Source organism: Poritiphilus flavus, assembly GCF_009901585.1.
GTDB lineage: Bacteria > Bacteroidota > Bacteroidia > Flavobacteriales > Flavobacteriaceae > Poritiphilus > Poritiphilus flavus.
On the sequence record NZ_WXYO01000007.1, the window covers coordinates 115344 to 230686 of the forward strand.

Here is a 115343-nt window from a genome sequence, read left to right on the forward strand (position 1 = left end):
GAAGAAGCAGCATATGGTAAATTCTGCCATGGCCACTGCAAGCTTCTTTGAATTAAAGCCTGGTCATACAGTGCTTTTGTGCTTACCCGCCAATTATATAGCCGGTAAAATGATGTTAGTGCGGGCAATGATACTTGGCTTGGACATAGATTGCATCCGACCGGAATCAAACCCCCTGGCCCATACTGGCAAATCTTATGAGTTTGTGGCCATGGTTCCTTTGCAATTGACGAATTCCTTAGGTCAACTTAATAGGGTAAAAAAACTACTTGTAGGAGGTGCCCCCCTGGGAGATCGCATAAAGGAGGCCCTGGATAAAGAGGGTACTTTGGTCTATGAGAGTTACGGAATGACTGAGACCATTACGCATATAGCCCTAAAAAAGGTCAATCACAATTTACCGGGTACCGTTGCCGCCTTTGAGACCCTCCCCGGAGTCAAAATATCAAAGGATAACAGAGGTTGTCTGGTCATTGAGGCCCCTGGAATAAGCTCTTCAAGAGTCATCACAAACGATCTTGTAGAATTGACAACAGAATCATCTTTCCAATGGCTAGGACGTTTTGACAATGTGATCAATTCCGGAGGGGTAAAGCTGATCCCGGAACAAATTGAACGAAAGCTCAAGTCCATATTAGAGAATCGTTTCTTCGCCTACGGGGTGCCGGACGATAAACTGGGAACGAAGTTAGTACTCTTTGTTGAAGGTGAAACGGATGTCAAAAAATTGATGTCCGATATTAAGTTGCTCAAAACCCTTTCCAAGTACGAAGTACCGAAGGAGATCCTGCAACTATCTGTTTTTGAAGAGACGCCCGCCGGCAAGCTGGACCGGGCTAAAACCGCGAAACTCAAAACTACCTAAGGTTCCCTTATTTCTATCTACAGTTTTTCTGTGTTTAAATTGTATAAAAGGCGTATTTTCAGCTCATGAAGATCACTATAAAGAATGCCCGCTTACTTTTTGTATTTCTATTGTTTACCATTCCTGTGATATCCCAGGATATCCTCCCTGAGAACGAAAGAGCCGAAGTAGTGGACCAGCTCCTGGCGGAACGCTTTAATGAATTGCTTCCGGATTTGATGGATAGATCGGGAATAGATATGTGGATACTCATCTCACGGGAGTATAACGAAGACCCTGTTCTAAGAACGATGCTTCCGGCAACCTGGCTCAATGCCAGAAGACGTACCATCTTGCTTTTCTACCGAAATAAGGCCGAAAAGACCATTGAGAAATTGGCTGTGGCTCGATATGATGTGGGAAAGAATATAAGCTCAGCCTGGGATAAGGAAAAAGAACCGGACCAATGGAAAAGGTTAATGCAACTGATAGTGGAAAGAGATCCTTCCAAAATAGGGCTTAATTTTTCTAAAGATCACAACATAGCAGACGGGCTGGACAAGACGGATTACGAGGAATTCATGGAAAACCTACCTAAAAAATATCACAAGCGCGTAGTTTCTGCGGAACAACTGGCAGTTCGCTGGATAGAAACCCGTACCGATCGGGAAATGGTCATATATAGGCAGTTGGTCTCCATTACACGTAATATCATTTCCGAAGCTTTTTCGGAGGAAGTGATCACTCCGGGTGTCACCACAACATCCGAGGTAGAATGGTGGATGCGTCAAAAAGTTACTGATCTCGGTCTGGAAACCTGGTTTCATCCTACGGTAGACATTCAAAGGACCAGTGAAGAGCTCGTAAGCCATTTGTATTCCTTTTCCGGTAGGCCTGAAGACATGGTTATACTCCCGGGAGACCTGCTGCATTGCGACTTTGGTATCAGCTATCTCAGATTGAATACCGATTGTCAGCAATTGGCTTACGTATTAAAACCAGAAGAAACTGAAGCTCCTGATTTCCTGAAGAACGCCTTTCTTGACGGGAATAAGGTACAAGACCTTCTGACCAAAAATATGCGAGAGGGGAGAACCGGTAACGAGATTTTGGCCTCCGCCTTGTCCGACGCCAGGGAAGCAGGCCTGCGACCCGCGATCTATACCCACCCCCTCGGTACTTATGGGCATTCCGCAGGTACTACCATAGGCATGTGGGACGCTCAGGGGGGCGTGATGAAGGACGATGGTGAGAATTATCCCCTTAACCCAAATACGGTTTACGCCATTGAATTGAATACTACGGTACATATTCCGGAATGGAAACGGGATATCCGAATTATGCTGGAAGAAGCCGGTTTTTTTGGCAGTGAAGGATTCCGCTACGTGAATGGAAGACAAACGGAATTCCTATTGATCCCCCGGGTAAATGATCGTTTGGGGAATTGACACTTCGATTTGACTTCAATCGTATTATTCCGTAACTTATCGTAGCTAATTCAGAGGTCTAATTGAGCCCTGACAAGGCTGTTCCCTACCAGTTAATAAACAACTATTTCAGTGTAATTGCTTATCTTTAAGTGAGTTATTGAAAAATACATTTAGTTATGAAAAGATTTGTGTTTCTATTGCTTTGTTTCCCACTAGTTGTCTTATCGCAAAATAGCAGAAGTATTTCCGGGAAAATCACGGATGGCCGGAACGCCATTGATAATGTTAATGTATCTGTGGTGGATAAGGATGTCAGCACTGCTACAGGGCAGGACGGAGTTTATAAAATAGATGCTGAGATTGGAGATATATTGCAGTATAGTTATACCGGAATGAAGACTCTTCGGATCCGTGTTGAGGACGTTACTCGCATTCTGAACCCGGTAATGACACCTGATGTGGAAGCTCTGGACGAGGTAGTGGTTTTTGGAAGTAATCGCAAATCCCAGAACGAACTGGCCCAGGAATATACGATCAATAAGCGATTGATCCGGACCGCTTATGGTATTTTAGATGCCGATACCGCACCTGGACGGATCCGCTTCTTACACGAGGAAAACATAAACCCTGTGGGTCTTTGTATTCTGGACATGCTCAAGGCGCGCTTTGCAGGTGTACGTGTTGTAGGTGGTTGTATTGGTGCCACAGGCCCTACTCTGGAGCAAAGCAACACCAATCTCACAGGAAATGACGCAGATAATTCAGGAAACGCGATTGGCAGAACACTTGCATCGGAAAGAAACGAGATTGGCGGCCTCGGCAAAGTATTTATAAGAGGTGCAAATTCAATTACAAATCAGCGTTCAGCAATCTTCGATGTTGATGGGATAATTTTTGAAGATGCCCCCATTTGGCTCGATATTAAGAATATAAAAAGACTGGCTATTCTAAACAATTTTGCCACGACCACCATGTATGGCAGTGCCGCGGCCGGGGGTGTTGTGGTAATTAACACACACAACGGCTCTCCCAATATTGGAAAGATCGTAGATCAGGCCCGTTTGAGGAATAATTATGCCAGCGGACCCTTGCTTACACAAGAACAAGTTCGGGCAAACGGTCCTTCTTATTTGCAGGAACTAAGAGGAAGCGCAAGCAGGGATGCGGCTATGGCCGCCTATGACAAATACAGCAAGGCCTATGCCAGTTCTCCTTATTTCCATATGGATGTCGCGGAATACTTCTCAGATAGATGGAATGACCCGGGTGTTGGTGATGCTCTTATAGAAAAGAAAGCCTATCTGTTTGAAAACAACGCGGTTTTATTAAAAGCTCTGGGGTATCAGTATCAGGAAGAAGGGCGTTTTGAAAAGGCCCATGAGATATTCCAGAAAGTGCTCAAATTAAGACCAAATTATGCGCAGTCCTATATGGATGTAGCCAATAGTTACAGGGATTTGGGTAAGAACAAGCAAGCCGCTTCCATCTACACCAGGTACGAATACCTTGTAAACGAAGGAATGATGCCAAGTGATAGCGCAGGCTTTGGTACCATTATTGAAAGGGAATATAACAATCTGCTCATGTTGAATAAAAGTGAGGTGGTACCGGTTACCAATGTTAAATCCCTATATATTGCCCAGGAGGATTTTCAGGGTACCCGTCTGGTCTTTGAATGGAATGACAGCGAGGCAGAGTTCGAATTACAGTTCGTAAATCCCGGGAACCAGTATTTCGTATGGAAACATACGCTGGCAGACACTGATGAGTTGATCATGAAAGAAAAGGATCTGGGATATGCATGCACGGAATACCTGATAGACGAATCCCTACCAGGAGAATGGCAGATAAATATCAAATATTTGGGGAATAAGAGTCTTACCCCAACCTATTTAAAAGCAACTATTTACGACAATTACGGCAAAAGGTCGCAACGCAAGGAAGTCAGGGTTTTTAAACTTACCCTAAAAGGAACGAATCAGGAACTGTTCACCCTGGCGAAGTCAGCGGCAGTAGTATCCAGATAGCACTGCTATCTACCAAAAACGATCTTAATTTATTAACTATGAAAGAGAAAGTATTGGGGCCAGGCCCCCTGACCAAAGTATGTTTCAGTGTATTTTTTGTGCTTTGTTTCCTACAAAGCTATGGTCAACAGCGCATCATCCGGGGGGTAGTTACTGACGGTATAAATCCATTGCCAGATGTAAATATCAGCCTGGTTGGGGAGGAATCCTCTGTGGTTTCTGGCGCCGATGGCACTTATAGCATTAATGCTAACACCGCAGACCTCATACGCTTTAGCAGGCAGGGACTTAAAAAGATGGATATCGTGGTAGAGGATGTGACCAGATATCTCAATATTACCATGGTTCCAGATGTACAGGAACTTGAAGAAGTTACGGTGGTGGGCAGCAATCGAAAATCCCAACAAGACCTGCAACGGGAGTACGCTACCAACAAAAACCTGATCAAAACGGCATACGGCATTCTTAATGCCGATACTGCCCCTGGAAATATTCGGTTCTTATATGAAAACGAGATCAACGACGTAACTATCTGTATCCTGGATCTGGTGCGAAATCAGTTTCCGGGAATGAGAACAGTGGGCAACTGCAGCCAGGGCGGTTCCATATTTATCAGAGGAATAGGATCGGTTCAAAATCCCAGAAGCGCGATCTACGACGTGGATGGTATGATCTTTACAGACACCCCGCTATGGATAATTCCATCAACCATCCATCGCATTGCAGTACTGGGCAGTCTTAACCTGACCACGACTTACGGTAGCCTGGGTGCCGGAGGTGTTATAGTTATAAATACCAAAGTTGCCGGAACACAAAAGGATCCCGATACCGGTAAGCCTTATGATTTTGCAAAACTTCGCAATAACGTTTATCAAAACGATGCGGTAACCTCTGAATCACTTGCCAAGGACAGGCCGGCATATATTAAGGAACTTCAGGAAGCAAAGAGCCTGGAAGAAGCAAAATCGGCCTATCAACGCATGGAAATGGTTTATGGGAATTCTTTCCACTTTGCACTGGACGCCTATACCTTTTTTGTAGACAAGTGGGACGATTTCGACTATGCGGACCAGATCATTTCGGAAAACACCCAGCTTTTTGAGAGCAATCCTTTGGCGCTAAAAGCCCTGGCTTACAGTTATGAAAGTCAGGAGAGGTATGAAAAAGCCAATGAGACCTATAAAGAGGTCTTCGTTCTGAGACCAAATTACGCCCAGTCTTACCGGGACCTCGCTCAAAGCAGCCTTAATCTGAATGACCCACGTAGGGCGGCTGGACTTCATGCCAGATATTATCATTTGATCACACGTGGATTCATCAGAGCGAGAGATAGTGGATTTACCAAGATCATCGACAGGGAATTTCAGAATGTTTTGTTGAGAAACGGCAAAGAACTGGACCAAAAAAACTCTAATATTAAAAAGATGTCTGCTGAAGCCTTTAAAGGTGTTCGACTAGTGTTCGAATGGAATGACAGTGAGGCGGAGTTTGAACTGGAATTGGTCAACCCTGAAAATCATTATTACTTATGGAAGCATTCTCTGGCCGGAAGTCCTGAACGCATCATGGATGAAAAGCTCAAAGGGTATTCCTGTCAGGAGTACCTGATAGATGATTCCATGAGGGGAATTTGGAAAGTTAACGTGAAGTATCTCGGGAACAAGAGTCTAACACCTACCTACCTTAAGGCTACCATTTATCAAAACTATAATACAAGGGATCAGTCTAAGGAGACCAAGGTATTCAAGCTGCGTATTAAGAATCTTAAACAACAGTTATTTACCTTATCTAATGCGGGCACGAAAATTACTTATTAGCAAACTGTGTGTTCAGCTAATTCTGTTATTAATGACCCTGCCTCTGGCAGCGCAAAAAGACTACAAGGGCTTTTTATATGACACCGCTTCCGGCGAACCTATTCCCTATGCCAATATTGGTGTTTTGAATAGGGGAGTGGGGACTGTAAGTGATGAAGCCGGATTATTCCATCTGCCATTGGATCCAAGTGAATATGCAGCTTCAGACACCCTGCAAATCTCATCCCTGGGATATCGCACGATAAAAAAAGCGGTATCCGACCTGGTCTTCCAATACAATGAGTATCCCAAAATAGCTATGGTACCCGTGGCGGTTGAACTACAGGAAGTGGTCTTAACCAACAGGGTATTGTATGAATTCGAGGATATCATAGGCTACAAAAATGTAGGTGAAAAGATGTTCGGATATTGGAAGGACGACATAGCTCTTGGGGGTGAGCTTGCTACCAAAATTAAGATACGTAAAGAACCGCACCGGCTAGACGAACTCACTTTCGAAATCTGGGATAATCGATCGGACAGCGTATTGATCCGGGTGAATTTCTACAAACCGGACGGGGAAAGGGGTTTCCCAAAGACCAATATTAACGGCTCAGGGAAGAACATATATCATTTGATTAAAGGTAAAAGTAGCGTGGCGTTGATAGACCTCAGACCCTACAAATTGTTTGTAGAAGGCCCATTTATACTAAGCCTGGAGCTGATTAAGGTCTACGGCAATAAACCCATTAGCCTGGTTTTACCAGCCTCTGCCCAGGGGAAGTATACGCATTCCTATAAAAAATATGCCAGCCAGGACGAATGGAAGCTACTTGAGAACACCGCAATGGCATATACCCTGAAATGCACGCGCTATTCAGAAAAGGAAAAGCGCAGAACCAGAATAGGGAAAGTTCAAAATGAAAGAAGAAAGGAAAAGCAGATTAGCGGGATGGTCTTTTTTGCGAATAAACCCTTGGAGGGAGTACTTGTTACTAACCTTGAAACCAGCACTACGGTAACTACTAATGCTCAGGGAAGGTTTAGTATTTCAGGCAAAAAAGGAGACAAGATCTCTTTTGAATCCTCCGGAAAACAAAAACTGTTTATAGAGCTGGATAAAACGTTTACGATCAATATTCAGATGGAGCGCGACCTCGGAAGCAACTAAACTTGCAAAACACCCATATTAAAGGGTTTTTCAATCGGTGCCTGATTGGCCGCTTCAATGCCCATAGAGATCCATTTCCTGGTTTCCAGGGGATCGATTACGGCGTCGGTCCACAAGCGGGCGGCCGCATAGTATGGGGATATTTGAGAGTCGTATCGCTTTTTGATCTTGTCGAATAGCTCCTTTTCTTTCTCCGAAGTGATTTCCTCTCCTTTTTTCTTCAAAGAGGCGGTTTCTATCTGCAGCAACACTTTGGCAGCCGAGTTACCGCTCATCACAGCCAGTTCCGCGCTGGGCCAGGCAACTATCAACCGCGGATCATAAGCTTTGCCACACATCGCATAATTACCGGCGCCATAACTGTTGCCAACCACCACCGTAAATTTGGGAACTACTGAATTGCTAACGGCGTTAACCATTTTAGCCCCGTCCTTAATTATTCCACCGTGTTCACTTTTACTACCAACCATGAATCCGGTAACGTCCTGCAAAAAGACCAGGGGAATTTTCTTCTGATTACAATTGGCGATAAACCTTGTGGCCTTGTCCGCGGAGTCGGAATAAATAACCCCTCCAAATCGCATTTCTCCTTTCTTGGTTTTTACCACTTTACGCTGATTAGCCACAATACCGACAGCCCATCCGTCAATGCGGGCATATCCCGTCAATATTGTTTTTCCATAGCCCTCTTTGTACTGGTCAAACTCAGAATTATCCACCAGTCTTTTGATGATCTCCAGCATATCGTACTGTTCTGTCCTCAAATGCGGAAGTATCCCATAGATATCTTCCGGATTTTCCGAAGGTTTCTTAGCTTCACTGCGATTGAAACCGGCTATATCAGGACTACCCAGTTTGTCTATCAGTCCTTTTATGGTATCCAGTGCATGTTGGTCGTCTTTGGCTTTATAATCGGTAACCCCGCTAATTTCGCAATGAGTTGTCGCTCCCCCAAGGGTCTCATTATCCACATCTTCGCCTATGGCAGCCTTTACCAGATAACTTCCGGCCAAAAATATGCTGCCGGTTTTATCTACGATCAATGCCTCGTCACTCATAATGGGTAAATAGGCCCCTCCGGCCACACAGCTTCCCATAACTGCAGCAATCTGAGGGATACCCATACTACTCATTACGGCGTTATTTCTGAATATCCTTCCAAAGTGTTCCTTATCCGGGAAAATTTCGTCCTGCATAGGCAGATATACCCCGGCACTGTCTACGAGGTAAATGATCGGAAGCCTGTTTTTCATAGCGATCTCCTGCGCCCGCAGGTTTTTCTTCCCGGTTATGGGGAACCAGGCGCCGGCTTTTACCGTAGCGTCATTAGCCACGATCATGCAAAGTCTTCCGGAGACGTACCCCATTTTTACCACCACCCCGCCTGAGGGGCACCCTCCGTGCTCGGCATACATACCATCTCCGGCAAAAGCTCCGATCTCGATAGATTTTTTTGGGTCGTCCAGCAGGTAATCAATACGGTCACGGGCGGTCATTTTACCGCTGGCGATATGTTTTTCTATACGCGACTTTCCACCTCCCAATTTTACCTGGGCCAGCTTCTTTTTAAGATCGGAAAGTTGCAATTTGTTGTGGTCTTCGTTTTTGTTGAAGGTAATATCCATCGCTATGAGGCAGTTTCTTTTGTGATGATAAATATAAGGAGTAATATTGACTAACATTAACAAATTTGAAGCAACAAAAAAATGAGTGAATTAGTACGTTGGGGAATAGCCGGATTAGGAAATATTGCGTCAAAATTCGCCGAGGACCTGGAGTTGGTAAAGGGGGGTGAACTGGCCGGTGTAGCCTCAAGAAGTCTGGAAAAGGCCGAAGAATTCGGGAAGAAATTCAATGCATCTCACTGCTTTGGTAGTTATGAGGAGATGTTTAAGTCGGATAAGGTGGACGCCATTTATATCGCTACTCCTCATACTTCGCATGAAGCCCTTGCCGTACAGGCGATGGAACACGGTAAGCACGTTTTATGCGAAAAACCTTTTGGCATCAATTCAGCTGAAGTTCAGGCCATGATCGCTGCCTCTGAACGAAATAATGTCTTTCTGATGGAAGCCATGTGGAGCAGATTTAATCCCAGCATACGCAAAGTGAAAGCCCTGGTAGACTCAGGGGATCTTGGCGCAATACGTTACCTGCATGCGGATTTTGCATTTTACGCCCTAAACAAGGCAGAAGATGGAAGACTGTTGAATCCCGAACTGGCTGGGGGTTCTTTGCTGGATATCGGGATTTACCCCATCTTTCTGGCCTACCTGATGCTTGGAAGGCCCAAAAGCATACAAGCTGTCTCTCAGTTTTACCACACAGGTGTAGAGATCCAGACTTCCATGATATTTGATTATGAGAAAGCTCAGGCGCTCCTATTTAGCGGACTAAATTCTAAATCCGAAATGAAGGCGGAAATTTCCTGTGAGCAGGGATCAGTCTTTATTCATCCTAGATGGCACGAAACCCAAGGTTTTAGTGTAGAACAAGGCGAAGAAATGAAACATTTCGATCTGCCCACCTTAGGCCGGGGATACAGCCACGAAATCGAAGAGGTGCACTCCTGTCTGGCAAAGGGAGCAACTCAAAGTAGTTTATGGTCACATCAGAACAGCATTGATCTTATGCAACTACTGGATACGGTAAGGCAAAAGTCCGGTATCCGCTTTCCCGCTGAGTCTTAAAGTTTAGATAACATAGGTTTGAATTCTTCCAAAATTTACGATATTTGAGATTCAACCAAACTAAACCAATAAATATGGGAATGAACAAGAATACCGTTCTGGCCTGGGCTACATTCATTATGATCAGTGTTGGATGCGCTCTGATTGCACTTGGGGCCTTCCGCTATGATGATGTAGCGGGTTGGGGTTTCGCCGCAGTAGGGATAGGTTTTTTTGCGATTGCCTGGGTTTTTAACGCCTTAAAAGGACGAGTATAGTATTTAATTCGTTCAGAATTTCACACTTTTATCGAATTTCTCAAGTCAATGTCACCTAAATTTTTAGGCTATTGACGAACTGGAACAACTAACAATTCAACTACCAATGTCGGACGACAAGAAAGTTATTTTCTCCATGTCCGGGGTTAGCAAAACTTACAAAAATGCAAACACCCCGGTATTAAAGAACATCTATCTCAGCTTCTTCTACGGAGCCAAAATAGGAATCCTTGGCCTCAACGGATCAGGTAAATCGACCTTGCTGAGGATCATTGCAGGGCAAGACAAGAATCATCAGGGAGATGTTGTTTTCTCTCCCGGATACGAAGTAGGATACCTGGAACAAGAACCAGTTCTCGACGATTCCAAGACGGTTTTGGAAGTAGTAAAGGAAGGGGTTGCGGAGACCGTGGCAGTCCTGGACGAGTACAATAGTATTAACGATCAGTTTGCATTGCCGGAAGTCTATGAGGATGCGGATAAAATGCAGAAACTCATGGACAGGCAGGCACAATTGCAAGATCAGATCGATGCCTCTAATGCCTGGGAACTCGACACCAAACTGGAGATCGCTATGGATGCCCTTAGAACTCCGGAGGCTGATAAAAAGATCAGCGTTTTGTCCGGAGGTGAGCGCAGGAGGGTAGCGCTTTGCAGGCTACTGCTTCGGGAACCGGAGATACTGCTGCTGGATGAGCCCACTAACCACCTGGATGCCGAGTCCGTCCACTGGCTGGAGCACCATTTGGCTCAATACAAAGGAACTGTCATTGCCGTTACCCACGACCGTTACTTCCTGGATAATGTAGCTGGATGGATACTGGAACTGGACAGGGGAGAGGGCATACCCTGGAAAGGAAATTACAGCAGTTGGCTCGATCAGAAAGCTAAACGTCTGGCACAGGAAAGCAAACAGGCCTCCAAAAGACAAAAGACCCTGGAACGCGAGTTGGAATGGGTAAGGCAGGGTGCCAAAGGAAGGCAGACCAAACAAAAGGCCAGACTAAAGAACTACGACAAATTATTAAGCCAGGATCAGAAACAACTGGAGGAAAAACTTGAGATCTATATCCCGAACGGACCCCGTTTGGGGACGAATGTTATAGAGGCTCAGGATGTGAGCAAGGCCTATGACGATAAATTGCTTTACGAGTCCTTGAATTTCAAACTTCCCCAGGCGGGGATCGTGGGAGTAATTGGACCCAATGGTGCCGGTAAAACCACCATTTTCAGAATGATAATGGGAGAGGAAAACCCGGATAAAGGTGCTTTTGTGGTCGGAGATACCACCAAAGTTGCCTACGTAGATCAGAGTCATTCCAATATTGATCCGGATAAGACAATCTGGGAAAATTTTAGCGACAGTCAGGAATTGATCATGATGGGAGGGAGGCAAGTGAACTCCAGGGCTTATCTGAGCCGCTTTAACTTTTCCGGAAGTGAACAAAATAAAAAGGTTAGCATGCTTTCCGGAGGGGAGCGCAACCGCTTACATTTGGCGATGACCTTAAAGGAAGAGGGGAATGTGCTATTGTTGGATGAACCTACCAACGATCTTGATGTTAATACCTTAAGGGCTTTGGAAGAAGGCCTGGAAAATTTTGCCGGTTGTGCGGTAGTCATTTCGCACGATCGCTGGTTCCTGGATCGTATCTGTACCCACATCTTAGCTTTTGAAGGAGATTCCCAGGTATATTTCTTTGAAGGTTCCTTCTCTGATTACGAGGAGAACAAGAAGAAAAGACTGGGTGCGGATATTATGCCTCAACGTATTAAGTATAAAAAACTTATTAGGTAGTCTAAAACAAAACTCCCGATATGATCGGGAGTTTTTGTTTATAGTCCAAATATCAAGACCTATTGCTTCAACGGCTGATTCAGGGTTTCCTGGATCTGACTTTCAATTTTGGCCTTGTCCCCAACCACAATAAGGGTCATCTTATCCGGCTGAATATACTTCTTGGTCATCTCACTTACCATTCTTGGGGTAACCGCATGCATATTCTTGACCTTGTTTTCGAGGAATTCATCAGGAAGGTCATGAGTATCAAGGAATATAAGTTGCCTTATGATCCCATTAGGGGTAGAATTTTGCAGCACATAAATCCCGGACTCGTAGTTGATAATACCATCCATTTCTTCCTGGGAAGGGGGTTCGTTCTGTAATTTCTCTATTTCTTTCTTTATTTCCGCCAGAGACGCTCCTGTATGTTCTGTGGTCACATCGGCCATCTCATACCAGATCCCTGTTTTGTAATTCTCCGCCAATACACTTCGGGGAGAATAGGTATATCCTTTGTCTTCACGGATGTTACTGGTGATCCGGGAGGCGAAAGAACCGCCCAGTATGGAATTAGTCACATCCAGTGCAATGAAATCCTCATGGGAAGGATCGGCCACAGGCATGCCGTAGTAAATGGTAGATTGCGGAGCTCCCGGTCTGTCTATGATCTTCACCTTATTGGCGGTTACCGGTTGAGCGACCTCGTAATCTGAAGGACTTCCTTCACGCCAATCGCCTAACGTTCTTTCCACGGTGTTCCTTACCTCCGTGGCATTAAAATTGCCTGCAACGTAGATGGTTGTTCTAAGTGCACCGAAATTTGTTTCGTAGAAATCTTTGATATCCTCTACCGAATAAGAATCTATTTGCTCTTCGGAGGGGTAAACGCGTCCATATGGATGGTCCGGATAGATTTCAGCGTAAAAATCCCGGAAGGCCTGAGATCTGGGCCTGGACAGCCGAACGGAAAGGTCCCGCTTCATATCGCTCTTTAAGCGCTCAAGTTCTTCTGCGGGCCACTTGGGATTTTTTAGTACGTCGGCCATAAGCTCTATAGCCTTAGGGGCAAACTCATAAAGTACGGAGCTGCTGATAGAAGAATTGTGAACACCAACGGCAATGTTTAGATTGCCACCCATTCCTGCCATTTCATCAGCTATTTGCTTAGCGGATTTTGTAGTACTTCCTTCCTCAAGGAGGTCAGCTAACAGATCCGCCAGCCAAACCTGGTCTTCTGTTTCATTGATATTGCCTGTTTTGATATTGATTCGGATAGACGCTTTTGGGATGGACCCATAGGGCACCATTATAAGCTTTAGGCCGTTGTCAAAACTGATTATCTCTTTTTCGGGAAGGTTGAAATTTTTGGGTGTTCCGCCCTCCGGTGGGGTTTCTTTTTCCTGTGCCGTCAAAGGAAATGCCATAAGGCCGACAGCTATAAGGGATATGATTACTTTTTTCATGGGTTTAACTCGTTTTTTCATTATCAGCCAGTAATGGATTTACGACCAGAATGGTCCTGTTGCTTTTACGCAGGTATTCTTCAATGGTTCTTTTAACCACCTCCGGGGTGATCTTCTTAAACTCTTCCTCAAGACTATTAATTCTGGCGGGATCATCGTCAAAAAGGGCAAAGCTACAGAGTAAATCAGCCCTCCCCAGACCAAAGGTGCCCCCTATATCGTCGTACAATTGTGAACGGATCTTCACAATTGCGCGGTCTATCATTTCCTGAGAGAGGGTATTGTCCAGATCTGCCATAACCTCGTCTATGGCTGTAAGGATATCTTCCTTGCTGGTCTCCTTGTCGTGGGTGAGGTCGTACATCCACAGCATGGGGCCTTTGTAATTGAACATATTGCCCAGGTAATTGATACCACCGCTTACGTCAGAAGTGAATCCTTTCTCATTTTCCAGTTTTTGAGCCAGTAAACTATTATCTCCCTGAACGAGTATCTGATCCAGGAGACCCATAGCGTAGTATTCCGGGGTATTGCGTTCTGGCATCTGATAAGCAAGTGCTATGGCTGGCTTATTCGCCAGGGAATCGTTCTTTACAAATTCCTTTTCTTCTTCCTGTCTGGGTTCGGAGATGTCTGGTTGTTCAGGAAGTTCGGCGGCCGGAATGTCTCCGAAATACTTTTCTATCCAGGCTTTGGTTTCTTCCATATCAAAGTCGCCAACAACGGAAAGCGCAGCGTTGTTCGGCGAGTAGTAGGTATCAAAGAAACTGGCAACATCCTCCAGGTTGGCCGCATCCAGATCTTTAAGGTCTCCGTAAAAGTTGTGGGCATTGTACCAGTTTGTATTCGCATACTGTGGCATATCCAACCAGGGGAAACCACCGTAGGGCTGGTTCAGAACATTTACTTTCACCTCGTTTTTTACTACTCCCTGCTGATTGGTCAGGTTTTCCTGGCTTATATCAAGGCCTCGCATACGGTCTGCCTCTGCCCATAACATGGTTTCCAGTTTGTGTGAGGGTACAATCTCAAAATAGTTGGTGAAATCAAAGCGGGTTGAACCATTTAAAACCCCACCATTTTGTTGAACCAGCTTTACGAATTCCATTTTTCCGAGGTTCTTGGAACCCTGAAACATCATATGTTCAAACAAATGTGCAAACCCGGTACGGTCTTTAGGCTCAATTCTGAACCCGATGTTATAATAAACGGCCACTATGGCGGTTGGAGAGGTGGCATCCTGGGAAAGGATCACCCGAAGACCGTTATCGAGTTTGTAATATTCCACGGGAACTTTAAACTCAGAGGTCTCCTTTTCTGTACTCTTGTCTTCTATGCATCCTACCAAAAACATGGTGATCATGCCAAGCGACAAGAGCTTTAGCGGTAATTTCATTCTTGAATTTTTAAGTTAATTAATACAATTGTCAGTTCAATATACTATAAAACTATAGGACTGTTTTCGCTGATGATTGTTACAATTTTGTGAAAATTAATAATCCTCCCCGGGATACCAATCCAATTGAATCACTTCGATCTCCTGGTTACCCTGGTTTACCAGCTTTTTAAACTTCTTTACATCACTTACTTCCGGTCTCCCCCTGTAATGGTAAGGATAGACCTGTTTTGGTTTGAAATCCAGGACTGCGTCTGCAGCTTTTTCCACAGTCATGGTATAGGGTAGGTTCATACACACAAAAGCTTTGTCAATATCCCGAAGCGATCTCATTTCGGGAATATCCTCAGTATCCCCGGAAAAGTAGATCCTTTCTCCATTGAGATCCAATACATATCCATTTCCCCGGCCTTTAGAATGGAATTTCAAGGCTTCCTCCCTGAGGTTATACATTGGTATGGCCTCAACTGTAATTCCGTAGCGTTCCTTGCTGTCTCCATTGTTGAGAACATCGATCTGCGGAGTAAATTCTTCGGGAATCTTATCCGCAACTGCCTGGGGCACCATGATCTTGGCCTTCTCAGTATTGAGTTCTGTAAGGGTTTCTACATTTAAATGGTCTCCATGTATATCGGTGATGAGTATAAGATCTGGCTGCTTTTGCCCCTTAAAGGCCACAGCTCCGCCTACGGGATCTATATATATGATGGTTTCACCCCATTCCAAAACCGCGGTGGCGTGTTCAATTGGGATAATTTTCAGGGAGGCAGTGGGTTTTTGGGTTTCGTCAGGCTCTCCGCCCTGAGCTAATGCTTGCTTATCCTGCCCGGAGTCAGGCCTTTCCTTACAACCCAGTAGTGCTAAACAGCAGCTTATCAGAATAAAAACAAAATTTTTCACAGCTCACAGGTATTATGGGTTCAAACATCAACAATCCCCCTAAAATATAGGGCTACAACCACTTACAAGTTACGACAGGAATTCTATTTCACCTCGTCTTATCGATTTTTTTTGCATAAAAAAGTCTAAACCAAATTATAGACCGTATATAGACTGATACAAACAAATACTTTAGCTAAAATTAGAGGTTAATTAATTTTTAAACTATGACTGAAACAAAAAGTAACAACGGATTGAAGGTAATAGCAGGTTTGCTGGGTGTGGTATTGTTAGGTACCATTATCTACACTGTTAGTCTCTATCAGGATAAGAAAAAGACCACTACTGCGTTGATGCAAGAGAAGGATTTGGTGGTAGAAGACCTTAATAGTCTTAAGTCTGAGTACGACAAAGCTATTTTGGAGAGCAATGCCACTAATGAGGAATTGGTTGCAGCAAGAGACAATATCGCAAAGTATATCGATTCTGTAAAATCTATGAAAGCTGATTTGAGCACGCTTAGACGATACAGAAATCAGGTAGCTGTACTTAAGAAGGAAAGAGAGCAATTACTTGCCCAGGTTGATTCACTGCAAAGATCGAATACTTTGATCGCTATGGAGCGTGACAGTACTTTTGTAGAGCTGGAAAAGCAAACTGTTTTCAACGACTCTCTTGTAGTACAGAACACCCAGTTGGCTGATGCGGTTGAGCGTGGTTCTGCCCTTAACCTGTCTAACTTCACAGTTGATGCAGTAAAAGAAAGAGGTAGCGGTAAACTGGTATCTACTTCCAGAGCCAAAGCTACTGATAAGTTCAAGATCTGCTTTACGGTTGCGGACAATGTGATCGCCGAGGCTGGGGATAGAGAGTTCTTGCTTGAAGTTCTTGATCCTCAAGGAAATATCCTTGGTGGTGGTGCCTCTAAGTCCAATGAAGAAGGAGCATCTGTTAGCTACAGTAAAGGAACTAACTTCTACTATGAGAATAAGAACCTGGACGTTTGTGATTACATCAATAAACCAGCAGGTGATTTCCAAAAAGGAAACTACATGGTGAACGTTTATGACGACAAGCTTAAGCTTTTGGGAACTTCCAAGTTCACTTTAAAATAGTAAACACTACCCATTTTAAAAAGGGGACAGTCCTGATGGTCTGTCCCTTTTTTTATGCTTAATTTTTCGGGATGATAATCACTTTAGGCCTCCGACCATATCTTCGGGTTTAACCCACTGGTCGTATTCCTCGGGCGTAACATAGCCCAGATTGATCGCTTCTTCCCGTAAAGTAGTTCCATTTTTGTGAGCCGTATTGGCGATTTCCGCCGCCTTGTAATAACCAATTTTGGTATTTAGGGCGGTTACCAGCATTAAGGAGTTGTTTAGCAGCTTTTCGATCACTTCGTGATTCGGCTCAATCCCGGAAGCGCAATTAACATCAAAACTAACACAGGCATCACCCAGAAGGTTCGCGGACTGCAGTATGTTTGCTGCCATAAGTGGTTTGAACACATTCAATTCATAATGACCCTGAGTGCCTCCTATGGTAATGGCCACGTCATTGCCCATAACCTGGGCACAAACCATGGTAAGGGCCTCGCATTGGGTTGGGTTTACCTTGCCAGGCATGATAGAGCTACCGGGCTCATTAGCCGGAATAATGATCTCGCCTATCCCGGAACGCGGGCCGGAGGCCATCATCCGGATATCGTTTGCGATCTTATTCAGGGATACCGCCAACTGTTTAAGGGCGCCGTGACTTTCCACCAGGGCATCGTGGGCGGCCAGGGCTTCAAATTTGTTTTCCGCGGAAACAAAAGGTAGCCCTGTAAAGTCTGCTATATATTTAGCTACCAGCTCCGCATAGCCTTTTGGGGTATTTAATCCGGTCCCTACTGCCGTGCCACCAAGTGCGAGCTCACCCAGGTGCGACATGGTGTTCTCCAGTGCCTTCAGCCCATGATCCAGCTGGGAGACGTATCCTGAAAATTCCTGACCCAGGGTTAGGGGAGTGGCGTCCATTAGGTGCGTCCTTCCGATTTTCACCACCTCACAGAACTCATTTACCTTATTTTGAAGTGTATCCCTAAGCTGACGAACACCAGGAATGGTAACTTCAACTATCTTTTTATAGGCGGCGATGTGCATTCCTGTTGGGAAAGTATCATTAGAAGACTGCGATTTGTTCACATCGTCATTGGGTTGAATGGTCTTGTCTCCTTCACCAATGGTTTTTCCGGCTATCTCATGCGCCCTGTTCGCGATCACTTCGTTTACATTCATATTACTCTGAGTGCCTGATCCGGTTTGCCAGATGACCAGTGGAAACTGATGATCGTGCTTCCCGTCAAGGATCTCATCGCAGACTTGGGCGATAAGGTCTCTTTTTTCCGTAGTCAACACGCCTAGTTCCTCGTTGGCATAGGCAGCTGCCTTTTTAAGGTAGGCAAATCCGTAAACGACCTCAAGTGGCATGCTGGCCTCCGGGCCGATTTTAAAATTGTTGCGCGAACGTTCTGTCTGAGCGCCCCAGTATTTATCCGCGGGCACCTTTACTTCGCCCATGGTATCTTTTTCTATTCGGTATTCCATTATTAGTTACATTTATACTAACAAATTTACGAGATTTAGAAGGACCTGACCAGTCTCTGCCACGCCTATTTGGTTGAATTTGTCCTTCGCAATAAATTTATCAAAATTCCTTTGACGCTATGAGTTCACAGCCCGGATCCTGTATTGTTTTTGTTTTGCTCCTCGCTGTTTTTTCGTGTACTTCAAAAACCGAAGATGTAGATGTCACTCCCAAAGGACCATTTTTTGGGGTAATCCCTAAAGATTACCCACAATTGCTGGCCCCGGAATTGCTGGCTTCACCCCTGGAAGAGTTTAACGGCACTTTCAATCCAGAAGGAACCGAATTTTACTACACTACTGTGGTACAGGAGAATTTCTCCAAAGGCTTGATCAGCTTTACTAAACTCAGGGAAGACCAAAGCTGGACAGCTCCGGCTGTTGCACATTTTTCCGGAGAGGCAGACGATTACGATCCGTTGTTCAACCCAGATGGTTCCAGGCTGTACTTTAGTTCCAGAAGACCGGCTAAGGATACCCTGTCTCCATACAAAAGCAATATTTGGTTCATCGAAAGGGAGGGTGAAGGTTGGAGTGCTCCAGTGGTATTGCCTTTTACGAAGAATGACGATTATTACAGCTCGTTAACCCGTGATGGGATTATTTATTTCAATGTCTGGTCTACCGGGAATCTTTTCAAGGCAATACCTGATGGAAAGCATTTTGAGGTTAAGGAACTGGATAGCACCATTAACCGGCCTTATGACCAGGGCGATCCTTTTGTATCCCCTGACGAGGACTATCTCATTTTCCGAGGCTATGGCAATGATGCCCTTGGACGGGGGGATCTCTATATCAGCTTTAATATAGACGGAAACTGGACGCTTCCGGAAAACCTTGGAGAGCCTATTAACTCCAGAGCTCATGAAATGTGCCCCTACGTAAGTTCAGACGGCAGTATCTTTATTTTTGCCAGCGGGCGGCTTACCAAAGCATATAATACAAGCCCGTTGACCGAACTGTCCGGGATCCAGGAAAAATTCAGGACTGGAGATAATGGAGAGCTCAACCTGTACTATATGAGTACAGACTTCATAGAACGGCTAAGGCAGAAGCATCTGGATGCGAAATAGCACTTTTTTTGATTAAGGCTTGCAGTTTTTGGCATTTTCAGATTATCTTTGCTTAACAAATTAAAAACGCATGTTTGATTTCGACCAGTATCTTGGATTTTTAGCATTCCTCACCATCCTGACCATAGGATTTTGGCTAATGATGTTCTTATTACTATTTGTAGTACCTTACTGGTTAGGGGGAAACCTCATGGAAATGTGGAAAGAAAGACGTGAAGCCCGCAGGGTAAAGCGCAACGCATAAAAGGAAAGCCGAAAGGCTTTTTTTTATTGCCAAAAATTTGGATTCCGCTTAGGATCCGGGGAAGTCTAGGACTCAGACTTTTTCTTTTTCTTCTTCTTCTTTTTCTTCTTCTCTTTTTTCACTTTCGTATAGCCTTTCTCCTGTAGCTCTACCAGGGCGTTGTACTTGTCTTCCGGAAGGCCTGCTTTTAATTCAGCCATCTGATTTTTTCGGATCTTTTCCATGCCCTCCCTCATTTTATCCGGTTCCAGGTCCAGAATACGAAGTTCTATGGTTTGCTGAATGTACTTAGTTAGTATGGAGGCCACTACGGCCTGTTCAAAGTCATTCAATTCCAAAGCCTCATTGATCTTTGGCATTTCGTTGGCCACGATCTCTTCAGCAGTTAAGGGTTCCGCTTTTCTTTCAGGAGTTGCCGTTTGCGGGATGGCAGACCGCCCTCTCCTCCCGAAATTATTGTTTCCGTATCCGTATTGGGCTTCGGCGATTGGAATAAACAGCAGGGCAAAAAGGATTGACAGGAAATAATTCTTACTCGTACACATCTTATATCAACTTACATGGATTCAGTATAAATTTAAAGCAAATCTTTTATCTTTTCAACTGGCCTTCCGATTACCGCTTTATTGCCTTTTACGACGATCGGCCTTTCTATCAGCTTTGGGTAATCCACCATTGCTTTTATCAGTGCTTTATCGGATAGATCTTTCCCTTTGAACTCTGATTTCCAAATAGGCTCATTTTTACGGATCAGTTCCTCAGGGCTTATATCCAGGTAAGACAACAACTCCTCCAGTTGCTTTTCGTTAAAGGGATCCTTGAGGTAAAGTACGGTTTCAAAATCTTCACCTGAGGATTCAAGTAAAGCCAAACCTTCCCGGGATTTAGCGCACCTTGGATTATGGTAAATTTTTATCATGGTTGTTTATGTTGTAAAACTGTGAAATTGTGAAATTGTAAAGTTGTAAAGTTGTAAAGTTGTAAAACTGTAAAACTGTAAAATTGTACAACTGTTCACTGATTACTGTTTACTGATTACTGCCCACTGCCCACTGCTCACTGATTTCATCCTCCGTAGCTTTAGCGAAGGAGGACTGCAACTAGTCCCCCTTCTGTCCCATAAGCATGAGATATGCCTTTAGGAAGGGATCTATCTGGCCATCCATCACCGCGTCTACATTACCGGTCTCTTCTCCCGTACGTACATCTTTTACCAGTTTATAGGGATGCATGACGTAATTTCGGATCTGCGAACCCCATTCAATCTTCATTTTAGCGGATTCTATCTCATTCCGGGCTTCCTGCTTTTTGCGCAGTTCAATCTCATAGAGTTGCGACTTAAGCATCTTAAGCGCCGTAGCTCTGTTATCGTGCTGCGAACGCGAATCTGAGCATGAGATCTGAATGCCGGTAGGTTTATGGACCAGCTGGACCTTGGTCTCTACTTTATTCACATTTTGGCCACCAGCACCACTGGATCGAGCTGTTGTAATTTCAATATCCGCCGGATTTACTTCTATTTCTATACTGTCATCTACCAGGGGATAAACGTAGACCGAAGCGAAAGAGGTGTGTCTTTTCGCATTACTGTCAAAAGGTGAAATCCGTACAAGGCGGTGTACACCGTTCTCTCCCTTTAACCAGCCGAAAGCGAATTCTCCTTCTATTTCCAGGGTAACGGTCTTAATCCCAGCTACATCGCCCTCCTGCAGGTTAAGCTGCTTCACCTTATAGCCGTTCTTTTCGCTCCACATAAGGTACATGCGCATAAGCATTTCCGCCCAGTCGCAACTTTCCGTACCTCCTGCACCTGCAGTGATTTGCAAAACTGCAGTCATTTCGTCCCCCTCTTCAGAAAGCATATTCCTGAATTCCAGACTTTCAATGGCCTCGAGGGCCATTGAGTGCTGCGCCTGTACTTCCGCTTCTTCTACTTCACCTTCCTTGTGAAACTCAATTAGCACCTCCAGGTCTCCCACCAGGGCAGAGGCCTTTTCAAAATCCGTAACCCATTTTTTCTGGGATTGAATCAGGCGCATTTGGGCCTGTGCTTCTTGAGGATTGTCCCAAAAGTCAGGGGCTAAGGTCTTTTCTTCCTCGTTTTCAATTTCAATAAGCTTGGCATCTATGTCAAAGATACCTCCTCAGCGCACCCAGGCGCTCAATAAGATCTTTTTGCTGATCCGTAGTAACCATTCAACTTAATTTTGGGCAAAAATACAATTCTTTTTCAGGAGGGAATAGTAAGATCCTATTAATGTCTCACTGTTGCTGTGCAGATACCTCAACACTGTATTTTGTTTCATTGGCACCTTCAGAATAAACCACACCCTTTAAAGGGGAGCAGTCTCTATAATCCTTTCCGTGAGACACCTTGATATAGTTGGAATTAACGAGGAGATTGTTGGTAGGGTCAAATCCAATCCATCCGGCGGAAGGCATAAAGGCTTCGGCCCAGGCATGCATTTGTGAGTCTCCAAAATAGCCGTTTCCCTGGTGCAAATATCCGGATACATACCTGACCGGAACACCGTTTTGCCTGGCAAGGGCACAGAACAGGTGGGTAAAATCCTGGCAGACCCCTTTTCGATTACGGATCACTTCATCCAATTCGGTATTGACATCAGTTACCCCTGTTTCAAAATTAAGGAATTTGAAGGTCCACTCGTTGAGTTGCTGAAGGTTTTCAAATAGTGAAATACTCTGATCCAATTGGAAGCCCGGCAGATGGGCCTCAGGAAGACGGGTAAACCTCGTGGTTTTGAGAAAAGGCTCAAAATCCACCTGAAAATCCAGGGTCTTAATATATTGATATTCTTCTTCCACAGCCGGAAAGGCATCAAAATCAAAGGGGTTGATATCCTTTTTTATCAGCTTAAAACTGGCTTCAAAGGAAATCTTACCAAACTTTTTTGTAGCATGAAGGCGAATGGTCCTGAATCCAAATCCATTAATGGAATAGCTTTTCTCCAAACCCAGGGAGTTCCGGAAATCCACACTGAGCAATTGCTGGGTGGAATTTTGCTCCGGAACGATGAGAAATTGCCAGTGGGCCTCATCCACGGAGTTCTGGTAATCATTTTCAGCCTTATAGTTTATGGAATAATCCAGAGCCATTTTCAAAAGTACAGGGGCCTAAGATATAAAATGCGGCAATTAGTAGTTAAAAAATTCGCGTTGCATTTTTTTACTGATCTCTCCCAGGTTGTCCAGAATATCCGAAATGAATGCCTGAATGTCGTTCTCAATTTCCTCAATGTACTTGTATTGGAATTCCGCTCTCACCCGGCCCACCAGAAAGGCAGTGGAAGTTCTGTTATACCTGTAATCAGGATCAAGGACTTTAATGTTATTGTAAACCTGATTCAAACAGTTCATGACAGATCTCGGGCAATTGGGGTTAAGAATTAAAAATTCAAGGGTAGAGATGCTGGTAGGGGTCTTTTTGTAAAAACGCCGCATCATATCATAAGACTCCGCGCATTTGAGCAGTGTAGACCACTCATAACTGTTGCTGAACTTGTCACCATAACTCCCCTGAGCCTTAAGGGCGTCGTGATATTTAGCATTGATTATTCTGATGATCTGAGTGGCTCTTTCAATATTTACGCCCAGCATGATAATGGCATAAACCTCATTGTGCAGCAGGGTCCCACGGATCTTACCCCGAAGAATGGCGGTCATTTCGGTCACATGAGTCGTGAAGTCGTGAAGCCCGTTTTTAACAAAGGCCTCTGCGGAATAGCTGGATACGAAATGATAAAATTTGTTTATCGCCTCGTACAATTCGGTAGATATCAGATCTCTGGCACTGTTGGCATTCTCCCTGGCATTTTTTACGTTGTTAAGTATGGATGAAGGGTACTTAGTGTCGAATCCAATGCGGAACAAAACCTCTTCTTCCTTAAGTTTTTGTTCAGCATCGCTCTCCGGTTCACCTGCCATAAACATAATGGATTTCAGTACAAATTGCCTGGACTGTGATATCTGATTGGGAGCATCCAAAGAGGAAAAGTAGTTGACATTAAGATAGCGTGCCATATGTTCTGAACGTTCGATATATCGACCCATCCAAAAAAGGTTATCGGCAACTCTTGAAAGCATATATTATTGATTTTTAAGTACCCAGGTATCTTTGGAACCACCCCCTTGCGAGGAGTTCACGATAAGATTACCTTTTTGCAATGCCACCCTTGTAAGTCCTCCCTTCAGCACAAATTCTTTGTCTTTTCCGAGGATTGTAAAAGTCCTGAGATCCACGTGCCGCTGCTCAAATGAATGGTTTTCATCGATATAGGTAGGGTGTACGGAGAGCGACATTATTGGCTGGGCGACGTATTTACGCGGATCCTCCTTTACCTGTTTCTTTCGTTCGTTAATTTCTTTTTTAGTAAGCTTGTTACCTATGGAAATACCATAACCTCCGGCCTCGTCTACTGGCTTGATTACCAGTTTATCTACATTTTCCAGCACGTATTTAAGTTCCTGAGGTCTGCTGCAATGATAGGTGTAAACATTACTTAATATGGGATCTTCCCCCAGGTAGTATTTGATAATTTCCGGCATATAGGTATAAACGGCCTTGTCATCAGCTACCCCGGTGCCCGGGGCGTTCGCCAGGGTTACATTTCCTTTTTTATAGGCGGCAAAAAGACCGGGAACCCCAAGTGTGGAATCCTCCCTGAACTCCAGAGGATCCAGAAAGAGATCGTCTATACGCCTGTAAATGATATCGACCCTCTGAGGACCTTTTATGGTTTTCATGTATACGAAGTCGTTCTCCACAAAGAGGTCGCGACCCTCCACCAATTCCACGCCCATAGTCTTGGCCAGGTAAGAATGCTCATAAAACGCGGAATTGTACATGCCCGGTGTGATCACTATGCAGTTGGGCTGGTCTACCCCGTGTGGTTTGACAGTCTCCAGCAGGTCTAGAAGGTTTTCTGCATAGTCAGTAACGGTGTGGGTTTGGTAGTGGTTAAAAACACCGAAAAGCGCCCTTTTCAGTGCGGTCCGGTTACAGATGACATAGCTTACTCCCGAGGGACAGCGAATATTATCCTCCAGCACATACCAGTTGCCATCGTTGTGTTTAATGATATCGGTGCCAGAAATGTGGTTGTATATTCCTCCGGGAGGGTCTATACCCAGCATTTGATGTAAATAGTTGGCAGAAGAACTGATGAGTTCCAGGGGCACCACTCCCTGTTTTATGATCTTTTTTTCATGATACAGGTCTGAAAGGAACAAATTAAGGGCTCTGCTTCTCTGAATTACTCCGGATTCAATAGTCTCCCATTCCTGGGAATCAATAATTCTGGGAAAGAGATCAAAAGGGAAAATTTTCTCCTGGGTCTCTTTCTTTCCGTATACCTGGAAAGTTATGCCCTGGTTAAAGAAGGAGGATTTGGCCTTGTTATTAAGTTGGATGTAGTCTTCAATGGAGTGTTCTCCATAAAGATTAAACAGCTTTTGATAAATTGCTTTTACCTGCCCTTCCTGATCAAAGATCTCATCGTGCAGCAATGGATTTCTTTGATAGGAAGAAAAGATCTGACTTTCAATATTTGGCACTACAAATTCTTTGCAATAAGATAAAGGTTTTTGTTGTGAATTTTGATTAGATATTCTCAATAATCAAGGCATAATTTGGCATTTCATCTAAAAATTATACGGAATTAATATTGAATTCACTATCGCTTCGCGCACCCCATAACCCCCATGCCGGTTTTCAAATGATTTTGTCTAAATTTAAGGCTTAAACCAGCACTAATGGCAAAGCGATATATTCAATTTTTTATGCTTTTCCCCCTTTATTTACTCCAGGGGCAATTTTCCGAAACAAGTAAGGATTACCAAAAATTCCAGGGCTTTTTTGATTTCTATTACGACTCGGCCAAGGACAAGATCTACCTGGAAGTTCCGGAGCTGGAAAAGGAGTTTCTCTATGTTTACTCCCTGAGTAGCGGTATTGGAAGTAATGATATAGGATTGGATAGAGGACAGCTTGGAAATGAGCAAGTTGTATATTTTAAAAAAGCTGGAAATAAACTATTGCTCGTACAGCCAAATCTCCGGTTCCGGGCGTTGACAGAAAACGAATTAGAACGCAGATCCGTAGAGCAGGCATTCGCTAAATCCGTGCTTTTTGGTTTTGAGATTATCGATGACAAGCAGGGGAAATACGTTATAGATATTTCAGGATTTCTAATGCAGGATGCCCATGGGGTCTCCAGGAGGCTAAAAGCGGCAGAGCAGGGTACATACAGCCTGGATACCTCCAGGAGCGCTATGGCTATGGAACGTACCAAAGCCTTTCCTAAAAACGTGGAATTCGATCTTACCCTCACCTTTAAAGGCGAGCCCAAAGGGCAGTATATTCAATCCGTAAGCCCGAACCCGCAGCTGGTGACCGTTGCGCAACATCATTCCTTTATTGAGCTTCCTGATAAGGGTTACGAAAAACGCGTTTTCGACCCCAGAAGCGGCTCTTATCCCTTTTCGTATTACGACTATAGCACACCAGTTCAGGAACCAATAGTCAAACGCTTTATCACCAGGCACCGTCTTGAGAAAAAGGACCCTTCGGCCGCTGTTAGCGAGGCTGTGGAACCCATTATTTATTATTTGGACAACGGAACTCCGGAACCCGTCAGATCCGCACTGCTCGACGGAGGAAGATGGTGGAATCAGGCCTTCGAAGCCATTGGGTATAAAGACGCATTTCAGCTCAAAATACTTCCGGACGACGCCGATCCGCTGGATGTACGCTACAATGTGATCCAGTGGGTACACCGCTCTACAAGAGGCTGGAGTTATGGTACCAGTATAACAGATCCCAGGACTGGTGAGATCATCAAAGGACATGTGAGTTTGGGTAGTTTAAGGATAAGACAGGATTTTATGATCGCTCAGGCGTTAATGAACCGTCCTTTTGCCCAAAACGATGACAATTATGACCCTATGCTGGATCTGGCCCTGGCACGCATACGTCAGCTCTCAGCCCATGAAATAGGTCATACCCTTGGGTTTTCTCACAATTTTGCCGCAAGTACCAATGGGAGGGCATCGGTGATGGATTACCCACATCCTCAATTTTCGATCAAAGATGGGCAGATAGACTTCTCCAATGCCTACGATACCGGAATAGGGGAGTGGGATAAAGTAAGCGTAGCCTATTCCTACACTGATTTTCCCGAAGGAACTGACGAGAAGAAAGCGCTGAACAGCATACTAAACAAGGCCTATACGGATGATCTGCGCTACATTTCGGACCAGGATGCCAGACCTGTAGGTGGGGCACATGCTTACGCACATCTTTGGGATAATGGTAAGGACGCGGTGGCGGAGTTGGAAGATGTGCTTGAGATAAGAGCCAAGGCAATAGCTGATTTTTCACTTGACAATATCAGGCAGGATGAACCGCTGACGGTTTTGGAGGATGTATTTGTTCCGCTGTTCTTCTTCCACAGATATCAGACTGAAGCAGCGGTAAAGCTCATTGGCGGGCTGGATTACAATTACACCGTCAAAGGGGATGGTCAGCTTTCCGTGGCAACTGTAGATGTAAAAAGCCAAAGAAAGGCGCTTGAAAGTGTATTGAAAACTTTGGAACCCTCGGTGCTCGCCATTCCAAAAGCGAAATTGGAACTGTTTCCACCAAGGGCCATGGGCTATTGGCGATCACGGGAATCCTTTAAGGGGAAGACCAGTGTTTCTTTTGATGCGCTTTCTGCATCGGAAACAGCCGCCGACATGACCTTGGGGTTACTGCTCAACCCGCAGCGGGCTTCCAGAATTATCCAACAAAAAGCTCTTGATCCTGGCAACCTGGGATTAAAGGAGGTACTTGAAACTTTGGTAAACCAATCCTTCAAAAAACAGCCCAAAGACCCCTATTTGAAAGAGGTGGGGCAAGGAACTAACTACCGGATACTGTTCCATATCATGAACCTTGCGGCGCACAAGGAGGTACATCCCCAGGTCAATGCCCTGGCTTATGAGGCTTTGAGAAACATCAACCAGATACTTGGTACCGGGCAGGCTGATGCCAATAAGCGGGAAATGGCCCGAAGAATACAGGAATTCACCAAGCGTCCGGAAGAATTTGAGGTGATCCCATCCCCGCAGATCCCTGACGGATCCCCGATCGGGATGTATTGTGCCCATCAATAATAGTGCTTCTGAATAGTATGGAGATCAACCTGATAAGTGATACGGTAACACGGCCTACACCAGACATGCTAAAGGCGATGATGCAGGCCAAAGTAGGCGATGATGTCTTTAAATCAGACCCTTCGGTAAACCTTTTGGAACAAAGGGCAGCAGAAATGTTTGGTCGTGAGGCGGCCTTGTATTTTCCCAGTGGCACCATGACCAACCAAACCGCCATTAAAATACATACCAAGCCCGGAGACCAACTGATCTGCGATAAATATGCCCATGTCTACAATTACGAAGGAGGGGGTGTAAGTTTCAACAGCGGGGTTTCCTGCAAGCTGATAGACGGTCATCGGGGCATGATGACTGCCGCCCAGGTAGAGGCAGGGATCAACCCACCTGATTTTTACCACAGCCCGTTAACCAGTCTGGTATGTATTGAGAATACCACAAACAAAGGGGGAGGGGCCTGTTGGGATTTTGAGGAATTAAAGCGGATCCGGCAGCTATGTGATACCCGTAGCCTGGCCTACCATCTGGACGGGGCCCGCATCTGGAACGCGCTGGTAGAGGGAAGTCAGACTGCCAGTGACTACGGAAGCCTTTTTGATACTATCAGCGTTTGCCTTAGTAAAGGCCTGGGATGTCCGGTAGGTTCTGTTTTAATTGGTGATAAGCAACATATCGATAAAGCGATACGGATAAGAAAGATCCTGGGAGGTGGTATGAGGCAGGCCGGATTTATGGCTGCTGCCGGCATCTATGCTCTGGAACATCATATTGAAAGGCTTTCGGAAGATCATGAAAAAGCCCGGGAGATCGGAAGGCTACTTGAGGGCCTGGTTTGGGTAAAAAAAGTGGAGCCCGTTGAAACCAACATCATTATTTTTGAGATCGACGAGAGTCATATCGCGGAGGCGGAATTTCTGGAAAAGCTTGCCGAAAAAGGGGTGTTGATCATAGGAATGGGACAGGGCAAACTGCGAATTGTTACCCATTTGGATTATACGGATCAGATGCACAAAGCCTTCCTAAAGATCCTCAATGAAATTTGATTCTTCCAGATCCACCAGGGACAAGATGCGGTTCTTGAGATTTTTTATGCCGTTCTCCATGCCCGCTTCGGAACCATAACGTTGGCTTTCACCTATTACCTTACCGCTAATATCCTTAAGATTAAAGAGGAATTTACCACTGTGATCCGTCTTTCGCTCAAAAACGCCATGACGCTCAAGCAATGGGTTTAGGCCTTTAACAGTTTCCACGATCTCTGCCTTACTGCCAAAAGTGACACTGTTTAGCAAAGTGCTTCCCTCACTGCTTTTCAGGAAGAAACGATAACTATTGGCCCCTTCTTTAGTGATCTGGATCATAGGTTCATCTTTCCTTAAAAATATTAAAAATCCACCAATTTCAGGCCTTGAAATTGGTTCAAAGTAACCTCAGTCCGATTTTTATTTCAGGAAGCTGTCCAGGCCGGGAATGTTCGGCATCCCTTCTTTGGCCACCGCTGCCAGTTCCGTTTCATTTACGGAAGTGGCCTTCTCAATGGCCTTGTTAATTGTAAGCAGGAGGTAATCCTCAAGTTGTTCTTTATCCTGAAGAAGACTATCATCTATCTCAACGGATTTCAGCGTTCTGTTGGCGGTAATGCTAACCTTCAGCAAGCCGTCGGACGACTGCTCCTCAATAATTACCGAATTCAGCCGTTCTTTGGTGGCTTTAACCTTTTCCTGGGTCTCCTTCAGTTTCCCCATCATGCCCATAATATCTCCGAACATTGCTTCTTTTTTAAAGTTACTGCCTGACAAAATTACTAAATTGTGGCCTGAAATAGATTTTTTATGAGACAGTTAGAAAAAACGTCAGCCATTGTGTTAATAAGTATTATTTTTGCGCTTTCTTGCCAAAATCAAACAAACGAAATGATTGCTGTGAACGCGCCTGTTGCCAAAAAACTCCCCACGGAATTAAAAAAACACGGAGACGTCAGAGTGGATAACTATTACTGGCTCAACGACAGGGAAAATGAAAACGTCATAGAATATCTCGAGAAAGAGAACGAATACTACCAGGCGCTTACCGCACATACCAAGGATTTTCGGGACCAGCTTTTCGAGGAAATGAAAGGCCGCATCAAAGAAGACGATTCTTCAGTACCCTATAAGAGAAATGGATATTGGTACATAACGCGATATGAAAAAGGCGGTGAGTACCCCATTTTCTCGAGAAAAGAGGGAAACCTTGAGGCTGAGGAGCAGATTATGTTTAACTGCAATCAATTGGCTAAAGGTCACGAATTTTTTAATCTGAGGGGGGTATCCGTAAGTCCGGATAATCGGCTGGCCGCTTTTGGTACGGATACCGTTTCGAGAAGACAATACTATATACAGATCAAGAACCTGGAAACCGGAGAGATCTATCCGGATAAAATTGAGAATACCACGGGTAGTGCGGTTTGGGCGGAAGACAATAAGACCCTGTTCTACACTAAGAAAGATCCTGTAACCTTAAGGTCCGACAAAATTTACAAACACAAGTTGGGTACTTCCGCGGATGAGGATGAACTGGTGTTCCACGAAGAAGATGAGACCTTTTCCGCTTTTGTTTATAAATCCAAGTCCAGAAAATATATCATTATTGGCTCATACAGCACATTAACCTCCGAGTATCAGATCCTGGAAGCCAGCAAGCCCGACGGTACCTTCCGGGTGTTCTCACCGAGAGAAAGAGGAACAGAGTACAATATATATCACTATGAGGATCACTTCTACGTACTGACCAATAAGGATGGGGCAACGAACTTCAAGCTGATGAAAACGACCGAAAGCGACACTGATTCGTCCAATTGGAAAGAGTTCGTGCCGCATCGGGAAAAAGTCCTGTTAGAGGATGTAGAGATCTTTAAGGATTACTATGTGCTTTCAGAACGGGATAATGGCCTCAATAGACTAAAGGTGACCAGATGGGACGGAACAGAAAACTATTATGTGCCTTTTGATAACGAGACCTATGTGGCGTATACCTATGTAAATGTGGATTTTGATACCCAAAAGCTGAGGTATGTCTACAATGCAATGACTTCGCCTTATTCCATTATAGATTTTGATATGGAGAGCAGGACCAGCGAGATCAAGAAAGAACAGGAAGTGCTTGGAGGCAAATTCAACAAATCGAATTATCGCTCGGAACGGGTATGGGCTACTGCCAGGGACGGTGTTAAAGTGCCAATTTCCCTAGTGTATCACAAGGATACAAAAATAGACGGTAACAGTCCGCTATTTCAATACGGTTATGGCTCTTACGGCAGTACAACGGATCCTTATTTCTCCTCAGTGCGACTAAGCCTTCTGGATAGGGGATTTATATACGCTATTGCCCATGTAAGAGGAGGGGAGTACCTGGGAAGACCCTGGTATGAGAACGGTAAGCTGCTTTCCAAAAAGAACACTTTTAATGATTTTATCGATTGTTCTAAGTTTTTAATAGAAAATAACTATACCAATAGCGAGCATTTGTACGCCTATGGAGGCTCTGCAGGAGGTTTATTGATGGGCGCGATTGTAAATATGGAGCCGGAACTATACAATGGTGTGATCGCGGCTGTGCCTTTTGTGGATGTGATAACAACCATGCTGGACGAATCCATTCCGCTTACCACCGGGGAGTATGATGAATGGGGCAACCCCAATGAAAAGGAGTATTACGATTATATGAAATCTTATTCACCCTACGATAACGTACAGTCTCAGGAGTACCCTCATCTGTTGGTAACTACAGGTCTTCACGACTCACAGGTACAATATTGGGAGCCTGCCAAATGGGTGGCTAAACTAAGAGAATATAAAACAGGGAATAATTTGTTATTTCTTGATACGAATATGGACGCGGGTCATGGAGGAGCATCAGGAAGGTTTGAAGCTCTAAAGGAAACCGCCAAGGATTACGCCTTCCTGCTGGATCTGGAGGGCAAAATTCCCTAATTAAAAAAAAAATGTAATTTTGTGCCCAGTAGATGAAAATCACTTGTGGGTTTTAATCTACCTAACCTAGCTTTATGGAAGATAAGATAAATGCTTACAGCGATATCCTTGATCTCATAGGAAACACCCCCTTAATCAGATTAAACAAGATTGCCGCTCCCCTGGAGGGAAATTTCTATGCTAAGGTTGAAGCGTTCAATCCGGGACATTCTTCAAAGGATAGAATAGCCGCCTATATCATAGATGAAGCGGAAAGGCAAGGCATTCTTACCGAGGGTAGTACCATAATTGAAACTACATCGGGGAATACCGGCTTCAGTATCGCCATGGTCAGTATTATCAAGGGATATGAGTGTATCCTGGCAGTGAGTTCAAAGTCTTCCAAAGATAAAATTGACATGCTCCGCTCTATGGGGGCTAAGGTCTACGTATGCCCGGCCCATGTAAGCGCGGACGACCCCAGGTCTTACTACCAGGTGGCAAAAAGACTCCATGAGGAAACCAAGGGTTCCATTTATATCAATCAGTATTTTAACCGGCTTAATATTGAAGCCCACTACCAGAGTACCGGCCCGGAGATCTGGTCTCAGACCAATGGGAATATAACTCATCTAGTGGCCTGTAGCGGTACCGGAGGGACAATTTCCGGAACCGCGCGTTATCTGAAGGAGAAGAATCCTGATATTCGGATCATAGGTGTGGATGCGCATGGTTCTGTGCTAAAAAAATACCATGAGACTGGTGAATTGGATACCAATGAGATATACCCTTATCGCATAGAAGGACTAGGTAAGAACCTGATCCCGGATGCCACGGACTTTGAGGTTATCGATAAGTTTATAAAGGTCACAGATGAGGACAGCGCGCATACAGCCCGTGAGATATCCCGCACAGAAGGGATTTTTGTAGGTTATACCAGTGGCGCCGTAATGCAGGCGGTAAAACAGCTGAACGAAGAAGGAGAATTCTCTGTAGACAGCAAGGTTGTGGTGATCTTTCCGGATCACGGCTCCAGATACATGAGTAAGATCTACAGCGATCAATGGATGAACGATCAGGGTTTCTTTGATAGCAGGAATATTGAAGCTTCCCAAAAAATACAGTTTATAAAGTAAAAACACGGACAGAGAACAAAGAGGGCAGGGATTATAAGAGTCTCTGCCCTTTTTCTTTGGAGGGAAAATAATTTATGAATTCGCTGCAAAAATCCATAATTTTGCAGCATTGTCAAATGGAAAGCAGGGGTAGTCTGATAAGGAGTGAATTTGTCCCCGGAACCAATCTAAACTACATGAGAGACTTATTTGATAGAATCATTGAGAATAAAGGACCCTTGGGTCGATGGGCTTCTCAGGCAGAAGGATATTTTGTTTTTCCAAAACTGGAAGGACCAATTTCTAACCGTATGAAATTTCAGGGTAAGGATGTAATTACCTGGAGTATTAATGACTACCTGGGACTCGCGAATTTACCTGAAATCAAACAAGTGGATGCCGACGCGGCATTGGAACACGGGGCGGCCTTTCCCATGGGAGCCCGTATGATGAGCGGTCATACCGATTATCACGAACAACTGGAACAGGAACTCGCGGCCTTTGTTAATAAAGAGGCCTCTTACCTGCTGAATTTCGGTTATCAGGGTATCATGTCCGCTATAGACGCCCTGGTCTCAAAAGATGATATCATCGTCTACGATGTAGATTCTCATGCCTGTATCATAGATGGTGTCAGACTTCATGTAGGTAAGCGCTTTACCTTTAAACATAACGATATTGACAGCCTGGAGAAAAACCTGGAACGTGCCACGAAATTGGCGGAACAGACAGGCGGTGGAATACTGGTGATTTCGGAAGGTGTCTTCGGAATGCGCGGTGAGCAAGGAAAACTGCGGGAAATTGTTGCCCTTAAGGAAAAATACAGCTTTAGGTTGCTGGTAGACGATGCTCATGGATTCGGTACGCTTGGAAAGACAGGGGCCGGAGCAGGAGAGGAGCAGGGTGTTCAGGACGATATAGATGTCTACTTTGCCACTTTTGCCAAGTCAATGGCCGGAATTGGTGCCTTTTTGGCCGCTGATCAGGAGATTATAGATTATCTCAAATACAACCTGAGATCTCAGATGTTCGCGAAATCCCTCCCGATGATCTACGTTAAAGGTGCCCTTAAGCGCCTGGACATGTTAAGGAGCATGCCGCAATTGAAAGAAAAGCTCTGGGAGAACGTCAATGCATTGCAAAATGGATTGAAGGAACGCGGATTTGATATCGGTACCACCTCCAGCTGCGTAACACCGGTATACCTGAACGGTAGTATTCCTGAGGCGATGGCGTTGGTCAAGGACCTTAGGGAGAACTACGGTATTTTCTGCTCAATTGTAGTCTATCCTGTAATTCCTAAGGGTCTCATTTTACTTCGGATGATTCCGACGGCTACCCATACTATGGAAGATATAGCTGTGACCCTGGATGCTTTCTCATCCATCAGGGAGCGACTGGAAAACGGGACCTATAAGAGGCTTTCGGCAGCCGTTGCGGCAGCTATGGGAGAATAATCCCTTTATAGATTTTTGCGGTAGGTTCTCCTGCGTTTGTGGGTGACCGGGTTGAAGTGTTTCCACATTTGCCTTATGGCCACATTCTCTTCCAGTTCCGGAGTTCGTATGCAGTTTACAATACCCTTTTCCTTGAATGTCTTGTAGTATTCGTTAAAGATGATCGCGGTTACCCCTTTGTTCTGGTATTCCGGACGAATACCTATCAGATAGAAAATCACATCTTTACTGTGTTTTTTAGCCTGCATCAGGTGGTAGATTCCAAATGGGAACAATTTGCCATTGGCTTTCTGCAGGCCTCTTGAAAAAGAAGGCATCACTATGGCAAAGGCTACCAGCTTGTCTTCTTTGTCCACGATAAACTTGATGTATTCCGGATTTACAAACCCCAGGAATTTCTTCTTAAAATAGGCTTTTTGAATATCCGTGATCGGCACGAAGGAAGTGAGCCTGGCATAGGTTTCATTAAAGAGGTCGAACATTTTATCCGCCCAGGGAACGATATCCGCGGTCCTGGTAAAATTGATCTCCCTTAGTCCGTATCGTTTTTTGATCAGTAGCTGCACCTTGGAAAAAAGTTTGGGATCTGCAGCGGACATTTTGAATTTGTTCTCGAGGTATTCCTTTTCTTTAAAGAAGCCCAACCTTTCATAGTGCTCCTTATAATACGGATGATTATACCAGGTGATCATGGTGCCGATATGATCGAATCCCTCGATCAAGACCCCCACCTTATCCAGGTTTGAAAAGCCTACCGGACCTTCCATATATTCCAGCTGATGCTTTTCACCGATTTCCTGAACTTTTTGCAATAGCGCTTCGGAAACTTCATGGTCGTCCTCAAAATCGAACCAACCAAACCGCATCTTCTTCACTTTTTGCTGGTTTACCTCAATCCAGTTAATGATAGCCGCTACCCGACCAACAATTTTGGAACCCCTATACGCCAGAAAGAACCAGACATCAGCATCTTCAAAGGCGGGGTTTACAGAACGGTCAAAAGTCTCCATTTCCTCCCTGATAATAGGAGGGACCCAATAGGAGGACCCTTTGTATAATCCAAAAGGAAATTTTACAAACTTTTTGATATCAGCTTTGGAAGTGGCTTCTTTAAGGGTGATCATGCAGTGTTTTTGAACCCCCAATATTAGGAATAAATGAACTTAGAATAAAATCATTCCGGGAAATTTGGTACTGGCTGTCCTTATTTTTCCAATGATTTAAAAGTCAATAATGCTGTCGTCTTTTTTCTTGCCTTTCTTTAGTTGCCTCTTTTTTTTGCGGAGTTGTTTTTTTGATGGCCCCAAATCAATATCCTCGGCTCCTTTGCCCTTTTTAGCCCTTTTCTTATTCTTCTTTTTGTTCTTCTTCATGCTGTTTTTCTTGATCGGACCAACGCCGTATTGGTTGTTCGGGTCCTTGGCGGGCAGGAGCTCATCCTGATGAAAATCAAAGCGGTAGGAAGCCCCGGCAGTGATAAAAATCCGCGATGGGGTGCTCTTGAAACTAGAACCCAGGTTGATGTCTGCCTGCAGATTCTCACTGATCAGATGGGCTACACCGCTGCGAATTAACAGATCTGAATAGCGGTCGCTGTCTATGCCCTGGTGCTCTACAAATACACTCCACTTTGGATTCCTGAAAGCATGCGAAAGCGAAACCAGATAGCTGAATTCGGGAAAATCAGTACCTATACGGTCGTAAGCGATATTAGAGATAAGCACGAATCTGGGCGTCAGCCTGCTTTGGGTTGCGACCATTACCCTTGGTGATATGGTGGGATCTCCAGCGAAGAAAGGATTATCCCCTAAAAGAAAGTTCGCTCCGGCATACACGGAAACCGAAGGGATAAGGTTTTTCAACTGAAAGAGATTGTTTGCCCTCCAGCTATAAAGATTGGGCTTATTGCGTTGCGGATCCTTGTATCGATCGTAAATGAGGTACTTCAGCCCGATTCGGTTCCGGTAGAAATTCGTTCTGGAATCCTCATATCCAATGAGCGGAACGCTTAGATTTTGATCCTGAAAGCGGCCCTCCCAGTGGATCTCCAGCTGCTCAAAAAACAGTCCGTACCTCAGGGAGAGGTCTGCTCCCCAAATATTGGATTCCGTCTCCGTTTTGCTGTGATCCTGCTGTTCATAAAATAAACCACCTTCGATCTGGAAGACGTTTTTACCTACGGCATAGGCACTTACCGATAGTCCGGGCCTGTTTGAATTTATGACATCCGTGTATTGAGAAAACCCGGTTATGGGTAGCGTGAAAACGAGGAAAAGAAGTACAGTTTTGAGAGTTTTCAATCCAAAGAGCCTGCCCATTCTATTGATTTTATTATTATTTTATGACTTTTGTACTGTTAATACAACGTCGGAATCGTACTTTTGATATAAATTTTTAAAACATTATGGGTTTTTTCAAAGTAGTATTAATCCTCCTTCTGGTCTATTACCTGTTCAAGATCCTGGCCAGATGGTTTGGACCCAGATTGTTCAGTTATGCAGTGAAACGCACCGAAAGGGAATTTCAACAGCAATTTGAACAATTTCAGGGTCAATACAACTCCGATCAATCCAAAGTTGGAGATGTAAGTATTGAAAAAAAACCAACCAGCAATACCAAAACCTCAAAACCGGATATCGGAGAATACATTGATTTTGAGGAAATAGACTAACCAATACCCCAGACGACGCGATGAGGAAAAAGGATGTCAACGCTTTCTTTGTTCATTTTTTTGCGCTTGTTTTTTTTGTTGTGGCCTCCCTGGCCTATTTCTACCCGGTCCTTCAGGGGAAGACGATCCGCCAGTCCGATATTGAGCAATACAACGGTATGGCCAAGGAGCAAAATGATTTCAGAAGGCGGACAAAGACCGAACCCTTTTGGACCAACGGTGCTTTTGGAGGAATGCCGACCTACCAGCTAGGCGCCAGATATCCGCACGATTACGTCAAGAAACTAGATAGGCTGATTCGTTTTTTACCCAGGCCTGCAGACTACCTTTTTCTCTATTTTATAGGGTTTTATATACTACTCTGCTGTATGAAAGTGGATTACAGGCTGGCCATTTTTGGTGCCCTGGCCTTTGGTTTTTCCACCTATTTTATAATTATACTGGGAGTAGGGCATAACGCAAAAGCGCATGCTATCGGATATCTTTCTTTACTCCTCGGCGGCATACTACTGGTTTTCCGTAAGAAATACCTATGGGGCTTTGTACTTACGGCTTTGGCCATGGCCCTGGAGGTACAGGCCAACCATTACCAGATGACCTATTACTTTATGCTTCTTGTACTCGTTTTGGGTGCTGCTTACCTGGTGGATGCTATTCTGAAGAAATATCTAAAGCACTTTTTTATTTCTATAGGTATTCTAATGGTGGCTGTCTTGCTTGGGATTTCCGCAAACGCCACCGCTTTGATGGCGACCAAGGAATATGCGGATTGGAGCACCCGCGGTAAATCAGAGCTCAGCATAAACCCGGATGGTTCTCCAAAAGAGTCTTCAGACGGGCTTGATAAGGAATATATCACTCAATGGAGCTACGGGATCAGTGAGTCCCTGAATCTCTATATACCCAGGCTATTTGGAGGATCAAACTCCGAAAATCTGGGAGAGAACTCCAAAACCTATGACTATCTTGTAGATCAGGGGCTTCCCCGAACCAGAGCTCTTGAATTTTCAAGTGGTTTGCCTTTATACTGGGGAGATCAACCCGGTACTTCAGGTCCGGCTTACGTCGGGGCAATCATTTGCTTTCTGTTTGTATTGGCACTATTTCTGGTAAAAGGCCGGCTTAAATGGTGGCTGGTTGGCGGAACCCTCATGTCTCTGCTTCTTTCCTGGGGTAAGAACTTTGAGCTGCTTACCAATTTTATGATCGATTACTTCCCACTTTACAATAAATTCCGGGCCGTTTCCTCAATACAGATCATTCTGGAATTATGTGTTCCCGTACTGGCAGTGGCCGGACTGGTTCAGCTTTTCAATAAGGAGGTAAGCGCGACTAAAAAATTAAGCGCCTTGAAGTGGAGCACCATTGTAGCCGCAGGCCTCTGTGTATTGTTATTTCTGATCAAGGGAACATTTGATTTTGAAGGACTGAACGATGGGACCTATATCAGGTATTTTGGAGATGAGGTTATGGAATTGATCGTCCGGGATCGTGAAGCGGTGTATACGGCAGATACCATTAGATCCCTGATCTTTGTACTCCTGGCGGCCCTGTGTCTTTGGCTATTCATGAAGGGCAGGCTTAAGCAGCTTCCCGCGATCGTTGTACTAACATTGCTTACTGTGGTAGATCTTGCCGGGGTGGATAAGCGCTATGTAAACGAGGATAATTTTGTACGGAAGCGGCAGATGGATCAACCCTTCCGGGAAACAGCCTTCGACCAGCAGATCAAACAGGATAAATCAGTATTTAGGGTTTATGATCCCGGGGAAGGATTGTTCGGAGCCCGTACTTCATATTTTCATCAATCCATTGGGGGCTATCACGCGGCAAAGCCCGCTGCTATGCAGGATCTGTTCAGCTATCATATCCAGAAAGGGAATACGGAGGTTCTGAATATGCTGAATGTAAAATATGTGATACAGCAGAATGAAAATGGGGAAAACTTCGCGGCCTTAAATCCAGGGGCTAATGGTAACGCCTGGTTTGTGGAAGAGCTCAGGAAGGCCAATAATGCCAATGAAGAGATAAGCATGCTGGATAGCCTGGACCTTTCCAGAATCGCGGTAATTAATACTGCGAAATTCCCCGGAGTCTCCCGATTCGCTTTTAAGAAGGATTCTACAGCGACTATTTCCCTTGAAAAATACGAACCCAATCAACTTACATACAGAGCAACAAACCCTGAATCCGGACTTGCCGTTTTTTCCGAGATGTATTATCCCCATGGCTGGAACGCCTATGTTGATGGCAAACTATCTCCTCATTTCAGGGTAAATTATGCCCTAAGGGCACTGAAATTACCTGCCGGCGATCATACCGTGGAGTTCAGATTTGAACCAGAGCTTGTCCGGAAGGGTTCGAAAATTACCTTGGCCAGTTCTGTACTACTTGCTCTTATAGTTATTGGAGGTATTGGATACTCCTTATGGCGAAGGCGGAAAGAAGCCCCTGAATCTTAGACCTTTATACGATTACATTTGAAAAAGGTATTGATCATTACATATTATTGGCCTCCGGCAGGCGGACCGGGAGTGCAGCGATGGCTCAAATTTACCAAGTATTTGAAGGCATACGATATAGAACCTGTTGTCTACAGCCCTGAGAATCCTTATTATCCTATCACGGATGAAACTTTGCTGGATCAGGTGCCTAAAGGGCTTACCCAATATACACTGCCGATAAAGGAGCCTTATCGCCTGGCAAACCTGCTTTCGAGGGGCAAGACCAAAAAAATAAGTTCCGGGATTATAGATGATAAAAAACAATCTCCCATAGAACAATTACTGCTTTGGATACGAGGAAATTACTTTATCCCGGACGCCCGTAAGAACTGGGTTGAACCTTCCATCCGCTACCTAACGGAAATCGTCCAAAAAGAGCAAATTGAGCAGATCATTACAACCGGCCCCCCTCACAGCATCCATCTTATTGGTCTGGGACTAAAACAAAGCCTCAACCTTCCCTGGATTGCAGATTTTCGGGATCCCTGGACTTCCATCGGCTATCACAAAAAATTGAAACTTCGACAGTCCGCTCAAAAAAAGCACCTGGAAATGGAGCACGAGGTGCTGAATACCGCGGACAAGGTAATTGTGACCAGCGAAACTACACGTAAGGAATTTGGGAATATCACCAAAAAACCCGTGGTCGTGATTACCAATGGTTATGATTCGGAATACACAGGCGGGGCTAACCTCGATGATAAATTTACCCTTACCCATATCGGTTCTTTACTGACTGGCAGAAATCCGGCAAATTTATGGAAGGTATTGTCTGAATTGGCCGGTGAGAATGAGACCTTTCGTGCCGCTCTCCAATTGGAGTTCCTTGGCGTTGTCAGCCAGGAGGTTATCGACAGCCTGTATCGCTATGAACTGGCCCCTTACCTTAAGTTAAGGGGATACGTGTCTCACCATCAGGTGCTGAGAAGACAACGCAGCGCACAGATATTGCTGTTGATTGAGATAGATTCTCATGAAACCAAGGGCATAATACCCGGAAAGTTATTTGAGTATATTGCGGCCAGGAGACCCATTCTGGCTGTGGGTCCGAAAGATTGGGACGCCGGTCAGATAGTCCGTGACACCAAAACCGGAAGGGTCTTTGATTATGCTGAACACACAGAACTAAAGGAAACCGTATACCAATGGTTCCAGAAATTTAGAAAAGGGAAATTAGACTGGAATGGGGAGCAGTTTGAGAAATACAGCCGGCGTGAGCTCACAGCAAGATTAGCAGAAGAACTGGAATGGGAATAGTCTTTAGACAGTCGCTCAACAACACAATTATCACCTATATTGGTTTTGGAATAGGGGCAATTAATACGCTCTTTCTTTATACCCGTTTCCTTACAGAAGAATACTTTGGCCTTGTAGGTGTAATACTGTCTACCTCTGCCATCTTAGCCCCTCTATTGGCCTTTGGTGTGCCGAATACCATCGTTAAATATTACAGCAGCTTTACAGAACAAAAGTCTACCGATGGTTTCCTTAGTCTGATGTTGTTGCTACCGCTGCTATTCATTTTGCCACTTGCACTTATTAGTTATGTTGCCAATACCGCGATAGGGGAGTTCCTTGCCAGGGAGAATACCATTGTAAAAGACTATGTCTGGTACATCTTTCTCATTGGGATGGCCATGGCCTATTTTGAAGTATTTTTTTCCTGGTCCAAGGTTCAGTTGCGATCAGTATTCGGAAATTTTCTGAAGGAGGTCTTTGTCAGGGCAATCGTTAGTATTTTATTGATACTGGTGTACCTGGAGCTCATTACGGTTGATCTCTTTCTTAAAGCCCTGGTAGGGGCCTATCTGCTGAGGACGATAATTATGAAGATCTATGCCTACTTGCTGAGATCTCCGAAACTCCGCCTTGTTTTCCCACAAAATACATCAGCTGTATTAAAATACAGTGGGTTGATGATCCTCGGGGCTTCAGCCGCGGTCCTGGTACTTGAAATAGACCGTTTTATGATCAATCAGTTTATCAGGATAGAGAATGTCGCTTATTACAGTGTGGCGATCTTTATAGCAGCCGTGATCGCGGTCCCGTCCAGAGCTATGCATCAGATCACATACCCCCTGACGGCAGAATTACTGAACAAAAAAGACCTCGCGGGCCTTAAGCAATTGTACAAAAAGAGCTCACTGACCCTTTATATTGCCGCCGGACTGGTATTCCTACTGATCGTCCTGAATCTCACGGACCTTTACGCCTTGCTTCCGGAATCTTACAGGGGCGGATTTACCGTAGTCTTCCTGGTTGGACTAGCCAAAGTTTACGATGCCCTGCTGGGGAATAATAATGCCATACTTTTTAGTTCGGACTATTATAAGACGGTTTTGATCTTTGGCGCGTTTTTGGCCGTGCTTACAGTGCTGTTCAATTTGTGGCTGATTCCCGCTTATGGGCTAAATGGGGCGGCAATTGCCACTTTTCTGGCAATCTTTCTTTACAATACGACCAAGGTGGTTTTTGTAAAGCTAAAGTTCGGATTTCTTCCGCTTAGCCCAGAAACATTCAAAATTACCGGGCTTTTGATTTTCACGGGCTTGTTGTTTTACTTTCTACAATTTCCATTTCACCCCATCATCAATATCGCTATCAAAAGCGCCCTGATGGTTGCCATGTATATTGGGGTATTGTTCCGCTTTAAGATATCCTCCGATGTCTTTGGGGTCCTTTCAAAGTTCCTGAGACGATAGACCTGAATACCAGTCTTATAAAGTCCCTATCTGTTGTTTTTTTTGTAACTTATTAGGAAATTTACTACAACACTTGTAAAACCCGTTAGCTATGAATACAATTCGATTTTTTTATTTTCTGATACCTGCACTTTTGCTGATTTCCTGCGGAAGTGACGATGGAGGATCTTCCAATCCCACACCTGCAACTGCAGGCGACATTAGCGGTTCGGTTAATTTGTACGATTCCGGTACTACCCAATTAAGCGGTGCTGATATGACAATTACTGTTGAAGGGACCAGCCCACTTATAACTACTACCACGGATGCCAACGGAGAATTTACGCTATCAGAGGTACCCTTTGGGACCTATACTATCGCATACTCCAAAACCGGCTATGGAACCTTTAAGCAATTCAATATCGCCCATAATAATGAAAATGGTACCTCAATTACCGTAGCTCCCTCACTAGGCCAATTATCGCCTACAGAGGTTTTATCCGTTGATATCACCATAAACACGAATGAAGTGGAGATCGAGAAAAGCCTGGATCCCCCGGCCAGCAGCAATGATCGGAGATACTTCAGAATATTCTTCGGTAGTGATGACACGGTCAGTAATACAAATTTTGTGGCCGTTGCACCAACGCTTGAAACCGGATCAGAACCAAGTACCACTACCTATTCGGTTTCGGAACTTATGGATCTGGGTTTACAGTCCGGAAGTACTGTTTTTGTCCGGGTGTACGGGGATTCATTCTTTGGCAACTCCTATAACGATCCAGGTCTTGGCAGGGAGGTGTTTCCAAATCTTAACGCCAATTCAGCAAGCCCGGTTTCTTTTGTAGTACCATAGCTTTTTCCTTTCGGCTTTCTGAGGCGGCTAAGTTCAGGTTATACAAGGCATAAGCAAAGAAATTCAATTGTTGATAAGGGCAATTTTTTCGTTTACCTTATCGATAAACCCATGAAGATAGACAGGGACATTATCCTTGGCCTGGTCAATTCTCCAGGTTCTTTTGACACCCATACCGGAATATTGGATCATTAATCCGCCTCCGTCTGCGCAATCCGGGCAACCAAAGAACTGCTCTTCAGAGTTGAGCAGTCGATCGGGGAAAAAGTCTGCCAGATCCCTTACCTGCTCAAATACCGCATTATCCAGCTCTACAAAGTTCGTTTCTCTTCCGGAATAGTCGTCAACGGTGTCTTCATATAGTTTAGAGCCGGTCAGTTTGAAGGTTTCTACGCATCCTTCGCCAATGCACTCACCATAGAAATGACCAAAAATTAAAAAGTTACCCTCATTCAGCGCAATGCCATCATCATCATTATTACAGCTAACTAAAACGGTTAGCGCCAGCAAAAAGAATAAAACTTTTCTCATAGGTTGTTTTAATAGAAGACTTGGAAATCCCGGGATGGTTGCGTTGCTGTTGGATCCTGTTCTCTCCCGTATCCTGGGCATTAAAAAAGCCCCGCGGGGACGAATCCACCGCGGAGCTAAACAACTAACCAACCTAAAAACTATTTTTACTGCACTCTCGTGCTTCTGCTTCTTGTATTACTCTTTCCGCTTCTTGAGCTTCTTGAAACCGATTTATTATTGCTTCTTTTCACTGAGCTTCGGCTTACTGTGCTCTTGTTTGCGGAACTTCTGCTCCCAGATCGGGAGGCAACGCTTCGCTGTGTCCTGTTACTTTTGGTAGCTACCGTTCGCTTACTTGCAGACCTGCTCTCAGGTTTCCTATAAGTAGTACTGGTACTCCTCTTCACTGTGGTGCTCCTTGGCGTCTTGGTAACTGTCCTTTTGGTAACTGTCCTTTTGGTAACAGTCCTATCGGCTCCGTTGCGTACAGAACGAGCTTCTCCTTTTCTAAAGTTACTTCGTTCCGGACCTCTGTTCCTATCTACATTGCTTCGGTTAACAGTTCGTCTTGCGTTTTCAGTCTTAACTGTATTACTTCGGCGTACGTTTCTGTCGTTGGTAACAGCATCTCCTCTTCGTGAAACATTCCTATTGCTTCTTCCAACCTTGTCATATCTCGCTGTTACATCCCTGTTACTTCGCAGACCATCATTTCTTGAACTTCTGAAATCCCTGGCTACTACCCGCTTATCATTGCGATAGATGTTAGACCTTCTGTGGGTTCTGTCGTTCCTGTGATCATACCTGTAGGTTCTTCCAATCCGGGCATACGCTCTTCTTGTGTTAAACCTGTAAGGTCTGTACCAGGTATACCTAATTGGGCTGTAAAACCTTCTGTAGGGCCTGTCATACACCAGGCAGAATCCTACGGCTGGTCTAACGAAAAACCTGTGAAACGGTCTGTATACATAGTAACGATTGAAAGGGTTTATAAAACCGGTGTAGTAATCAAACACACCTCTGTTATTATAGTATACATGTAATCCACCTATTCGTCTTACCCTGTTATTTCTATACCAGACATTCACATCTCCGATCTGGGAAACCCGTCCGTAATAATCGTAAAAAACGGGTACGTTCTCTACCTGGATCACCGCTCCGTAATCGTCGTACTGAACAAAGGGATCGTAGTTGAAACCAGAGTTAAAAGTGATGCTCACGTTCCTGGAGTGAAAACCCGCGTTAAAATTTGCACGGTTATCAATGTAAAAGTCAAATTCCCCATCCGGATATACCGCGAACGTAATGCCGTTCTCAACAAATATGAACGAGTTGTTGTACCTGATAGCATTGCGTAGGGCAACCTTATCTTCAGCTGTAGCAGCAGTGGTACTCAATGTTCCTAATGTCAGGGCCGTTAATAAGAGTACAAATCTTTTCATGATATAAGGCTTTAAATTTCCGAATGCAACTATTTACATTCGATTTGTATATACCAAACAGCGTGCCAAAAAATATTTTTATTTGTAAATGATTGATAAACAGACACATATATTTATGATATCTGAACTACCCTATAAAGCCCCTTATATTGCCTAAAGCTAAATCACCCAATATCACGAACACTGAAAGTGTGCTGTAATGGTCCGGAAGAAATGACTTGATCTGCCTAATTAGGACATTTTTTAAGCAGTTCAACGAAAAACCGGGGATGGAAGTCATATCACTCAAATAATTAAAAGGATCGGGCGTTAGCACAAAGGCCCTGAAGAAAAACGAAAGGGCGAAAATTCATCAAACCTAATAATAAGCAGATATGGAGTGGTATTTAAAAGCATGGCGACTGGCATTTGACTTTAGCGGAAGAGCGAGAAGAAAGGAATACTGGATGTTTATCCTTTTCAATATTATCTTTTTTATCATGGCGTTTATGCTTGATGTAATGCTTACTTTGCTCCTGGATCTGCCCATACAAATAATTTTTCCACTTTATTATATTGCAGCCTTCTTTCCGAGTTTAGCAGTATTGTTCCGCAGGCTGCACGATACCAATCGAAGTGGGTGGTACGTCTTATTACAGTTTATTCCGTTGGTAGGTCCTATCCTGCTTTTCGTGTACCTGGTGGAGGAAGGCCACTATTCGGATAACCGCTATGGGGAAAATCCTAAAAAGAATGAAAATCCTATAGTGGAACCAGCCTATCAAAAGATCGAACCGGCTGCTATAAAAGTAGAGCCGGCCGTGTCTGAAAGGCTTGTAAGCCGCGAGGACAAGGAAGACCACAGCAGGTTTATGCCCAGATCTTAGTAGGAATTCATCCGATTACAGCTGTCCTAATAATCATTTAGTGACCCTATACAATACAGTTGAGTGAAAGTTACCCTAATTTTTCACGCAAATACTTTGCTGTGTGCGAGCTTTTGTTTTGAATCACTTCTTCCGGAGTGCCCATAACCACCAGATTTCCACCCTTGTTGCCCCCGTCCGGGCCCAGGTCAATGATATAATCGGCGCATTTTATGAGTTCAATATTGTGCTCAATGACTACGATAGAGTGGCCGTCTGTCAGTAATGCATCAAAGGATCTCAACAGTTTCTTAATATCGTGAAAGTGCAGACCGGTTGTGGGTTCATCAAAGATAAACAGGGTCTTTTCCTTACTGTGCCCTTTCACCAGGAAGGAGGCCAACTTGATGCGCTGGGCTTCACCTCCGGAAAGGGTGGATGAAGATTGTCCCAGGGTAACATAACCCAGGCCTACATCCTGTAAGGGCTTTAGTTTGTTTACTATACGGGTTTGCTTGTGTTCCGCAAAGAAGTCTATGGCCTCGTCAATGGTCATGTTCAGGATCCCATCAATGTCTTTTCCCTCAAACCTGACTTCCAGCACCTCTTTTTTAAAACGTTTACCCTTGCAGGTATCACATTCGAGATGTACATCTGCCATAAATTGCATTTCCACCGTAATCTCTCCTTCTCCCTTACATTTTTCACATCGACCGCCGTCTACGTTAAAGGAGAAGTGTTTCGCCTGGTAACCCCTGATCTTACTGAGTTTTTGAGAAGCAAAGAGCGAACGGATCTCGTCATAGGCCTTGATATAGGTAACCGGATTGGAGCGAGATGATCGGCCGATTGGATTTTGGTCTACAAACTCCACATTTTTTATGGATTGATATTTACCTTCGAAAGTGCTGAACTGACCTGCTTTCTCACCATATCCACCAACTTCCTTTAGAATTGCCGGATACAATAACTTTCTTACCAAAGTGCTTTTCCCGCTACCGGAAACTCCGGTAACCACAGTAAGCATATTCAGCGGAAAGGTCACATCAATATTCTTTAAGTTGTTTTCCCTTGCCCCTTTTATGGAAATATAGTTCTTGGAACTTCTGCGTTTTTTGGGTATTGAGATCTGTTGTGTTCCGTTTAGATATCCGGCCGTGAGTGAAGCGGATTTCAGGATCTCCCTCATGGTGCCCTGGGCCACTACTTTCCCACCGTGGGTGCCAGCTTCCGGTCCTATGTCTATTACCACATCCGCCGCCTTCATAATATCTTCATCGTGTTCTACCACAATTACAGTATTCCCAAGGTCCCGTAAGGACTGTAGCACTTCTATAAGGTTCTCGGTATCTTTTGGGTGCAGTCCAATGCTCGGTTCATCCAGGATATACATAGAACCTACCAGGCTGCTTCCAAGGGAGGTAGCGAGATTTATCCGTTGGCTTTCGCCACCGGAAAGTGTATTGGATCGTCTGTTTAGCATAAGATAACTGAGCCCAACCTTGTTTAGAAACCCAAGCCTGGTTTTGATCTCCTTCAACAGCCGCTGGGCTATTTTTGTGTCGTGTTCGTTAAGGTTCAGAGATTCAAAAAAGCCCTGCAGATCCTCTATAGGTTCTTCTACCAGGTCTGAAATAGACTTTTCCTGGACCTTGATATTATTCGTTTCCGGCCTTAACCGCTTTCCTTTACATTGGTTACACCTGGTCTTTCCTCTGTAGCGTGATAGCATCACACGATTTTGGATCTTATAGCTCTTTTCTTCAAGCTGCAGGAAAAAGTCGTTCAATCCGGTAAAGTACTCGTTGCCCTCCCAGACGAGTTGTCTTTGCGCTTCGGTAAGCTCAAACCAGGGTTTGTGGATAGGAAAATCGAATTTATAGGCGGTATTGACCAGTTGATCCCGATACCAGCTCATGCTTTCTCCTCGCCAGGGAAAAACCGCGTTTTCATAGACCGAAAGAGAGGTATTTGGAATGACCAGGTCTTCGTCTATTCCAATAACATCTCCATAGCCTTCACATTTCGGGCAGGCTCCATAAGGGTTGTTAAAGCTGAAGAGATGTACGTTAGGTTCCGGAAAACTCAATCCGTCTAACTCAAATTTGTTACTGAAAGCCATTTGGTTGCCGGAATCCAGCTCCTCGATAATGCAACTTCCTTTACCTTCAAAATAGGCATTGTCTACGGCATTGGCCAGACGGTTGTAAAAATCTTCATCGTCTTTTTTAATGATACGGTCCACGACCAGAAAGAATGATCGGCCAATATCTTTAAGTTCAGAATCTATGCGAAGTACTTTGTCCTTGTGTTTTATTCTTGCATAACCCTGTTTGGAGAGTAATTCCAATGTTTTTTGAGTATCGCGGTCCTCAGGGATATTGATTGGAGCGAGTAGCAAAAGTTTAGTTCCTTCCTCAAAAGTGCGCACATGATCAACCACATCCGTCACAGTGTGCTTTTTAACTTCTTTTCCGGAAATAGGGGAGAAGGTCTTCCCGATCCGGGCGTACAGCAGTTTGAGGTAATCGTAAATCTCTGTAGTGGTCCCCACCGTAGATCGCGGGTTGGTAGAGTTCACTTTTTGTTCAATAGCTATAGCCGGGGCAATACCTTTAATATAATCCACTTTTGGCTTATCCAGTTTACCAAGGAACTGTCTGGCGTAGGAAGACAGGCTCTCAACATACCTTCTTTGGCCCTCTGCATAGAGGGTATCGAAGGCCAGGCTGGACTTACCTGAACCGGATAATCCGGTGATTACGACCAGTTTGTTTCTTGGGATTACCACATCAATATTCTTGAGGTTATGCAGTTTTGCACCCTTAATAATGATGTTTTCCTTAGGATCTATTTCTTCAATCGGGATCATTTAAGCGTATAAGTTTGCAAAGATACAACATGAAGATTTCAATAACCAGAACCCTTGTAAAGTTGTATTTCAACCCTCAAATATTAACATAGTTTTTTGAAAGCGGATATTTTTTCTATATTTGATCGAATAATCCATAATCGATTCGCCTATACAGCAATAATTACTTTTTGAAGACTGACCTAGATAACTGAAGCCCTTTCCCTAAAGAAAGGAACCCCTAAGTTGAACCAAAAAGTAATTTGTATGGAACTACAAATCGATGATTCAGTACTAGTAAGAGACTACATGAACGGGGACGAGAGAGCCCTGGAGTTGCTTATAAGCAAACACAACCAAAGAATATCCAGCTTCATTTACTCCAAGGTGATGGATCGTGAGATCACCGAGGATATTTTTCAGGATACCTTTATTAAAGTAATTCGTACCCTTAAACGCGGAACCTATAGTGAAGAGGGCAAATTTTTGCCATGGGTGATGCGTATCGCCCATAACCTAATAATTGACCACTTCAGAAAGAACAGAAGGATGCCCAGGTTTGAGGGTAATGACGACTTTAATATCTTTTCGCTCATTTGCGATGACCGCCTCAACGCGGAAAGGCAGATCATCAAAGATCAGATAGACAGTGATCTTGAATTACTTATTGAAGAGCTTCCGGAAGACCAACGCACTGTACTGATAATGCGGATCTATCGGGATATGAGTTTTAAGGAGATCTCTGAGAACACCGGAGTAAGTATAAATACGGCATTGGGCCGTATGCGATATGCCCTGATCAACCTTAGAAAGATCATTGAGCGTAACAATATTGTTTTAACGAATTAATAGGTTTTAGGTCGAGTAAACCGATTTTTTCCGTAATACTTGCGTTATTTAGGTATAACATTAGTATCTATGGCAAAAATTTACTTCGAAAACCCCGACAAATGTGCATTGATAAAGGCCAGGCCGGAAACCGTCTCGTTTTTACTCAATTACTCAAAATCTTTAGAAATTGTAAAGTTTGATGGTCTTAGTTTTGAGAATAATCTGAACTAATTTCCGATTCTCTTCTTACATTATACTATATAAAGAGCTACCCTCTGGTTTATAAGATCAGAGGGTTTTTTATTAGTATTGCTGTTTCATGCCCGTTTTTAAGGGTTTCAGGAAAAATATACTACTCTGTTGGGCAAGCCGCAACTGATTTTTTTGTGTTTTAGTATAGGTGGAATTATAAAACTGCACTTTTACATCAAAAATAGGGGGTTTGACAACATACTTTTTCACAGCCCTCCTTCTTTGGCTACTTTTAAACTGTGATTAAAACGAATAACCAGTAGAAGTCTTTCAAACGAAAAAGGCCCTTAATCTTAACCAAAAATACTTCCTATGAAACTTGAGATCGATGATTCAGTATTAGTACGCGACTACATCAGCGGAGACGAAAAAGCACTCGAAATTCTCATCAACAGGCACAACCAAAGAATAACCAGTTTTATTTATTCCAAAGTTCTGGACCGGGACATTACCGAAGACATATTTCAGGATACCTTTATTAAGGTCATCAAGACCCTAAAGAGAGGTTCTTATAGTGAGGAAGGAAAGTTTTTACCCTGGGTAATGCGTATAGCGCACAACCTGATCATTGATCATTTCAGGAAAAACAAGCGGATGCCAAAATTTGAAGGCAGTGATGATTTTAACATTTTCGCCGTAATAGGTGATGATAAACTCAATGCTGAGCGACAGATCATTAAAGATCAGATCGATAGCGATCTGGGGGTTCTAATCGAAGAATTACCGGAAGATCAAAAAGAAGTTCTCGTGATGCGGATCTACAGAGATATGAGTTTCAAAGAGATCTCTGAAAACACCGGAGTAAGCATAAATACTGCTCTGGGACGTATGCGCTATGCCCTTATCAACCTTCGAAAAATAATCAACAAACACAATATAGTTCTGACGAGTTAAGAACAGTTTTCAGCTTTAAGCAATATTTCCATTTTAGTTGCGTTATCATAACATAACTATACTATTTACATATGGAAAAAATTTACTCTGAGGAAAAAAACGCTTGTAGGCTGACCAAAGTGAGTTCCGAAACGATCCGATTTTTATTGGATTATTCGAGATCGCTCAGAGTCATAGACTACAAGGGCTTCAAATTTGAAGCCGGATTGAACTGAAAAAACTAAACCCGCTGCTAGCGGGTTTTTTTATTGCGATAATATTCCGCGATAACCGTCTTTCTCCCAATAGTTTTAGTAATTATATCCTTATCCAGGTCCCATCCCCTGGCTGGCGAATACTCTCTTCCATACCAGATGATCTGAAGGTGTAAGGTATTCCATAGTTCCTTCGGAAACAGCCTTTTAGCGTCTTTTTCCGTTTGTACCACATTTTTACCGCTAGAGAAACCCCAGCGATACATTAGTCTGTGTATGTGGGTGTCTACCGGAAACGCGGGTATACCAAATGCCTGCGAAACGACTACACTGGCCGTTTTATGGCCAACTGCCGGTAGTTCTTCCAGCAGATGGATCTCTTTGGGGACCTCCCCATTGTATTTTTCTATCAATATCTTAGATAAGCCATGAATGCCTTTGGATTTCATAGGGGAGAGGCCTACGGGCTTAATGATCTCCCGAATTTCGTCTACAGACAATCGGACCATGGCATATGGGTTATCAGCCTTCGCGAACAATATTGGAGTGATCTGATTTACCCTTACATCTGTACTTTGTGCCGATAAAAGTACCGCTATGAGTAGGGTATAGGGATCCCGATGATCCAGTGGGACAGGAACTCTGGGATAAAGCTGTTGCAAAGTAGAAATTGTATACTGAACCTTCTCAGATTTGGTCATTTTTGTTTAACTTTATGACAAAATTATTAAACATTCAAAAATTGGAAGCACTTATTATGAACACACTTAAAATTGGCGACAAAGTACCCGAATTTTCTGCTAAAGACCAAGACGGGAATGACATAAATCTTTCGGATTATCTTGGAAAAAAATGGATAGTTTTCTTTTATCCCGCCGCTAACACTCCTACCTGTACCACCGAGGCCTGCAACTTGCGCGACCATTACGGCGAATTACAGGCAGAGGGATATCAACTGCTAGGGGTAAGCGCGGATTCCCAGAAGAAGCAGAGTAATTTTAAGAAGAAATTTGAGTTGCCTTTTCCATTATTGGCGGATACGGAGCACGAAGTAATCAACGCCTTTGGTGTATGGGGACCGAAAAAATTTATGGGCAGGGAATTCGACGGAATTCACAGAAAAACCTTTGTTATGGATGAACAAGGGGTTGTTGCTAAGGTCATTGATAAGGTAAAAGCCAAGGAGCACGCTGCTCAGATACTTGAGTAGTTTTATACTTCAGTAAGAACTTAAGGAAATTAATTGTTAGTTCGAGCGCAGTCCCTCGTCACATCGAGCGCAGTCGAGATGTCAGTAAATCAACAAATGTTTATGAGTTCTCGACTGCCCGTCCGACCGAGTCATCCGGGCGCGGCTCTCGAACTGACATTTTATTTTAAAATGCGCTCGAACTGACAATCCGCTTCAAAAAGCGCCAATAAGTCCTTTTGCTACTTTACCACCTCCTGGGCAGGCACTTCTTTCTGGGTGAAAAGGTTCTTTTCCTTGATGATCTCCGCGATACCTTCGGGCAGCATTTCCTCCCATCCTTTTTCGCCATTAGAGATCTTCTTAAGGACATCCCTGGAGAAGATATGCATGATATCGGGATCGTAATCGATAATGTCCATCACCTTTCCATTGTACTTGAAGAATTTGTACAATTCTTTCATCCTGGGATGCACTTTAATATTGTTGCTGGTCATGATCTGACCGGTTTCCGGATTCTTCATGGGGTAGAGGTACACTTTGAGGTCTTTGAAAAACAGTTTTCCGAAGGCCTCCAAAATACCTCCGCTAAGATGCCTGTAATACTTCTCATCAAATACGTCTACCAGGTTGTTAACACCCATGGTCAGCCCGATTCGGGCTTTGGTGTAATTGCTGAAATACTCTACGAGCTTATAGTACTCCTGGAATTTGGAGATCATCACCGTATGCCCCAAAGAGCACAGGGTGTCTGCCCTGTCCAGGAAATCCCTTTCGTCAATTTCTCCGGAAGCCCTTAGGTTGGCCAGCGTGATCTCAAAGATCACAATGGATTTTTCTTCCTCTACCGTCTGTTCCCGGATAAAGATGTCGTGTGATTTCTGGAACATGTCCATATTCACCTTGGTAACCGGTCTGAAACTTCCGCGAAGTGCCAGTATATTCTTTTTATAAAGGATCGCGGCTGGTAGAAGGTTATTCCCGTCAGGTCCGAACATCACCGCGTCGGTCATATCGTTACGGATCAACTGCAGGCTCATTAGCCGGTTGTCCACATCCTTGAAGTTAGGGCCTGAAAAATTGACCATATCGATCTCAAGGGTATCTTTATCGATATGATCGTATAGGTATTTGAGTAATTTTCGCGGTTTGTTGTACTTGTAGAACGCCCCGTAGATAAGATTTACGCCAAGTATGCCAAGGGTTTCCTGCTGCAGGCGCGCCTCATTCTGTTTAAACCTTACATGGAGAATGATCTCATCAAACTCTTTCTGATTCGGATCCAGCTGGAATTTAAGTCCAAGCCAGCCATGACCTTTATATCGTTTGGAAAAATCAATAGTGGCCACGGTATTGGCATAGGTAAAGAACAGCCTTTCCGGGTGTTCTTCCCGGCTGATCCGTTCTTCCATAAGACGCATCTCATGGGAAAGCATCTTCTTTAGTCGGCTTTGCGTTACGTAGCGGCCGTCTGTTTCAACTCCATAGACCGCGTCGCTAAAGGCTTTGTCATAGGCACTCATGGCTTTTGCTATGGTACCGGAGGCTCCTCCGGCCCTAAAGAAATGCCTGGCAGTCTCCTGTCCTGCACCTATCTCTGCAAAAGTTCCGTAAATGTCTGGGTTTAAGTTTATTCTTAGGGTCTTAGCCTTAATGGAAGGAATGTTCTCAAATGCGGGATCCCTTTTTAAAACAGAAGCCATTTTTGTTCGGTTTACATATAAACAAAGTTAAAAAGTTTGCATAATCTATTAAATAAATAAGTTATAAATTTGAAATAAATAGACGAGGGGTTGAAAATCACTTTTTTGGGAACAGGAACATCTCAGGGAATCCCCGTGATCGGGAGCGAACATCCGGTTTGCCTCAGCACAGATCCTAAAGATAAAAGACTTCGTGTTTCCGTTCTTATCTCCTGGGAAAATCACAACTTTGTTATCGATTGCGGTCCTGATTTCAGGCAGCAAATGCTCACGAATAATATCCAAAAGCTGGATGGTATCTTGTTTACCCACGAACATGCTGATCACACTGCGGGCATTGACGATATCAGGCCCTTTTTTTTCCGGCAGGGAGACATCCCTATTTACGCCCACAGGCGTGTAATTGATTCCTTAAAACACCGTTTCGATTATATTTTCGCGGATGAAAACCGGTATCCGGGAGCTCCGGCTGTCAAAGTCCAGGAAGTGAAAAACAACGAGCCTTTTGGCATTGGCGATCTCCTGGCCATTCCCATAGAGGCCCACCATAACAGATTACAGGTTTTTGGTTACCGGGTGGGAGACTTCGCATACCTCACAGATGTAAAAACGATTGAGCAGGCAGAAATTGACAAGCTAAAAGGAGTCAAAGTGCTCTGTGTTAACGCATTGCGTAAAGAACACCATCACTCTCACTTTAATCTCGATGAAGCCCTTGCATTTGTCAAAGAGGTGAAGCCACATAAGGCTTATTTTACCCATATCAGCCATATGTTGGGATTTCACGCGGATGTTGAACGGGATCTACCGAAAGACGTACATTTGGCTTATGATAATCTCAGCATTGAACTCTAGCCATTTAACCCATACCTAAGAACATGAAGAGTAGAATTTATCTTTACCTATTTATTTTTGCAGCCCTGATCGCACTTTACCTCGCAGTAAGCGGTAACAAGCGCGCCAGTGGGAACGAAGGCCGGATACAGGAACTTCAATCCAATGTTGAAGATCTCCGGGATTCCTTGCAAGCTTCACAACTAAAGGTCCTGGATATGCAGTACTTTTCCCTGGAAAATAACGACGATGCCCTGGCGTATTACGATCATCTCAATCTGGATGATCCAAGTCGATATATATCTGATAAACTTCTGGAAACCAATGAAAGGCGTGGAGATAACCCTCTGATTCCATATGAAGGTATGGAGAGTGATTTCAAATTAAACAAGATAAAGATCCTGAATCACAAATGGATAGTGGTAGATTTCTCGGACGGGAAATACTGGGGGGAATTGCTCTTGGGTTACGAGTTGAAAGACGATTTGAGTGTTGATTTTACCTTAAAGGACCACCTGCTTTATACCAGAAGTAATTAGACCCTGGCTTCCAGCCACCGCTTAAATGCCTGAAAATTATGTGGAGATACCCCATGACCTACAGGAAATTCCTCGTAGCGATGTGAGATCCCTATGGACTTCATCAATTCTGGGGCGCGTTGGGCCCATTCCGGAGGTATGACCATGTCTACCTGCCCGTGGGAGGCGTATACATCCAGTTTTGAATGGTCTTTATCCCGGTATCCGTCTACAAGGATCTTCTCATCAATATAGCCGCTAAGGGCTATCAGATATTTGATTTTTTCTGGAAATGACAGGGCCACGGCATAACTGAGAACCGTACCCTGGCTAAATCCCAATAAACTCAGGTTGGCTTTGTCCAGGTCATATGCTTCACAGGCTTCATCCATAAAGCGCAGTATGATGTCCCTGGAGATTATGGCTTGTTCCACATCGGTCCATTTGCCGTATTCCGCATCAAAATTGATGGCGTACCAGGCGTACCCAAAAGGTTGAAGTGAAAATGGCGCCCGGGCTGAGATCACATACAGTTTCTCCGGTAGTTCCGAAGCAAAGGAAAACAAGTCCTCCTCGTTGCTTCCGTATCCGTGAAACAGGAAAATAGCCGGGGCAGGAGTATCCTTTAATGAAGAGGGCCTAACTATATGGTGAAGAGACAATGGGGGTGTTGTCATTTTATTGAATAAAAGTGAACCACTTTTGAAAATAGGGACCAATTACGGGTACGGATTGCTTTTTGTTGTTCAAGGCTCCGAGAAATCCATAGAACCAAAGTACAATATAAAAGATATACAATCCAAACCATGCATATTTGTTGAACGAAACACTGAGGAAAAGGGCAAATCCAATAAAGGTAAGGTGAAGACCAAATGCCTGCCTGGTGTGAAAACGGGCAAAGTCATTTTTAGGCTCCACATTCATTGTGATAGCAATAAAAGCACCTACAATTGTGAGATATGCTATAATCGCGGTTGTTTTACCTTCCTTAATTGATTGTTCGTTCATAAAAAATATGAGCTTCGGATTGTGGTCAGATAATGAGTTGGTTATTGGCTATTATTCCTATTGCTTTACCTTTTAGCTCTTCTCCCAAGTACATGCTGTTCTTGGAAGTCGAGTAGAGGTCGTCCTTGTTTAACTGATAAGAAACGTCCGGATCAAAAAGGCTTAAACAGGCCTCTTCACTCACTTCAATAGGCAGGTTTGCCACCCCGTAGCGTTCCTTTCCTTTGGTGAGTAAATCAACGGCCATCTCCGTACCGAAAAGCTGATTCAGCACTCCAAAAGCATTCTCGAGCCCCAGGGAACCGTAGCCTGCATTATCGAATTCCAATCGCTTTTCTTCAATATCCATTGGGGTGTGATCAGTGGTCACAAAATCGATAACACCATCTTTTACGGCTTTTATCAGCATTTTTTGATCTTCCCTGGTCCTGAGTGGGGGTAAGACCTTGTAGTTGCTGTCAAAAGCTTCCAGCTCCTCGTCCGTAAACCAAAGATTGTGAATGGCAACACTACAGCTGATATTCAGTCCTTTCTTTTTAGCTTCCTCAATATGTTTAACAGCGGCCCCGCTGGAAATCGTCGGGATATGCAATTTGCCTCCGCTGTACTCCAAAATATCCAGATCGCGTTTTATCTGCAGATTCTCTGCAAGGTTGGGAATGCCCTTCAAACCAAGCCTGGTAGAGGATGCTCCTTCGTGTACAATTCCCTTAGGTGCAAGTTTGCGGTCTAATGGAAAGGAGTAGACCAACCCACCAAAATTTTGGGAATACTGCAAGGCTATTTTGAGTAGGTTCGAATTTTCGATCGGACTTTTAAAATCGTAAAATCCTCCAGCTCCGGCATTGTGCATGTCATAGAGCTCGGCCAGATCAACTCCTGAGCTTTTTACCGTAAGGGAACCCAGGGGAATAAGATCCACTGCATTTCCTTCCGCCGATTTTTTCAGGAATATTATGGCTCCGCTACTATCCGGTTTTGGGTGAGTGTTCGGGTTAAGTACAATTGTGGTGAAGCCGCTTCTGGCCGCTGTTGCCAATCCGTTTGCAATGGTCTCACGTTCTTCGAATCCAGGTTCGCCGAAACTGACTCCGCTATCAAACCATCCTCTGGAAACACAGAGGCCTTTCTGTTGGATCACCCGGATGTTACTTCCCGTCTCTATACGAGCTGCAAGACGTTCAATACGCCCGTTCTTAATGAGAATGTCCCTTTTTTTAAGATGATTCGCCTTATTGGCCGGATCTATTAGTTTAACGGACTTTAGGAGTACATTCATTTTTTCAATTTATCTCTGCGAGTTCGGGCTCTGATCTCAATATCCGATCCGCAAATCTTGTCCTTGCTGAACTGATCCTATTTGAAAAATTTTTGGATAAGCACTTCCACAAGGATAAAAATCAAAGCTAAAATAACAAACCATTTCCAAAGCGAACTGACTTCATTCTCTTTTTCTATTTGACGAAGCAGATTTTCTACTGTATTTCCGCGCATGCCGACCTCCAGGCTGTCGGTGTTCATATAAGCAAGATCGCTCTCATTTCTGGAATAGTTAAAACTGATCCTGGAGTGAATATCCGACCCTTCTTTAATATCATAGATCCCGTCCTCTTTAGGATCTTCCTCGAAAACCATAGAGGTCTTATTGGAAAAAGACTGTTGTCTCGGGATAAATTCATAATTGTCACGACTCACAGATAAAATTCGGTCAGATCCGACGGTTACGGGCAGGTCTATCTGATTTACCTGATCCATGGAGTAGTACAGCTGTGGTAACTTCAAACTGGATATGCCTATAGAATAAAAGGTAGGTACAATTAAGGGAGATCCCTTAAAATTGGTATTGGATCCATTAAGAGCGGCTGTAAACAGATATACGGAATCGGAACCCAGGAGGAACGCGTCTCCGCTTTGTAGTCTTAGCGCTGTTGGGGCGGCACTTCGTACCGTGTAATGGCTTTTTACCAATGGATATTGGAAATTGCTGACCTCTTTAACAAAGGCATTGTTATAAATGGGGTGCGCGAAGGCGATTGAAGTAAGATTTTGTTCCGTGTCTGAGCGTTCTATGAGGGTGGTGGAATAAAAATTTTGCAATACCGAATTATAGTTATTGACATCCGAATTTAGACCGGGAATAATGATCAGGCTACCCCCGTCTTTCACAAAAGACCGGACCGCGTTTTGCAATGCGGTAGGGATGGATTCCAATTCATTCAGCACCAACAGATTCTGTCTGGGCAAAAGGCTATAGTTTAACTCATTCAATCCGAAAGCTTCATACTCAAACTCATCAGGGGTGTAGATCCGCTTCAGGAAATCACTTTCAGTATCGCCAATTACCAGAACCTTGATCTTATCCTGCCCGCCAATACGGAAAAAAAGTTGATTGTCATAAGCGAGTCCGGTATCGGAGATCTCTATCCTCCCGTCAATTATTTCGTTTGATGGCAATGTAAACACCACTTTGGCAAGTCTTCTTTGGTCAAACGCGGCCGCCGTTTTGGCTATGAGCTTATCCCCGTTGTAAAGTGATACCGGGATGCTTTCCATAGTATCACTGGATGAAAGTTCGACAGTCAGTTCCAGTGAATTTACGCTGTTGTCATTCACATATGCGGAGTCGATGGAAACATTAGTTTCGGAATCAGGAAGAAGCTGTACCACATGCCTTTGAACCCCTTCAATGGGATCAGCTACTCCCAACCGTCTCTGGAAGTCAGAAATTATCAGCAGGTCTTTGGTGCTTTCTTCTGTCGTATTGAAAAGTGCCGTGGCTTTAAGATCAATCTGATCAAGCCCCAGTTGTTTCTGACTGTATTTCAACGTGAGCAAGTCATTCTGAATATCAGAGATACGTACATTTTGAAATTCGGCTTCGTTGGTAAAAAGGCTGAATACCCCATCCTGAGGCAGTGTTTTAACCAGATCCTGTACAGCCGCCTCCATCAGGCTGCCGTCTTCAGTTTTTGCCTGCATACTAAAGGAATCGTCCAGGTAGATGACCATTTCCCTTGGTTTTAAGGCCGTTTCCCTGGCTATAAAAGGCTGTGCGAAAGCGAGGACCAATGCGGTGAGGAGCATAAGACGGCTAATCAAAAGCAGCCATTCTTTGAGACGGTTGCTGCGCCGGGATTCCGCGGCGACCTTTTGGAGTAATTTGACGTTTGTAAAAGGGGTTTTGCGAAATTTTCTAAGCTGAAAAAGATGCACAAAGATCGGGATCAGCAGGAGAAGAAGCGCCCAAAGAAGTTCCGGATGTTTAAACTGCATTCCCAAATTAGATTGGGCAAATATAAAAGTATTAGGAGCAATTTAATTATGATTTAGGACAAAATTAGCAGTCGATGGGCTACCGAAAGCCTAAACAGGTTTTAAAAAGCAGCCTCCCGTTATTCTACGGGAGGCTGTTCCTAAGCCACTTTAGGTGTTGCTCAGGGCAAAAGCATTGGTATCTGCAGCATCGTATTGGTCCAGGCGTTCCGTTCCATTGGTGGCCAGGGCATATACCCTTAGCCGCTCGGCAAATGCTGCCTGCGGACAGGTTCCTACCAGCCTTGATACCGGAAAAGTATTAGAGAATACCCCTCCGGACAGGCTGTAGAGTGGGGTAGAAGAGATAACGTATCCGCTCTCATTGACAGTTGGAGTGATAGCTTCTGTATTGTTTCCTTTTACAACTGAGAACCCGAAAGTCGCGAAGTTATTAACGTGGGATGCGATAAAGCTGATCTTTACCGGATCGTTCAGGTCGTTATACCTGAGAAAACCACATCGTCCGGACAGACTGCTTCCCAGTTCCACATCCTGGATGTCTGCATCGCAGTGATTGTTGTCTATTCGAACTTTAACTTCAAGATTCCTGGCGTTACCAGCTTGAATATTCAGGTAGTTGTCCGGAGCATTCACAGAGTTTCCGGAATTGTTGTAATCTGAAACCTGGAATACTTGTTTTGGTACGTCCACCACATGGAATACGCCTGCGCTGTCCCTTCTTAAGAGCTCAAGATCAAAGCGCCATAATCCGTCTGCCAGGTCTTTACTATTCATCGCCGCGGACCAGAAATCCGGACTTGTCCACTGTATCGTCAGGGCCTTATGTGCGGCAGGAACACCCGGATCATTATAGATATCCCAATGCGGAATGCGATAGCCGATATTTTCACCGGAACCTTCTGCACCAAGCGTAACGGACTTGGTCTCGAAGTGCATATGCCCGTTGGTGTCCGTGGTAATTACGAAATAATGCTTGTTTACGGCTCCCTTAACTACTGTGGTTGTGGCTGCCAGAACATTGTTAAGGGTCGCGTTTTTCAGTTGGGTTCTCGTCCATCTGTAATGGGTGATCCCTGTTTTGGGAAGGCCATCTCCAAACAACAATTTAAAGTAAAGTGTACTTCCGAATGGATTGATCTGATTGGAATGATGAATATCTGTACAGCCGACATTCCTTAGATTCACTCCCTGAACCGGAACGATACTGGCATCGTTTTGCTGTATATGCAGGGCGGTTGCATGTTGCCCGATAGAACGGAACCACACAAGTTCTCCCTCCAGTTGCCGTTCACAGTCGCAAGGAAAAACCCGGGGATCAGTAATATTGATGTTGATGTCTGTTCCGCAATCATAATCCCAGTAGGTGTAACATGGTATCGGAGGTCGGTATACGGTCACCCATTCCCCGTTTATATTCACCTCAACCCAGATGTAAATATCCTTGTCGTTGGTAAAATTCAAATAATTGAAGTCGAAATTCCCATTGCAATCGCTATAAGCCGTGGCAATTTCCGTGCAGCGGTAGAAATAGGGCCAAAACCAGGGCCAAAGGCACAAATAGGGGTGCAACAAATGAAAATTTTTGTAGATCGTATTGTGAACTGTTGCAGTGGAAGAGGACAGGATCCCTTTTTTTACGAATTCCGGGAGTTCTACTAATTCATCTTTTGCACCCGCCATGGAGGCTAATCCTTCCAACCTATTTCTTGGAAAAATGGGCCTTCCGGGAATTGGTTCGATCACCGGCCCCGGATCCGGAATTGGAGGAATTTCTACTTTAGGTTTAAGTATGAACTCCTTTAACTTGTCTGCGAGATCTGTTATGACCGGTCTTGGGATCAAGGGCCACCACCATCGGATGCGATCAATCTCGCAAATGTGTACTCTCGCGTCGCATACCGGTAATACCTGGTCTTCCCCATCTATATTGAATGATTTGGACAGTGCCCCGGTAATCAGACACCAGTCCCAATTCGGGAATATTATCTTTGGAAGCCTGGTGATATTGATCTCATTTTTCAGATCCACGCGGATGGAAGGCTCGTATCCTCCCATCTTTTTAATTAGTAAGGGACTCATTTGCCGTCCTTTGAATTCTTTCGGAAGTGACGGACCGATAAGTACACGGCTCTTTCCTCTTACGGTCTTAGCAGCCGTCTTTAGAACGGCCTTCCCATCCTTAATTGGGACACTTTCCAGAAGCTCATCTTTACTTCCGAAAAGGTAAAATTGAAGCCCTTTCTGAGGTACTCCATCCACACTTTTTACATTAACTTTAATAGGCGCGTTAGCTTTTTTTGCCATGACTAAACTATTTTAAGGATTACTATTTGAGGCTCGGCGGAGGAATTGCTGTGATCTAGTTTAGTATGGCCGGATTGGTCCCGGGGGATGGGATAGTTTGAAGAATCCACATTAAAACTACAAAAGCATTAAGCCACAACTAATATGAAATGTATGGCTGGTGAAATCTGCTGTGTAAATAACACCATTTCCTGCCCGGAATAACAAAAATTATTCTGCTTTTGGTAGTAAAAAGATTACACGAAAAGAAAGCGAGACAGAATAGCTACCTGTGATTAAACTGTCTGACATTTAGCGGCTAACAGAAGAAAAAATAATCCTCCATGGGGTTCATACCCAGGTCAGACAAATAGGTTTTGATCTGTATTTGGGCTTCCTCATTGGCCACGGTTACTATACTTTGGGTATTATTCATGCTACGGATAAGATCGTAGTGCTGCAGTATCACACCGTAAACCTTCTTGCCTATCTTCCTGGGATTGTCGCAAACCCAGGTAAACGGAACATCCTGATTTACCAGACTCCGGGCTATGGTCTTACCTTTTGTTCCGGCTCCCCAAATGACCAGCTGCTTCCCGGATTCAAAATTCAACTTTAGAAAGTAGTGCAGTTTGATATCCAGAAAGTAGTTCTGGGCATAGTGTTCACTTGTCCGGGATGTTCTGCTGTCATAATCGCGCCACAAGTGCAGAACCTCGCGGCAGGGGATACATTTCAGGCCTTTTTCGTAAAACCTAAAGGTGAGGTCATAATCTTCCGGGTATCGGTCCGGATCAAAGGCGCCACAGCTATTGAGGTCTTCTTTGTAAACCATCCAACAAGGTGAGGGGATAACACATTCTTTATATATTTCGGAGTAATTGGTCCCACTTTCGGTCAATTGGTTTATCCAGCGTTCGTATCTGGCATAGCCGTCGCTGATACCGCGATCCGAAAAGTATTTCACCTGCCCTAGGGCTACATGACCTCTACCGTGATCCATTAGATTCCCGACCAGTTTTTGCAGTTTATGCGGTTTCATCAGATCGTCGGAATCCATTCTGCTTATTAGTTCACCCTTACTTTTTTTAAGCGCAATTCTAAGGGCGGGGATGATCCCTTCGTGCGTATTTGAAAATACTTTGATCCGCGGATCGGCGGCTGTGTAGCTATCCAAAATCTCCCGACTGCTGTCTGTGGAGTGATCATCTACAGCCAAAACTTCCCAATGAGTATAAGACTGCTTTAGAATTGAATCCAGGCAGGCGGGTAGGAATTCGGCAGTGTTTTTAAATGGAATTAGAATGCTTACCAAGGGATCTTGCATGCTGGCAAGATAAGATAACTGAAAAAGCCCCGGCAATTCTGCAGGACTTTTTAACGGATTCAGTTGACCTAAGGATTACTTTTATTATTCGATGAAACACCCTCTGGTTGGTTGTTTGCAGGGCCAGGCTGCCTGTTGCCATACCCATACCAACCGAACCAGAGGGGCTTTCCAGTTCTTCTCTTACTGTTATTCATTTTTACTAACCGAATCGGATTTTGAGACATCCCTGAACATCAGCATGTCTTTGATCTTTGCAGATGCTCCCAGATAGAAACCCGTCTCGTGGTCGTAATCCTTTGGATTTCTGAAAGTGCCGAACAAGATGTCAAAAATTGGCAGATCGGAATAGTTATAAGCATGTATACCTTTCGCGTGGTGTACGGTATGCGCTTCAGGACGCTGTACCAAATACCCTACCCAGACCGGAGTTTTGATATTACTGTGCTGGAAGATCGCCAGAAAAGTCGTGATAAGAATTATTAATGTACTCGCTTCAGCTGTGAAACCTGCAACCACTACCAGGCAAAGACTTCCGAGGAAAGTAAAGCCTATCATATCCATTGGGCTGAAATAAAAGGCTCCAAAGCTATCCATACGTTCCGCACTGTGATGCATCTGGTGGAAGATCTTCCAAAGTGCATTGTTGCTATGCATAGCCCTGTGCCAGATGTACAATCCAAATTCATAGATCAGGATTCCTACCAGGGCTCCCCAATAGGTGCCCAGAACAGAGAGGTCCAGTAGTTGGTAGTTTGCCAGAAACCCATCCCAAAGAATCGGCAAATAAGAAGAAAGGAAAAAGAAGAATACAAAAGAGAGCATTCCTTTTAATTTCCAGAATTTTAGTTTAGGTAGTTCCCTGGCAGGAAATAAAGCTTCCCATAACATCAAGCCGCCATACATGGCGAATACGATATAGGAAATAGGGTTTAAAACAAGTTCCAGGGGCTTCGGTAAATTCAATATGGTTTCCATTTCGATTACTTTTTAATTTGCTAATAAGCTGTTCTTTTTCAATGATTTACGTTCAATTATTGCAATGGCTTTTTTCCAGGATGCAAATGTATTTCGGCTTTTTAAGCTTCGGAAATAGAAGGAGTAGACCTTTGGCATACACCTTGCCGATATGAGGTAGACAATGAAGAGAAGGTGTTAAAATTTGGGGTACATGAGGTAGACAATACTTAACAAAGTATTGATTTCAAAATGATTGTGGATTTTGGAAAGCCGCTTATCCCTGGCTGCCTATTTTCTGGCAGACTGCTCTAATTCAAGGAAATAATCCAATATTTCCTGCTCGGGTTCTAAACCAAGTTTTTTTCGCAGTCGGTATCTGGCGGTCTTCGCGCTTTCAGGAGAAATACCCAGAATACTTGAACTTTCCTTAATGCTTAAGTTCAATCTGGTAAGGGCACAGATCTTCAGATCGTTGGCGCTTAGGTCCGGATGCTTTTCTTTTAGCCTGAGATAAAAGTCGGTATGTACTTCTTCAAAGGACCTTTTAAAGTCTTCCCAGTCCCTATCAATAGTTACATGTTGTCTGATAGTGCGTTCAAGATCTGCCAATAGTCTTGCCTGATTGGCCACGGGCGCACTCTTTACCTCTTTTATTTTCTCCTGCAGCTGGTGCATCAATTCATTTTTTTGAACAAAATTCAGGGTATAGGAGGTTAATTCCTTGTTCTTGAAAGCCAGTTGCTGTTGCAGTTCTTTCTGTTTTAAATTGGCATTTTCCAGAGCGGTTTTGGCCAGTTCCTCCCGGGAGGCCATCAATTCTTGTTTTCTGTTGACCAACTCCCGTTCCTTTTGGGTTTTTTGACGCTGATTGTAGAAAATCAGAAAGCCGATAATTCCCAATCCAAGCAGTCCCAGGCCAAGGCTCCAATTTATAATGGAACTCGTCTTTTCTTTCTGTTGTAGTAATGCGATCTCTTTCTGCTGATCTTCCAATTCCTGTCCAAATTCCAATGCCGCGATCTGTTTGGATTTATCGGCATTGAATATGGAGTCTTTTAAGGTCAGATAGGCGTCGTAATAATGCAGGGATTCCTGAAACAATCCCAGTTCTTTTTTCAACAGTTTTAGCTCTTTATAGGCCGCAAGCATATATTTTCGCAGCCCCTTCTTTTGAGCAAGTTCCAAGGCTTCCAGAAGATGTTCTTCTGAATCGGGATGATTCCGCCGCAGTCGCTGAAGTTTACCAAATTGGATCAAATTTCCGATATACCCATCTTCATCATTCACCTTACTCCCGTATTCAACTGCCTTTTTAAGATGATAGTCGGCCTGCTCCAACTCCCCTCGTTCCAGAAGTACTATGGCCAGTTTGTTGTGCGCCTCTCCCATGCCGTAGACATAGTTGTTGTCCGAGTGCATATTTAGGGCATTGGTCAGGTAATCCTTGGCCTCATCATAAGAACCTTGCATCAACAATACATCTCCTATTTTGGTGAAGGTGGTGGCGATTCGGGCTTTGAGCCCCAGTTCTGTGAATTTTTGGATGGACTGATCGTAGATGGAAAGTGATTTTTCATAATCACTGATGTCTGCATAGACCATCCCGGTATTCATAAGCGCATTGGCATAACCCTCCTGATCGCCTATTTGTGTATAGATTTCCTGGGAGCTGTAGAGATTTTCAAGGGCCAGTTTTGCTTTACCCTGGGTCCAATAGGCCACCCCCAGGACCCTTTTGGCCTTAGCCATCCCCGGTTTATATTGGAGCTTTTCGGAGAGTTCCAGCGCTTTGTTCCCAAAATCTACCGAGGTACCTGAGTTGACGATCCAATAGCGATATCCCAGTTCATTAAGAATATCGATCCTTTGCTCATCTTCAGTCTTAGACAATGAAAGCTCGTTTTCAAGGCTATCAATGATCTGCTCGGTCCTTTGAGCCAGGCCGGGCATTAAGAATGAGCAATTGAATAGTATCAGACAAAGTAATACGCGCATGGGCTTTGCTGTATACTACAAAGATAGAATTTGGAGGCAAATGGGGTTGTTATCGCCTGGTTTTGGGAAAACTTTATGGTATTGGACTGTTGGGATCAGTTGGAAAAAAACTGCTTCCATTCTATGGTCTTTCCACTTACTGATGCCTGTTTCGCGGCTTCCAGGATCTGCATAACTCGCATATTGTTTTCCAGTGAGGAAACGTCAAAAGGCGTAAGCTGATATCCTTCCTTGACCACTTTCTGAAGCAGTGCAAACGGATCGTGATAGCCTTGCTTCAGGGCTTTTGCAGTCAGGGGATAGCTGCCTTTTTTCTCGTCTTCAAGGATCTCCATATCCGTACCGTTCTTACAAACTACATAGCCATTGGTACCGTATACTTCCATATCCTTGCGGTTATGAGACCAGTTCCAGGAAGCCTGTATGATCACCTGGGCTTTGGGATAGGTAAGTACTATGGTCGCGTCGTCCTCAACTTTAGGATACATATCTGGCTTTAATTGCTGGGTAGTACAACTAACCGTCAGTGGCTCAGCACCTTCAAGGAACCAGGTAGCCAGATTCGCGCCGTAACAACCAAAATCAGTCAGGGCACCTCCTCCGTTCAGTACCGGATCTGTTAGCCATTCCAGGAACTCCGGATTACATCCTATCTCTATAGGGCCAGGATGACCTGTATGGAAAAGCATCCTGCGCAAAGGTCCTATTTTATCCTCCTTTTTAACCATTTCGTAGGCCTTGTAATTGCTGCCGTACCATGAGGTCTCATAGTTTGTCAGCAGGGCGATCCCGTACTTTTTCGCCAAAGCTTCCATTTTTTTTGCGTGTTCCAGGTTTACGGCCAAAGGCTTTTCTACCATCACATGAATCCCTTTAGGAGCACAGTATTCCACCACTTCCAGGTGATCGTAAATAGTATTGAATGCAGTGACCGCTTCCGGATTAGTAGCTTTTACCATTTCATCCAGGGTATCAAAAACGATATCCATAGAATAACCATGCTGATCTGAGTATTGCTGCGCAAGCTGCCGATTTGGCTCTACAATACCAACAATTTCAATGTCGTCCTGGGGTTCCCTGCCCAGTATCCAATGTACATGCGTATGGACCAGGCCCACCACTCCAACTCTAAGCGTTTCTGTAGCGTTTTTATTCATTTCAGTCTGGGTGTCCTTAGCTTGCAATGACCATAAACCAAAGGTTACCAGCATTGCAGCCAAAAGGAAAGATCTGATCTTTGGGATGTTCGATGGCATTAGTGGGTATTAAGGGCTTTTTTGATTGCCGCCTCGGCAAGCGGGGCCATGATCTCGTATCCTTTTTTGGTGGGATGCACTCCATCTCCGGCCAGATCCTCATCCAGGCCATTCTTGTCGTTAGTCATCACAGAGAAGTAATCCAGATAAACTACCTTAGCCTCATCCGCATAGTCTTTGATCATAGCATTGAGTTTAGGGATCTTTTCATTGGGGTTGAGCCCTGGTCGCCATGGGTAGTCGTAGGCAGGCAGGACGGAGGAAAGAACCACCTTTATGCCATTGGCTTTAGCAAGCTCCGTCATCGATCTTAAATTATCAACAATTTGCTGAAGGGTCATCGGGCCAGTATTACCAGCTATATCATTGGTGCCCGCCAGGATCACGACCACTTTGGGCGTGAGATCAATAACGTCCTGCCGGAACCTCAGCAGCATCTGCGGCGTGGTCTGCCCGCTAATTCCGCGATTGACATAGGGTTTTCCTTCAAAGAACTCCGGCACGGAATTCAACCATCCAATGGTAATGGAGTTCCCAAGGAATACCACACGAGATTCATCTTGTGTAGATGGCTGTAATTTCTCGTTGGCGGCCTTAAAATGTTTGAGGTCTGGCCAGTCCTGGGCATTAACGATTTCTGTCATTCCTATCAGGCTTATTACAAGGACATAAAAGTATATTTTGCTTCTCATTGCGTTGGATTATTTAAATCACGGGCAAAAAGATACAAAAAGGCTGGTCATTTATGTGTTAGCTCACAAAAAATAAATAAATCGCAAAAAGTACCAATACGGTCAGTACTGCCGAGAACACCCATACCCGGAATTCCCTCCGCTTATCCGCCTTTAGCCGTTCTCTGACCGCCTTTAACTGGGCAGGTGTGGCTTTCCGAATTTTTATCCGGGTTATACCTCTCTCACCGATGTAGTCTTTACGTTTTAGGCTTGTACGTTTTTTTAGTAGTGCTCTGTTTGCAGCCACAACCTTAGCAGCGTGCTGCGCGAATCCTCCGCCTCCCATAGATGTAGGTTTTATAGTTTATACAATATGGGTAGCAAAATCTGAGATTTCGTTACAACGAGGATCCGCAACTACTTATCCTACTAGTATTTAGCGGAATTTCCGTTGGTTTGCGTGCGTACAATAAAGGCTCTGATATCATCATTGGCCTTTTTGAGGTCCTCTCGCCTCAGGTACATCATATGTCCGCTTCGGTATCCTTTGAATTCAAAACGGTCTTTCATGCGCCCACTGGGATCTATCTGCCACATTGTATACTTGGCATTAAAATAGGTCGTAGCTCCGTCATAGTATCCGGATTGCACCAATACATTCAGAAAAGGATTCTGTGCCATGGCCTGCCTGAGGTTGTCCCTGGTATTATCATCTTTGTTGTCCCATGGCCTTACCGGACCAAACATATTGTATTTAATATCGGTTTTGAATTTTAGTTCTTCCTGCAGATAGTAGTTGATGGCAGGAGTAAAACTGTGAAGCCAGGAGGTGATCTCCGAGTTGTAATCCGGGCTGTTACCTGCAAGCTGCTTGTCCAGACCGAGGTATCGGCTGTCTAAACGGCCTACGGTATATCCTCCGCGATCCCTTAGCAGCGCTTTCCAGAAATAAGCGGTAGGTATGTCCAGGTTGTGGTCAAGGATCTCCTTTTTGCTCAGTCCGGAATACTTTGCCATATTTTCTGCCACCTCGTTCTTTTCGGTACTGTCTATGAACCCTCCTTTGGCAATTGCTGGTATTACCTTATCTATGGTATATTGCTCTACCTCTGGTAAAATTTCAAGCAGATCCTTGCTTTGAAGGCTCTGAGGTAAAGCCTTCTGATGCCAGGCCGCCGCGGTGTAGTAAGGCAGGTTAAGGGCGCTGCTAACCGGGCCTCCAACCCGTATAACCTTGTAGTCTGCCGGAGAGACCATGATAACCCCATTGAGGTACATCCATTGCTGATTTTGAAGCGCCAGGGAAAGCCCCATAACACGAGTACCGCCATAACTCTCTCCTATAATGTATTTGGGAGAACGCCAGCGGTTGTTTCTGGTGACGAAGGTATTGAGCCATTCTGCCAGGTATTTTATATCTGCATTGATCCCAAAGAACTTACTTCGGTCTACCTCTTTCCCCATTTCCGGGATGGTCCTTGAATAACCAGTGTTTGTAGGGTTTACATATACGATATCGGTAACGTCTAAAACGGAATATGGATTCTGCCTTACGCCGTAGGGTTGAACCGGGTAACCCTCATCATCTATGTTCAAAACCCGGGGACCGGTATAGGCCAGGTGCATCCACACGGAACCAGACCCTGGTCCGCCATTAAAGGAAATCAGCAGGGGTCTGGAAGCCCTGTCCCTGACGTTGTTCCTGGTATAGTAGGTATAATGGAGCGAAGCAATGGGTTTTCCCATTTCGTCCCAAACCGGCTGGGTTCCGGTTTGCGCTGTATAGGAAAAGTTCGTTCCGTTTACCGTTACACTGTGTTGTGTGGTCACTACGGTATCTATAGGTAGTTTTCGCTCTTGTGCCTGTGAAGTCCAGAACAGTGCAGCAGCTATTAAAAAGAGGAATTTTGATCTCATAATTACTTTTGGATTAGTCCTGACTAAAATAGGGAATTTAGCTAAGGCTTTGCAATTCCTTAATAAAGACTTTGTGAAGCCTTAATTATGATGCAACATTCTTTATTATCTTTAGAGGAAGCTTAAATCGGACTCTCTTATAACAACCCTATCATGAAAAAAATATCCCGAAGAAAATTCAGTACAACACTTACCAAAGGTATTGGAGGAGCAGCGCTGTTAAATGGTATGCCCCTGGCCTGTGCGATGGGTAATCCAAATAAACCACAAAAAAGCCTCGGGGTAGCACTGGTAGGTTTGGGCAGCTACAGCACTTACCAGTTGGCTCCGGCACTTCAGGATACGGAGTATTGCCATCTGGCCGCTGTTGTAACAGGAACACCAGAAAAGGCCAGGACCTGGTCTTCGCGTTACAATATTGGGGAAGAGCATATTTACAACTACGAGAATTTCGATGCTATCAAGGATGATGAAGGGGTAGATATTGTCTATGTAGTACTACCTAATAGCATGCATGCGGAATTCACCATAAGAGCGGCAAAGGCCGGTAAGCATGTGATTTGCGAGAAGCCCATGGCGATGAGCGTTGCCGAATGCGATACTATGATGGAGGCCTGTGAGCAGGCCGGCGTAAAACTGGCCGTAGGGTACCGCCTGCATTCGGAGCCATTTACCAAAGAGGTTAAGAGACTGGTAAGGGACAAGACCTATGGCAAACTGCGATACATTTCCGCGGATGCGGCTTACATTTCAAGAGGAAATCCCGATCAATGGCGTTTGAACCGCGAACTATCCGGAGGCGGAGCCTTAATGAATATGGGTGTGTATTCCATTCAGAGCATCATTTACGGATCAGGGGAGAATCCTATTTCAGTGAGTGCCCAGGAATTCAGTACCCGGCCGGAGTATTTCAAACAAACGGACGAAACCATTACCGCACAATTTGAACTCCCCAGTGGAGCGGTAGGGCAGATGATGACCTCTCACAACGTCCGTGCAAACCGATTATACGCCAGCTGCGATTCCGGATGGTATGAACTGGATCCGGCAAGCACCTATATACCGCTGGCAGGAAGAACCTCGGACGGCCCCATGAATTTTGAACAAGAAAGCCAGCAAAAACTTCAAATGGACGATTTCGCGAAACATATCCTTGAGGGTACTCCTAACGTTGCACCAGGGGAAATGGGCAAAAGGGACATGGTTATCGTTGAGGCAATTTATAAGTCTATTGCGGAAGGCGGAAAAACAATACCGCTGGATCTCGGCAACATGGGAATCGTAAAGCGAAGCTGAAGAGCAGATTTTTTGTTTAACCCTCATATTTCTGGAAACCCTAGTGTTTACAGGGACTTTGTGATTAGGTAATCTTTAAATAATAAACAGATTCCTATTTCTTTACCCAAATTTTACACCTTAACAATTCACTAAAGGTTTCGTAATTCAAAGACCAAATTCGATTAACACCATTGGCAGACTACCTGGATAATTTTGTAAAGAACCTTAAACTTTATGAAATGAAAATATCCAAAAAATTAGTCTTTAGAGTCCTTTTTATGTCAATTTTAGGGCTATTTATTTACAGCTGTGATGGAGAAGATGGGGTAGACGGAAGAGACGGCGTTGATGGTGTCGACGGCCAGGATGGTGCCGACGGCGCTGACGGCGAGGATGGTATGGATTTTATGCCAGAAGCCACCATGTTTGAAAACAAATCGGCATTAGAGCCGTTAGTGGCTATCCAACCTCAATTTAGTTTTGTAAAGGCGTATTCCCTGATCAGTTCCACGGATTTCCTCGATAACGGTTTTCAATTTGTAGGAGCAACAGACGGTGCCGGATTTCTCCCTGACGGAGACGGGTTCATGTATATTGTAAATGCAGAGGACGATTATGCGGTAGCCCGTATACGTATGGATGCCAACCTTACGCCTACAGAGGGAGACTGGTTGCTAAATTCCGGAGTAGCAGATTTTGCACGTCAGTGCTCAGGAACCATGTGGGAGTCTGCCATCCACGGAGGAGCAACGGATCTTTTTCTTTCAGCTTCGGAGAGTTTTAACTACGACGTTAAGGGTATAGATCCTTATATAGGGACACCGACGCCAACCGCAGACTTTGGTCTGGATGCATTGGGAGAATTCAACTGGGAGAATGCTGTACCACTTCCACAAGGCGCTTATTCGGGCAGTACCGTGATCGTTGGCGGCGACGATGACTCCAGCGGTTCTGAAGGACAGATCACCCTATACTACTCCGAAAACGGAGATGCAGACCTTGACGGAGGTAAGATCTACGTATTACGACTGCTTCAGGTTTCCGATGGAGCCGGAGGAGTAATGGATGTAGCCGCGGCCACTACCTATAACGAGTCTAATCTGGATTTCGGGGTAACTTATGATTTTGAGTTCGTGGAGATCGTTGACGGTGCTGCCATGACCAAAGACGAAATGGAAGACGCCTGTGTTGCCGTCAATGCTACTGCTTTTATGAGGGTAGAGGACGTTGACTACCAAAAAGGATCTGACGCTAACGCCAGAAATATATATGTAGCGGTAACCGGAAGAGGGCCTGGAAGAGGAACTTATAACGACTGGGGTACTGCCTACAAACTGGAGTTTGATGAGGCTTCACCACTTTCCGGAAAGTTAACACAGATCATTAGCGGGAATACCGATACTAATAATATGGATGGTAACCTGGCTGAGCTTCAAAGCCCGGATAACATCTGTGTAACTGAGAATTTTATTTACCTGCAGGAAGATCCTAATTCTTTTGATCGGGGTCACGCAGCATATATCTATCAGACAGACCTTAATGGAAATAACGCCAGAGTGGTAATGGAAATGATCGTTCGTGCAGACCTGGACCCAACCGGAAGCACCGGATTTAGTGGAGAATACGGAGCACTTATCGACATTTCTGACAAAGTTGGTGTGGAAGATACCTTTCTATTGAATTTACAGCCACACTATTGGGAGAGTGATGATTTCAAAAATGTGGATGGTCACGACATGGAAACCAACGCCGCGGCCATTGCCGCCGGAGCAAGGGAGGATGATCAGGGTGGACAGATCGTGATCCTTAAAGGTCTTCCCAGGTAAAAACAAATCCATTATAATTCACAAGGAACCTCCATGTATGTATGGGGGTTCTTTGCAACTACACAATCGAGCTCAATGCCTTTCAAATTTTTCAAAGCCTACCTCATTCTTGTTCTCATATTGGTCCTGGTACTTTGTTGTAAGGATCAGAATCAACCCAAACAGGGACTAACTGCAGTGGTTTCCTGGGAATATGCCCAGGATTATTATCTACAAAATATCAATGCAGCCATAGGCCATCTAGACTCGCTGGCCCGTGTTCCGGCTGAAAGTGATAGTGCCAAAATATTATTTAAGAAAGCCAGATCCGCCTTTAAGAAGGCAGAACCCTATGCCTCTTATTTAAATCCCGAAGTTGGTCACCGGGCTAACGGACCGGCATTACCGGTATTCCTGGAAGATACCGAAAGGGTGATGAACCCTATTGGATTGCAAAAGCTGGAGGAAGGTATTTACGAGGGTGGGGTGGAACCTGAGGTCTTTACCAGGGAAGCCCTGTTAACAAAGGGACTGTTGGTAAACCTTCAGAATAACATCAAGAAGAGGAAACTAAACCCACAGCGGTTTTTTATCGCTACACACCAGCAACTTCTACGCATAATAAGCCTTTCTATTTCCGGATTTGATACTCCGGCAAGTTATCTCGGATTTCACGAGGCCATGGTTTCCCTGGGAAGTCTTAAAGATATCTACCAAAATACGATTGCCGGGATCATAGATGAAAAAGATCCGGAACTGGGCAAGGATTTCCTTAAAAACGTGGATGCCGCTATGGTCTTTCTAAAGGATAACCAGGATTTTGAGACTTTTGACCGTTACACCTTCATTCGCGAATTTATGAACCCAATTACCCGCAATTGGGTTGCCATTCGCAAAACAAGCGGTCTTTGGGAAGGGGTTAAGAACAAGCCTTTTAATTTTGACGCTCCTACCTTTTTTGAAAAAGACGCCTTCAACCTGCTGTATTTTACCCCGGTTATAAACCGAAATGCTACCGTGGAACAGATACAATTGGGAGAGAAGCTGTTCTTTGATCCCAACTTGTCAGCTGATGGCAAAATGGCCTGTGCCTCCTGCCATATTCCCGAAAAGGCCTATGCAGATGGGATGGTAACAAATATGGACAATCAGGGGCGGCCCCTGGAACGAAATACACCAACCCTGATCAATTCAGCCTTTCAAAAAAGTTTCTTTTGGGACGGGCGCTCAGAAACCCTATTGGATCAGATCAGCTCGGTTTTCACTAATGAAAGGGAGTTCAATAGTAATGTACACCAGTTCTCCGATGCCATTTTAAAAGACAGTTCTTATACGGAGCTTTTTGATAAGGCCTTCGGAGAAATGCCCAGGAAAAACCGGGAGATCATACGCGCCATCTCCTCTTATATCAGCACCCTTAATGGCTTTGATTCCAAATTTGACCGGAATATACGCGCTGAAGAGGACACCTTTACCGAAGAAGAAAAACTGGGCTTTAACCTTTACATGGGTAAGGCGCTCTGTGCTACCTGTCATTTTATTCCCCTTACCAATGGCACCGTACCTCCCTTTTTCAAGGAAACAGAAAAAGAAGTGATCGGAGTTCCTGAGACTGCTGCTAATGAGGTGTTGGACGATGATGATGGGTTTTACTGGAGATGGAAGAAAGACATTCACAAAGGGATGTTCAAGACCCCCACGGTAAGGAATGCCGAGCTTACCGCTCCTTATATGCACAACGGGATCTATAACAGCCTTGAGGAGGTGATGGATTTTTATAACCAGGGCGGAGGTGGCGGAATGGGCTTTGACCTGGAGCATCAGACCCTTCCCTTTGACGAATTAAATCTTACGGACAGTGAATTAAAGGCCCTGGTCAGTTTTGTCAAGACTTTGTCTGACACCAATATACCTGCCTACTAAAATTTCTCAAACACTCCCAGACCAAAAAGGGCAAAATCGTATTTCACAGGGTCGGAAGGATCCATTTTACGCAGAGAATGGTCTAGTTCCGCGACAGCCCTGGCGTCGTTTTGTTTTCGTTTCAACAGCCCCAGATTTCTGGCTACCCTTCCGGAATGGACGTCAAGCGGACAAGATAGCTGTGAGGGTCTTAAGGATTTCCAAAGTCCGAAATCTACCCCTGTGCTCGCATCCCGGACCATCCATCGCAAAAACATATTAATGCGTTTGGCGGCAGAACCCCTGGATGGATCAGAGATATGTTTGGTGGTTCTGGACAAATGCGGAACCTCAAAAAACAGGGATTTAAAAGTGGTAATGGCCTGCTGCGTATTCTCCGGACCGGAATGCTTTCGGAAAATGCTTTCCAGGCCGCCGTGATGCTTGTAAATGTGCTGTAGCCCCTTAATGAAGGTAATCAGGTCTTTGCTATTAAATGTTCGATGTACAAATGGTTGTAGTTGTTTCAGATCGCTATCCGTGTGATTGGCAACAAAGTCGAATGGCTGTTGCTCCAGCAGCTCCATCATTTTTTGGGCATTGGCAATAATGCTTTTACGATTACCCCATGCGATCGTGGCGGTCAGAAACGCGCTGATCTCAATGTCTTCTTTTTTCTGGAATTGGTGGGGGACAGCAATAGGGTCCGCTTCCAAAAATTTGGGATGATTGTATTGTTCAACCTTGGCATCCAGAAATGTTTTGAGTTCGGCCTGCTTCATTCTAACGGAATATCTAAAACTCTAAGCAACAGTATAGGGCCTACCAGTACCAGATTGTAGCAGGCGTGTAAAAGTATCGCCCAAATCAATCCAAACCGTACCCGGATAAAACCAAGAAATACGCCTACACTCAATTGTGGGGCCACGAGCAGTGGTGATAATACCAAAATGGTTGTGGTGATCTCAAAATTGGTGATGTGATAGAACCCAAAAGCAAGGGTAAACAGGTAAAAGATCAGTTTGAAAAAACTACTTTTCTTAAAAAAGACCAGGGGACCTCTGAAAAAGAACTCCTCAAGTAAGGGAGCGACCACTATGGCGAGAAAACCAATGAAGGTCAAAGAATATTGTTCGAGTAACAGATCCATCGCATGTTGTCCGAGATCTATGTTTACCAGGGACTCCAGGCCTCCAATGACAATTCCAATTACGATGCTGATTGCCAGGGAAAGGATAAGTAATCTTACAAATACGGTGATCCGATAGCCCAAATCCCGGTTCTCATCGGGTTCGTAAACCGGGTGCTTTAGAAATTGAAGTACTTCTTTAAGCATATTACTGCTGCATTTGCCCGTCGATCATGGTGAGCTTTCTGTCTGCCATGTCTGCAAGTTCCTTGTTGTGAGTGACGATAATAAAGGTCTGACCAAGTTCATCCCGCAATCTAAAGAACAGCTTGTGAAGTTGGTCCGCGCTCTCAGAATCCAAATTACCGCTTGGTTCATCGGCCAGGATAATAGATGGGTCATTGACCAAAGCCCGTGCTACAGCCACCCTTTGTTGTTCCCCTCCGGAAAGCTCACTGGGCTTATGGTCATAGCGGTCCGAAAGGCCGAGGAAATCAAGTAATTCCCTTGCTTTAGCCTCTGCCTCAGCTCTCGGTGTATTTTTTATAAATGCCGGAATACATACGTTTTCCAGAGCAGTAAATTCCGGTAGCAGCTGGTGAAACTGGAAAATGAAGCCTATATGGTCATTGCGGAATTTGGCCAGGGATTTATCTTTAAGAGCACCTACTTCGGTAGCGTTGATGGAGAGTTTGCTATTTGCCTTATTGGACTGTGTGTCCAGGGTTCCCAGGATCTGTAACAAAGTAGTTTTTCCCGCGCCTGAAGGACCGACGATTGCCACGATCTCGCCTTTTTTTACCTCGAGGTCCACACCTTTTAAAACCTGTAGATCCCCGTAATTTTTCTCGATATTGGTCGCTTTGATCATCCCGGCTCAATTAGGCTTTGAAAGTACACATTCACGGAGAAACGGCAAAAATTAATGTATCCTCTTAAGCCGGACATTTCTAATTATAGGCTACAACAATGGTGAAATAGTGTTATATAATTTTGCAAAACGTGTATTGCCGATTTTTTGTAATAATTTAGGCCTGCTATTGTGAACAACCCATTAACGTTATTTCTATGTCGCCATACCAGAATTTAGAAGAGTACAATATCGAGATCACCAACGAGGTAAAGGAACGTTTTGCCGGGATTATCGATGAAATAGGGGAGGATGTATCCCGTGAGGGCTTAACAAAAACACCGGAAAGAGCCGCTAAGGCAATGCTCTTCCTTACTCAGGGGTACAAGCAGGATGCTGTTGAGATATTACAGGGGGCGATGTTCAAGGAAGATTATGACGACATGGTGATCATTAAGGACATTGAAGTCTACTCCCTCTGCGAACACCATATGTTACCTTTTTTTGGGAAAGCGCATGTGGCCTATATACCCAACGGTTATATTGTAGGTCTCAGCAAAATTCCCAGGGTGGTAGACGTATTTGCAAGAAGGTTGCAGGTTCAGGAGCGGCTTACCCATGATATCCTGGAATGCATCAATAATACCCTTCGCCCAAAAGGTGTTGCAGTAGTGATCGAGGCTGCGCATATGTGCATGATGATGCGGGGAGTACAAAAACAGAATTCGGTAACGACCACCTCTGGTTTTCGCGGACAGTTTGAAAAGATCGAGACGCGTGAGGAATTCCTAAAATTGATCAGTTCCAAACTTTCTTAAGTTTTTTTTGTTAAAAATTGTAACATTTAGCGGGTTCCGGGGTCTTTATAATATAACAACAACACCTGACCTTATGAAAAACCTTGTTTTTGTTGCAGTGCTGCTATGGGCGGGTTTTTCTTTTGGCCAGATCAAAACAGCGTTGAAAGGCTTCAATGGCCTTGATAGCAACATAGGAGCAAACATCCATGTGGTAAAGTCTTCAGACTACGGAATGGAGATATCCGGGGATACCGGGCTCATCAATTCTATCATCTATAACATCCATCATAATAATCTTAAGATCAGGTCTTCAGAAGGACAAACTGATTACTCCCAGGTACTGATCACGGTGTACACACCTTCCCTGGAGATCATGGAAATCACCAATGGCGGAAGGGCCTCTCTGGATAAGAATTTTTCCAGAATAGCTTCCTTTGAGGTTTCAGCATCCGATGGAGCAGTGGTGGATCTGACCCAGGTGGAATTTAAAAGCCTGGTTGCCCAGTCCAGCGGTGGAGGGGAAGTCCTTTACAAATCTAACGCTCAAACACCTCAGCCTTCGCCTCTGGAGGAAAAAGTGAGGAGTATCCAGTAATCCCAGTTCTTTTTAGATTTTTGATTGAGGCATTGCTACTTCTGCGGGAATCTGTATTTTTAGGGCATGTCAAAATCAAAAGACCATAAACTGCGAAATCTTCTATTAGGAATTCTTTTTGATGCCCTTGGTATGGTATCCTGGATCATCCCGGGCGTGGGGGCATTTTCGGATGTCATCTGGGCGCCTGTCTCAGGCTGGCTCATGACCCGGATGTACAAGGGAAAGGCCGGACAAACCGCTGGAATTGTCGCTTTTATAGAAGAGCTCGTTCCAGGATTGGATGTGATCCCCACATTTACTATTATGTGGTTGTACACTTATGTCTTTGCCAAAGACAAGACACAAAAGATAGTGAACGCCAGTTCCGACTAATTCTGCTGCGATGAATACCTATCTGGAAGCCTTTGGAGATGCTTTTTTGGCTAATCTGAACTGGACCTGGAAGTCGATGATCTTTGAGGTTCCCTGGTACACCAATTATTTTTGGGGACTTACCCTGATCTCCCTGGTCATATGGGGCCTGGAGGTCCTTTTTCCATGGCGAAAGGATCAGTCCGTATTCCGGAAGGATTTTTGGCTGGACGGTTTCTACATGTATTTTAATTTCTTCATTTTCACCGTGGCCATCAGTGGGTTTTACAAAGTTTTGGAGTTGCTGTTTGACGGCTTTGGGCTCGGCCCCCAAAGTCTGGCGTTAATGCAATTGGATACCCTCCCGATGTGGGCACAATTACTGATATTCTTTGTGGTTTTGGATTTTTTCCAGTGGTTTACCCATGTATTGCTTCATAAATATCCTTTCTTATGGCAGTTTCATAAGATCCACCACAGTGTTAAGGAAATGGGGTTTGCGGCGCATTTCAGATATCACTGGATGGAAAACATCCTTTATAAGCCGCTGAAAACCCTGGGAATAATGTTACTGGGTGGATTTGAGCCGCAACAGGCCTTTATAGTGCATTTTATGGCAATCGCTATTGGTCATTTTAACCATGCCAACCTGAAATTTAGCTGGGGCCCGCTAAAATACATCTTTAACAATCCGGTGATGCATCTCTACCATCATTCTTATGTGCTTCCCGAAGGTAAGTACGGGGTCAATTTTGGAATTAGCCTCAGTTTATGGGATTACCTCTTCGGGACCAATCACATTCCTGAATCAAGCGGGAAAATTCCCTTAGGGTTTCCAGGGGACGAGAACGTTCCAAAAGGCTTTTTCGGGCAGTTGATCTATGGTTTTAGAAGTAGGCGGAAAACCTAATTTACCCTGATCAATATCCCAGCTAATTTCCTTCAATAAAAAACCGGAGGACACCTATCATGGTGCCCCCCGGCAAACTAACTAACTCAAACAATAAAAAAGGTCTTTATGCCATGATGGTTCAATTTAAAAGCTGAGCTTTAACCTTAAGGCGATATTTCTTCCCAGATCATCCGCAAAAAACCGTTGCCGGTTTAAGTAATCCCTATAAGAAACATTAAGTAAATTACTTAGGTTGAGGCCGGCGGTAAGACGGTGTTTATCTGAAAGCTCGAATTTCATTTCCGCATCCAGACCCAGAAGGTGATAAGCATCCGGTGGTGTATTGATTTCCAATAACACCTCTTCATCCTGAATGGGTGAGAAGACGTTCAGGTTAGGTGGGAACTCGTTTTGCCTGAAGACATATTGGCTTTCCAGCGATATCCTCAGATCATTCCAGTTTTCCCTGGTGTATATCAGGCTGTTCCGGAATCTTGCGGCTGGAATATTGATCAATGCAATATCATTTTCACTATCGGTGCCTTTGGCGATGGAAAACTGATGTTCTGTTCTCCAGTTTTCAAGCCATTGCGAATAGGCCGAGGCGTCTACACCCAGTATTCTGGCATCTGTCTGGCGGTAACTCCATACCGGGAAGGCCCCACGGATAGTGAATTCCACGCCGGAGGGTTCCAGCAAAATAAAGTCTGAGATGAAGTTAGCAAAGGGAGCTATATTATATCCCCAACGGTCACTGTCCCTTTCCAAAGCTACTGAAATCTTATGTGAGGTCTCATTCTCTATTCGCAAATCCCCCAATTCAATTCGTGCCGCGGAGTGGTGCAGCCCATCGCTGAAAAGTTCAGCCGGATTAGGGGCCCGTTGAGCTAAGGCATAATTAAAGCGCAACATGCTTAGCTCGCTTATGTTGTGCTGAAATCCTACAGTGGCCGAGAAATTCGAGTAGTTAAAAACCGGATTGGTAAGCAGCTGAGTACCCAGGTCTTCGACCACCAAATCCTCAAACTCCTGATCATAACCACGTTCCAGCCACCGTGAGGTGCGATAGAACTTCTGGGCGTCTACCCTATTGAAATCATAGCGAAGGCCGGCATCGATTATAAAGCTGGTAGACAAATAGTACTCGGTGGTTATAAAGGCTCCAAAATCATATCGCTCATAGTCGGGGATCAGTCTGCGAACGCCAGTATCCGGATTGGCAAAGTTTTCCTGATACCTTCCAAGAAGTCCAAAATGCAGTTTGTAATCACTGTTGGAATCCAGTTTGTAATCAGCGTTCAGGGTATGCGTAGTAAGTCGGAGGTCGATGGCCGGCTTATCGCGATCGTCTCCCACACGTACATCGAATTCAAACCGCTGATTGCGTTGAAAATCGTACTGCAGGGATAACCTTCCGGACCCCTCAAACCTTTTGTAGAAATTCAGTTTGCCTAAATGGTGCCCAACTTCCTGTCTTGGAGCAACTATGTCGTAGGAGAAGGGTTCAATGATACTTGGCTGGCCGCTATTAATAGATTGGATAAGGTCATCTACATTACCGATGTGTGAGGCTCGTAGAATGGCGATATCCGTCTTAAAATAGGAATAATAGGCTTCCCAACCCTGTTGAAAGTCCCTTTTGCCAACGGACAGACTTAGTCCCAGTTGTTCCACTCCGGTATTGGTCAGCACATAGTCCGGAGCCTCAAGATCGCCCAATCGCTTATAGGATAGTTGTCCACGTGCGAACCACCCGTTTTCATACGACTTAATGATTTCTGTACCAACCGTTCCGCCTCTTCCGTTTGTTACTCCATTCAAAATAAGGTTTCCATAAAGGCTGTCTACCGCCCGAACGGGTTCTTTTTCCAGCAGTACTAGGCCTCCTATAGCATCCCCTCCATATTTCAGGGCTGCTGCACCCTTAACCAGGGTGACCCTGTCAGCAGAATTGATATCAACATTCGGTGCGTGTTCATCTCCCCATTCCATATCCTGCATTCTCACTCCGTTATTCAGTACCAATACCCGGCTACCGCTTAAACCCTGAATTACAGGTTTTACAATATTTGCTCCGGTATTTAAGGAGGAAACACCGCTAATCTGTCTTAAGGCATCCCCCAGACTCGCACTGCTAAAGCGTTCGAGTTCTGAGGCTGTTAGGGTCGTTTCCTGGGCAGAATTGGTTTTCTCTCCATTCACCTTACCGGTAACTTTTACTTCTTCCAGTTCTTCCAGGTGATGTTCCAGGGTAATTTTTACATAACTGTCCCCCTGGATCTCCACTTCAATGAACTGGGTCTTACATTCAGGATGGGAAACTTCCAACTCTATGGTCCCGTTGCAAAGGCCCTTTATGGAGAATTTTCCATTAGGGTCGGACAAGGCATTGCCGGACTGATTTACGATGGAAATGTTGGCATCCACTAAGGGGCTTTGGTCGTGGAAGTCCACAACTTCACCTATAAGGATGTTATTGCATTCCTGTGCTTTGACAGAAATAAGGCATGCTACAGTGAGTAGCACAATTAGATATAATTTCATATACAATTATAGATCATTAATTTACTTCCTGTAGTAGGAATTAATAGCCTGGCGAAATTAACAATCATTGCAGTGGGGGAGGTCTTCCGTAAAGACGAAATGAAAGGTTTTGGATGTATAGAAACTCATCTGGTCTGATGAGAGCCTTTAGGCGTTTCTCCGGAAGGATCTCCTGGAGATCCGTACCGTCCGAAAAAGCCTGGACCGCATCAGCCTGCTGTATTTCTATGGCTAGATCACAAAGTTCACAATGCTCTGTTTTATCGGCCTGGTCATGTTCGTGATCGCAAATATGAAAGGCCGAGACCTTGCAGATCATCAAGCTGGCCAAAAGTAAAAGAAGAAAAGTACGCGTTCCCGAAGCCATTTTGCAAATCTAAGGAATCTGCTCTCAACTACAGTGTTAAGGAATGTACAATTTACTTAAACAGGAAACCGAGCCCCATATGTTTCAGCATTTTTCTTTCAAAATTCCAGAAAAAGCGAAACTGCCCGAACAGCCAGCCATAAATAACAAGAAGCACCTGGTAAAATGGAAAGATCAGAAGTAACCTCAGCGTCCAGTATAAAAACCCTCCCCACCATGCAGCAGCAAAAGCCTCCCTGTCCAAACCAATCCATTCGAGAAATGGCTTAGCCACATAAACGGATGAAGAACCGGTGATTGCAAAAACGATAAAAATGATAATTAATTGGAAATTTGAGGTAATCCCCCAACGCTTTTTAAGTTTCTCCATGCTTAAAACTACAGAGCCGCAAAGATATTCAATTATATCCTTGGGACAAAGGGCCCCAGACGCTGTCCGTATTTTCTCTGGAAGTAAATAAAATAGTTGTACAATTTGTAATTCAACTCATAACCGTAATCTATGGTAGGGTCATAATTGATCTGAAGTTCGTAAAGCCTTGGACTGAACTGCTGCGGTTGTAGCACCCTGTTGTTCCAATTGATGACGTAGATCTGGTTCCTGATCTCAAGAAAGGACTGCGAATAGTACCCTTCCGGTCTGGCTATGCTTCGCAACCAGACATTAAATCCGGGGTCTATAATAATGATCTCGTATTCCGTTTCGTCACCTGAAATAGAAACTGTATCGTTCTCGGTCCTTTGAAAGACCATTTTCTCCTCTTCACTAAAGTAATCCTCTACCTTATCTGATTCCCCGAAGTAATCTTCGGCTTTTTCCTTTTTGGCAGAGTCAGCCACTGTTTTACTTCCGGTACAAGCGGTAAACCAACATAGACCTATCAGACACATCAATCCCAACAGTAGTATTCTCTTTTGCATATTCATTCATTGTTTTCTAGAAGATACAAAAAAACCGTTTGCGTTGGCAAACGGCTCTGTTAAATAAAGTTAAGGCTTGCAGTGGGTTACTTCCCGAAAAGCCCTCCGAGAAGCCCTCCCAGGCCTCCCTTTTTCTGATTTCCTCCTCCGAGAACCATACCGGCAACATCGTCCAGGATACTACCGTCTCCATCAGAATCAAGAAATGCTTCAATTAAGGATTGCTCCTGTGCTCCGGATCCTCCGCCACCTAAAAGTCCACCCAGCATATTACCAAGTCCATTGGAATCGCTGATATTTTGTTGTCTGGTTTGTTTGCCAAGGAAACCCATTAGAATTGGAGCGGCTACTTTAAGAATATCACCCACGGCAGATGCGTCTACTCCTGATTTCTGGCTTAAGGCGTTCTGTACCTGGCTTTGTTTCCCTCCAAGAACATGACCCAGGATACCTGCTCCGTCATCCATGACCGATTGATCTACTCCTCCGCCGAATAAGCCTCCAAGATCATCCAAAATTCCGCCGTCATGCTTTCCGGACAGGGCATTCATAAGTCCCTGAGCGCCATCTGGTGAAGAGGCATTCCTTTTCATTGCTCCCATCAAAACCGGCAGTGCCATACTGAGTACGCTTCCCGTCTTATCGGTAGATTGACCAGTCTGTCCTGCTACCCCGCGGACGAGCTGTTGACCCATAGGGCCACTTAATAAGTCTAAAATTCCTGACATGTTATTAGTGTTTAGAGATTAGAGGGGTAATGTACGAAAAACTGTGTATGCCAGCCGAACTTTGTATTAATTATTTTGACCCAACAAGGTGATGATCTGAGTGGCCAGTTCTTCCCCGATCCTATTCTGGGCTTCACCTGTAGCAGCACCTATGTGAGGGGAGAGTGAGATACCCGGATGCATAAGTACCCTGACCGCCGGAGAGGGTTCAGATTCAAAGACGTCCAGGCCTGCAAAGGCTACCTTTCCGGATTCCAGCGCGGCTACTAAAGCCACTTCATCAACAACCCCGCCACGGGCGGCATTGATAAGGCCCACGCCCATTTTCATTTGTTCGAATTCCTTTGCGCCGATGACATAGTCCTTTTGCGCTGGCACGTGGAGGCTGATAAAATCCGCTTCGGCCAATACTGCCTCTTTGGATTGACTTTCCAGGGAAAAGGAAACGGATTGTCCATCAAAAAAGGGCACCTCAACCGTGGCCTCTTCAATAAAAGGATCGTAATAGTTAACTTTCATTCCAACACCCAGAGCGATCTTAGCAGTTGCCTGGCCGATGCGCCCAAAACCGATCACTCCCAGGGTCTTACCTCTTAATTCAATTCCCCTGGCATAGGCTTTTTTTAATCCTTTGAAGTTCTGGTCTCCTTCCAAAGGCATATTTCTATTGGCGTCGTGCAAAAACCGGACGCCACCAAAAAGGTGGGCAAAAACCAATTCCGCTACGGAAGAGGATGACGCGGCCGGGGTATTGATCACATGAAGGCCTTTTTCTTTGGCGTAAACAACGTCAATATTGTCCATACCAACGCCGCCCCTTCCAATAAGTTTTAGACCGGGACAGGCATCGATCAGCTCTTTTGGTACCTGGGTGGCACTGCGAACGAGCAGGCCCACAATTTCATTTTCATTGATATAATTGGCCAGTTGTTCCTGAGCCACCTTAGTCGTAATCACCTGGTATCCCGCCGCCTCAAGCGTAGTTATACCACTTTCCGAAATTCCGTCGTTCGCTAGAATTTTCATTATTAATTTTAAGTCTTAAATTATAAGTTTTAGGTTGCAGGTTTTAAGTTATAAGTTTTAGGTCTTAAGTTTTAGATTTTAAGTTGAACTGGCTGGTTTTGACAATTTTAGTCAAAATCCTGATAATTTGCTCAATTTCTTCCAAAGGCTTTTCCATATCCGATGTAATAATTTCAGCTTCAAGAATTAGCCTTAACCAATACCTGGTTTCCCTGGCTTCTTTGGAAGCGATGGACATTTTTGAAATAAAATCTTTTTTTGACTGACTGGCACCTGCTTCGCAGACATTGGCCCCAATACTGGTAGCCGATTTTAGTAGTTGGTCAGCAAAAACATACTCTTTTTTCTTCCTTAGCTCCTTTACCAGGGCTATAATTTCTAGTGAAAATTGAAAACTCTTTTCTTCAATCAAGATATGTCCTTATTTCCAGGCTGCATCCGGATTGATTAATATTAACTCGAGGGCATACAGGGTAAAAACCGATTTTGGTCCTAGCCAGGAAAGATCAACCTTCCCTGAATGGGAACCGTTTATTTAAAACCTAACACTTAAAACCCTTATATACAATTTTGAATCACTTAATGACCCTTAATCCCAAACTCTCATCTATCAACTCTCAACTATTCAACCTTTTCGCTCCAGATCACTCATCACATCCACCAAAACCCCAACACTTTCAAGGGTTAGCGCATTGTACATGGATGCTCTGTAACCGCCGACAGACCGGTGGCCATTAAGTCCGTTAATTCCGGCCTCCTTCCACATTGCATCGAAAGTATCTTTAACACTCTCATCCGCTAGCGTAAATGTCGCATTCATATGAGAGCGGTCTTCAGTTTTTGCAAATCCCTGGAACATTGGGTTAAGGTCTATTTCGGAATACAGGAGATTGGCTTTTTTCTCGTTGATCTCCTCTATAGTCGGGATACCTCCCATGTCTTTCAGCCACCTCATCGTAAGCAAGGAAACATATACCGCAAAAACCGGGGGAGTATTGAACATACTATCTTTCCCTATGTGCACCTGATAGTCCAGCATAGATGGAATTTTACGGCTAACATTGCCTAACAGATCTTCCTTTACCACGATCAGTGTGGTTCCGGCAGGACCCATGTTCTTTTGTGCCCCTGCGTATATCAGATCAAATTTTGTGAAGTCTAACTGCCGAGAAAATATATCAGAACTCATATCACAGACCAACGGAACCTGGGTAGTGGGAAATTCCTTGATCTGGGTTCCGAAGATGGTATTGTTAGAGGTGAGGTGAAGGTAATCCAGATCATTGGCGATACCATAGCCTTTAGGTATATAATTGTAATTCTTGTCTTTAGAAGATGCTACCTCAATAATTTCTCCAAATAATCTGGCCTCCTTGATCGCCTTATCGCTCCAGGTTCCGGTATTCACATAACCCGCTTTGGATTCGAGGAGATTGTAAGCCACGGTAATGAATTGTGTGCTTGCCCCACCCTGAAGAAACAGGGCCTGGTAACCTTTGCCTTCCAGGCCGAGAAGCTCCAACGCGAGACTTCTGGCTTCCTCCATAATGGCTACAAACTCTTTACTGCGGTGAGAAATTTCTATAAGCGAAAGCCCAATGTCGTCTAATTCAATGACGGCCTCAGAAGCTTTAACCATAACTTCCTGAGGCAGGATACAGGGACCTGCGCTGAAATTGTGTTTTTTCATTTGGATTTATTTAGGTGCTAAAGGTCATAAATTATGACTAAATAGCGATCGTGAAAACAGAATTATTCTGTTATGTTTTTAACAGGAATTCAACAGTATCTACCCCATCAGCGTAATCGTCAAGTTTTGGATGCTGAGTCCTCCCGAAAGGCACATCACTATCGTGTAAACTATCCCTTACTACACATTGTAACTGATCCTTATCCGACTCAAGTCGGTCTTCAAGCTCCGAGGAAGAATCGTAATATTCGTAAAAGAGGGTCGCAATTGGTGAACTGTAGCCCTGATCTTCTTTCAGCATAAGAAAACCATTATCGAGTATAGAGAATTCACTCATCAGATAGACCGCTTTATTGTAATCATAGTTGTTGGCGTATTTTTGCCCGTCTATGATATCGCTGTACTGAAAAATACCCTGGAAAAAGTGGTCAAAATCATAGTTTCTGGGAACAAAAAGCTTGGAAACACTCCTGCAACCCAGTCCGTAATACCTGAATATGTCTTCTCCCAGATCGCTTAATTGTTTTGGTTCTTCGTTCCCGCTAAGTATCGCGACAGAGTTTCGGTTTTTACGGATGATATTCGGCTGATTCCCGAAATAATACTCAAAATACCTTGCCGTATTGTTGCTGCCCGTGGCGATTACAGCTTCAAAATCGTCCAGCTTTCCTTCGGTAAATTTTACTTTTCCTTCCAGGGAGGTTTCAAAGGAAAGCAGTTGATCCACGACAAAAGGCATCAGCACATTTGCATTCGAAGAAAGTTTGATCTGTGCTTTGTTTCCGGTAAGCAAGATGCACATCAGATCGTGAAATCCCACCAGTGGAATGTTTCCCGCGGTGATCATTGCCACGGCCTTTTCTTTGTTGGATGAAATATCGTAAGGTGCTAACCAGCCTTCCAGGGAGTCCTGGTTCAATAACTCAGTCCAACGCTTCAGGCTGAAAAGGACATTTTCTCGTGTAAACCAGCCATTTTTGGCTTCCGCAAGAGCCAATTTTCGGTCAAACTCTTCAAATCGGCTGTTGCTATCCCAGGCCTTTTCCGATTTTCCGTTATCATATTCACAAAATTCCCGAAATAATTCCCCCAGTTTAACAAAAGCTTGTATTCTCAATTGTTGGTCGCCCATTATATTTGTACAGGATTGTATTAGGGTTTATTTTTGTACAAAAATAAGTAGGCCGGATCAAACCGGGGCTAAAGGAAAGAGAAAATTATGGCAATAATCATAACGGACGAATGTATAAACTGCGGGGCATGTGAGCCGGAGTGCCCAAACACCGCGATATACGAAGGAGCGGATGAATGGAGGTATAGTGATGGGACCTCCCTGACCGGAGATGTGGTACTGCCAGACGGAAAGGCGGTAAACGCTGATGAGGTTCAGGAACCGATCAGCGATGAGATCTATTATATCGCGCCGGATAAGTGTACGGAATGTATGGGATTTCATGAAGAACCTCAATGTGCCGCGGTCTGCCCGGTAGATTGTTGTGTTCCTGACGAAGACCGGGTGGAGAGTGAAGAAGTGCTGCTCGGAAAACAACGCTTTATGCATCCGGATTAGAGCATAAGCTCACGTCCTTATTTCACAACATTTTAGAGGCAATTTCCTTAAGAAATTTAGAAGCTATCATGGCCGTTACGCCATGAATGTCGCGTTGCGGATTGTACTCAACGATATCCGCGCCAACTATGGGAATTTGAATTTTATTCAGGATCTCCAGAACCTGTCGTGTGGAGAGTCCGCCTGGTTCGTGATGCGAAACTCCGGGAGCGTAGGCCGGATCCAAGGCATCAAGATCCAGAGAAAGGTACAAAGGCGCTTCGAATGCCGGGAGGGACTTGCTGTCCAGATCTTTCATCTCGATCATATAAACCCCATATTTTTCAGCCTGCTCCCGCTGATGCGTGTTCAGCGTCCTAATCCCTATCTGGGTAAGCCTGGAAGCCAAACCGTTTTCCATGATCCTGGCAAATGGGCAGGCATGAGAGTGTGGGTCTCCTTCAAAAGAATCGTATAGATCAGGATGCGCATCTATATGCAATATCTCCAGTTTTCCATATACTTTGTTAAATGCACTGATCACTGGATAACTGATAGAATGATCTCCGCCCAAAGTGATCAAAGGCCGGTCTTTGGTGATATTATCCAGAGTGATCTCCGCAATATCCATATATTCCTCAATTTCAAAATCACCTTTGTCATCCAGCAACTCCGGTTGGATCTCCAGACCGTTTTCCGCAAAATAGCTGGCGGAAGGGCTGTTGTAAGCCAATCGGATAAGGGGAGGGGCCTGAGCGGAGCCTTTTAGGTAAGAGGACTTCTCATCAAAGGGAAATCCTTGAAGGGTAATCTTGTTTTGTATCATTTATCTGGCTTCTGTACCTTAAATATACTGGTAAAAACTATCTTTGCAGCCGAATTTACGCGGCCTTGTTAGACACAGGCGTAAAATATCTAAACCTTAGAAATGAAAGCTGGAATTGTAGGATTGCCTAATGTCGGCAAATCAACTTTATTTAATTGTTTGTCCAACGCCAAAGCCCAGAGCGCTAATTTTCCCTTTTGTACCATAGAGCCAAATATCGGGGTTGTCAATGTACCGGACCCCCGCCTTGAAAAACTGGAAAGTATGGTGATGCCGGAAAAGGTCATCCCGGCAACGGTGGAGATAGTTGATATTGCCGGACTGGTTAAAGGTGCCAGCAAAGGAGAGGGATTGGGAAATCAATTTTTGGCGAATATCCGGGAAACCGATGCCATACTCCACGTACTGAGATGTTTTGACAACGATAATATTGTGCATGTTGATGGTTCCGTGGATCCGATCAGGGATAAGGAGACCATTGATATGGAATTGCAGTTGAAGGACCTGGAAACTATCGAAAAAAAGCTGGAACGCGTAAAACGTACAGCCAAAACCGGGAATAAAGAGGCTCAAAAAGAGGCTGCAGTGCTTGAAGCACTGCAAAAAGGCCTGGAAGAAGGTAAGTCTGTAAGGGCCATTAACCTTGAAGCCGATGACTATCGCGACTATGTTCGTCCCCTGCAGCTGATCACAGAGAAACCCGTGTTGTACGTATGCAATGTGGATGAGGCATCTGCAGTAAGCGGGAATTCCTATGTTGAACAGGTAAAAGCAGCAGTGGCCGAGGAAGATGCAGAGGTTCTGGTACTAGCAGTAGGTACCGAAGCGGATATCACCGAACTGGAGACTTATGAGGAAAGGCAGTTGTTCCTTGAAGACCTTGGACTGGATGAGCCAGGAGCTTCTAAACTTATCAGGGCCGCCTATGCACTTTTAAACCTTCAGACCTATTTCACAGCAGGGCCCAAAGAGGTAAGGGCCTGGACCATTAAAACCGGGTCTACCGCACCTCAGGCGGCAGGAGTGATCCACACGGATTTTGAAAAAGGCTTTATCCGGGCTGAGGTTATTTCTTATGACGACTACCTGACTTACGGCAGCGAAACTAAAGTAAAAGAAGCCGGAAAAATGAGGGTAGAGGGCAAGGAGTATGTGGTAAAAGATGGGGACGTGATGCATTTCAGGTTTAATGTTTAACCTGTGTACCTCAGCAATTTTTCATTTACAGCCTGGCACAGCTAAAGAGGGTTTTTAGGGATTTCCCGGGTGACCGCTATCAACAAAATGCGGTTTTCATTGTTAATTACTTTCCCCTTGGCTGATTTTGATTTCTGCCCTGAAATTTTATATTAGCGGGGGTAAACCCCCAATATATGGCGCAATCACAATACACCGAAGAGAATATTCGCTCCCTGGATTGGAAGGAGCACATCCGAATGCGGCCTGGAATGTACATCGGAAAATTAGGCGATGGGTCCTCGGCAGATGACGGTATTTATATCCTCTTAAAGGAAGTTATAGATAACTGCATTGATGAGTTCGTGATGGGAGCCGGAAAGACCATTGAGATCCGGATCAAGGACAACCTGGTCAGCGTTCGGGATTACGGTAGAGGAATTCCGCTGGGCAAAGTTGTGGATGTGGTTTCCAAGATGAATACCGGAGGTAAGTACGATACCAGGGCCTTCAAGAAGTCTGTTGGGCTCAATGGTGTAGGTACCAAAGCGGTGAACGCTTTGTCCACATTCTTTAGGGTGGAATCCTCCAGGGACAGCCAAATCAAGGTGGCGGAATTCACACAGGGCAACCTGACCAGTGAGGAGGGGCCTATGGAAACTTCCAAGAGAAAGGGTACCAAGGTTTCCTTCACCCCGGATGAATCCATCTTTAAAAAATACAAATACCGACCAGAGTATGTGGAACGTATGCTTAAGAATTATGTGTACCTCAACCCTGGTCTTACGATCGATTTCAACGGCACAAAGTACCACTCGCAACACGGTCTGAAGGACCTGTTGGAGGACAATAACAGCGCCGATGATATGTTGTATCCTATCATACATCTAAGGGGGAACGACATCGAGATCGCAATAACCCATAGCAAAACCCAGTATAGCGAAGAGTATCACTCCTTTGTGAACGGACAGCATACCACCCAGGGAGGAACCCATCAATCCGCCTTCAGGGAAGCCATTGTAAAAACCATACGGGACTTTTACGGCAAGAACTATGAGGCCTCGGATATCAGGAAGTCCATTATTTCAGCCATATCTATCAAGGTCATGGAGCCGGTATTTGAGAGTCAGACCAAGACCAAACTCGGATCTACGGATATGGGAGGCGGACTGCCCACTGTGCGTACCTATGTCAACGATTTTGTAGGAAAGCAGTTAGACAATTACCTGCACAAAAATCCGGAAACTGCAGAAAAGATACAGCGTAAGATCATCCAGGCAGAGAAGGAGCGGAAAGAACTTTCAGGGATCCGCAAGCTAGCCAGGGAACGCGCCAAAAAAGCGAGTTTGCACAATAAAAAGTTACGGGATTGCAGAATACATCTGGGCGATATGAAGAACGACAGACGTTTGGAAAGTACCCTCTTCATTACGGAAGGGGATTCGGCTTCCGGATCCATAACCAAATCCCGGGATGTAAATACTCAGGCTGTATTCAGTCTGCGCGGAAAGCCGCTGAATTCCTATGGAATGTCCAAGAAGATCGTCTATGAAAATGAGGAATTCAATCTTTTGCAGGCAGCGCTCAACATAGAAGAATCCATGGAGGACCTGCGATACAACAATATCGTGATCGCCACGGATGCCGATGTGGATGGGATGCACATCAGGCTACTGCTGATTACTTTCTTTTTGCAATTCTTCCCGGAGCTGATCAAGGAAAACCACCTGTATATACTACAGACTCCTCTTTTCAGGGTGCGAAACAAGAAGGAGACCATCTATTGTTATAGCGATGAGGAAAAGAGGGAGGCTATGGACAAACTAAGCGGCAAGCCGGAAATTACCCGATTTAAGGGTTTGGGAGAGATCTCCCCGGATGAGTTCCAGCACTTTATTGGGGACGATATCAGATTGGAGCCGGTTATGCTGGATAAGGCCATGTCCATTGAAGAATTACTGCGATTCTATATGGGTAAAAACACACCCGACCGCCAGGAGTTTATTATAGAAAACCTTAAAGTAGAAGTTGACTTAGTAGAAGAGAATCAACTATAAACCAAACTAATATGGATCTTTCTTTATGGAAGAAAATGAAGAAGTGAACGAAGCTCAGGACCAGCCCCTCGGTGATGCTGGTGAAAGTCTGACGCGGGTTACCGGGATGTACAAAGATTGGTTCCTGGACTATGCTTCCTATGTGATCCTGGAAAGAGCCGTGCCTGCTATTGAAGATGGCTTTAAACCTGTACAGCGCAGGATCATGCACGCGCTTAAGGAACTGGATGATGGCCGTTACAATAAAGTAGCCAATGTAGTTGGGCATACTATGCAGTACCATCCACACGGAGATGCCAGTATTGCGGATGCGATGGTGCAGATAGGCCAGAAAGACCTGCTGATCGATACCCAGGGAAACTGGGGGAATATTCTCACCGGGGATGGGGCCGCGGCTCCTCGATACATAGAGGCCAGGTTGTCTAAGTTTGCCCTGGACGTGGTTTTTAGCCCTAAGATCACAGAATGGCAGCTGTCTTATGACGGTAGAAAAAAAGAGCCTGTAAACCTTCCGGTAAAATTTCCCTTACTGCTGGCCCAGGGGGCCGAAGGGATCGCGGTAGGGCTATCCACTAAGATACTCCCGCATAACTTCAACGAGCTGATAGATGCCTCTATTAAGCATCTTAAGGGGCAAAGATTCAAGTTGTTTCCGGATTTTCCGACTGCCGGTATCATAGATGTAACGAACTACAATGAAGGACTTCGTGGAGGAAAAATAAGAGTTCGCGCCAAGGTCTCCACCCTTAATAAGAATACCTTGGTGATCAGTGAAATCCCCTATGGAACCAATACCTCTTCGCTGATCGATTCCATCCTTAAGGCCAATGACAAAGGAAAGATCAAGATCAAGAAGATTGAAGATAATACCGCGGCTGAGGTGGAAATACTGATCCATTTGCCCAATGGCATTTCGCCGGACAAGACCATCGACGCCCTTTACGCCTTTACTTCCTGTGAAAGCTCTATATCGCCTTTAGGCTGTATTATTGAGGATAACAAACCTCTTTTTATAGGGGTAAAGGAAATGCTGCAGAGGTCTACGGATTATACCGTGGAACTACTAAAGGCTGAACTGGAGATACAGCTTGCCGAGCTCGAAGAACAATGGCATTTCGCTTCCCTGGAACGCATCTTTATCGAGAACCGTATCTATAGGGATATCGAAGAAGAGGAGACCTGGGAAGGGGTTATTGCCGCCATAGATAAAGGTTTAAAGCCGTATACAAAATCCTTAAAGAGGGCCGTAACCGAGGAGGACATCGTAAGACTTACGGAGATCCGTATCAAGCGTATTTCCAAGTTCGACCTGGACAAGGCGCAACAACATATCGAAAGCCTGGACGAACGTATAGCCAAAACCAAACACAACCTGGAACATCTGGTAGAGTTCGCCATAGCCTATTTTAAGGACCTGAAATCCAAATACGGTAAAGGCCGGGAGAGGAAGTCTGAAATTCGGGTTTTCGACGATATCGTGGCGACCAAAGTGGTGATCAGGAATACAAAACTATATGTCAACCGGGAAGAAGGTTTTGTGGGTACTTCTTTAAGACGGGACGAATACGTGACCGATTGCAGTGATATTGACGATATCATTGTATTTACCGGAGATGGGAAAATGATGGTCACTAAGGTGGATGCCAAGACCTTTGTGGGTAAGAATATCATTCACGTAGCGGTATTCAAAAGAAAAGACAAACGCACCACCTACAATATGATCTACAAAGATGGCCGGGGTGGGGCAAGTTATATCAAACGCTTCAATGTGACAGGAATTACGCGGGATAAGATGTATGATCTAACTGCAGGAAAGGCCAGTTCCGCGTTGCTTTACTTTTCCGCCAATCCCAATGGTGAGGCTGAAATAGTAACTATCAACCTCAGGCAGGTGGGAAGTATTAAAAAGCTGAAGTGGGACCTTGACTTTGCGGATGTGCTCATCAAAGGCCGTGCCTCTAAAGGCAATATCGTGACCAAATACTCGGTAAAGCGAATTGAACTTAAGGAAAAAGGTCTTTCCACATTGAAACCGCGGAAGCTGTGGTTTGACGATACTGTTAACCGACTGAACGTAGATGAGCGCGGTGAGTTGCTTGGGGAATTCACCAGTGAGGATATGTTGCTCATTGTCAATCAAAAGGGGATAGTTAAAACGGTTATTCCGGAAATTACCATGCGCTTTGATGATGACATGATCGTGTTGGAAAAATGGAAGCCCAACAAACCCTTGTCCGCCATCCATTTCGATGGAGAAAAGGAGCGTTATTACGTTAAGCGCTTTTTGATAGAAAAGGAAAACAAGGAGGAACTCATCATTACGGAACACCCAAAATCTTTCCTGGAATTGTTCTCCACGGATTGGAAACCCGTAGTGGAAATTGAATTTTCAAAGCCCAGGGGTAAGGAAGCAAAACCCAACCAAACAATTGAATTAGAAGAATTTATCGCGATAAAGGGAATAAAAGCTTTAGGTAATCAGTTGACGGCTGATAAAGTAAAAAATATCAATGCCCTGGAACCATTGCCCTACGAGGAGCCGGAAGTAAAGGACGCTAAGGAAATTGAAGTAGTCGATGAAGAAAGCGTTGTACCCAAGGCTGATCCTGATCCAAATAAAACTTCAGACAAACCCCCAAAGCCAACAGATAATAATGCGGAGGACGAAGAAGGGCAGACCTCTTTATTTTAAAAAACCTATATTAAATTCTTAAACAAAGCCTTGGCGGAACGGTTATTGATGGATTATTATTGCAGTTCTTCGAGTTTTAACAAATTGATCATTCGCGTTTACATAAAATTAACATATATCACTATATTTACGCGCATTTAGCAAACAGTCTATGGATTTTACCAACCCCCTGGTATACGGAGTACCATGTTTTATTGCCTTTATTCTTTTGGAACTGACGTATAGTAAAACCCATGGGGACGATCACCTCTACGAATGGAAGGACTTGTTTGCCAGTGGATTCATGGGTGTCGGCTCCGCTATCCTCGGACCGCTTTTCAAGATCATTTTTGCCATAGTGCTCTTTGAGTACACCTACGAATTCTTTAATCCTGAAGGTATTGATGGGATCCGAAGGAATATACTGGGATATGAATCCTTCAGTTACGCCTGGTACGTCTGGTTGTTTTGCCAGTTTGCTGATGATTTTACCTACTATTGGTTCCATCGGGCTAACCACGAGATCAGGGTGCTTTGGGCGGCACATATTGTACATCATTCTTCGGACAACTTCAATCTTGGTACGGCAGTAAGGAACGGATGGTTTACGATTCTGTATAAACCACTCTTTTATATGTGGATGCCGGCAATTGGCTTCCCGCCCGAAATGGTAATCGTATGTTTGGGTATTGAAGCCCTGTGGCAGTTCCAATTGCATTCCGTTTACATTCCCAAGCTGGGCTTTCTGGAAAAGATCTTCAATACACACACCATGCACCAGGTCCACCATGCCCAGAACATCGAATATCTGGACAAGAACCACGGTGGATTTCTAAATATTTTTGATAAGATGTTCGGTACCTGGAAGGAACTGGACGACTCGATTAACGTAAAATACGGGGTGATCCACGCGCCTAATTCCTATAACCCCATGGTTATCCTAACGCATGAGTACAAAGATATTTGGAAAGATGTTAAAAAGTCTAAAAAGCTCTCACACAAGCTGATGTATATCTTTGGCCCTCCTGGCTGGAGCCATGACGGGAGCACACTTACTGTAAAACAGCAGCAGGAGGAATTCCGCAAGGAAAAGGAGCGCAACCCTGAGTTGGTGTTCAGCAGGCCCAATTAAGCTGTTTCCCTGATATCTGAAGTATATTGTTTGCGGGAGAAACTACTATTGATTCTCCGCTAATTCCTCTCTTTTCTTGCGATTTTTTCGCATGCGCATATCCAGAAACTCCACCAATAAAGAAAAGGCAATAGCGAAGTAGAGATAACCTTTCGGAATACTTCCAATCTCGTTATCAAAGACTACCAAATGCGAAATATGCGCTGCTTCGGCTATTAGCATAAAGCCTATAAGAATAAGGAATGAAAGCCCCAATACCTGAATGGACGGATGCTGGTTCACAAATTCTCCTACAGGATTGGCGAACAACATCATAATGATCACGGAGACCACCACGGCTACGACCATTAGAATAAGCGCGTCATTTGGGTTGGGGGAGATCCCATTGGTCATCCCGATGGCTGTCAGAATGGAATCAAAAGAAAAGACAATATTGATCATGGTGATCTGTATAATCGCATTGGTCATGGAAGTAGAACGGCCCTTTTTAACCTCGCGTTCATCATGGCCGCGGTCTTCTACTTTTTCATGGATCTCCTTGGTGCTTTTGTACAGAAGGAATAACCCGCCTCCAAACAGGATCAATGCCTGCCAGCTAATACCACCACTTATCCAGGATTCATCCAGGATCATAAAGGGTTTCTTCATTTTGGTAAGCCAGGTAATTCCAAACAACAGGACGATCCTCATGGCCATGGCTAATACCAATCCGATATTGGTGGCCCTTTTTCTTTGGGTCTTCTCCAGTTTTCCGGCGGCAATTGAAATAAAAATGATGTTGTCAATACCGAGAACGATCTCCAGGAAAGTAAGGGTCAACAGGGCAATCCAGGCATCCGGACTGGTGAAGATTTCAAACATGGTTAGCTATTTTAATTTTTCGGGATCGCCTCTTCCGCTGTGATCTTTACAGCGGTTCCTTTGGATTTACGGCTGTCGCCGACGATGCCGTATTCAAATGTATAGGAATTCTCCGAAGTGGACAATATTTTCATATGAATGGACTGCTCTTCGGCTCTGTTCTTTGGAGAAAGGTTTTTGATGATGTATTCGCAATCATTTATCCAGCGGACCGAGGCGGAATCCCGTCCTCCTTCAAAAAAATCGACCTCAATATCCCCCTCCCGAATAAAAGTGGTAGTTTTCTCTTCTCCGTCAATAAGGGTAGTAAAGCTAAAAGCGCCGTTTTTGAAATCCGCGCAATTCCGTTGTGGTTCGTAGCAGTTGGTAAGGCACATTGGAATAAGCAGTAGCAGGAAACCTTTCTTGATCATGCCCGCAAATTAGTAAATTGAGGAGAGATTCCATAGTAAAAGCGGAACGGCTTTCTACTGGTCCGACGTCTTGTCAAAAGCTTCAAAACTGCCGTCTGAATAGAAAATAACAATCTTTTGGATGGTACTATCGCCTTTTGTCTTTTCCGCTTCCTTTACGACAGCTTTGGTCACAGTTGGAGCAGGGGAGGACGAGGCCGGAAAACTACCCTTGCCATTTAGCAACCAATACAGGTTGACCTCGGGAAAGGTTTTAACCACTTTAAGCACGAATTCCAGGCTGGGTTTGTTTCGGCCTGTTAGCAGGTGGGAAATGCTGGAACGCTGTGCCTGGATCCTGTCCGCAAAAGCCGCGGCAGACAGTTCGTAATGCTGCATTATCCGCTCCAGTCTTTTAATAAATTCATCTGTGTTTACCATTGTAATTTTCTTTACTGCCTAATTGCGGATTTTTTGCTAACATATGTCCTATTTGAGTATAAAAATCTAATTTTAAGCTTTACTTATAGCTATTTAAAATATTGATTTTTATTACTTTACATTCTTGTCATTCCAGATCAATACAAAATAACTAAAATTGTTTACCAATGTAATTAAATCACCCGGTAAACCAAGTTTATTTCGTTTACAAATGTAACTTTTTTAGTGACAATTGTAATCTAAATAGGATGTACTTTTGCTGAATATTTAATACCGTGAATGTGGATGTTACTGCTTTAGATTACGCTTCTATTAAGGAAGGATCTGTCCATGGAAGGTATGTTACTACAGAACATATTATACCATTTTTAGACAGGGTATCAGCCGATGTCCGGATGGAAGAAATTGGTCGTTCTGTAGAGGGCAGACCCATACACCTCTTAGAGATCGGTACCGGAAAAAAGAAGGTATTGATGTGGTCTCAGATGCATGGAAATGAATCCACAACTACCAAGGCTTTACTTGACCTGATTAATTATCTCAACCAAACCGGGCTGGATTCAGCATCCATTTTAGCGGAGTGTCAATTGCTCATTATCCCTATCCTCAATCCGGATGGTGCGCACAGATATACCCGGCTCAATGCAAATGAAGTAGACCTGAATAGGGATGCTATTGATCTGAGTCAGCCTGAGAGCAGAATTCTACGCGAGGTTTATGAGCGGGTATCACCGGATTTTTGTTTCAACCTTCACGGGCAGCGCACCTTATTCAATGTGGGTAGAACTGAACTTCCGGCTACGGTTTCCTTCCTGGCACCGGCCTCTGACCAGGACAGAAGTATAACGGAATCGCGGGAGATAAGTATGCAACTTATTGCAGCCATGGCTTTGAAACTGGAAGAATTGATCCCCGGGCAGATTGGCAGGTACGACGATTCTTTTAACCCCAATTGCGTAGGGGACAGCTTTCAAATGCTAAGCAGCCCAACCCTGCTGTTTGAAGCCGGCCACTATCCGGGAGACTATATGCGGGAAGAAACCAGGAAATTGCTGTTTTACGCTTTGGTGGAGGTACTGGAGGTAATCGCGGCGAACAGACATAAAGACTATTCCGAAGACACCTACTTTGGTATTCCGGAAAACAATAAGTTGTTCTTTGATATCCTAATCCGGAACGCTCCGCTTTTACATCCTAAATTTGCTGACACAAACAGTATAGGTATTCGGTATGAAGAGGTGCTTGAAGGGCGGCAGATACAGTTTCATCCTCAAATTGCCGAGACCGGGATTTTAAGCCAACATTTTGGCCACCAGACATATGACTGCAGTAAAACATTGGATCTCGACCAACTCAAAAAAGAGCTTGATCTCTATAATTTCCTTATTTAAGTAAATTGTGTGAAACCTCAAATCCTTTACATTTTTTTCAAAAAAAACCATTATTTATTGCGTTTATTTTCTTAATGTTTTATTTTGGCTTAAAATTTTATCAATATGGGCAAAGTTAAATTAGACGAGATAGATCATCAGATTCTGGACATGTTAATTGATAACACCAGGACTCCATTTACAGATATTGCAAAGAAACTTTTAATATCCGCAGGAACAGTTCATGTACGCGTTAAGAAGATGGAAGAAGCCGGGATCATAATGGGCTCATCACTGACCCTGGACTACGTGAAACTTGGGTATGCATTTATCGCCTATGTAGGAATATTTCTTGAAAAAACACATCAGACCAAATTCGTATTGGAGCGACTCGCTCAGATACCTAATGTTACGGTGGCCCATATTACCACAGGCAAATTCAATATCTTCTGTAAGATCAGGGCTAAAGACACTACTCATGCCAAGAACATCATTTTTAAGATAGACGATATTGATGGTATCAGCAGAACTGAGACCATGATCTCTTTGGAAGAGAGCATCAACGATAAAAAACGATTGATGCATACAATATTCAACGAACTGTAATAAACTGACCAAAGATTTTAAAGGTCCCGATCACTTCCCGGTGTTCGGGACTTCTTATATTTGTATATGAAAACTTCAGAACTCAGAGAAGGGGATTACCATCCATTTTACAAAACCTATATAGATACCCTGGGGGAGGTGGACCTGCAATCCCAACTGGAAAGGCAACTTAACAACTTCCCGGAATTCATCGCGAGCATCCCGGATGAAAAATGGCATTATGCCTACGAAGAAGGCAAGTGGACAGTGGCTCAGGTATTGGTGCACGTTCTGGATGCGGAAAGGGTATTTCAATACCGGGCACTGAGAATCGCGAGAAATGATATGACTCCCCTGTCAGGCTTTGACCAGGATAAGTACGTTCCATTCTCAGGAGCGGAAAAAAGGAGTAAAGAAGATGTAATTGAAGAGTACAGAGCTATCAGGAATTCTACGGCAAAATTGTTTTCCCGATTTAGCGAAGAAGATCTGCAAAGGGTAGGAAAGGCCAGTGATGTACCTGTTAGTGTAGGAGCACTGGGCTTTATTTGTTGCGGGCACCAGAAACATCACCGCAATGTATTGCGGGAACGTTACCTCTAATCCGGATCTGCTTCCTCGTCCAGTTCCTGCTCCAGGTTAAGTTCCAGTTCCTTTTCTTCGGCCATACGCTCTTCCTTCATTTCGAGCTCCTTTTCTATATTATCTTCGAAATTGGAAATGAAATGAGACAGGCTCTGGCTTATTTTAACCAGGTACAAGGTATCTTCCGTTTGTAATTCCACAGCCTGGATAAACTCTCCTTTGGCGTTTTTGAAAGAGATGATATCGTCATCTCCGTATCCATCCGGATAGGTTTCGATCAACAGGGTGGCGATATGGTGATCCAGCTTTTTGTAATCTACAAGTATACGTTTCATCAGTAGGTTAGTTGACCCTGTCCGTGGGCTGACGGGCAGTTTGGGGACGGGATAGTTATTACGGTTTCTAAACTAAGGTATTTTTCCTTTAGCGCTTGGAAAGAGTTGTCAAAACCTACATTTTAGTATACGTAGTTCTTATTCTGCGTAGTATGCAAAAGCAGCGCTGAAAAGTTCGCCTGGAATAGCACAGTCAATCTCCGGATCACCAATGGAATTTAGAAGAACGAAATTGATGTTGCCGTGGGAGTTTTTCTTATCAAACTTTAGCAAATCAAGGATAACTTCAATATCCGAATTGCTAAAATCTACTTTTCGGTAGCGTTCCAAAAAGGTATTCTTGATGTCCTCTAGTTGGGAGTCCGGCAGCCCCGTCAATTTATTGGACAAATAGGCTTCAAGTATCATCCCAACGGATATCGCCTCGCCGTGTAAGATCGCTTCATGCGCGTCGCTCTCAAGAAAGTAAGACTCAATAGCGTGCCCCAGGGTGTGCCCGAAATTAAGGATCTTCCGCAGCCCAAGCTCTCTAGGGTCTTCTGTAATCACTTTGTTCTTGATCATGACAGAAGTGTGAATGTGTTTATCCAGGCTGTCAAAAGTCGTAAGCTCTTTAAGGGCGTTCCAGTACTGCTCGTTCTGAATAAGTCCGTGCTTCAGCATTTCGGCGAAGCCACTGAGCACTTGCCGCTTTTCCAGGGTATGGAGGAATTCGGGAATGACCATGACCATTACGGGTTGTTCAATGATCCCGATCTGATTTTTTAAGGGCCCAAGGTCAATACCGGTCTTGCCTCCGACAGAAGCGTCCACCATAGCCAGTAGGGTAGTGGGCACATTGATAAAATCAATTCCCCTTTTGAAAGCACAAGCCACAAAACCACCTAGGTCGGTAATCACACCACCTCCCAAATTGATCATCAGGCTTTTGCGGTCTGCTCCCAATTCAGAAAGGGCTTCCCAAACCTGTGTACAGGTATGGATATTCTTGTGGATCTCCCCGGATTCGATCTCTATGATCTCAATCTCGCACTCAGTTTCTATCTGAGGTATAAATAGAGGTAGGCAATGCAGATGAGTGTTCTCATCCACAAGGATAAAGATCCTGGAATAGCTGGAATCGGCCAAATGCGCGTTCAGGGCTTTGTAAGCCGCCTTATCGAAGTGTACTACCGAAGTGGACGAAACAATAGATTCCATGGTCCTTTATTATGGAGCACAAAATAAACGGAATTTTTTCGGTCAGACCGCCTATCTGTAAAAAAATCACACTATTTTTTCGTTTTGTCTCGTCTCGTCTGATTGACAGTGTTTAGATTCCGGACCGATAAGCTATTAACTCAAAAAGGATCAATTCCGGTTTTCGCGTTGTTCCAGAATGCGTTTTATCTCCTTGAGCTGTTTTAAATTGATCGGGATTATCGCGGCCAGGGCAATGGGAGTGATCAGCATAGGATCGAACTTACCGGTACTAAAGGTATTGTAAGCTGTAACCCCAAACAAAAAGATGAGTATACCGGCCAGAAAACTGGTTATGGTCTTTAATTGCTTGTGTCGTTTGTTCAGTTCTTCAGTGGTTAGTTTTTCAAGTTGTTCTTTCTTCATGCTTTGGTTTAAATCCGGCTTTAGTGCCTAAAGTATACAAGATATATAACTTTTGGGAAATTTATCTGAAGTAGATGGATTTGGAGCATTCTTCTAGGGATCCTTGTCTTCAAGCAGCGGAATAAAAACATTATTGACGATCGCGAAGGGAACCTTGCTTTTTTCTGAATTGTAAGCGCCGCCGGTAAAGACCGCGATCATATCCAATTCCTCCAGGACAAAAATGTACTGTCCGCCGTTCCCGGTTGCTGTGATAGCCTTAGCCGTTCCGTTTTGAGTCTTAAAAGGGATGTGCCACCAGAGGAAGCCATAATCCAGATTAGCAAGGGTGGTTTGTTTGGAGGTGGACAATGCGATCCATTCCTCTGAAACCAGTTGCTCCGCATTCCATTTGCCTTTATTGTGGACCAGCAAACCTATCTTGGCCAGGTCTCGAGGTCTCATATACAACCGCTTTGAAGAGGGTATTACGGCTTTACTTGTGCTGGTATGCCCCCAACTTAAGTTGGTGATACCCATAGGATGGAATAGATACCGATCTGCAAATTCCGCAATGGGCATTCCGGAAGCCTGGGCGATGATCTCAGCTGCCAGCACCACCCCCATGGAACAGTATCTGGCGGAGACACCCGGATCTTCCACCATGGGCAAATTTAAGGTGAATTGCAACCAGTCTTTTTTTCTATAGACCTTGTCTTCCTGTCCAGCGGATCTTTTGTCCCAATCATCACAGTCCAGACCGGAGCTCATAGTGAGCAAATGCCGGATGCTGATCTCATTTTTCCTGGGATCTATATTTTTTTCCGGTATTGGGTTTTTGAGATACCTGGAAATGGGATCATCTATGCTTTCGATTATTCCCCTGTCCAGGGCGATTCCCATCAACAGTGAAATAATTGGCTTTGTCGCGGACCTAAGATCATGGGTTTTGTCCGGCCCATAACCTCCAAAATACTCCTCCAGCACCAATTTATTATCAATCAGCAATAAGGCGGAATGGATCTTGTGATCTTCATTCAATAATTGATCAAATAACTTATAAAGATTTGTGGAATCTGTTGGTGTGGAGAACAGGGAAGTGGTTTCCAATCCGTCGTTGGAAGAAACCGGACTGCGATACTGGTAGGATTCCTGGGCGGTAATTAAATGTACGCACATTAAGACCAGCAGATACATATAGAATTTTGCAACATGCGGCTTAATGATCGATGACATAGTTAGGTTGGATATTGCTTCAGACCCTCGTTAAGTTTGTGATGATATCCGAATGCTGGGGAAAAAGTTCCAGCAAGCTCTCTCGAGAGGGTAACTCAAAATCTTCAAAGTCGAAGCCGGGAGCCACCGTACATCCAACCAGAGCGTAGGAATCCTGCTCTACCATCTCGGCTGCAAACCATATGCCTTTGGGAACGGCGTACTGGGGAACTTCGCCTTTTTCAAAATCCCCTCCAAGAACCACATGGGAATACTGCCCTTCCGGATCGATCATATGGATACGGATGGCATCTCCTTTGTAAAAGTGCCATAGCTCATCCTGTTTGATCCTATGGAAAGCGGAAAAAGTATCGGAGGTCAGCAAAAAATAGATCCCTGTACAGTAATTTCTTTGCACGGGCTGTGGCCACAGTTCATTTTGAACTTCAACAGAGTCCGCGCTTCTATAAGTTTCTTTAAAATAACCACCCTCGGGATGAGGACTCAGGTTTAATTGTTGGATAAGTTCCTGGATTTCTTTCATAAGCAGATAGGTATAAGTCAAAGATACACTTATACCTTAAAGATTATAAAAAAAGGGTATCTGAAAAACTATACAATGCCGGTTCGAGCGTCCGCCCGCTTGGGCACGGACAGGTAGTCGAGATGTATTTCAATTGCTGCAGCCTAAAGAGTTCTCGACTTCCCGTCCGAACGTTTTGGCCGGGCGGACGCTCGATGTGACATTCTCAATTCAGATACCCTTCGTCTATGGAAGAAAACCATTTATAACTCTTCACATCTAAAACCGTGACCTGTAAGGGCGCTTACTACGGTATGTGGTGCAATCCGCCAGGTCTCTACCCTTAGGATATTATCACAGTCCTCCAAGTCAAAATTCCAACGCCCGGATGTATTGATCAATCCATCCAATAAGGGACGGAGTGTACTCACATCCTTTTTTTGGGCAACAGATGTTTTAAATACCAGTACTGTTTTCATAGGTTGATTTTCAAATTATCGTTCGTAAAAAAGCGGGGGTGCTATTCCCAGGGATCTCAGGTATACGTATGCCTGCCCCCTGTGGTGGATCTCGTTGTCTATGGCGTAAGCGATCTGAGACCAGACCGGGAAGGTAAACTGCCCGAAAAGGGTTACCGTTTCCTGGAAGCGTTCTAATGGGATCTGATTAAAGAATTCGTTGATCTCTTCTGTTTGCTGATCCCAGACCTCCAGGATCCTGGCTTTGCTGTTCCCATGGTCAAAATGTTCCCTGAGATGTATTTGCTCTCCGGTCACGATCTCTCTAAGAGCCGGTGCTCCTATAGCCATCATTTCCATGACCATTTCCACGAAAGGACGCATACCCCCAATTGTATATGTAAAAAATGCGTCGTCTGGAAATGCTTCTATGACTCTTCTGGTTAAGCCTCGGTGGCCTTGCCAGTGTTCTAACATTTCCGCAGGGGAGATCGTCTGTGCTGTCGGCTTGCTTTTTTCGGTTGTTGTGCTCATTTGTTTTCATTTTGTGATTCCTATTTCTGATGCTAAGATAAAAGTGGCTTGTGACAGCCCTTTGTCAGTAGTAAAAATCAAGGTCGATTTTTTGTGAAAAAATTATCGAAAACCCCTGTTGCCATAGGGTTGTCACCCCGGTCCTTTTAATTTGTAAAAAAGCTGAAAGTCATGAAGAAGACCTTCCGATGCTTTTGTTTGAAAATGTATCTTTGGGATATCTATCATTCACTTATGGGATTGGATACTGTTAAGCGTTTTGACCGAATTATAGCCATACTGATCCAACTCCAGTCCAGGAGGATCATCAAGGCTCAGGACCTGGCAGACCGGTTTGAGGTCAGCCTTCGGACCATCTATCGTGATATTCGAACCCTGGAAGCCTGTGGTGTACCTATAGTAAGTGAGGCAGGGGTTGGTTATTCCATTATGGAAGGTTACCGCCTGCCACCTGTGATGTTTACCAGGGAAGAGGCCGGAAGTTTTGTAGCAGCCGAAAAACTGATGCAGAAATTCACGGATAAAACACTCGGAGCTCATCACGAATCCGCTATGTACAAAGTGAAGTCCGTACTGCGGGGGCAACAGAAAGATTGGATCTCAGCCCTGGAATCCCAGGTGAGTATCAACCCGGCCCAGGACCTCTTTGACGATAATGTACCCAATGCCCTGGAAGTGCTGTTTGAAAGTATTGCCGAAAAAAAACAGGTACAGATCAACTACCGTTCCCTGCAGGTGGAGAATCCGGTGATGAGGGTCATTGAACCCGTGGGCTTATTTCATGAGAATAACTACTGGTATGTCTACGGCTATTGTCATTTAAGAGAGGATTACCGCCAATTCAGGACAGACCGTATTACCGGGATCTCCAGGACCCAAACGGCATTCTTTCGGGAACATCCGTCTTTACAGGAGTTGCGGACCCCGGCGGAAGATCTTCCCCGGACCAAAGTCCGAATCCTGGTAGATCGGAAAGTAGCCCGTTTCATGGGTAGCGGAAGAAAATATCAGGGTTTTGTATCCCAAAAATCCAAAGGAGATTGGATTGAAATGACCTTTATGTGCCCCGACCTGGAGAATGGTTTTGCACGATGGTACCTCATGTTTGGTGATTATGCCAAGATCCTGGAGCCCGAAAGCTTAAAAACTATCGTAAAAAAGCTCCTGAAGCGTATGGAAGTGGGTTTATAGTTTTGCTTGTCTTTAATTTTATTCCCTTTTTGTGGCGATAATAACCCCGCTAGACCAATGTAGCCTGGTAAGCACCAGGTCCTTACGCGTTTCCAAAAATTCCAAAAGGGCGTTTACATTATCCTGGTGACCTTCGGGCCAGTTGGGTTGAAGGGTCATATCGTCTATCACATAAAACCCACCAGCTTTAAGCAGGTCCAATGCGATCTCTGTTTCACTGTATTTCCCTGGCCAGGCATCGGCAAAGATCAGGTCGAACTTCTCGCCCTTGTAGTGCTTCAACCATTCAGAACCGTCTGTACATAAGAGGTTCAGGCGTTGGTCCGCTCCAAAATAGTTTTTGGCTATGTCGATCAGCTCAGCATCATTGTCTATTGTCGTGAGTCGGGATCCGGAATCCATTCCCTCTACCATCCAGCAAAGGGATAATCCAATGCCGGTACCGAGTTCAAGCAAATTAGCGTTGGGCTTTGAAGTGATCAGCGTCCGCAACAAACTGCCGATCTTTCGGTCTGAAGGCATAGTGAAGCCGATCTCTTTGCATTTTGATTCTAATTCCAGGAGTAGTTCAGGCAACTGGCTGTTTACAATATCATTCATAAATCCGGGATTTTACTATTGGTCCTAAGTCAAAGTTCCGGCATTGGATCTCACCAGTTTACCGCTGTAAATGAGAATTACGATGCCCAAATGAAAGTTTGGATTATCCAGGCTTTACAACCCCCAGGTTTTAAAACAATCACAGTGGATTTAACGGTTTATTTGGAACGATTTTTGTGGAAAAAATATATGTTCCCCTTTTGTCAATTCATCCTTAAAACACATCAAAATGAAACAAACACTCCTCCTTATTTTTATCGGATGCGGCATTAGTTTCGCGCAAGACCCTCAGGAATACATTGTGGAACAAGATAGTACCAAAAAGAACTACCGATACGCGTTACATTGGACTGACTTTTCACTTCCAGAAGAAGCGGACGTTGTTGGAATACACGGATCGCCCTATCTGGATAGCCGTTGGCGAGAGGGCACAGCCTCCCTGGATGGAGAATGGAACATTACTGCACCCATGCGTTTCAATGCCGAAAGGGGAGTGGTTGAATATTTGGATACGGATAACAGAAGAAAAGAATTTAAAAGGGAACCGTGGATCAAGGTGGAAATTAACGACAAAACGTATAAGGTTTTGACAATTATTGAGGAGGAAAAAGAAAAGGTCGCCTATTTCAATCCTTTGATGAACACGGGCCTTGTGAAACTTTATTTCAGACCTGAAAAAAAGTTGGTAGAAATAAAAGCTACCAATAGTCCATGGGTTTCCTGGGTCTATTGTGTTAATGCTTCCTCTCATTACCTGGTGGGGTCTGACGGGAAACCACGGGAAATCACTCTTAATCGCAAAAGCCTTCTAAACGCTCTCAGTGACCAGAAAGAGGCCTTAGAGAAGTATATTGATGGGTATAAGTTAAATCTTAGAAAAGAGGCAGACGTCATCCGATTGCTGAAATTCTATAACAACCTGTCCTATTATGAGATTCCGGTTATAGAACAGGCACAGCTTTAGCTAATTGATCTCTCATGATCGATGAATACAATTATGATTTAAACCCTTCCCCGAGGCTATTCACTATTTAAAAAACACATTATGAAAAAAACGCTGCTTCTCATATTTATCGGATGCGGATTTAGTTTCGCTCAAGACATTCAGGAATACGTTGTAGAACAAGACAGTATTAAAAAGAACTTCCGATACGCTTTGTATTGGATAGACTTTTCAGTTCCGGAAGAAGCGGACTTTCTGGGAATATACGGGTCTCCCTTTCTGGACAGCCGTTGGCGGGAAGGCACAGCATCCCTGGAAGGAAAATGGAGTATTACTGCACCTATGCGATTTAATGCTGAAAGAGAAGTAATAGAATATTTGGATACGGATAACAGAAGAAAGGATTTCAAAAGGGAACCGCGGATCAAGGTGGAAATTGATAATAAGCCTTATGAGGTATTAACAACTATTGATGAGGGTAAGGAAAAGGCTACCTACTTTAACCCTTTGATGAAGGCTGGCACTGTGAAACTTTATTTCAGGCCTAAAAAAAAGCTGGTAAATATTAGAGAAACCACCCATGGCGTGGGTAATTGTTGGTTACAATGTGTTAATGCTTCTTCCCATTACCTGGTGTGGTCTGATGGAATTCCTCAGAAAATTAAACTCAACCGAAAAAGTCTTCTAAACGCCCTGAGTGACCAAAGAGAGGCATTAGAGAAGTACATTGATGGGTATAAGCTAAACCTTAGAAAAGAGGCAGACGTTATCCGATTGCTTAAATTCTACAATGCTTTGTCCTATTATGGTATTCCTTCAATTGAGCAGGCCCGGCTTTAAGCGGAAACCGTTTTTAGAATTGCAATACAATCCCCAGACCGCGTTTGGAGGGTAATATCTTAAATGCCGTGGGTTTTTCCAGGCCCTGGTTGTATTTAAGTACTGCCTTCCTTTTCTGTGAACCGTTGAGGATGGCAAAGGTAAGACCCACTCCAAAAGAGGCCATTACGCCGATAAAGGGGCCGGTTGTACTAAGATCGTTTCTTGCGCGGTCTATTTGCCATACCAGAAATCCCACTTCGGCGGCCAGAAGCACATAAGACAGCTGGCTAAAGGTTCTGGACCGCTTCCAATGCTTTAGTGCCTCATCATTGGTTTCCAGTAAAGAAACCAGTTCTTTCTTGGTAATTCGCTCATCATCCTGGTAGTACTTGTAATCCCAAAACCCTGGGAACATGGTTACTTCCTGAGATTGCGCGTTGAAGGAAACGAATAATGTAAATAGGAATAAGAGGGGGAGTAAGGTTTTTTTCATATTGGTAGTTTGGTATTCAATTGTGAAAATAACGACTTAATTTGAATTTTGTTGCCAAGACTTCATGAGCGGAAGTAATGTCCGGAAATGCGCATGTGCACAACGATAAGTGTTGCGAACGGCCAACTTCTATTGCGATTCTTTCGCTTTGATCGGAATGTAAAAGAATTCATCCGCGTCAGGATCGTTGGGTTTGCCGGTAACCTGAAGAATTTCAAAGTGCGGACGATCGTCCAGGGCATAGACAGACTGCGGTAGCCAGCTGGTAAATATATGTTGGTACAGGGCAGGGGCTTCTGATCCCTTTGCCTTGAAAACGGCATACCTACCACCCTCCAGTTCAAAAGTTTGCATACTTTCCGGTAGTTGCCCGAAATCCGATACCTCAACCAGGGCCCATTTTACAAAGGAATTCCCGGGATTAAAGTCGCTGAAATAATCGGCGGAATACACCCGCAGATCCAGGACCTCATCCTCTTTCAGGAGTTTTATCTCCTTTCTTCTAGGCATGAAGCTGCTAAACAATTGGTAGGTTTTGTTTTCGGCCAAAGACATGTGAACGGACATGCCGATCAATTTTTTGGCTTCGATCTGAAGTATCTCTGGTGATGATTTCAAGCTAAGATCTTTTAGCCTCTAAAATAAGCGGGATTTGCTTGGGATTAAAACAAAAGCGACTAAAATATCCTAAATATTAAAAAAGATCTTAATCCATCTCGCTACTGATTCACTTACTCATTTAGATATCCGAGTAATTGTACCAGGTCTTCTTCTTTTTTAAAAGAGAGTTTATGAGTTTTGGAGTGTGCGACAAGCTGCTCCTTCTGATCCTTAAATTGTCCCAGAATGGATTTCTTATTTAACCTGATCTCCGTAGGTGTGCCACCATCCCTCACGAGGAAATGATCGGACAGTCTTACGATCTTCAAGCTGTTCTTTTTGACCATCAAGGGGTCTACCTCACCCTCAGAAACTGAAATGCGGGTGCGTTTTAGCAATTGCAACTTACCATCTGCAGAGGTATAAAGCACCTCCAGGTACTTCCGACCTTCCTGGCTTCCCAGATAATACTTTTTGAACCTTTTCTGACCGATCGCGAAGTGGTCTATATTGGTATTGTCAAAAAGATAAATGGAGTCTTTAGAAATTTGGTAGGCCAAAGCTTCATCGTAAAAACTATAATTCACGTTTTTGACCCTGAATTTGGTGTTGATCATGGCTTCGTTCTTCCAGTTATCAAAGTAAAAAAGCTTTTCCCTTTGATTCTGAGTGAGGTAATTCTTAAATGCTACATCCCAGAGCGTTCTACCCAGTAGGGAATTCGAGTAAGAGTTGTTGTTGACCAGGTTCCGGTTCGTAGCCCCGGTAGGCGATTGTGCATGGCTAAATATTGAAAATAGACCCATGACGGAGAGGAGTATATACAGGGAAGCCTTCATAGTGTTACGTAATAATTTATGGATGCACTTATAATACGGCAGTCTGTCTCGGAAGTTTTACGTAATTCCCTGCTGTAATTTCGATAGTTTAAAGGTAGCGGTTTTTCCGGATTCAACAGCAGGTAAGCGATGCGGATTCGCCCTTAATTTTTATTCACTGAACAGAGGCAAAGCTTCGGCATTTTCGTCCATATCCTTTATAAACCAGCTTATGGGGTGGTTTTGTGGAAAACGTCTACTCAGTTTATGCTTTTCCCTGTCGTACCAGATCGCATCGAACTCCCCTTTGGTGGTAATGACCACCCGCCATTCGTAGACCAATTGGGTGCTGTCTTTATAGCTGGCGGTAAGTTCCTCCCAGTCTGTTGAGGATAAAACTTGCGGATCCAAATGGGCAATGACCTCTTTTTCGTCCAGAATAGCGATCCAGATAGGTTCGGAGAGATGTTCAATGCGGTGTTTCTTACCTTTGAAACCCCAACCGATCTTAACAGAAGCCCCTTTTCGTATCGCCTCAACAAGAGCTTGCTTACTCCCTGTCAGAGCGTTGCCTTCTTTATCACATTTATAGATCATGGTCCAATCGGTGTTCTTCTGCTGTTGCATACCGCAACTACAGATAAGGATTATTGCAAGGAAACCTAGTATTTTATTCATTTAGCCGGATTTTTAATTCGTCTTCTCAAGTCTTTTTACAGAACCTGTTATTTAGGTATCAGATCACAGAACCAAAATCCCATATCGGGATTTTCCACATCCTCCCCATCCGGGTTTTTGTACTCCCGGTACACTTTTTCCCCTATGCTAAAGGGAACGGGATTTTGGAAGATGGGGCCGTCAAAGCAAAAGGTATGGAATTCCCCGTTCTCCCCGCAGGGATCCACATCAGCGGGTAAACTCCTGAGAAAATCCGCATCGATCTCCTTTCCGAGGAAGGACTTGTCCAGCTTACTGGCCTGAATACATATGATGGTGGCCCGGAATCCCAATGCCACAAATTCCTTTATAAGTTCGGTAGTGTTTCTTTTCCATAGCGGAAAATGGCTGGAGATGCCAAGCGGCGCTAACTTTTCTTCCCTATAGGTCCTCAGGTCTTCTAAAAAAATATCTCCGAAGACGCAGTCCGTATAGCCATCAGCCAACAGCTTATTCACCATTTCGGACATTTTAGCGTTGTAGACCTCCATATCGGGCATTTCAGGAAGCTCAATAAGATCAAGTGGGATGCCAATTTCCTTTGCCTGTCTCTCCAGAAGCTCCCTCCTTAAACCGTGCATGGAAACCCTGTTGTGATGGGAGTTTATGGAGGTGATCAATCGGCCTACTGCAAGTTTACCCTCCTTTTGGGTATGGTAAAGTGCCATTGAAGCGTCCTTACCGCTACTCCAGTTGAAATATGTTTTTGGTTTGTTGCTCAAGACTTCTTTTGCCTGAATGCAAAGTAGCAAATCCTTATGGGGCTTTCTTATAAAGAGATGTGAAAGTTTAGAATTAGTTATCTGACGTTTCCGGCAAGAGGGCCGACTGACCGCTCAACAATTTCCACCCATCGCTACGTTTGATCAAGGTACCGGATTCTATGATGGCAACCGTGGTTTGTATACCGGCAGTATCCTTACTGGTACTGCGAACAATGCCGGTGTAGTTGGCCAGGGTGGAGGATAGTGGCAGTACCTGAAGACTTTCCCACTCCAGCTTTATTTTATCCAGGGTCTTTGCATTTTGTTCCAATATGGTCCGTACCGAATCGTAGGTTAGGGCAGAGGAATATCCGGGAGGTACCCAAAAGAAATCTTCAGATTCGTCCAGGTAATCAAATTCGGCAAGCAATCCGCCCTCAGCCATGGCTGCATGGTAGTCTTTCAGCATTTGACGTACTTCTGCAGTAACAGCTTCTTTGTCTAAGGGTTTTTCTTTTTGAGGAGAACTGCAAGAAAACAGACAAATCGATAGGGCTATTGCGAACAAGGATCTCATAATAGCTTAAAGTTAGTCTATTTTTTTGGAGTATTCGGGAGGATGATACCTGGTCTGAACCTGGTCTAAAGGCGATCAATGAGGGTAGGACGCCAGAACAGCCCGCTTTTTTTGAAGGTATTCCCGCTCCAGGGTGTTGGTTACTGAGTCCAGGGCGAGGTCCAAAAATTCTAAGGCCTTATCAATATTGTTCTCGGCCGTGTGGAAGTCTGCCATAGCTCCATAATAGAGGTATGCACGTTGCGCCAGATCTTCCGGGCTTATCTGCTCCAGATAATTGCTGGCTTGTTTATAATCCTTGTTCTGCATGCAGACCACAGCCATGGTCAGCAAGTGAGTAGGCATGGGTTGTAGTTCGTAAAGGCACTGGTACCAATGTAAGATCTTTTCCCAGTCCGTATTTTCAAAGCTTCTGGCTTTCAGATGCTCCGCGGCTATCGCAGCCTCGTAGTGATAACTTGAAAAAACAGGATCCTGGACAGCCTTGTTCATCATGGTGTTACCCAACTCAACCAAGGGGAAATGCCACTTTGTTCTATCCTGGTTTTTAAGGTCCAGTAGTTCGTTCTCAGAATTGGTTTTGGTATCCAAGCGGGCGGAATGAAAAGCCATTAAGGCATATAAGGCGTAACCTGCAGAAGTTCGGGTATGTTCGTTTTGCAGCAGCATGCGGCACAATCGCATGGCCTCTACACACAGTTCTTCCTGTACCAGCCGGTCTTCCTTGTTAGAATGAAAACCTTCATTAAAGATAAGATAGAGCACTTCCATTACGCTTTCCAACCGGTCCGGCAATTCCTTGCCCAGGGGGATATGGAATTTCAGGTCCGATTTCTTAATTGCATTCCTGGCGCGACTAAGCCTTTTTCGAATGGTATCTTCTTTGGTGAGCAGGGCAGAGGAGATCTCCCTTATGCTGAAACCCGACACTGTTTTCAATGCAAAGGATATTCTATCCCTGGGGTCCAGGGCAGGATGGCAGGCAACGAAGATCATACGCAATTGTGCATCAGCAATCTCGGTATCCAGGAAGAGTTCGTGAATGGCGATCGCGCCCACACCTTGTTGTAGATTAGGCAGGTGTTTTTGTTCGGTTTTGAGCTTTCTGAAAATGTCCAGCACCCTGTTTTTGGCGGCTGCCGTGAGCCAGGCTTCCGGCTTGTCCGGCAGTTGTTTTCGCCAGGCCAGGCTGGCTTTTACAAAGGTGTCCTGTACAGCATCTTCGATAAGTTCCAGATGCTGTAGCCCAAAAATCCTTGTAAGTACAGAGACCATCTTTCCGCTGTGATGACGAAAAAGATGGTCTATGAGTTTTTCTTCCATTAATTGTCAAATACCATGACCTCGCGAATTTCAACAGTACCCCCAAGATCAAAATCCGGAAAATCCTGTGCGATCTCCTGCATTTGGTCAAAGTCCTTCGCATCAACAATATAGTATCCCCCAACAATTTCCTTGACTTCTGCAGACGTAAGGTCGGTAACGGTGCGGTTCTCCCCGACAATTCTACGCATCTGGGAATGAAGGGCATTACCGCTCTTTAGAATTCCGGCCTGTTCCATTTTGTTGCTCCAGGCAAACCACTTTCCCATTCTGTTTTGTAATTCTTCGGGAGACAAACCGAGATCTGCGTAATCTGCTCCGCTGAAAATCATCATAAATTCTTTCATAATACAAGGTTTAAATTGTTTTTATATCCTTATGACGTGCTCCAAAACTCAAAAGGGGACAGTTTTTTAAAATATCTGCTTCAATCTTCATCAGCAGTGGCCACCAGTACCTCAAAATCCTGCGGATGGTAATCCATTCCTATTCTTATTTCCTCGGTTTTTTCTGCTCCGATCAACTTATCACTAATATACAAACCCAGGTCTAAGGAAGAAGCCACCGCACCGGCAGTAATGATACGCCCAGCTTCCACAATCCTCGCTTTAGCCACCCTTCCACAATAGGGCTCCAGGGTTTTGTATTCCTTAAAATTGGTGGTCGCCACCCTATCTTTCAGAAAACCCGCTGCCCCCAGCAACAGGCTACCTGTACATACGGATACCAAATAACTTGCATCACTGGCAGTTCGCAGCCATTCCAGGAAATCTTCATCTGTCTGCAAGGGTCTGGTTCCCCAACCTCCGGGTACAAAAACCATGTCGTATCCGGAAAGATCGGGTTTAATTTTGTCTACGGTAATTTCCAGACCAAAGCTGTCTTTGATCGTCTTCTCCATGGCACAAAGGTCCCACTCAAGATCCTCGAGGAACCCCTTGGTCTTTATATTCTTGATCGGGTCGTAAAAGCCAATAAAGTCCAGGAGGGTTATACCGTTAAACAATATGTAGGCAATTTTCATGATTGCTAAATCTGTTGGATCAAGGGTGGCACCTTTAGCAAGTGCAGAACGACGTTAAAGATAGGAGAGATTTTGAAAATACCCCTGCTCAATCCACAGATCTAGGGTCTAAGTCTTAGCCGGAATCCGTAAACGGGTAATTCTTCCTGTATAAAGTCCAGATCCAGGGCTCTTTTAAAGCCCATACTCTCGTACATTTTCCAGGCGGTCTGCATGGCCGCGGTGGTATGGATGATGAGATTGTTCAGCCCCATCTGCTTGCCTTTTAAAATACAGGCCTTGGTGAGTAGCTTACCTATTCCGTGACCCCTGAAGGCTTCATCTACAGCCAGCAGGCGAAAGCCACAGGCATCTTTTTCCTCTGTTACGCTGCCACCGGCACCATAGTACTTTACATCCCCAAAAAATACTACTGCCCCTGCCAGATCACCATCATCCGTGGCCGCTACCAGGATCTCAGTTTGGGGTTTTTTGGTCAGTTCTCCCACGCTTGCCAGCATTTTGT

Annotated in this window: 111 protein-coding genes (2 of these 111 cut by a window edge); 45 read left to right on the forward strand and 66 right to left on the reverse strand. The window is 44.4% G+C overall.

What is annotated here, in order from left to right:
- The 5 genes from GTQ38_RS15650 to GTQ38_RS15670 form a co-directional block, all read left to right on the forward strand.
- A protein-coding gene (locus tag GTQ38_RS15650) for an AMP-binding protein (protein WP_161436496.1) crosses the window boundary here: on the forward strand, positions 1-865 show its 3' portion. Its footprint begins 215 nt before the window's first position; 865 of the gene's 1080 nt are visible here — the last part of the coding sequence; the start codon falls outside the window, past its left edge; it ends in the stop codon at positions 863-865.
- Positions 866-930: 65 nt separating this feature from the next.
- The gene (locus GTQ38_RS15655) at positions 931-2292 is read left to right on the forward strand and encodes a M24 family metallopeptidase (protein WP_161436497.1); all 1362 of its coding nucleotides are present in this window, start codon (positions 931-933) and stop codon (positions 2290-2292) included.
- 158 nt (positions 2293-2450) lie between these two features.
- Positions 2451-4301: a carboxypeptidase-like regulatory domain-containing protein gene (locus tag GTQ38_RS15660; RefSeq protein ID WP_161436498.1), complete on the forward strand. Its 1851-nt coding sequence runs from the start codon at positions 2451-2453 to the stop codon at positions 4299-4301.
- A gap of 38 nt (positions 4302-4339) precedes the next feature.
- A complete protein-coding gene (locus tag GTQ38_RS15665; protein WP_161436499.1) occupies positions 4340-6118 on the forward strand; it encodes a tetratricopeptide repeat protein in 1779 nt (592 codons plus the stop codon).
- 31 nt (positions 6119-6149) lie between these two features.
- Positions 6150-7268, forward strand: a complete 1119-nt coding sequence (locus tag GTQ38_RS15670) for a carboxypeptidase-like regulatory domain-containing protein (protein WP_161436500.1) — start codon at positions 6150-6152, stop codon at positions 7266-7268.
- On the opposite strand, the gene GTQ38_RS15675 is transcribed toward GTQ38_RS15670, so the two are convergent.
- Entirely contained in the window at positions 7265-8893 is a 1629-nt protein-coding gene (locus GTQ38_RS15675; RefSeq protein WP_161436501.1) for an acyl-CoA carboxylase subunit beta, read from the reverse strand. The genes GTQ38_RS15670 and GTQ38_RS15675 overlap by 4 nt on opposite strands.
- A gap of 81 nt (positions 8894-8974) precedes the next feature.
- Here GTQ38_RS15675 and GTQ38_RS15680 point away from each other — a divergent pair, with 81 nt between their 5' ends.
- The 3 genes from GTQ38_RS15680 (at position 8975) to ettA (ending at position 12013) form a co-directional block, all read left to right on the forward strand.
- The gene (locus tag GTQ38_RS15680; protein WP_161436502.1) at positions 8975-9958 is read left to right on the forward strand and encodes a Gfo/Idh/MocA family protein; all 984 of its coding nucleotides are present in this window, start codon (positions 8975-8977) and stop codon (positions 9956-9958) included.
- Positions 9959-10032: 74 nt separating this feature from the next.
- Positions 10033-10215: a CAL67264 family membrane protein gene (locus tag GTQ38_RS15685; protein ID WP_161436503.1), complete on the forward strand. Its 183-nt coding sequence runs from the start codon at positions 10033-10035 to the stop codon at positions 10213-10215.
- Positions 10216-10321: 106 nt separating this feature from the next.
- Entirely contained in the window at positions 10322-12013 is a 1692-nt protein-coding gene (gene ettA, locus GTQ38_RS15690) for an energy-dependent translational throttle protein EttA (RefSeq protein WP_161436504.1), read from the forward strand.
- 59 nt (positions 12014-12072) lie between these two features.
- Here the strand turns inward: ettA and GTQ38_RS15695 are convergent, their stop codons facing one another.
- From GTQ38_RS15695 to GTQ38_RS15705, 3 genes are all read right to left on the reverse strand, one after another.
- On the reverse strand, positions 12073-13461 hold the full coding sequence (locus GTQ38_RS15695) for a M16 family metallopeptidase (RefSeq protein ID WP_161436505.1): 1389 nt from the start codon (positions 13459-13461) through the stop codon (positions 12073-12075).
- 4 nt (positions 13462-13465) lie between these two features.
- Positions 13466-14857 carry a M16 family metallopeptidase gene (locus GTQ38_RS15700; RefSeq protein WP_161436506.1) on the reverse strand — a complete coding sequence of 464 codons (1392 nt, stop codon included), beginning with the start codon at positions 14855-14857 and terminating at the stop codon, positions 13466-13468.
- A gap of 96 nt (positions 14858-14953) precedes the next feature.
- Positions 14954-15757: an MBL fold metallo-hydrolase gene (locus GTQ38_RS15705; RefSeq protein WP_161436507.1), complete on the reverse strand. Its 804-nt coding sequence runs from the start codon at positions 15755-15757 to the stop codon at positions 14954-14956.
- Between the two features lie 206 nt (positions 15758-15963).
- Between GTQ38_RS15705 and GTQ38_RS15710 the strand changes: the two genes are divergently transcribed.
- Positions 15964-16851: a hypothetical protein gene (locus tag GTQ38_RS15710; protein WP_161436508.1), complete on the forward strand. Its 888-nt coding sequence runs from the start codon at positions 15964-15966 to the stop codon at positions 16849-16851.
- Between the two features lie 78 nt (positions 16852-16929).
- Here GTQ38_RS15710 and fumC read toward each other — a convergent pair whose 3' ends face one another.
- A complete protein-coding gene (fumC, locus tag GTQ38_RS15715; protein ID WP_161436509.1) occupies positions 16930-18327 on the reverse strand; it encodes a class II fumarate hydratase in 1398 nt (465 codons plus the stop codon).
- 119 nt (positions 18328-18446) lie between these two features.
- Between fumC and GTQ38_RS15720 the strand changes: the two genes are divergently transcribed.
- Both GTQ38_RS15720 and GTQ38_RS21025 read left to right on the forward strand, forming a co-directional pair.
- On the forward strand, positions 18447-19439 hold the full coding sequence (locus tag GTQ38_RS15720; protein WP_161436510.1) for a PD40 domain-containing protein: 993 nt from the start codon (positions 18447-18449) through the stop codon (positions 19437-19439).
- Between the two features lie 70 nt (positions 19440-19509).
- Positions 19510-19683, forward strand: a complete 174-nt coding sequence (locus GTQ38_RS21025; RefSeq protein WP_238857973.1) for a hypothetical protein — start codon at positions 19510-19512, stop codon at positions 19681-19683.
- A gap of 65 nt (positions 19684-19748) precedes the next feature.
- Here GTQ38_RS21025 and GTQ38_RS15725 read toward each other — a convergent pair whose 3' ends face one another.
- From GTQ38_RS15725 to GTQ38_RS15750, 6 genes are all read right to left on the reverse strand, one after another.
- A complete protein-coding gene (locus GTQ38_RS15725) occupies positions 19749-20228 on the reverse strand; it encodes a hypothetical protein (protein ID WP_161436511.1) in 480 nt (159 codons plus the stop codon).
- 32 nt (positions 20229-20260) lie between these two features.
- A complete protein-coding gene (arsC, locus tag GTQ38_RS15730) occupies positions 20261-20602 on the reverse strand; it encodes an arsenate reductase (glutaredoxin) (protein WP_161436512.1) in 342 nt (113 codons plus the stop codon).
- Between the two features lie 181 nt (positions 20603-20783).
- Positions 20784-21879, reverse strand: a protein-coding gene (prfB, locus tag GTQ38_RS15735) for a peptide chain release factor 2 (protein ID WP_161436513.1) whose coding sequence is annotated in 2 segments (ribosomal slippage) — positions 20784-21815 and positions 21817-21879 — 1095 coding nt in all. Because the reading frame shifts where the segments join, the coding sequence is not laid out codon by codon here.
- A gap of 66 nt (positions 21880-21945) precedes the next feature.
- A complete protein-coding gene (locus GTQ38_RS15740; protein ID WP_161436514.1) occupies positions 21946-22800 on the reverse strand; it encodes a transglutaminase-like domain-containing protein in 855 nt (284 codons plus the stop codon).
- A gap of 39 nt (positions 22801-22839) precedes the next feature.
- A complete protein-coding gene (locus tag GTQ38_RS15745) occupies positions 22840-23787 on the reverse strand; it encodes an alpha-E domain-containing protein (RefSeq protein WP_161436515.1) in 948 nt (315 codons plus the stop codon).
- 3 nt (positions 23788-23790) lie between these two features.
- Positions 23791-25257, reverse strand: a complete 1467-nt coding sequence (locus GTQ38_RS15750; protein ID WP_161436516.1) for a circularly permuted type 2 ATP-grasp protein — start codon at positions 25255-25257, stop codon at positions 23791-23793.
- A 198-nt stretch (positions 25258-25455) separates the two neighbouring features.
- Here GTQ38_RS15750 and GTQ38_RS15755 point away from each other — a divergent pair, with 198 nt between their 5' ends.
- Together GTQ38_RS15755 and GTQ38_RS15760 are read left to right on the forward strand one after the other, a co-directional pair.
- Positions 25456-27858, forward strand: a complete 2403-nt coding sequence (locus tag GTQ38_RS15755) for a zinc-dependent metalloprotease (RefSeq protein WP_161436517.1) — start codon at positions 25456-25458, stop codon at positions 27856-27858.
- 17 nt (positions 27859-27875) lie between these two features.
- On the forward strand, positions 27876-28898 hold the full coding sequence (locus GTQ38_RS15760) for a threonine aldolase family protein (RefSeq protein ID WP_161436518.1): 1023 nt from the start codon (positions 27876-27878) through the stop codon (positions 28896-28898).
- Here the strand turns inward: GTQ38_RS15760 and GTQ38_RS15765 are convergent.
- Both GTQ38_RS15765 and GTQ38_RS15770 read right to left on the reverse strand, forming a co-directional pair.
- Entirely contained in the window at positions 28875-29216 is a 342-nt protein-coding gene (locus tag GTQ38_RS15765; RefSeq protein WP_161436519.1) for a YegP family protein, read from the reverse strand. The genes GTQ38_RS15760 and GTQ38_RS15765 overlap by 24 nt on opposite strands.
- A gap of 81 nt (positions 29217-29297) precedes the next feature.
- Entirely contained in the window at positions 29298-29624 is a 327-nt protein-coding gene (locus tag GTQ38_RS15770; RefSeq protein WP_161436520.1) for a YbaB/EbfC family nucleoid-associated protein, read from the reverse strand.
- A 144-nt stretch (positions 29625-29768) separates the two neighbouring features.
- Between GTQ38_RS15770 and GTQ38_RS15775 the strand changes: the two genes are divergently transcribed.
- From GTQ38_RS15775 to GTQ38_RS15785, 3 genes are all read left to right on the forward strand, one after another.
- Positions 29769-31826: a S9 family peptidase gene (locus GTQ38_RS15775; protein ID WP_238857974.1), complete on the forward strand. Its 2058-nt coding sequence runs from the start codon at positions 29769-29771 to the stop codon at positions 31824-31826.
- Between the two features lie 74 nt (positions 31827-31900).
- Entirely contained in the window at positions 31901-32941 is a 1041-nt protein-coding gene (locus GTQ38_RS15780) for a PLP-dependent cysteine synthase family protein (protein ID WP_161436522.1), read from the forward strand.
- A gap of 176 nt (positions 32942-33117) precedes the next feature.
- Positions 33118-34377 carry an aminotransferase class I/II-fold pyridoxal phosphate-dependent enzyme gene (locus tag GTQ38_RS15785; protein WP_161436523.1) on the forward strand — a complete coding sequence of 420 codons (1260 nt, stop codon included), beginning with the start codon at positions 33118-33120 and terminating at the stop codon, positions 34375-34377.
- Positions 34378-34382: 5 nt separating this feature from the next.
- On the opposite strand, the gene GTQ38_RS15790 is transcribed toward GTQ38_RS15785, so the two are convergent.
- Positions 34383-35501 (reverse strand): GTP cyclohydrolase, encoded by a 1119-nt coding sequence (locus GTQ38_RS15790; protein ID WP_161436524.1) that lies wholly within the window; start codon positions 35499-35501, stop codon positions 34383-34385.
- A 96-nt stretch (positions 35502-35597) separates the two neighbouring features.
- Positions 35598-36695 (reverse strand): transporter, encoded by a 1098-nt coding sequence (locus GTQ38_RS15795; protein WP_161436525.1) that lies wholly within the window; start codon positions 36693-36695, stop codon positions 35598-35600.
- A gap of 86 nt (positions 36696-36781) precedes the next feature.
- Here GTQ38_RS15795 and GTQ38_RS15800 point away from each other — a divergent pair, with 86 nt between their 5' ends.
- From GTQ38_RS15800 to GTQ38_RS15820, 5 genes are all read left to right on the forward strand, one after another.
- The gene (locus tag GTQ38_RS15800) at positions 36782-37048 is read left to right on the forward strand and encodes a DUF4834 family protein (RefSeq protein ID WP_161436526.1); all 267 of its coding nucleotides are present in this window, start codon (positions 36782-36784) and stop codon (positions 37046-37048) included.
- Positions 37049-37068: 20 nt separating this feature from the next.
- Positions 37069-39510 carry a YfhO family protein gene (locus tag GTQ38_RS15805; RefSeq protein ID WP_161436527.1) on the forward strand — a complete coding sequence of 814 codons (2442 nt, stop codon included), beginning with the start codon at positions 37069-37071 and terminating at the stop codon, positions 39508-39510.
- An 18-nt stretch (positions 39511-39528) separates the two neighbouring features.
- The gene (locus GTQ38_RS15810) at positions 39529-40809 is read left to right on the forward strand and encodes a glycosyltransferase family 4 protein (RefSeq protein ID WP_161436528.1); all 1281 of its coding nucleotides are present in this window, start codon (positions 39529-39531) and stop codon (positions 40807-40809) included.
- Positions 40800-42254, forward strand: a complete 1455-nt coding sequence (locus GTQ38_RS15815; protein WP_161436529.1) for an oligosaccharide flippase family protein — start codon at positions 40800-40802, stop codon at positions 42252-42254. Before GTQ38_RS15810 ends, GTQ38_RS15815 begins: the two co-directional genes overlap by 10 nt.
- Before the next feature lie 91 nt (positions 42255-42345).
- Positions 42346-43089 carry a carboxypeptidase-like regulatory domain-containing protein gene (locus tag GTQ38_RS15820; protein ID WP_161436530.1) on the forward strand — a complete coding sequence of 248 codons (744 nt, stop codon included), beginning with the start codon at positions 42346-42348 and terminating at the stop codon, positions 43087-43089.
- Between the two features lie 63 nt (positions 43090-43152).
- Here GTQ38_RS15820 and GTQ38_RS15825 read toward each other — a convergent pair whose 3' ends face one another.
- Positions 43153-43620 (reverse strand): hypothetical protein, encoded by a 468-nt coding sequence (locus GTQ38_RS15825; RefSeq protein ID WP_161436531.1) that lies wholly within the window; start codon positions 43618-43620, stop codon positions 43153-43155.
- Positions 43621-43766: 146 nt separating this feature from the next.
- Positions 43767-45044, reverse strand: coding sequence for a hypothetical protein (locus GTQ38_RS15830; RefSeq protein ID WP_161436532.1), 1278 nt, complete (start codon positions 45042-45044; stop codon positions 43767-43769).
- A 374-nt stretch (positions 45045-45418) separates the two neighbouring features.
- Between GTQ38_RS15830 and GTQ38_RS15835 the strand changes: the two genes are divergently transcribed.
- Positions 45419-45910 carry a DUF805 domain-containing protein gene (locus GTQ38_RS15835; RefSeq protein WP_161436533.1) on the forward strand — a complete coding sequence of 164 codons (492 nt, stop codon included), beginning with the start codon at positions 45419-45421 and terminating at the stop codon, positions 45908-45910.
- 70 nt (positions 45911-45980) lie between these two features.
- On the opposite strand, the gene uvrA is transcribed toward GTQ38_RS15835, so the two are convergent.
- Entirely contained in the window at positions 45981-48761 is a 2781-nt protein-coding gene (uvrA, locus tag GTQ38_RS15840; protein ID WP_161436534.1) for an excinuclease ABC subunit UvrA, read from the reverse strand.
- Positions 48762-49007: 246 nt separating this feature from the next.
- Here uvrA and GTQ38_RS15845 point away from each other — a divergent pair, with 246 nt between their 5' ends.
- The gene (locus GTQ38_RS15845) at positions 49008-49589 is read left to right on the forward strand and encodes a sigma-70 family RNA polymerase sigma factor (RefSeq protein ID WP_161436535.1); all 582 of its coding nucleotides are present in this window, start codon (positions 49008-49010) and stop codon (positions 49587-49589) included.
- 546 nt (positions 49590-50135) lie between these two features.
- A complete protein-coding gene (locus tag GTQ38_RS15850; RefSeq protein WP_161436536.1) occupies positions 50136-50717 on the forward strand; it encodes an RNA polymerase sigma factor in 582 nt (193 codons plus the stop codon).
- A gap of 232 nt (positions 50718-50949) precedes the next feature.
- Here the strand turns inward: GTQ38_RS15850 and GTQ38_RS15855 are convergent, their stop codons facing one another.
- Complete coding sequence (locus GTQ38_RS15855) at positions 50950-51612, reverse strand: endonuclease III domain-containing protein (protein ID WP_161436537.1); 663 nt, start codon at positions 51610-51612, stop codon at positions 50950-50952.
- A 56-nt stretch (positions 51613-51668) separates the two neighbouring features.
- Here GTQ38_RS15855 and bcp point away from each other — a divergent pair, with 56 nt between their 5' ends.
- A complete protein-coding gene (gene bcp / locus GTQ38_RS15860) occupies positions 51669-52121 on the forward strand; it encodes a thioredoxin-dependent thiol peroxidase (RefSeq protein WP_161436538.1) in 453 nt (150 codons plus the stop codon).
- Positions 52122-52342: 221 nt separating this feature from the next.
- On the opposite strand, the gene GTQ38_RS15865 is transcribed toward bcp, so the two are convergent.
- Complete coding sequence (locus GTQ38_RS15865; protein ID WP_161436539.1) at positions 52343-53803, reverse strand: TonB-dependent receptor; 1461 nt, start codon at positions 53801-53803, stop codon at positions 52343-52345.
- Between the two features lie 90 nt (positions 53804-53893).
- On the opposite strand from GTQ38_RS15865, the gene GTQ38_RS15870 reads away from it, so the two are divergent.
- Complete coding sequence (locus tag GTQ38_RS15870; protein WP_161436540.1) at positions 53894-54658, forward strand: MBL fold metallo-hydrolase; 765 nt, start codon at positions 53894-53896, stop codon at positions 54656-54658.
- A gap of 23 nt (positions 54659-54681) precedes the next feature.
- Entirely contained in the window at positions 54682-55176 is a 495-nt protein-coding gene (locus GTQ38_RS15875) for a hydrolase (protein ID WP_161436541.1), read from the forward strand.
- Here the strand turns inward: GTQ38_RS15875 and GTQ38_RS15880 are convergent.
- The 12 genes from GTQ38_RS15880 to GTQ38_RS15935 form a co-directional block, all read right to left on the reverse strand.
- Positions 55173-55832, reverse strand: a complete 660-nt coding sequence (locus tag GTQ38_RS15880) for an alpha/beta hydrolase (RefSeq protein ID WP_161436542.1) — start codon at positions 55830-55832, stop codon at positions 55173-55175. The genes GTQ38_RS15875 and GTQ38_RS15880 overlap by 4 nt on opposite strands.
- 1 nt (position 55833) lies before the next feature.
- Complete coding sequence (locus GTQ38_RS15885) at positions 55834-56163, reverse strand: hypothetical protein (protein ID WP_161436543.1); 330 nt, start codon at positions 56161-56163, stop codon at positions 55834-55836.
- 25 nt (positions 56164-56188) lie between these two features.
- Positions 56189-57442, reverse strand: coding sequence for a dihydroorotase (locus GTQ38_RS15890; RefSeq protein ID WP_161436544.1), 1254 nt, complete (start codon positions 57440-57442; stop codon positions 56189-56191).
- Between the two features lie 77 nt (positions 57443-57519).
- A complete protein-coding gene (locus tag GTQ38_RS15895; protein ID WP_161436545.1) occupies positions 57520-59436 on the reverse strand; it encodes a BatA domain-containing protein in 1917 nt (638 codons plus the stop codon).
- Between the two features lie 150 nt (positions 59437-59586).
- Entirely contained in the window at positions 59587-61743 is a 2157-nt protein-coding gene (locus tag GTQ38_RS15900; RefSeq protein WP_161436546.1) for a hypothetical protein, read from the reverse strand.
- A 298-nt stretch (positions 61744-62041) separates the two neighbouring features.
- A complete protein-coding gene (locus GTQ38_RS15905) occupies positions 62042-63049 on the reverse strand; it encodes a glycosyltransferase family 2 protein (protein ID WP_161436547.1) in 1008 nt (335 codons plus the stop codon).
- Positions 63050-63238: 189 nt separating this feature from the next.
- Entirely contained in the window at positions 63239-64027 is a 789-nt protein-coding gene (locus GTQ38_RS15910; RefSeq protein ID WP_238857975.1) for a sterol desaturase family protein, read from the reverse strand.
- Positions 64028-64297: 270 nt separating this feature from the next.
- Entirely contained in the window at positions 64298-66004 is a 1707-nt protein-coding gene (locus GTQ38_RS15915) for a tetratricopeptide repeat protein (protein ID WP_161436548.1), read from the reverse strand.
- A 95-nt stretch (positions 66005-66099) separates the two neighbouring features.
- Positions 66100-67260, reverse strand: coding sequence for a Gfo/Idh/MocA family protein (locus GTQ38_RS15920; RefSeq protein WP_238857976.1), 1161 nt, complete (start codon positions 67258-67260; stop codon positions 66100-66102).
- Entirely contained in the window at positions 67260-67952 is a 693-nt protein-coding gene (locus GTQ38_RS15925; protein ID WP_161436549.1) for an SGNH/GDSL hydrolase family protein, read from the reverse strand. The genes GTQ38_RS15920 and GTQ38_RS15925 overlap by 1 nt, the downstream gene beginning before the upstream one ends.
- 58 nt (positions 67953-68010) lie before the next feature.
- Complete coding sequence (locus GTQ38_RS15930) at positions 68011-68280, reverse strand: hypothetical protein (protein ID WP_161436550.1); 270 nt, start codon at positions 68278-68280, stop codon at positions 68011-68013.
- Positions 68281-68363: 83 nt separating this feature from the next.
- Entirely contained in the window at positions 68364-69851 is a 1488-nt protein-coding gene (locus GTQ38_RS15935) for a S10 family peptidase (protein ID WP_161436551.1), read from the reverse strand.
- A gap of 153 nt (positions 69852-70004) precedes the next feature.
- Here GTQ38_RS15935 and GTQ38_RS15940 point away from each other — a divergent pair, with 153 nt between their 5' ends.
- The 3 genes from GTQ38_RS15940 (at position 70005) to GTQ38_RS15955 (ending at position 74857) form a co-directional block, all read left to right on the forward strand.
- Positions 70005-71147: a Gfo/Idh/MocA family protein gene (locus tag GTQ38_RS15940; protein ID WP_161436552.1), complete on the forward strand. Its 1143-nt coding sequence runs from the start codon at positions 70005-70007 to the stop codon at positions 71145-71147.
- A 221-nt stretch (positions 71148-71368) separates the two neighbouring features.
- Complete coding sequence (locus GTQ38_RS15950) at positions 71369-72955, forward strand: PhoX family protein (protein ID WP_238857977.1); 1587 nt, start codon at positions 71369-71371, stop codon at positions 72953-72955.
- Between the two features lie 75 nt (positions 72956-73030).
- Entirely contained in the window at positions 73031-74857 is a 1827-nt protein-coding gene (locus GTQ38_RS15955; protein ID WP_161436553.1) for a cytochrome-c peroxidase, read from the forward strand.
- Here GTQ38_RS15955 and GTQ38_RS15960 read toward each other — a convergent pair.
- The 3 genes from GTQ38_RS15960 to GTQ38_RS15970 are packed head-to-tail and all read right to left on the reverse strand — an operon-like array spanning position 74854 to position 76836.
- A complete protein-coding gene (locus GTQ38_RS15960) occupies positions 74854-75618 on the reverse strand; it encodes a TIGR02757 family protein (RefSeq protein ID WP_161436554.1) in 765 nt (254 codons plus the stop codon). The two genes, GTQ38_RS15955 and GTQ38_RS15960, sit on opposite strands and share 4 nt — an antisense overlap.
- Entirely contained in the window at positions 75615-76172 is a 558-nt protein-coding gene (locus tag GTQ38_RS15965; protein WP_161436555.1) for a CPBP family intramembrane glutamic endopeptidase, read from the reverse strand. The genes GTQ38_RS15960 and GTQ38_RS15965 overlap by 4 nt, the downstream gene beginning before the upstream one ends.
- Before the next feature lies 1 nt (position 76173).
- Complete coding sequence (locus GTQ38_RS15970) at positions 76174-76836, reverse strand: ABC transporter ATP-binding protein (protein WP_161436556.1); 663 nt, start codon at positions 76834-76836, stop codon at positions 76174-76176.
- A gap of 197 nt (positions 76837-77033) precedes the next feature.
- Between GTQ38_RS15970 and folE the strand changes: the two genes are divergently transcribed.
- From folE to GTQ38_RS15990, 4 genes are all read left to right on the forward strand, one after another.
- Positions 77034-77633 carry a GTP cyclohydrolase I FolE gene (folE, locus tag GTQ38_RS15975; RefSeq protein ID WP_161436557.1) on the forward strand — a complete coding sequence of 200 codons (600 nt, stop codon included), beginning with the start codon at positions 77034-77036 and terminating at the stop codon, positions 77631-77633.
- Between the two features lie 73 nt (positions 77634-77706).
- Entirely contained in the window at positions 77707-78210 is a 504-nt protein-coding gene (locus GTQ38_RS15980) for a GIN domain-containing protein (protein WP_161436558.1), read from the forward strand.
- Between the two features lie 66 nt (positions 78211-78276).
- Positions 78277-78585 (forward strand): hypothetical protein, encoded by a 309-nt coding sequence (locus GTQ38_RS15985; protein WP_161436559.1) that lies wholly within the window; start codon positions 78277-78279, stop codon positions 78583-78585.
- Positions 78586-78595: 10 nt separating this feature from the next.
- On the forward strand, positions 78596-79474 hold the full coding sequence (locus GTQ38_RS15990; RefSeq protein WP_161436560.1) for a sterol desaturase family protein: 879 nt from the start codon (positions 78596-78598) through the stop codon (positions 79472-79474).
- Between the two features lie 126 nt (positions 79475-79600).
- Here GTQ38_RS15990 and GTQ38_RS15995 read toward each other — a convergent pair whose 3' ends face one another.
- The 9 genes from GTQ38_RS15995 to GTQ38_RS16035 all read right to left on the reverse strand — a co-directional run bounded on the left by GTQ38_RS15995 (position 79601) and on the right by GTQ38_RS16035 (position 87864).
- Complete coding sequence (locus GTQ38_RS15995) at positions 79601-82000, reverse strand: TonB-dependent receptor (RefSeq protein ID WP_161436561.1); 2400 nt, start codon at positions 81998-82000, stop codon at positions 79601-79603.
- Positions 82001-82064: 64 nt separating this feature from the next.
- Positions 82065-82367 carry a hypothetical protein gene (locus GTQ38_RS16000; protein ID WP_161436562.1) on the reverse strand — a complete coding sequence of 101 codons (303 nt, stop codon included), beginning with the start codon at positions 82365-82367 and terminating at the stop codon, positions 82065-82067.
- Between the two features lie 52 nt (positions 82368-82419).
- Complete coding sequence (locus GTQ38_RS16005; RefSeq protein ID WP_161436563.1) at positions 82420-82737, reverse strand: DUF6787 family protein; 318 nt, start codon at positions 82735-82737, stop codon at positions 82420-82422.
- Between the two features lie 32 nt (positions 82738-82769).
- A complete protein-coding gene (locus tag GTQ38_RS16010) occupies positions 82770-83120 on the reverse strand; it encodes a DUF6146 family protein (protein ID WP_238858001.1) in 351 nt (116 codons plus the stop codon).
- 254 nt (positions 83121-83374) lie between these two features.
- On the reverse strand, positions 83375-84016 hold the full coding sequence (locus GTQ38_RS16015) for a DUF937 domain-containing protein (protein WP_161436564.1): 642 nt from the start codon (positions 84014-84016) through the stop codon (positions 83375-83377).
- A gap of 66 nt (positions 84017-84082) precedes the next feature.
- Positions 84083-85042: a D-2-hydroxyacid dehydrogenase gene (locus GTQ38_RS16020; protein WP_161436565.1), complete on the reverse strand. Its 960-nt coding sequence runs from the start codon at positions 85040-85042 to the stop codon at positions 84083-84085.
- A 64-nt stretch (positions 85043-85106) separates the two neighbouring features.
- A complete protein-coding gene (locus GTQ38_RS16025; protein WP_238857978.1) occupies positions 85107-85454 on the reverse strand; it encodes a four helix bundle protein in 348 nt (115 codons plus the stop codon).
- A 213-nt stretch (positions 85455-85667) separates the two neighbouring features.
- Positions 85668-86732, reverse strand: a complete 1065-nt coding sequence (gene serC / locus GTQ38_RS16030) for a 3-phosphoserine/phosphohydroxythreonine transaminase (protein WP_161436566.1) — start codon at positions 86730-86732, stop codon at positions 85668-85670.
- Between the two features lie 70 nt (positions 86733-86802).
- Positions 86803-87864, reverse strand: a complete 1062-nt coding sequence (locus GTQ38_RS16035) for an acyl-CoA reductase (RefSeq protein ID WP_161436567.1) — start codon at positions 87862-87864, stop codon at positions 86803-86805.
- An 87-nt stretch (positions 87865-87951) separates the two neighbouring features.
- Here GTQ38_RS16035 and GTQ38_RS16040 point away from each other — a divergent pair, with 87 nt between their 5' ends.
- Positions 87952-88302 (forward strand): 4Fe-4S dicluster domain-containing protein, encoded by a 351-nt coding sequence (locus tag GTQ38_RS16040; protein WP_161436568.1) that lies wholly within the window; start codon positions 87952-87954, stop codon positions 88300-88302.
- A gap of 22 nt (positions 88303-88324) precedes the next feature.
- Here GTQ38_RS16040 and GTQ38_RS16045 read toward each other — a convergent pair whose 3' ends face one another.
- Positions 88325-89107: an agmatinase family protein gene (locus tag GTQ38_RS16045; protein WP_161436569.1), complete on the reverse strand. Its 783-nt coding sequence runs from the start codon at positions 89105-89107 to the stop codon at positions 88325-88327.
- Positions 89108-89209: 102 nt separating this feature from the next.
- On the opposite strand from GTQ38_RS16045, the gene ychF reads away from it, so the two are divergent.
- The 4 genes from ychF (at position 89210) to GTQ38_RS16065 (ending at position 96143) form a co-directional block, all read left to right on the forward strand.
- Entirely contained in the window at positions 89210-90304 is a 1095-nt protein-coding gene (ychF, locus tag GTQ38_RS16050; protein WP_161436570.1) for a redox-regulated ATPase YchF, read from the forward strand.
- Between the two features lie 176 nt (positions 90305-90480).
- Positions 90481-92340 carry a DNA topoisomerase IV subunit B gene (locus tag GTQ38_RS16055; RefSeq protein WP_161436571.1) on the forward strand — a complete coding sequence of 620 codons (1860 nt, stop codon included), beginning with the start codon at positions 90481-90483 and terminating at the stop codon, positions 92338-92340.
- Between the two features lie 25 nt (positions 92341-92365).
- Positions 92366-95032: a DNA gyrase/topoisomerase IV subunit A gene (locus GTQ38_RS16060; RefSeq protein WP_161436572.1), complete on the forward strand. Its 2667-nt coding sequence runs from the start codon at positions 92366-92368 to the stop codon at positions 95030-95032.
- 151 nt (positions 95033-95183) lie between these two features.
- On the forward strand, positions 95184-96143 hold the full coding sequence (locus GTQ38_RS16065; protein WP_161436573.1) for a sterol desaturase family protein: 960 nt from the start codon (positions 95184-95186) through the stop codon (positions 96141-96143).
- Between the two features lie 45 nt (positions 96144-96188).
- On the opposite strand, the gene GTQ38_RS16070 is transcribed toward GTQ38_RS16065, so the two are convergent.
- From GTQ38_RS16070 to GTQ38_RS16080, 3 genes are read right to left on the reverse strand one after another with little or no spacing between them, the layout of a single operon-like run.
- On the reverse strand, positions 96189-97004 hold the full coding sequence (locus tag GTQ38_RS16070) for a TerC family protein (RefSeq protein ID WP_161436574.1): 816 nt from the start codon (positions 97002-97004) through the stop codon (positions 96189-96191).
- A gap of 11 nt (positions 97005-97015) precedes the next feature.
- The gene (locus GTQ38_RS16075) at positions 97016-97417 is read right to left on the reverse strand and encodes a DNA topoisomerase IV (protein WP_161436575.1); all 402 of its coding nucleotides are present in this window, start codon (positions 97415-97417) and stop codon (positions 97016-97018) included.
- Positions 97418-97471: 54 nt separating this feature from the next.
- On the reverse strand, positions 97472-97837 hold the full coding sequence (locus GTQ38_RS16080; protein WP_161436576.1) for a helix-turn-helix domain-containing protein: 366 nt from the start codon (positions 97835-97837) through the stop codon (positions 97472-97474).
- A gap of 281 nt (positions 97838-98118) precedes the next feature.
- Here GTQ38_RS16080 and GTQ38_RS16085 point away from each other — a divergent pair, with 281 nt between their 5' ends.
- The 3 genes from GTQ38_RS16085 to GTQ38_RS16095 all read left to right on the forward strand — a co-directional run bounded on the left by GTQ38_RS16085 (position 98119) and on the right by GTQ38_RS16095 (position 100395).
- Entirely contained in the window at positions 98119-99228 is a 1110-nt protein-coding gene (locus GTQ38_RS16085) for a M14 family metallopeptidase (RefSeq protein WP_161436577.1), read from the forward strand.
- Positions 99229-99333: 105 nt separating this feature from the next.
- The gene (locus GTQ38_RS16090; RefSeq protein WP_161436578.1) at positions 99334-99813 is read left to right on the forward strand and encodes an Lrp/AsnC family transcriptional regulator; all 480 of its coding nucleotides are present in this window, start codon (positions 99334-99336) and stop codon (positions 99811-99813) included.
- A gap of 66 nt (positions 99814-99879) precedes the next feature.
- The gene (locus tag GTQ38_RS16095; RefSeq protein WP_161436579.1) at positions 99880-100395 is read left to right on the forward strand and encodes a DinB family protein; all 516 of its coding nucleotides are present in this window, start codon (positions 99880-99882) and stop codon (positions 100393-100395) included.
- Here GTQ38_RS16095 and GTQ38_RS16100 read toward each other — a convergent pair.
- The 7 genes from GTQ38_RS16100 to GTQ38_RS16130 all read right to left on the reverse strand — a co-directional run bounded on the left by GTQ38_RS16100 (position 100392) and on the right by GTQ38_RS16130 (position 105026).
- Positions 100392-100712, reverse strand: coding sequence for a hypothetical protein (locus GTQ38_RS16100; RefSeq protein WP_161436580.1), 321 nt, complete (start codon positions 100710-100712; stop codon positions 100392-100394). The genes GTQ38_RS16095 and GTQ38_RS16100 overlap by 4 nt on opposite strands.
- A gap of 138 nt (positions 100713-100850) precedes the next feature.
- Positions 100851-101912 (reverse strand): 3-dehydroquinate synthase, encoded by a 1062-nt coding sequence (gene aroB / locus GTQ38_RS16105; protein WP_161436581.1) that lies wholly within the window; start codon positions 101910-101912, stop codon positions 100851-100853.
- A 150-nt stretch (positions 101913-102062) separates the two neighbouring features.
- Complete coding sequence (locus GTQ38_RS16110; protein ID WP_161436582.1) at positions 102063-102317, reverse strand: redox-active disulfide protein 2; 255 nt, start codon at positions 102315-102317, stop codon at positions 102063-102065.
- A gap of 93 nt (positions 102318-102410) precedes the next feature.
- On the reverse strand, positions 102411-103532 hold the full coding sequence (locus tag GTQ38_RS16115) for a serine hydrolase domain-containing protein (protein WP_238857979.1): 1122 nt from the start codon (positions 103530-103532) through the stop codon (positions 102411-102413).
- Between the two features lie 19 nt (positions 103533-103551).
- The gene (locus GTQ38_RS16120) at positions 103552-104055 is read right to left on the reverse strand and encodes a cupin domain-containing protein (protein WP_161436583.1); all 504 of its coding nucleotides are present in this window, start codon (positions 104053-104055) and stop codon (positions 103552-103554) included.
- 242 nt (positions 104056-104297) lie between these two features.
- Entirely contained in the window at positions 104298-104513 is a 216-nt protein-coding gene (locus GTQ38_RS16125; protein WP_161436584.1) for a hypothetical protein, read from the reverse strand.
- 15 nt (positions 104514-104528) lie between these two features.
- Positions 104529-105026 (reverse strand): DinB family protein, encoded by a 498-nt coding sequence (locus GTQ38_RS16130; protein WP_161436585.1) that lies wholly within the window; start codon positions 105024-105026, stop codon positions 104529-104531.
- A gap of 234 nt (positions 105027-105260) precedes the next feature.
- On the opposite strand from GTQ38_RS16130, the gene GTQ38_RS16135 reads away from it, so the two are divergent.
- A complete protein-coding gene (locus GTQ38_RS16135) occupies positions 105261-106217 on the forward strand; it encodes a helix-turn-helix transcriptional regulator (RefSeq protein ID WP_161436794.1) in 957 nt (318 codons plus the stop codon).
- An 18-nt stretch (positions 106218-106235) separates the two neighbouring features.
- Here the strand turns inward: GTQ38_RS16135 and GTQ38_RS16140 are convergent, their stop codons facing one another.
- Positions 106236-106817, reverse strand: coding sequence for an O-methyltransferase (locus GTQ38_RS16140; RefSeq protein WP_161436586.1), 582 nt, complete (start codon positions 106815-106817; stop codon positions 106236-106238).
- A gap of 229 nt (positions 106818-107046) precedes the next feature.
- On the opposite strand from GTQ38_RS16140, the gene GTQ38_RS16145 reads away from it, so the two are divergent.
- Both GTQ38_RS16145 and GTQ38_RS16150 read left to right on the forward strand, forming a co-directional pair.
- Positions 107047-107781 (forward strand): hypothetical protein, encoded by a 735-nt coding sequence (locus tag GTQ38_RS16145; protein WP_161436587.1) that lies wholly within the window; start codon positions 107047-107049, stop codon positions 107779-107781.
- An 81-nt stretch (positions 107782-107862) separates the two neighbouring features.
- Positions 107863-108600 (forward strand): hypothetical protein, encoded by a 738-nt coding sequence (locus tag GTQ38_RS16150; protein WP_161436588.1) that lies wholly within the window; start codon positions 107863-107865, stop codon positions 108598-108600.
- A gap of 13 nt (positions 108601-108613) precedes the next feature.
- Here the strand turns inward: GTQ38_RS16150 and GTQ38_RS16155 are convergent, their stop codons facing one another.
- The 10 genes from GTQ38_RS16155 to GTQ38_RS21030 all read right to left on the reverse strand — a co-directional run.
- Entirely contained in the window at positions 108614-109075 is a 462-nt protein-coding gene (locus GTQ38_RS16155) for a hypothetical protein (protein WP_161436589.1), read from the reverse strand.
- 129 nt (positions 109076-109204) lie between these two features.
- On the reverse strand, positions 109205-109693 hold the full coding sequence (locus tag GTQ38_RS16160) for a GyrI-like domain-containing protein (RefSeq protein ID WP_238857980.1): 489 nt from the start codon (positions 109691-109693) through the stop codon (positions 109205-109207).
- Positions 109694-109806: 113 nt separating this feature from the next.
- A complete protein-coding gene (locus GTQ38_RS16165; RefSeq protein WP_161436590.1) occupies positions 109807-110514 on the reverse strand; it encodes a hypothetical protein in 708 nt (235 codons plus the stop codon).
- Positions 110515-110664: 150 nt separating this feature from the next.
- Positions 110665-111171, reverse strand: a complete 507-nt coding sequence (locus tag GTQ38_RS16170) for a hypothetical protein (RefSeq protein ID WP_161436591.1) — start codon at positions 111169-111171, stop codon at positions 110665-110667.
- 47 nt (positions 111172-111218) lie between these two features.
- Positions 111219-111932, reverse strand: coding sequence for a Dph6-related ATP pyrophosphatase (locus GTQ38_RS16175; RefSeq protein WP_238857981.1), 714 nt, complete (start codon positions 111930-111932; stop codon positions 111219-111221).
- A gap of 73 nt (positions 111933-112005) precedes the next feature.
- Entirely contained in the window at positions 112006-112491 is a 486-nt protein-coding gene (locus tag GTQ38_RS16180) for a nuclear transport factor 2 family protein (RefSeq protein WP_161436592.1), read from the reverse strand.
- Positions 112492-112566: 75 nt separating this feature from the next.
- A complete protein-coding gene (locus GTQ38_RS16185; RefSeq protein WP_161436593.1) occupies positions 112567-113814 on the reverse strand; it encodes an RNA polymerase sigma factor in 1248 nt (415 codons plus the stop codon).
- Positions 113814-114161, reverse strand: a complete 348-nt coding sequence (locus GTQ38_RS16190) for a YciI family protein (RefSeq protein WP_161436594.1) — start codon at positions 114159-114161, stop codon at positions 113814-113816. The genes GTQ38_RS16185 and GTQ38_RS16190 overlap by 1 nt, the downstream gene beginning before the upstream one ends.
- 80 nt (positions 114162-114241) lie before the next feature.
- Complete coding sequence (locus GTQ38_RS16195; RefSeq protein WP_161436595.1) at positions 114242-114838, reverse strand: DJ-1/PfpI family protein; 597 nt, start codon at positions 114836-114838, stop codon at positions 114242-114244.
- A 101-nt stretch (positions 114839-114939) separates the two neighbouring features.
- Positions 114940-115343 carry the end of a bifunctional helix-turn-helix transcriptional regulator/GNAT family N-acetyltransferase gene (locus tag GTQ38_RS21030; RefSeq protein WP_238857982.1) on the reverse strand. Its footprint extends 595 nt past the window's final position, so only the last 404 of its 999 coding nucleotides appear in the window; the start codon falls outside the window, past its right edge; the stop codon is at positions 114940-114942.

Excerpts from the sequence above, each read along its gene's own strand:
- GTQ38_RS15900 (WP_161436546.1), bottom strand. The coding sequence starts at position 61,743 with ATGGCAAAAAAAGCTAACGCGCCTATTAAAGTTAATGTAAAAAGTGTG.
- fumC (WP_161436509.1), bottom strand. The coding sequence starts at position 18,327 with ATGGAATACCGAATAGAAAAAGATACCATGGGCGAAGTAAAGGTGCCC.
- GTQ38_RS16090 (WP_161436578.1), top strand. The coding sequence starts at position 99,334 with ATGGGCAAAGTTAAATTAGACGAGATAGATCATCAGATTCTGGACATG.
- GTQ38_RS15805 (WP_161436527.1), top strand. The coding sequence starts at position 37,069 with ATGAGGAAAAAGGATGTCAACGCTTTCTTTGTTCATTTTTTTGCGCTT.
- GTQ38_RS15905 (WP_161436547.1), bottom strand. The coding sequence starts at position 63,049 with ATGCAAGATCCCTTGGTAAGCATTCTAATTCCATTTAAAAACACTGCC.
- GTQ38_RS16100 (WP_161436580.1), bottom strand. The coding sequence starts at position 100,712 with ATGAAACGTATACTTGTAGATTACAAAAAGCTGGATCACCATATCGCC.
- GTQ38_RS15820 (WP_161436530.1), top strand. The coding sequence starts at position 42,346 with ATGAATACAATTCGATTTTTTTATTTTCTGATACCTGCACTTTTGCTG.
- GTQ38_RS16095 (WP_161436579.1), top strand. The coding sequence starts at position 99,880 with ATGAAAACTTCAGAACTCAGAGAAGGGGATTACCATCCATTTTACAAA.
- GTQ38_RS16140 (WP_161436586.1), bottom strand. The coding sequence starts at position 106,817 with ATGAATGATATTGTAAACAGCCAGTTGCCTGAACTACTCCTGGAATTA.
- GTQ38_RS15660 (WP_161436498.1), top strand. The coding sequence starts at position 2,451 with ATGAAAAGATTTGTGTTTCTATTGCTTTGTTTCCCACTAGTTGTCTTA.
- GTQ38_RS15895 (WP_161436545.1), bottom strand. The coding sequence starts at position 59,436 with ATGCAGTTTAAACATCCGGAACTTCTTTGGGCGCTTCTTCTCCTGCTG.
- GTQ38_RS15845 (WP_161436535.1), top strand. The coding sequence starts at position 49,008 with ATGGAACTACAAATCGATGATTCAGTACTAGTAAGAGACTACATGAAC.
- bcp (WP_161436538.1), top strand. The coding sequence starts at position 51,669 with ATGAACACACTTAAAATTGGCGACAAAGTACCCGAATTTTCTGCTAAA.
- GTQ38_RS15940 (WP_161436552.1), top strand. The coding sequence starts at position 70,005 with ATGAAAAAAATATCCCGAAGAAAATTCAGTACAACACTTACCAAAGGT.
- GTQ38_RS15775 (WP_238857974.1), top strand. The coding sequence starts at position 29,769 with ATGATTGCTGTGAACGCGCCTGTTGCCAAAAAACTCCCCACGGAATTA.
- GTQ38_RS15780 (WP_161436522.1), top strand. The coding sequence starts at position 31,901 with ATGGAAGATAAGATAAATGCTTACAGCGATATCCTTGATCTCATAGGA.
- GTQ38_RS15745 (WP_161436515.1), bottom strand. The coding sequence starts at position 23,787 with ATGCTTTCAAGAGTTGCCGATAACCTTTTTTGGATGGGTCGATATATC.
- GTQ38_RS16170 (WP_161436591.1), bottom strand. The coding sequence starts at position 111,171 with ATGAATAAAATACTAGGTTTCCTTGCAATAATCCTTATCTGTAGTTGC.
- GTQ38_RS15850 (WP_161436536.1), top strand. The coding sequence starts at position 50,136 with ATGAAACTTGAGATCGATGATTCAGTATTAGTACGCGACTACATCAGC.
- GTQ38_RS16110 (WP_161436582.1), bottom strand. The coding sequence starts at position 102,317 with ATGAAGAAAGAACAACTTGAAAAACTAACCACTGAAGAACTGAACAAA.
- GTQ38_RS15865 (WP_161436539.1), bottom strand. The coding sequence starts at position 53,803 with ATGGCTTCTGTTTTAAAAAGGGATCCCGCATTTGAGAACATTCCTTCC.
- GTQ38_RS15960 (WP_161436554.1), bottom strand. The coding sequence starts at position 75,618 with ATGAAGCAGGCCGAACTCAAAACATTTCTGGATGCCAAGGTTGAACAA.
- GTQ38_RS15825 (WP_161436531.1), bottom strand. The coding sequence starts at position 43,620 with ATGAGAAAAGTTTTATTCTTTTTGCTGGCGCTAACCGTTTTAGTTAGC.
- serC (WP_161436566.1), bottom strand. The coding sequence starts at position 86,732 with ATGAAAAAACACAATTTCAGCGCAGGTCCCTGTATCCTGCCTCAGGAA.
- GTQ38_RS16045 (WP_161436569.1), bottom strand. The coding sequence starts at position 89,107 with ATGATACAAAACAAGATTACCCTTCAAGGATTTCCCTTTGATGAGAAG.
- GTQ38_RS15800 (WP_161436526.1), top strand. The coding sequence starts at position 36,782 with ATGGGTTTTTTCAAAGTAGTATTAATCCTCCTTCTGGTCTATTACCTG.
- aroB (WP_161436581.1), bottom strand. The coding sequence starts at position 101,912 with ATGGAATCTATTGTTTCGTCCACTTCGGTAGTACACTTCGATAAGGCG.
- GTQ38_RS16150 (WP_161436588.1), top strand. The coding sequence starts at position 107,863 with ATGAAAAAAACGCTGCTTCTCATATTTATCGGATGCGGATTTAGTTTC.
- GTQ38_RS15675 (WP_161436501.1), bottom strand. The coding sequence starts at position 8,893 with ATGGATATTACCTTCAACAAAAACGAAGACCACAACAAATTGCAACTT.
- GTQ38_RS16005 (WP_161436563.1), bottom strand. The coding sequence starts at position 82,737 with ATGGAGAAACTTAAAAAGCGTTGGGGGATTACCTCAAATTTCCAATTA.
- GTQ38_RS15680 (WP_161436502.1), top strand. The coding sequence starts at position 8,975 with ATGAGTGAATTAGTACGTTGGGGAATAGCCGGATTAGGAAATATTGCG.
- GTQ38_RS15655 (WP_161436497.1), top strand. The coding sequence starts at position 931 with ATGAAGATCACTATAAAGAATGCCCGCTTACTTTTTGTATTTCTATTG.
- GTQ38_RS16115 (WP_238857979.1), bottom strand. The coding sequence starts at position 103,532 with ATGTCATCGATCATTAAGCCGCATGTTGCAAAATTCTATATGTATCTG.
- GTQ38_RS16145 (WP_161436587.1), top strand. The coding sequence starts at position 107,047 with ATGAAACAAACACTCCTCCTTATTTTTATCGGATGCGGCATTAGTTTC.
- GTQ38_RS15685 (WP_161436503.1), top strand. The coding sequence starts at position 10,033 with ATGGGAATGAACAAGAATACCGTTCTGGCCTGGGCTACATTCATTATG.
- GTQ38_RS16015 (WP_161436564.1), bottom strand. The coding sequence starts at position 84,016 with ATGTCAGGAATTTTAGACTTATTAAGTGGCCCTATGGGTCAACAGCTC.
- GTQ38_RS16180 (WP_161436592.1), bottom strand. The coding sequence starts at position 112,491 with ATGAGATCCTTGTTCGCAATAGCCCTATCGATTTGTCTGTTTTCTTGC.
- GTQ38_RS16120 (WP_161436583.1), bottom strand. The coding sequence starts at position 104,055 with ATGAAAGAAATCCAGGAACTTATCCAACAATTAAACCTGAGTCCTCAT.
- GTQ38_RS15710 (WP_161436508.1), top strand. The coding sequence starts at position 15,964 with ATGACTGAAACAAAAAGTAACAACGGATTGAAGGTAATAGCAGGTTTG.
- GTQ38_RS16040 (WP_161436568.1), top strand. The coding sequence starts at position 87,952 with ATGGCAATAATCATAACGGACGAATGTATAAACTGCGGGGCATGTGAG.
- GTQ38_RS15980 (WP_161436558.1), top strand. The coding sequence starts at position 77,707 with ATGAAAAACCTTGTTTTTGTTGCAGTGCTGCTATGGGCGGGTTTTTCT.
- GTQ38_RS16055 (WP_161436571.1), top strand. The coding sequence starts at position 90,481 with ATGGCGCAATCACAATACACCGAAGAGAATATTCGCTCCCTGGATTGG.
- GTQ38_RS15785 (WP_161436523.1), top strand. The coding sequence starts at position 33,118 with ATGAGAGACTTATTTGATAGAATCATTGAGAATAAAGGACCCTTGGGT.
- GTQ38_RS16065 (WP_161436573.1), top strand. The coding sequence starts at position 95,184 with ATGGATTTTACCAACCCCCTGGTATACGGAGTACCATGTTTTATTGCC.
- uvrA (WP_161436534.1), bottom strand. The coding sequence starts at position 48,761 with ATGATCCCGATTGAAGAAATAGATCCTAAGGAAAACATCATTATTAAG.
- GTQ38_RS16130 (WP_161436585.1), bottom strand. The coding sequence starts at position 105,026 with ATGAGCACAACAACCGAAAAAAGCAAGCCGACAGCACAGACGATCTCC.
- GTQ38_RS16155 (WP_161436589.1), bottom strand. The coding sequence starts at position 109,075 with ATGAAAAAAACCTTACTCCCCCTCTTATTCCTATTTACATTATTCGTT.
- GTQ38_RS15670 (WP_161436500.1), top strand. The coding sequence starts at position 6,150 with ATGACCCTGCCTCTGGCAGCGCAAAAAGACTACAAGGGCTTTTTATAT.
- GTQ38_RS21025 (WP_238857973.1), top strand. The coding sequence starts at position 19,510 with ATGTTTGATTTCGACCAGTATCTTGGATTTTTAGCATTCCTCACCATC.
- GTQ38_RS15875 (WP_161436541.1), top strand. The coding sequence starts at position 54,682 with ATGAAGAGTAGAATTTATCTTTACCTATTTATTTTTGCAGCCCTGATC.
- GTQ38_RS15970 (WP_161436556.1), bottom strand. The coding sequence starts at position 76,836 with ATGATCAAAGCGACCAATATCGAGAAAAATTACGGGGATCTACAGGTT.
- GTQ38_RS15765 (WP_161436519.1), bottom strand. The coding sequence starts at position 29,216 with ATGATCCAGATCACTAAAGAAGGGGCCAATAGTTATCGTTTCTTCCTG.
- GTQ38_RS15915 (WP_161436548.1), bottom strand. The coding sequence starts at position 66,004 with ATGCGCGTATTACTTTGTCTGATACTATTCAATTGCTCATTCTTAATG.
- GTQ38_RS16010 (WP_238858001.1), bottom strand. The coding sequence starts at position 83,120 with ATGGTCTTTCAAAGGACCGAGAACGATACAGTTTCTATTTCAGGTGAC.
- GTQ38_RS16000 (WP_161436562.1), bottom strand. The coding sequence starts at position 82,367 with ATGGCTTCGGGAACGCGTACTTTTCTTCTTTTACTTTTGGCCAGCTTG.
- GTQ38_RS15930 (WP_161436550.1), bottom strand. The coding sequence starts at position 68,280 with ATGGGAGGCGGAGGATTCGCGCAGCACGCTGCTAAGGTTGTGGCTGCA.
- GTQ38_RS16075 (WP_161436575.1), bottom strand. The coding sequence starts at position 97,417 with ATGATCAAGAAAGGTTTCCTGCTACTGCTTATTCCAATGTGCCTTACC.
- GTQ38_RS15700 (WP_161436506.1), bottom strand. The coding sequence starts at position 14,857 with ATGAAATTACCGCTAAAGCTCTTGTCGCTTGGCATGATCACCATGTTT.
- GTQ38_RS15995 (WP_161436561.1), bottom strand. The coding sequence starts at position 82,000 with ATGAAATTATATCTAATTGTGCTACTCACTGTAGCATGCCTTATTTCT.
- GTQ38_RS15755 (WP_161436517.1), top strand. The coding sequence starts at position 25,456 with ATGGCAAAGCGATATATTCAATTTTTTATGCTTTTCCCCCTTTATTTA.
- arsC (WP_161436512.1), bottom strand. The coding sequence starts at position 20,602 with ATGATAAAAATTTACCATAATCCAAGGTGCGCTAAATCCCGGGAAGGT.
- GTQ38_RS15920 (WP_238857976.1), bottom strand. The coding sequence starts at position 67,260 with ATGCCATCGAACATCCCAAAGATCAGATCTTTCCTTTTGGCTGCAATG.
- GTQ38_RS15890 (WP_161436544.1), bottom strand. The coding sequence starts at position 57,442 with ATGAATGTACTCCTAAAGTCCGTTAAACTAATAGATCCGGCCAATAAG.
- folE (WP_161436557.1), top strand. The coding sequence starts at position 77,034 with ATGTCGCCATACCAGAATTTAGAAGAGTACAATATCGAGATCACCAAC.
- GTQ38_RS15835 (WP_161436533.1), top strand. The coding sequence starts at position 45,419 with ATGGAGTGGTATTTAAAAGCATGGCGACTGGCATTTGACTTTAGCGGA.
- GTQ38_RS15725 (WP_161436511.1), bottom strand. The coding sequence starts at position 20,228 with ATGTGTACGAGTAAGAATTATTTCCTGTCAATCCTTTTTGCCCTGCTG.
- GTQ38_RS15830 (WP_161436532.1), bottom strand. The coding sequence starts at position 45,044 with ATGAAAAGATTTGTACTCTTATTAACGGCCCTGACATTAGGAACATTG.
- GTQ38_RS15985 (WP_161436559.1), top strand. The coding sequence starts at position 78,277 with ATGTCAAAATCAAAAGACCATAAACTGCGAAATCTTCTATTAGGAATT.
- GTQ38_RS15990 (WP_161436560.1), top strand. The coding sequence starts at position 78,596 with ATGAATACCTATCTGGAAGCCTTTGGAGATGCTTTTTTGGCTAATCTG.
- ychF (WP_161436570.1), top strand. The coding sequence starts at position 89,210 with ATGAAAGCTGGAATTGTAGGATTGCCTAATGTCGGCAAATCAACTTTA.
- GTQ38_RS15925 (WP_161436549.1), bottom strand. The coding sequence starts at position 67,952 with ATGAGAAGCAAAATATACTTTTATGTCCTTGTAATAAGCCTGATAGGA.
- GTQ38_RS15790 (WP_161436524.1), bottom strand. The coding sequence starts at position 35,501 with ATGATCACCCTTAAAGAAGCCACTTCCAAAGCTGATATCAAAAAGTTT.
- GTQ38_RS15935 (WP_161436551.1), bottom strand. The coding sequence starts at position 69,851 with ATGAGATCAAAATTCCTCTTTTTAATAGCTGCTGCACTGTTCTGGACT.
- GTQ38_RS16080 (WP_161436576.1), bottom strand. The coding sequence starts at position 97,837 with ATGGTAAACACAGATGAATTTATTAAAAGACTGGAGCGGATAATGCAG.
- GTQ38_RS15720 (WP_161436510.1), top strand. The coding sequence starts at position 18,447 with ATGAGTTCACAGCCCGGATCCTGTATTGTTTTTGTTTTGCTCCTCGCT.
- GTQ38_RS16190 (WP_161436594.1), bottom strand. The coding sequence starts at position 114,161 with ATGAAAGAATTTATGATGATTTTCAGCGGAGCAGATTACGCAGATCTC.
- GTQ38_RS16195 (WP_161436595.1), bottom strand. The coding sequence starts at position 114,838 with ATGAAAATTGCCTACATATTGTTTAACGGTATAACCCTCCTGGACTTT.
- GTQ38_RS16035 (WP_161436567.1), bottom strand. The coding sequence starts at position 87,864 with ATGGGCGACCAACAATTGAGAATACAAGCTTTTGTTAAACTGGGGGAA.
- GTQ38_RS16165 (WP_161436590.1), bottom strand. The coding sequence starts at position 110,514 with ATGAAGGCTTCCCTGTATATACTCCTCTCCGTCATGGGTCTATTTTCA.
- GTQ38_RS15760 (WP_161436518.1), top strand. The coding sequence starts at position 27,876 with ATGGAGATCAACCTGATAAGTGATACGGTAACACGGCCTACACCAGAC.
- GTQ38_RS15950 (WP_238857977.1), top strand. The coding sequence starts at position 71,369 with ATGAAAATATCCAAAAAATTAGTCTTTAGAGTCCTTTTTATGTCAATT.
- GTQ38_RS15795 (WP_161436525.1), bottom strand. The coding sequence starts at position 36,695 with ATGGGCAGGCTCTTTGGATTGAAAACTCTCAAAACTGTACTTCTTTTC.
- GTQ38_RS16135 (WP_161436794.1), top strand. The coding sequence starts at position 105,261 with ATGGGATTGGATACTGTTAAGCGTTTTGACCGAATTATAGCCATACTG.
- GTQ38_RS15880 (WP_161436542.1), bottom strand. The coding sequence starts at position 55,832 with ATGACAACACCCCCATTGTCTCTTCACCATATAGTTAGGCCCTCTTCA.
- GTQ38_RS15855 (WP_161436537.1), bottom strand. The coding sequence starts at position 51,612 with ATGACCAAATCTGAGAAGGTTCAGTATACAATTTCTACTTTGCAACAG.
- GTQ38_RS15695 (WP_161436505.1), bottom strand. The coding sequence starts at position 13,461 with ATGAAAAAAGTAATCATATCCCTTATAGCTGTCGGCCTTATGGCATTT.
- GTQ38_RS15955 (WP_161436553.1), top strand. The coding sequence starts at position 73,031 with ATGCCTTTCAAATTTTTCAAAGCCTACCTCATTCTTGTTCTCATATTG.
- GTQ38_RS16070 (WP_161436574.1), bottom strand. The coding sequence starts at position 97,004 with ATGTTTGAAATCTTCACCAGTCCGGATGCCTGGATTGCCCTGTTGACC.
- GTQ38_RS16185 (WP_161436593.1), bottom strand. The coding sequence starts at position 113,814 with ATGGAAGAAAAACTCATAGACCATCTTTTTCGTCATCACAGCGGAAAG.
- GTQ38_RS15965 (WP_161436555.1), bottom strand. The coding sequence starts at position 76,172 with ATGCTTAAAGAAGTACTTCAATTTCTAAAGCACCCGGTTTACGAACCC.
- GTQ38_RS15665 (WP_161436499.1), top strand. The coding sequence starts at position 4,340 with ATGAAAGAGAAAGTATTGGGGCCAGGCCCCCTGACCAAAGTATGTTTC.
- GTQ38_RS16060 (WP_161436572.1), top strand. The coding sequence starts at position 92,366 with ATGGAAGAAAATGAAGAAGTGAACGAAGCTCAGGACCAGCCCCTCGGT.
- GTQ38_RS15815 (WP_161436529.1), top strand. The coding sequence starts at position 40,800 with ATGGGAATAGTCTTTAGACAGTCGCTCAACAACACAATTATCACCTAT.
- GTQ38_RS15740 (WP_161436514.1), bottom strand. The coding sequence starts at position 22,800 with ATGGCTCTGGATTATTCCATAAACTATAAGGCTGAAAATGATTACCAG.
- ettA (WP_161436504.1), top strand. The coding sequence starts at position 10,322 with ATGTCGGACGACAAGAAAGTTATTTTCTCCATGTCCGGGGTTAGCAAA.
- GTQ38_RS15885 (WP_161436543.1), bottom strand. The coding sequence starts at position 56,163 with ATGAACGAACAATCAATTAAGGAAGGTAAAACAACCGCGATTATAGCA.
- GTQ38_RS16020 (WP_161436565.1), bottom strand. The coding sequence starts at position 85,042 with ATGAAAATTCTAGCGAACGACGGAATTTCGGAAAGTGGTATAACTACG.
- GTQ38_RS16125 (WP_161436584.1), bottom strand. The coding sequence starts at position 104,513 with ATGAAAACAGTACTGGTATTTAAAACATCTGTTGCCCAAAAAAAGGAT.
- GTQ38_RS15910 (WP_238857975.1), bottom strand. The coding sequence starts at position 64,027 with ATGGAAACCATATTGAATTTACCGAAGCCCCTGGAACTTGTTTTAAAC.
- GTQ38_RS15770 (WP_161436520.1), bottom strand. The coding sequence starts at position 29,624 with ATGTTCGGAGATATTATGGGCATGATGGGGAAACTGAAGGAGACCCAG.